General features: G+C 70.1%; 69 protein-coding genes and 3 pseudogenes. 33 read left to right on the forward strand and 39 right to left on the reverse strand.

What is annotated here, in order from left to right; all coding sequences use genetic code 11:
• From J5X75_RS45020 to J5X75_RS37545, 4 genes and pseudogenes are all read left to right on the forward strand, one after another.
• Positions 1–104 (forward strand): annotated as a pseudogene (locus tag J5X75_RS45020) (IS5 family transposase); the annotation flags it as partial.
• Between the two features lie 292 nt (positions 105–396).
• On the forward strand, positions 397–999 hold the full coding sequence (locus J5X75_RS37535; RefSeq protein WP_208472409.1) for a hypothetical protein: 603 nt from the start codon (positions 397–399) through the stop codon (positions 997–999).
• A gap of 186 nt (positions 1,000–1,185) precedes the next feature.
• The gene (locus tag J5X75_RS37540; protein ID WP_208472411.1) at positions 1,186–1,677 is read left to right on the forward strand and encodes a DUF6301 family protein; all 492 of its coding nucleotides are present in this window, start codon (positions 1,186–1,188) and stop codon (positions 1,675–1,677) included.
• On the forward strand, positions 1,674–2,072 hold the full coding sequence (locus J5X75_RS37545; protein WP_208472413.1) for a TY-Chap domain-containing protein: 399 nt from the start codon (positions 1,674–1,676) through the stop codon (positions 2,070–2,072). The genes J5X75_RS37540 and J5X75_RS37545 overlap by 4 nt, the downstream gene beginning before the upstream one ends.
• Before the next feature lie 63 nt (positions 2,073–2,135).
• Here J5X75_RS37545 and J5X75_RS37550 read toward each other — a convergent pair whose 3' ends face one another.
• Complete coding sequence (locus J5X75_RS37550) at positions 2,136–2,477, reverse strand: hypothetical protein (protein WP_208472415.1); 342 nt, start codon at positions 2,475–2,477, stop codon at positions 2,136–2,138.
• Positions 2,478–2,576: 99 nt separating this feature from the next.
• Positions 2,577–2,936, reverse strand: a complete 360-nt coding sequence (locus tag J5X75_RS37555) for a hypothetical protein (protein ID WP_208472417.1) — start codon at positions 2,934–2,936, stop codon at positions 2,577–2,579.
• Between the two features lie 153 nt (positions 2,937–3,089).
• Between J5X75_RS37555 and J5X75_RS37560 the strand changes: the two genes are divergently transcribed.
• The 5 genes from J5X75_RS37560 to J5X75_RS37580 all read left to right on the forward strand — a co-directional run bounded on the left by J5X75_RS37560 (position 3,090) and on the right by J5X75_RS37580 (position 9,733).
• Positions 3,090–4,148 carry a cellulose-binding domain-containing protein gene (locus J5X75_RS37560; RefSeq protein ID WP_208472419.1) on the forward strand — a complete coding sequence of 353 codons (1,059 nt, stop codon included), beginning with the start codon at positions 3,090–3,092 and terminating at the stop codon, positions 4,146–4,148.
• 78 nt (positions 4,149–4,226) lie between these two features.
• Positions 4,227–5,408: a hypothetical protein gene (locus J5X75_RS37565; RefSeq protein ID WP_208472420.1), complete on the forward strand. Its 1,182-nt coding sequence runs from the start codon at positions 4,227–4,229 to the stop codon at positions 5,406–5,408.
• A 51-nt stretch (positions 5,409–5,459) separates the two neighbouring features.
• Positions 5,460–6,230, forward strand: a complete 771-nt coding sequence (locus J5X75_RS46255) for an IclR family transcriptional regulator (protein ID WP_208472422.1) — start codon at positions 5,460–5,462, stop codon at positions 6,228–6,230.
• 114 nt (positions 6,231–6,344) lie between these two features.
• Positions 6,345–7,772, forward strand: a complete 1,428-nt coding sequence (locus tag J5X75_RS37575) for an extracellular solute-binding protein (protein WP_208472423.1) — start codon at positions 6,345–6,347, stop codon at positions 7,770–7,772.
• Positions 7,769–9,733 (forward strand): ABC transporter permease, encoded by a 1,965-nt coding sequence (locus tag J5X75_RS37580; RefSeq protein ID WP_208472425.1) that lies wholly within the window; start codon positions 7,769–7,771, stop codon positions 9,731–9,733. The genes J5X75_RS37575 and J5X75_RS37580 overlap by 4 nt, the downstream gene beginning before the upstream one ends.
• Positions 9,734–9,735: 2 nt before the next feature.
• Here J5X75_RS37580 and J5X75_RS37585 read toward each other — a convergent pair whose 3' ends face one another.
• Positions 9,736–10,596, reverse strand: a complete 861-nt coding sequence (locus J5X75_RS37585; RefSeq protein ID WP_208472427.1) for an SMP-30/gluconolactonase/LRE family protein — start codon at positions 10,594–10,596, stop codon at positions 9,736–9,738.
• A 43-nt stretch (positions 10,597–10,639) separates the two neighbouring features.
• Here J5X75_RS37585 and J5X75_RS37590 point away from each other — a divergent pair, with 43 nt between their 5' ends.
• Positions 10,640–12,355 (forward strand): IlvD/Edd family dehydratase, encoded by a 1,716-nt coding sequence (locus J5X75_RS37590; RefSeq protein ID WP_208472428.1) that lies wholly within the window; start codon positions 10,640–10,642, stop codon positions 12,353–12,355.
• 86 nt (positions 12,356–12,441) lie between these two features.
• Here J5X75_RS37590 and J5X75_RS37595 read toward each other — a convergent pair whose 3' ends face one another.
• From J5X75_RS37595 to J5X75_RS37610, 4 genes are read right to left on the reverse strand one after another with little or no spacing between them, the layout of a single operon-like run.
• On the reverse strand, positions 12,442–13,833 hold the full coding sequence (locus tag J5X75_RS37595; protein ID WP_208472430.1) for a non-reducing end alpha-L-arabinofuranosidase family hydrolase: 1,392 nt from the start codon (positions 13,831–13,833) through the stop codon (positions 12,442–12,444).
• 45 nt (positions 13,834–13,878) lie between these two features.
• Positions 13,879–15,684: a family 43 glycosylhydrolase gene (locus J5X75_RS37600; protein ID WP_208472432.1), complete on the reverse strand. Its 1,806-nt coding sequence runs from the start codon at positions 15,682–15,684 to the stop codon at positions 13,879–13,881.
• Positions 15,684–17,291, reverse strand: coding sequence for a glycoside hydrolase family 27 protein (locus J5X75_RS37605; RefSeq protein WP_208472434.1), 1,608 nt, complete (start codon positions 17,289–17,291; stop codon positions 15,684–15,686). The genes J5X75_RS37600 and J5X75_RS37605 overlap by 1 nt, the downstream gene beginning before the upstream one ends.
• Entirely contained in the window at positions 17,288–18,379 is a 1,092-nt protein-coding gene (locus J5X75_RS37610) for an RICIN domain-containing protein (RefSeq protein WP_208472436.1), read from the reverse strand. The genes J5X75_RS37605 and J5X75_RS37610 overlap by 4 nt, the downstream gene beginning before the upstream one ends.
• 440 nt (positions 18,380–18,819) lie before the next feature.
• On the opposite strand from J5X75_RS37610, the gene J5X75_RS37615 reads away from it, so the two are divergent.
• Positions 18,820–20,871 (forward strand): family 43 glycosylhydrolase, encoded by a 2,052-nt coding sequence (locus J5X75_RS37615; protein WP_372451012.1) that lies wholly within the window; start codon positions 18,820–18,822, stop codon positions 20,869–20,871.
• Between the two features lie 86 nt (positions 20,872–20,957).
• Here J5X75_RS37615 and J5X75_RS37620 read toward each other — a convergent pair whose 3' ends face one another.
• The 3 genes from J5X75_RS37620 to J5X75_RS37630 all read right to left on the reverse strand — a co-directional run bounded on the left by J5X75_RS37620 (position 20,958) and on the right by J5X75_RS37630 (position 27,657).
• Complete coding sequence (locus tag J5X75_RS37620) at positions 20,958–22,541, reverse strand: GTPase domain-containing protein (RefSeq protein WP_208472437.1); 1,584 nt, start codon at positions 22,539–22,541, stop codon at positions 20,958–20,960.
• Positions 22,538–26,320, reverse strand: coding sequence for a GTPase (locus tag J5X75_RS37625; protein ID WP_208472446.1), 3,783 nt, complete (start codon positions 26,318–26,320; stop codon positions 22,538–22,540). The genes J5X75_RS37620 and J5X75_RS37625 overlap by 4 nt, the downstream gene beginning before the upstream one ends.
• Before the next feature lie 185 nt (positions 26,321–26,505).
• On the reverse strand, positions 26,506–27,657 hold the full coding sequence (locus J5X75_RS37630; protein ID WP_208472448.1) for an endo-1,4-beta-xylanase: 1,152 nt from the start codon (positions 27,655–27,657) through the stop codon (positions 26,506–26,508).
• Positions 27,658–28,219: 562 nt separating this feature from the next.
• Between J5X75_RS37630 and J5X75_RS37635 the strand changes: the two genes are divergently transcribed.
• The 4 genes from J5X75_RS37635 to J5X75_RS37650 are packed head-to-tail and all read left to right on the forward strand — an operon-like array spanning position 28,220 to position 37,222.
• Positions 28,220–28,687, forward strand: a complete 468-nt coding sequence (locus J5X75_RS37635) for a hypothetical protein (protein WP_208472450.1) — start codon at positions 28,220–28,222, stop codon at positions 28,685–28,687.
• Positions 28,666–30,678: a CHAT domain-containing protein gene (locus J5X75_RS37640; RefSeq protein WP_208472452.1), complete on the forward strand. Its 2,013-nt coding sequence runs from the start codon at positions 28,666–28,668 to the stop codon at positions 30,676–30,678. Before J5X75_RS37635 ends, J5X75_RS37640 begins: the two co-directional genes overlap by 22 nt.
• Entirely contained in the window at positions 30,675–35,891 is a 5,217-nt protein-coding gene (locus J5X75_RS37645; RefSeq protein WP_208472455.1) for a hypothetical protein, read from the forward strand. Before J5X75_RS37640 ends, J5X75_RS37645 begins: the two co-directional genes overlap by 4 nt.
• Entirely contained in the window at positions 35,888–37,222 is a 1,335-nt protein-coding gene (locus J5X75_RS37650) for a hypothetical protein (RefSeq protein WP_208472457.1), read from the forward strand. The genes J5X75_RS37645 and J5X75_RS37650 overlap by 4 nt, the downstream gene beginning before the upstream one ends.
• 42 nt (positions 37,223–37,264) lie before the next feature.
• Here J5X75_RS37650 and J5X75_RS37655 read toward each other — a convergent pair whose 3' ends face one another.
• From J5X75_RS37655 to J5X75_RS37665, 3 genes are all read right to left on the reverse strand, one after another.
• Entirely contained in the window at positions 37,265–37,936 is a 672-nt protein-coding gene (locus tag J5X75_RS37655; protein ID WP_208472458.1) for a vWA domain-containing protein, read from the reverse strand.
• A gap of 23 nt (positions 37,937–37,959) precedes the next feature.
• Positions 37,960–38,817, reverse strand: a complete 858-nt coding sequence (locus J5X75_RS37660) for a hypothetical protein (protein WP_208472459.1) — start codon at positions 38,815–38,817, stop codon at positions 37,960–37,962.
• A 575-nt stretch (positions 38,818–39,392) separates the two neighbouring features.
• Entirely contained in the window at positions 39,393–39,977 is a 585-nt protein-coding gene (locus J5X75_RS37665; protein ID WP_208472461.1) for a hypothetical protein, read from the reverse strand.
• Positions 39,978–40,143: 166 nt separating this feature from the next.
• Between J5X75_RS37665 and J5X75_RS37670 the strand changes: the two genes are divergently transcribed.
• From J5X75_RS37670 to J5X75_RS37685, 4 genes and pseudogenes are all read left to right on the forward strand, one after another.
• Positions 40,144–41,133, forward strand: a complete 990-nt coding sequence (locus tag J5X75_RS37670; RefSeq protein ID WP_208472463.1) for an ATP-binding cassette domain-containing protein — start codon at positions 40,144–40,146, stop codon at positions 41,131–41,133.
• Positions 41,130–42,140, forward strand: a complete 1,011-nt coding sequence (locus tag J5X75_RS37675; protein WP_208472465.1) for an ABC transporter permease subunit — start codon at positions 41,130–41,132, stop codon at positions 42,138–42,140. The genes J5X75_RS37670 and J5X75_RS37675 overlap by 4 nt, the downstream gene beginning before the upstream one ends.
• Positions 42,141–42,312: 172 nt before the next feature.
• Positions 42,313–43,317: a phosphatidylinositol-specific phospholipase C gene (locus tag J5X75_RS37680; protein ID WP_208472467.1), complete on the forward strand. Its 1,005-nt coding sequence runs from the start codon at positions 42,313–42,315 to the stop codon at positions 43,315–43,317.
• A 56-nt stretch (positions 43,318–43,373) separates the two neighbouring features.
• Positions 43,374–43,884: pseudogene (locus J5X75_RS37685) on the forward strand (SAM-dependent methyltransferase).
• Here the strand turns inward: J5X75_RS37685 and J5X75_RS37690 are convergent.
• The 6 genes from J5X75_RS37690 to J5X75_RS37715 all read right to left on the reverse strand — a co-directional run bounded on the left by J5X75_RS37690 (position 43,885) and on the right by J5X75_RS37715 (position 49,214).
• Positions 43,885–44,805 carry a methyl-accepting chemotaxis protein gene (locus tag J5X75_RS37690; protein ID WP_208472469.1) on the reverse strand — a complete coding sequence of 307 codons (921 nt, stop codon included), beginning with the start codon at positions 44,803–44,805 and terminating at the stop codon, positions 43,885–43,887.
• Positions 44,802–45,344 carry a PAS domain-containing protein gene (locus tag J5X75_RS37695; protein ID WP_208472470.1) on the reverse strand — a complete coding sequence of 181 codons (543 nt, stop codon included), beginning with the start codon at positions 45,342–45,344 and terminating at the stop codon, positions 44,802–44,804. Before J5X75_RS37695 ends, J5X75_RS37690 begins: the two co-directional genes overlap by 4 nt.
• 111 nt (positions 45,345–45,455) lie before the next feature.
• Entirely contained in the window at positions 45,456–45,869 is a 414-nt protein-coding gene (locus J5X75_RS37700; RefSeq protein ID WP_208472472.1) for a YkvA family protein, read from the reverse strand.
• Positions 45,870–45,940: 71 nt separating this feature from the next.
• Positions 45,941–47,527, reverse strand: coding sequence for a methyl-accepting chemotaxis protein (locus J5X75_RS37705; RefSeq protein WP_208472474.1), 1,587 nt, complete (start codon positions 47,525–47,527; stop codon positions 45,941–45,943).
• A 162-nt stretch (positions 47,528–47,689) separates the two neighbouring features.
• Positions 47,690–48,481 carry a maleylpyruvate isomerase family mycothiol-dependent enzyme gene (locus J5X75_RS37710; RefSeq protein WP_208472475.1) on the reverse strand — a complete coding sequence of 264 codons (792 nt, stop codon included), beginning with the start codon at positions 48,479–48,481 and terminating at the stop codon, positions 47,690–47,692.
• A gap of 97 nt (positions 48,482–48,578) precedes the next feature.
• Positions 48,579–49,214: a TetR/AcrR family transcriptional regulator gene (locus tag J5X75_RS37715; RefSeq protein WP_208472477.1), complete on the reverse strand. Its 636-nt coding sequence runs from the start codon at positions 49,212–49,214 to the stop codon at positions 48,579–48,581.
• 73 nt (positions 49,215–49,287) lie between these two features.
• Between J5X75_RS37715 and J5X75_RS37720 the strand changes: the two genes are divergently transcribed.
• On the forward strand, positions 49,288–50,547 hold the full coding sequence (locus tag J5X75_RS37720; protein ID WP_208472479.1) for an FAD-dependent oxidoreductase: 1,260 nt from the start codon (positions 49,288–49,290) through the stop codon (positions 50,545–50,547).
• 9 nt (positions 50,548–50,556) lie between these two features.
• Here J5X75_RS37720 and J5X75_RS37725 read toward each other — a convergent pair whose 3' ends face one another.
• A complete protein-coding gene (locus tag J5X75_RS37725) occupies positions 50,557–50,772 on the reverse strand; it encodes a helix-turn-helix transcriptional regulator (protein ID WP_208472481.1) in 216 nt (71 codons plus the stop codon).
• 401 nt (positions 50,773–51,173) lie between these two features.
• Here J5X75_RS37725 and J5X75_RS37730 point away from each other — a divergent pair, with 401 nt between their 5' ends.
• The 3 genes from J5X75_RS37730 (at position 51,174) to J5X75_RS37740 (ending at position 53,958) form a co-directional block, all read left to right on the forward strand.
• Positions 51,174–51,947, forward strand: coding sequence for a cyclase family protein (locus J5X75_RS37730; RefSeq protein WP_208472483.1), 774 nt, complete (start codon positions 51,174–51,176; stop codon positions 51,945–51,947).
• The gene (locus J5X75_RS37735; RefSeq protein ID WP_307798516.1) at positions 51,944–53,584 is read left to right on the forward strand and encodes a thiamine pyrophosphate-binding protein; all 1,641 of its coding nucleotides are present in this window, start codon (positions 51,944–51,946) and stop codon (positions 53,582–53,584) included. The genes J5X75_RS37730 and J5X75_RS37735 overlap by 4 nt, the downstream gene beginning before the upstream one ends.
• An 89-nt stretch (positions 53,585–53,673) precedes the next feature.
• Positions 53,674–53,958: a hypothetical protein gene (locus J5X75_RS37740; protein WP_208472485.1), complete on the forward strand. Its 285-nt coding sequence runs from the start codon at positions 53,674–53,676 to the stop codon at positions 53,956–53,958.
• A 34-nt stretch (positions 53,959–53,992) separates the two neighbouring features.
• Here the strand turns inward: J5X75_RS37740 and J5X75_RS37745 are convergent, their stop codons facing one another.
• The gene (locus J5X75_RS37745) at positions 53,993–54,433 is read right to left on the reverse strand and encodes a hypothetical protein (RefSeq protein ID WP_208472486.1); all 441 of its coding nucleotides are present in this window, start codon (positions 54,431–54,433) and stop codon (positions 53,993–53,995) included.
• Positions 54,434–54,624: 191 nt separating this feature from the next.
• Here J5X75_RS37745 and J5X75_RS37750 point away from each other — a divergent pair, with 191 nt between their 5' ends.
• Complete coding sequence (locus tag J5X75_RS37750) at positions 54,625–55,782, forward strand: PucR family transcriptional regulator (RefSeq protein WP_238490656.1); 1,158 nt, start codon at positions 54,625–54,627, stop codon at positions 55,780–55,782.
• Between the two features lie 3 nt (positions 55,783–55,785).
• Here J5X75_RS37750 and J5X75_RS37755 read toward each other — a convergent pair whose 3' ends face one another.
• From J5X75_RS37755 to J5X75_RS37765, 3 genes are all read right to left on the reverse strand, one after another.
• Positions 55,786–56,640, reverse strand: a complete 855-nt coding sequence (locus tag J5X75_RS37755) for an SDR family NAD(P)-dependent oxidoreductase (RefSeq protein ID WP_208472490.1) — start codon at positions 56,638–56,640, stop codon at positions 55,786–55,788.
• Complete coding sequence (locus tag J5X75_RS37760; protein WP_208472492.1) at positions 56,637–58,130, reverse strand: flavin-containing monooxygenase; 1,494 nt, start codon at positions 58,128–58,130, stop codon at positions 56,637–56,639. Before J5X75_RS37760 ends, J5X75_RS37755 begins: the two co-directional genes overlap by 4 nt.
• A 124-nt stretch (positions 58,131–58,254) precedes the next feature.
• A complete protein-coding gene (locus J5X75_RS37765; RefSeq protein WP_208472494.1) occupies positions 58,255–59,292 on the reverse strand; it encodes a cation diffusion facilitator family transporter in 1,038 nt (345 codons plus the stop codon).
• A gap of 44 nt (positions 59,293–59,336) precedes the next feature.
• Between J5X75_RS37765 and J5X75_RS37770 the strand changes: the two genes are divergently transcribed.
• Positions 59,337–59,672, forward strand: a complete 336-nt coding sequence (locus J5X75_RS37770) for an ArsR/SmtB family transcription factor (RefSeq protein WP_208472496.1) — start codon at positions 59,337–59,339, stop codon at positions 59,670–59,672.
• A gap of 39 nt (positions 59,673–59,711) precedes the next feature.
• Here J5X75_RS37770 and J5X75_RS37775 read toward each other — a convergent pair whose 3' ends face one another.
• Positions 59,712–60,923: a cellulose-binding domain-containing protein gene (locus J5X75_RS37775; RefSeq protein ID WP_208472497.1), complete on the reverse strand. Its 1,212-nt coding sequence runs from the start codon at positions 60,921–60,923 to the stop codon at positions 59,712–59,714.
• Positions 60,920–62,503 (reverse strand): cellulase family glycosylhydrolase, encoded by a 1,584-nt coding sequence (locus J5X75_RS37780; protein WP_208472499.1) that lies wholly within the window; start codon positions 62,501–62,503, stop codon positions 60,920–60,922. The genes J5X75_RS37775 and J5X75_RS37780 overlap by 4 nt, the downstream gene beginning before the upstream one ends.
• Positions 62,504–62,647: 144 nt before the next feature.
• On the opposite strand from J5X75_RS37780, the gene J5X75_RS37785 reads away from it, so the two are divergent.
• The gene (locus J5X75_RS37785) at positions 62,648–63,211 is read left to right on the forward strand and encodes a GNAT family N-acetyltransferase (protein ID WP_208472501.1); all 564 of its coding nucleotides are present in this window, start codon (positions 62,648–62,650) and stop codon (positions 63,209–63,211) included.
• A gap of 558 nt (positions 63,212–63,769) precedes the next feature.
• Here the strand turns inward: J5X75_RS37785 and J5X75_RS37790 are convergent.
• The 5 genes and pseudogenes from J5X75_RS37790 to J5X75_RS45745 form a co-directional block, all read right to left on the reverse strand.
• Positions 63,770–64,378, reverse strand: coding sequence for an LGFP repeat-containing protein (locus tag J5X75_RS37790; protein ID WP_208472503.1), 609 nt, complete (start codon positions 64,376–64,378; stop codon positions 63,770–63,772).
• 184 nt (positions 64,379–64,562) lie between these two features.
• The gene (locus J5X75_RS37795) at positions 64,563–65,471 is read right to left on the reverse strand and encodes a substrate-binding domain-containing protein (protein ID WP_307798518.1); all 909 of its coding nucleotides are present in this window, start codon (positions 65,469–65,471) and stop codon (positions 64,563–64,565) included.
• A 22-nt stretch (positions 65,472–65,493) separates the two neighbouring features.
• Positions 65,494–65,583 (reverse strand): annotated as a pseudogene (locus tag J5X75_RS46490) (hypothetical protein); the annotation flags it as partial.
• A 10-nt stretch (positions 65,584–65,593) separates the two neighbouring features.
• Positions 65,594–67,078 carry a glycoside hydrolase family 43 protein gene (locus J5X75_RS37805; protein WP_208472508.1) on the reverse strand — a complete coding sequence of 495 codons (1,485 nt, stop codon included), beginning with the start codon at positions 67,076–67,078 and terminating at the stop codon, positions 65,594–65,596.
• A gap of 62 nt (positions 67,079–67,140) precedes the next feature.
• Positions 67,141–67,416: a cellulose binding domain-containing protein gene (locus tag J5X75_RS45745; RefSeq protein ID WP_208472510.1), complete on the reverse strand. Its 276-nt coding sequence runs from the start codon at positions 67,414–67,416 to the stop codon at positions 67,141–67,143.
• Between the two features lie 274 nt (positions 67,417–67,690).
• Between J5X75_RS45745 and J5X75_RS37815 the strand changes: the two genes are divergently transcribed.
• On the forward strand, positions 67,691–68,788 hold the full coding sequence (locus J5X75_RS37815; RefSeq protein ID WP_208472512.1) for a serine hydrolase domain-containing protein: 1,098 nt from the start codon (positions 67,691–67,693) through the stop codon (positions 68,786–68,788).
• A 24-nt stretch (positions 68,789–68,812) separates the two neighbouring features.
• Here the strand turns inward: J5X75_RS37815 and J5X75_RS37820 are convergent, their stop codons facing one another.
• Entirely contained in the window at positions 68,813–69,139 is a 327-nt protein-coding gene (locus J5X75_RS37820) for an ArsR/SmtB family transcription factor (RefSeq protein ID WP_238490657.1), read from the reverse strand.
• A gap of 182 nt (positions 69,140–69,321) precedes the next feature.
• Between J5X75_RS37820 and J5X75_RS37825 the strand changes: the two genes are divergently transcribed.
• Positions 69,322–70,188, forward strand: coding sequence for a TIGR03620 family F420-dependent LLM class oxidoreductase (locus J5X75_RS37825; protein ID WP_208472515.1), 867 nt, complete (start codon positions 69,322–69,324; stop codon positions 70,186–70,188).
• A 33-nt stretch (positions 70,189–70,221) separates the two neighbouring features.
• On the opposite strand, the gene J5X75_RS37830 is transcribed toward J5X75_RS37825, so the two are convergent.
• Positions 70,222–71,076: a LysR family transcriptional regulator gene (locus J5X75_RS37830; protein WP_307798519.1), complete on the reverse strand. Its 855-nt coding sequence runs from the start codon at positions 71,074–71,076 to the stop codon at positions 70,222–70,224.
• 91 nt (positions 71,077–71,167) lie between these two features.
• Here J5X75_RS37830 and J5X75_RS37835 point away from each other — a divergent pair, with 91 nt between their 5' ends.
• Positions 71,168–71,662, forward strand: a complete 495-nt coding sequence (locus tag J5X75_RS37835) for a nuclear transport factor 2 family protein (protein ID WP_208472519.1) — start codon at positions 71,168–71,170, stop codon at positions 71,660–71,662.
• Between the two features lie 3 nt (positions 71,663–71,665).
• On the opposite strand, the gene J5X75_RS37840 is transcribed toward J5X75_RS37835, so the two are convergent.
• The gene (locus J5X75_RS37840; RefSeq protein ID WP_208472521.1) at positions 71,666–72,142 is read right to left on the reverse strand and encodes a DUF6209 family protein; all 477 of its coding nucleotides are present in this window, start codon (positions 72,140–72,142) and stop codon (positions 71,666–71,668) included.
• 318 nt (positions 72,143–72,460) lie between these two features.
• On the opposite strand from J5X75_RS37840, the gene J5X75_RS37845 reads away from it, so the two are divergent.
• Positions 72,461–73,054, forward strand: coding sequence for a dihydrofolate reductase family protein (locus J5X75_RS37845; RefSeq protein WP_208472523.1), 594 nt, complete (start codon positions 72,461–72,463; stop codon positions 73,052–73,054).
• Positions 73,055–73,280: 226 nt separating this feature from the next.
• Positions 73,281–74,579, forward strand: coding sequence for a UDP-N-acetylmuramoyl-tripeptide--D-alanyl-D-alanine ligase (locus J5X75_RS37850; RefSeq protein WP_307798520.1), 1,299 nt, complete (start codon positions 73,281–73,283; stop codon positions 74,577–74,579).
• A 53-nt stretch (positions 74,580–74,632) separates the two neighbouring features.
• Here the strand turns inward: J5X75_RS37850 and J5X75_RS37855 are convergent, their stop codons facing one another.
• The gene (locus J5X75_RS37855; protein ID WP_208472525.1) at positions 74,633–76,066 is read right to left on the reverse strand and encodes a UDP-N-acetylmuramate--L-alanine ligase; all 1,434 of its coding nucleotides are present in this window, start codon (positions 76,064–76,066) and stop codon (positions 74,633–74,635) included.
• A 56-nt stretch (positions 76,067–76,122) separates the two neighbouring features.
• On the reverse strand, positions 76,123–76,491 hold the full coding sequence (locus tag J5X75_RS45030) for a hypothetical protein (RefSeq protein ID WP_238490658.1): 369 nt from the start codon (positions 76,489–76,491) through the stop codon (positions 76,123–76,125).
• A 361-nt stretch (positions 76,492–76,852) separates the two neighbouring features.
• Here J5X75_RS45030 and J5X75_RS37865 point away from each other — a divergent pair, with 361 nt between their 5' ends.
• Positions 76,853–78,172, forward strand: a complete 1,320-nt coding sequence (locus J5X75_RS37865; protein WP_208472527.1) for an NsdA family TPR-like regulatory protein — start codon at positions 76,853–76,855, stop codon at positions 78,170–78,172.
• On the opposite strand, the gene cutA is transcribed toward J5X75_RS37865, so the two are convergent.
• Positions 78,169–78,531: a divalent-cation tolerance protein CutA gene (gene cutA / locus J5X75_RS37870; RefSeq protein ID WP_208472528.1), complete on the reverse strand. Its 363-nt coding sequence runs from the start codon at positions 78,529–78,531 to the stop codon at positions 78,169–78,171. The genes J5X75_RS37865 and cutA overlap by 4 nt on opposite strands.
• Positions 78,532–78,987: 456 nt before the next feature.
• Between cutA and J5X75_RS37875 the strand changes: the two genes are divergently transcribed.
• Positions 78,988–80,628 carry a glycoside hydrolase family 9 protein gene (locus J5X75_RS37875; RefSeq protein ID WP_208472529.1) on the forward strand — a complete coding sequence of 547 codons (1,641 nt, stop codon included), beginning with the start codon at positions 78,988–78,990 and terminating at the stop codon, positions 80,626–80,628.
• On the opposite strand, the gene J5X75_RS37880 is transcribed toward J5X75_RS37875, so the two are convergent.
• Both J5X75_RS37880 and J5X75_RS37885 read right to left on the reverse strand, forming a co-directional pair.
• On the reverse strand, positions 80,629–83,712 hold the full coding sequence (locus J5X75_RS37880; RefSeq protein ID WP_208472530.1) for an alpha-L-rhamnosidase: 3,084 nt from the start codon (positions 83,710–83,712) through the stop codon (positions 80,629–80,631).
• Entirely contained in the window at positions 83,709–84,953 is a 1,245-nt protein-coding gene (locus J5X75_RS37885) for an ABC transporter substrate-binding protein (RefSeq protein WP_208472531.1), read from the reverse strand. Before J5X75_RS37885 ends, J5X75_RS37880 begins: the two co-directional genes overlap by 4 nt.
• Positions 84,954–85,086 lie beyond the last annotated feature (133 nt).

Here is an 85,086-nt window from a genome sequence, read left to right on the forward strand (position 1 = left end):
TCGCCCGGCTCAAGCGCCACCGCGGCGTGGCCACCCGCTACGACAAGTTGGCCGTCCGATTCCAGGCCGTCCTAACCATCACGGTCATCTGCGAGTGGCTCTGACCGGCTTATGAAACACGCCTTAGTTGCAGGCATGGCACGACAGGATCGTCGAACTGCGGAACGCCGGCAGGACCTTCCTCGCGCAGCGCCATCTCAACGCCTGTCCAGGACTCGATCCGCAGACCGCGCAGCTGCGCGAACTCCCGAACTCGTTCCGCCGTCCAACCAAATTGCCTCATGTGCCTCAGTATTTCCAAGACCCTCCACCGACCGGGTCGGCCAGGTTGCCGTTTCGCCATGTCGCAGCAGGTCGGGGTCGCGGTAGTTGATCATTGAGCGGCATACTCTCCCGGTGCGCCGTTCGATGAACCTCGCCGTCTCCGCCGGCGTCGCGGTCGCCTGCGGGCTGGCCGCCGTCGCCGTGACCGCCTCACTGGGTCCTTCCGCGCCCGCGGCCGGCCCGGCGGTGGTGGCCGAGGCCGTCACCGGTGTGCCGTCTTCCACCAGTGCTTCGGTCCGGCCGGCCCTCTGTGACGCCGAGCGGCCGGCCACGCGGGACCCGTTCCCGTTCAACCGGGACGCCGCCCGGCGCGACCGCCTGCTGCCCTTTCTCGACCTGCTCGGCAACGGCGAGACCTTCACCGGCGGCGCCGGATTCTTCGGCCCGGTGGACGCCGCCGGGCTGGCCGCGCTGCTCGACGGGAAGTGGCTCGACCCGGACGACCGGCAGAACGCCGCCCCGTCCGCCTGGGACATCTTCCAGTTCGTCTGCGACCACCCGGGCACCTACGCGCAGGGCTACGCGGTCACCCCGGACCGCGAGGACTACCGGGTGTCGCTGGAGACCGTCTGGGCGCCGGCCATCGACGAGGCGCTGCGCGCCGACGCCTCCGCATTCTGCGCCGAAGCGGACGCCATCGAGACGTCCGACCACCTGGAGTGTTTCTGGGACTGACTTCATGGGATCTGGTCCCGTGCCGTCCGGTGGACCGGAGCGACGACGTCGAGCCGACGACAATGCTTGCCGCGCGGATGGGCAGGCTGCGTCGCCCGCGTGCGCACCGACGATCATGGAACCTGGACTCCATCGCATACCTGCTGGACCACGACCACCGCGACCGACCCCGTGGAGGACACTGCCATGGCCGACCGACTGTCCGCCATCGACCAGCCCACGCTGGAGCGTCTCGTCACCGGTCTCCGGGAGGCCGAGCGGCTCTGGACGCCGGCCGGTTTCCCGGAGCTCGCCCGGCGGTTCGGCTGGAGCATCCGGCTGAGCAGTCCGGCCGGCGTGCTGGCCGACGTTCCGTGGCCGGTCCGCGACGGCGCGGTCCGGGCGTACTTCGACGGCGAGGGTATCCGGGACGTCACCGTCTCGCTGGCCGAGACGGGAGGCCGGCCGGACGCGCCGGCCGCCTTCCTGCTGGACGTGTTCGCGCTGGCGGTATGGACGGTGACGGCCGTGTTCGGCACGCCGACCAGCCGGAGTCCGGGTGCGGAGCCTGAGGCCCGATGGCGCGGGCCGGAGCACACGGTCCGGGTCACGCACGTCGGTACCGGGGTGAATCTGGTGCTGGCCGCCAACGGGTTCCTGGAGGACTGGGACGCCGTCGGTGAGGAGGACGGGGAATGAGCATCGAGTCCTGGGACGGACTGGCGGCCGTCATCGCCGGCATGGCGCCCGCGATGGTCGACGGGGACACTCTGATCGTGGATTGTGGCCCGTACTTCGTGCAGATGCAGCAGATGGAGGAGTGTCTCGCGGTCGAGGCGGTCGGCGACGAGTACCTTCCCGAGGACCGGCAGCTCACCGGCCGCGACCGGCAGCACATGCTCGAACTGGGCTGGGACCCGATCGATCCGGTGGTCAATCCGAATTGGCGGCGGCCTTTTCGCTGGCCGCTCCGGTCGGGCGACGCCGCTCTGGTCGGTCGACTGTTCGTCCGAACGCTGCGCGAGGTGTACGGCGCGGTGTCCCCCGATGACGTGACCGTCAGCCGGTTCAACGCCTTCGGTGGCCGCCGGTGACCCACGACCACACCACATCCGGGCGGCGCCGCGACCGGGAGATGCCGCCTTATGACGTGCCGGTCAGGTGGCCCGGCGGTACATGTCCTCGGCCAGCTCGCGGGCCAGGCCGCTGAGGTCGCCGGCGGACCGGATCGGGCGCGTCTCGACCCCCGGACGCAGCCGCTCGGCCAGCTCGTCCAGCAGGTCGGCGATCACGCCGGCGCGCTGAATGGAGATCGCCACGATGTCCCGCGAGCCGGAGGCGCCGGGTTCGTCGATCGCCGCGCCGGCCGTCAGTGCGGGACGGGCGTCGGCGGCGTACTCGTCGAGCGGTTCGGGCCGGAGCCGGTCGGGGTAGCGCTCGACGGCGAACCGGCTCAGCCAGTGCCGGGCTGGGTCGCGTTCCGGTGGGGACATGGTCACGGCCGGCTCCTCCTCAATGCCACCGTCACGGCCGGCTCCCCCTCAATGCCACCGTCACGGCCGGATCCCCCTGAATGCCATCGCCACGGCCGGATCCCCTCAATACCCGGTGCCGCTACGCAGATGCCACGCGGTCCGGGCAGCGAGCTCGCCGAGTGACCCGTCACTCTGGACAGGGCCGGCTTCGAAGCCGGGCGCGAGCCGCCGGGACAACTCGTCGAGCAGGGTGGCGATCACCTTGGCGCGTTGCCGGGAGAACGCCGCGACCTTGTCGCGATCCTCGTCCGGGTCGAGCCGGACCTCGGCCGGGCGGCCCGCCTCGATCAGCTCGGTGAAGCTCGTCGCCGCCTCGTCCAGTGTGATCGGGATGCGCTGCTGTGTGCCGTCGGGCAGGCGGCGGAAGTGCGCCTGGGTCAGCAGGTGCCGGGCCGGATCACTGTGCGCGTGCGGATCGGTCACCCGCCAACCCTATCCACGGTGATCGCGCCGATGCTGCCGCCCGGTCCGGCAGAGGACGTGACCGAAACTTGCCGAAACCGTTTTCGTACGCCAGAGTGGGGCCCAGCAGATGGATGGTCGTCGATTTTTGCCGGAGTTCGGAAGGAGACCAGGATGCTTCAACGGGTACGCCGTACCGTCGTGGTCGCGGCCGCGCTCGCCACCGTCGCCGCCGGAGCGGCGATCGGCGGGGTGACGTCCGCGCAGGCCGCCGCGTCGGGCTGCCGGGTGAGCTACACCATCGGCAGCCAGTGGGGCGGAGGATTCACCGCCGACGTCGCCGTGACCAACCTCGGCGATCCCCTGACCGGCTGGACCCTCCGCTGGTCGTTCACCGCCGGTCAGGTGGTGACGCAGGCATGGAACGCGGTGACCACACAGAGCGGCTCCGCGGTCACGGCCGTCAACGCCGGCTGGAACGCGAATCTCGCCACCAACGGCACGACGACGTTCGGTTTCAACGGCTCGTGGAACAACGGCGGCAACCCCGTGCCGGCGAGCTTCACCCTGAACGGCGTGGTCTGCACCGGTGCCACCACGCCGGGACCCACCACCTCGCCCACCTCGTCGCCGCCGACGTCCACGCCGCCTCAGCGCACCGTGCGCGTCTACTGGCTGCGGCCCACCGACGTCGCGTACGACCAGCGGTATGTCGACGGCATCGCCGGCGTGATGCGCGAGGCCCAGAGCTACTACCGCCAGGAGCTCGGTAAGACGTTCACCCTCAACAACCCGGTCGTCGAGGTCGTCGACGGCGACCACCCCCGCTCGTGGTACGAGAACACCCCGAACGGCAACGAGTGCTACTGGTGGGTGGTCTTCAACATGCAGCAGGAGCTGCTGCGCAAACTCTCGCTGCGCGCGCCGGACAGCCGGTGGATCAACGTCGGCGAGATCAGCGCCGAGGCGTCGTGCTCCGGCGGTGGCGGAGGCGGCGGCTGGGTCATCCTCAGCGGCCACGACGCCGACGGCGCGGCCGGCGTGAACGGCCCGATGAACCGCTGGTACGGCGGCATGGTCCACGAACTCGGGCATGCGTTCGGCCTGCCGGACTCGACCTCGACCGACGGCACCCCGATGTCCGCTTCCTTCTACAGCTATCCGAACACGCATTTCAGCCAGGCCCAGAAGCAGGCCATCCTGAACGGCCCGTACGGCGGCTTCCTGTCCTGACATCGCGACCCGGCGCGGACCGGGATCGTCCCCAGCCGGCCGCCGGATCCCGGCGGCCGGCAAATGTAGGGTGCCGTCGTGCCTTCTGATCCCCTCGATCTCGACTGGTCAGCGGTGAGCCACGCGTTCGGCCCCGCGACCGATGTGCCCGGCCTGCTGCGAGCTCTGCGGTCCCCGGAGGAGCAGCGCAGGACCGGGGCCATCCGGGAGTTCCGGGCGAAGGTGCTGCACCAGGGGTCCCTCTACTCCGCCGGTGTTGCCGCGGTGCCCTACCTGATCGAGCTGCTTGCCGACGCGAACGCGCCGGACCGCACGCTCGGACACGAACTGCTGGCCGCGATCATGCCCGAGGAGGAACTCGGCCGGCTGTCCGGTGTGCGCCCGCACCGGCACGGTCCGCGGCTGCACGAACTCGCCGAACAGCGCAGCGATGCGTATCTGGCACGGCTGGAGGATGAGCCGCACGGCGAATACGGTCGGCCGGAGATCGACCCGGTGCACCGGCAGGCATATGAGGCGATACGTGCCGGTGTGCCGACGTATCTGCGGCTGCTCGACGATGCCGACCGGGATGCCCGGGGTTTGAGCGCCCACCTGCTCAGTTTCTTCCCCGAGTCGGCGCCCCGGGTGGTGCCGGCGATCATCGCTCGGCTCGCCGTCGAACCGGATGGGGCGGTCGGCTCGCTCCTGTGCCTGGCCGCCGGGATGATCGGTGATCCGGGCGACGCGCGGCTGGTGGCGGCGGTGACCCGGTGGCGCGACCAGCCCCACCGGATCACCCGCTGGACCGTGCTGATGGGCCTGGTCCGGCTGGTCGAGATCCCGGATGCGGACATGCTGGAACAGCTGTGTGACTGCCTGTTCCACGGTCCCGCCGAGCTGTATGGATGGACGTTCCACCACGAGAACCTGTCTCTGGCCGCCTACCTCGCGCTCGGTGACCTCCCGGCGCGCTCCCTGCCGGGCCTGGCCACCATGCTGCTGGACCGGCTGGCGGCCGGCGGCGACGACGCGAGCCGGTTCCACTACGCCATGCAACTGCTGCTCGGTCTGGTCTTTCCGGACGGCCCGCTGCCGGATGGCGCCGCACCGTCGGATCTTTCGGCGCAGCAGTACGCCGCCGCCCATGCCGTACTGCGAAGTGGCCTGACCGAAAACGTCTTCACCTCCCGTCAACTCCGGGAGTGCAACCTTCCCGGCGATGAGGACACCCTGCGCGGGTGGTGTACGGCTCCGCCCGTGGCCGCTGAGATCGGGTGAGACCCGCCGTCCTGGCACACTGTCCGGCGTGACTTCGAAAGGACTGTTGACGTGGCCCGTGTGGTACCGGCGGTCATCCGCGCGCTCGACATCCTGGAGCTGTTCCTGGACCGGGCGGAGCTGTCGGCCCGTGAGGTGACCGAGCGGCTCGGCCTGCCCCGGACCACGGTGCACGAGCTGCTGGTCACGCTGGTGGATCGGGCGTACCTGATCGTCGTTCCGGGCCAGCCGGTGCGGTACCGGCTGGGTATGCCGTTGTTCCAGCTCGGGTCGGCGTTCGCCGGGCGGCTCGATCTGGTCCGTGAGGCGCAGGCCGTCGCGCGGGAGGTGGCGGCCGGTTGTGACGAGGCGGTTCATGTGGCCGTGCTGGACGGCGCCGATGTCATCTATCTCGTCAAGGTGGACAGCACGCACCCGGTTCGGATGGTCTCGGCGGTGGGGCGGCGGCTTCCGGCCCACTGCACGGCGGTCGGCAAGGTGCTGCTGGCGGGCCTCGACCGGGCGGGGCTGGACGGCGTGCTGGCGAGGGGTCCGCTGGCGGGCATGACACCGGCCAGCATCACCGATCCGGACCGGCTGCGGGCACATCTCGAGCAGGTCCGCGCGGAGGGGGTGGCGGCCGACCTCGGCGAGTCCGACACCGCCGTGCGCTGTGTGGCCGCGGCGGTCCGGGACCATTCCGGTGCGATCGTCGCCGCGATGAGCGTGTCGGCGCCGATCATCCGCTGGTCTCCGCAGTCGCCGGAGAAGTGGACCGATCTGGTGTGCGAGGGTGCGGCCGCGCTCTCGGCCCGTTTGGGGTTCCGCGCCGCGTCGCGGTAGTCGGCAACCACCCCGAGACATTGACACCTCTCATGGGTCTGTCCTAGCGTCGCGTCCACTTGGTTCGGTATATCGAACCACGTTCGAGATTTCGAACAATGGGAGTGAGCGGCCATGGAGAACACGATGTGGTCCCGGCGCGGCTTTCTGGGAATGGGTGTGGGGGTGCTCGGCGCGGCCGGCCTGGCCGCGTGCGGCGGCGGCTCCGAGTCGCCGCCCAAGGTCCAGGCGGAGGTGCCGAAGGAGCTGATCGACGCCGCCGCGGCGCTGAAAGGCTCCACGATGGGCGTGCTGTCGCAGAAGCTGTACTCGACGGCGGCCAACGAGGCACTGGACACCTCGATCCGGAAGTTCGCCGAGTCCACCGGTACGACGATCGAGAACAGCCTGGTCCAAGCCGACGCGGGCGACGTGGTCGCCAAGATCGACGCCGAGGTCAAGGGCGGCGTGGCCCGCGACCTGGCGTTCATGACCGACTCACGGTTCATCGCCCAGTTCCATGCGCTGGGCGACCTGGAGGACGTGACGGACGTCGTCACGGCCCTGACCGCCACGTACGGCGAACCCTGCGCCGAGGCCAAGAACTTCTGCGTCTTCGACGGCAAGTGGTACGCGATCCCGTACCACTTCATCGGCATCGGATCCTTCCTGCGCAAGGACTGGATGCAGGAGCAGGGGATCACGCCCAAGGACGTCTACAGCTGGGAGGAGCTGCGCGACGTCTGCCTGGCGATCTCCGACCCGGGCAAACGGCGCTTCGGCTGGGGCATGACCGTCAACCGCTCCGGCGACGGCAACGGCCTGATCGAGGCGCTGATCAACTCGTACGGCGGGGCGATCGCCTCCAACGACGGTAAGAAGGTCACCTTCGACTCCCCGGAGACGGTGCAGGCGGTCACCTTCCTCGGCGACATCTACACCAACCCCAAGTACCAGCCGATGCTGCCGCCCGGCGTGGAGAGCTGGACCGACACCAGCAACAACGAGAACTGGCTGGCCGGCGTCCTGGGCTACACCCGCAACAGCTTCAGCGTCTACGCCGACTCCAAGACCAAGAAGAATCCGGTGTACGCCAACACGCACGTCTTCTCCGACTGCATCGGCCCGGCCACCGACAAATCACTGCTGCTCGGCCAGTCCCAGGGCTTCGTGGTGTTCAAGGGCGCCAAGAACGGCGACCTCGCCCGGCTCCTCGCGCAATACCTGATCACCGCGCCCGCCCTGGTCGGGGTGGCCAAGGAGGCGCCCGGCCTGGCGATGCCCGCCTGGGAGAAGGTCTGGGACGCCGACCCGTTCTTCGGCGGCGGCGACCCGGCGTTCCCGATGCTGCGCACCATGTCCCAGCAGTCGCTGCCGCTGACCACGAAGAACGGCCTGTCCTTCCCACAGAAGGCCAGCGCCGGACAGCAGGCCGTCGTCGCGGCCTACGTCCTGACCGACATGATGCAGCAGGTCGTACAGGGGGCGGCGCCCGCGCAGGCGGTCAAGGACGCGCACGCCAAGATGGTGCAGATCTTCTCCCAGCAGGGGCTGCCGCAGTGAGGTCGCTGCGCACAGCGCCGGCCCCGGTGGCGAAGGCGACATCGCCGCCGGGGCCCGGCTCACTCACACCGGCCCAGCGGCGGCTGGGCCGTGACTGGCGGCTGGCGGCACTGTTCCTGACGCCCACCGCCGTCCTCGTGGGCGCCCTCGTGCTGGTGCCGATCATCCAGTCGTTCATCACCAGCACCACCGAACGGCACGGGGCGGACAGCGTGTTCGTCGGCCTGGACAACTACCGTGCGCTCGCGGGCGACCAGCAGTTCCGTACCGGTGTGGTGAACTCGTTCGTCTTCACCGCGTACGCCGAGATCTTCAAGGTGGTGCTGGGCCTGGCCGCGGCCCTGCTCCTGCACCGGCTGCGCCGCGGGCGCGCCCTGCTCACCGGCCTGCTGCTGGTGCCGTGGGTGGTGCCGACGGTGGTCACCGCGTTCAGCTGGCGGTCCCTGCTCGACCCGATCTTCGGCAGCGTCAACACGCTGCTCACCAACTCCGGCATCGGGCCGCTGCTGGCGGACCTGCACCTGGTCGACAGCTGGCCGGCGGGCTGGCTGTCCGACCCGTCGCTGGCCATGCCGTCGGTGATCCTGGTCAACGTGTGGAAGGGGGTGCCGTTCTTCACCGTCTGCTTCCTCGCCGGGCTGAAGGCGATCCCCGCCGACCTCTACGAGGCCGCCACCATCGACGGCGCCTCACCCTGGCAGCGGTTCCGGCACGTCACGCTGCCCGGCCTGCGTCACGTGATCACCGTGACGGTGACCCTGTCGTCGATCTGGACGTTCAACAACTTCGACCTGATCTGGCTGCTGACCCAGGGCGGCCCGGGGGACGTGACCGCCCCGTACGTGCTTGTCGCCTACTCCAAGGCGATCCTGCAACTGCAGTACGGCGCCGGCGCGGCCGTCACCCTGGTCATGCTGCCGATCATCGCCGGCCTGGTGTTCGTCCTGGTCCGCCTGCTGCGCCAGGACGCCGGCAACCGGCCGCCACGGTGGACCGGACCGACCCGTACGGCGTTGGGCTGGACCGTCACCGCCGTGGTCACCGGCCTGCTGTTCTGGGCGTCACCGGAGATCTTCTGGAAGGCGGCGGTCGTCCTCGGGATCATCCTGCTGATCGCGGCGGCGGTGGGGCGGGCGTCCCCCGCCGTGTCGAGGGCCGGATCCGCCGTCGCGCTTGCCGGCCTGCTCACCTTCGTACTCGGCCCGATGTATTGGATCTTCGTCACGGCCTTCAAGACCGAGAGCCAGGTCGTCATGCGTGTCGACGACCTGTGGCCGACGCCGTGGACCCTGGAGCAGTTCGGGGTGCTGTTCACCAACCAGCCGTTCGGCCGCTGGTACCTCAACACGCTGATGGTGTCGGCGGCGTCCACCACGGTCGCTCTGCTCTGCGCCGCGCTGGGCGGGTACGCGCTGGCCCGGCTGCGGTTCCGCGGGGCGCAGGGCTTCACCGTCACGGTGCTGCTCACCTACGTGATGCCGGGCGCGCTGCTGTTCATCCCGCTCTACCAGCTGCTCATCCGGACGCGGCTCACCGACTCGCTGTGGTCGCTGGTGCTGACGTATCCGACGTTCACGCTGCCGTTCGCCACCTGGCTGCTGACCGGCTACTTCGCGTCGATCCCGGTCGACCTGGAGGAGGCCGCCCTGGTCGACGGCGGCACCCGGATCCAGGCGTTCCGCCGGGTGGTCCTGCCCCTGGCCAAACCGGGCCTGCTGGCGGTCGCCCTGTTCACCCTGACCAACGCCTGGAACGAGTTCCTGTTCGCCTTCGTGTTCATCACCAAGGACGAGTACAAGACGCTGCCGGTCGGGATGCAGTCGATGATCGCCGGTGACGTCGTGCCGCAGGGCCAGCTGGCCGCCGCGTCGCTGCTGGTCAGCATCCCGGTCGTGGTCATGTACGCGTTCGGGCAGCGTTTCCTCACCGAGGGCCTCACCGCGGGCGCGGTGAAGGGTTGACCTCAAAGACCCGGATTCCAGTACGGCGTGAGCAGCCCCCGGACACCGACACGGGCGGTGAACAGCCGACCGGACAGCGGATGCGCCGCCAGGTCGGCGGGTGTGAGGTGCTGGGTGGCCGTGGTGATCACCAGAACGTCCAGGCCGGAACCGGCGAACGCGACGCTGGAGGTGTGCGGGGCGTCCACCTCGACCACCGCGAGCAGCTCACCGCCGGGCGACCGGCACTCGACGCGGCCCCCGCCCCAGACGGCCAGCCACAGGTTGCCGTCGGCGTCGGCACACAGGCCGTCCGGGTACCCGTCGGCGACGGTGAACAGCACGGACCGCTCCCCCGCCGGATAGTCGCGCACGTGAACGGTACGGGTGAGCGTGTCCACACTGTAGAACCGGTCACCGGACGGGCTCCAGGCCAGCCCGTTGGAGAGGGTCAGGTCGTCGTCGACGGTCGTGCACCGGCCGTCCTCGAAGCGGACCAGCACCTCCCGGTCGCCGCCGAGACTGCCGACCAGGAACCGGCCGGACGGATCGACCGCGCCGTCGTTGAGCCGGCTCGGCGATCCCGGCGGCAGCACCCGCGCGAGTCGCGTACGCCCGCCGTCGGCATGCACCCGGGTGAGCGTCTCCCGCTCGGCGACCAGCAGATCACCGTTCTCGGCGACCGCGACGGCGCCCACACTCTGCTCGAAGGACCAGGTGCGGACCGGTTCGATCCGGTCATCGTCGCGGAGCCGGCCCTCGTGCACGTCGCCGGCCATGATGTCGACCCACAGCAGGCGCTGCCGGGCGGCGTCCCACACCGGCCCCTCCGCGAGGAACCAGCCGGTGCCGGTGGCCGGGCGGGCGGTGTGGCGTCTGGTCATCTCATTCACATCCATGGAATTGTAGTGACTCCGGAGGTGGGCGATGCATCCGCGACGCAGCGCGCAGTGGTACGCCGGTGACGACCGCAACAGCTACATCCACCGTGCCTGGATGCGGCGGGGTCTGCCGGCCGACGCGTTCGACGGGCGCCCGCACATCGCCATCGCCAACACCGCCTCCGACCTCACCCCGTGCAACGCCCACCTCGACGAGGTCGCCCGCAGCGTCGCCGACGGCGTCCACCGGGCCGGTGGCATCCCGCTGAACCTGCCGGTCGTGTCGATCGGCGAGACCCAGGTCCGGCCGACCGCGATGCTGTGGCGCAACATGGCCGCGATGGCGATCGAGGAGATGCTGCGCGCCAACCCGATCGACGGCGTCGTCCTGCTCGGCGGCTGCGACAAGACCATCCCGGCGCTGCTGATGGGCGCGGCCTCGGTCGACCTGCCGGCCGTGGTGATGCCCGGCGGCCCGATGCTGACCGGCACCTTCCGCGGCGTGCCGCTCGGCTGCGGCACCGACGTGTGGAAACTGTCCGAGGAGGTGCGCGCGGGCACACTCGGCGCGGCCGAGTTCCAGCGCTCCGAGTCGTCGATGATCCGCAGCCGGGGCCACTGCAACACGATGGGCACCGCCTCCACCATGGGCCTGCTCGCCGAGGTGCTGGGCATGACCCTGCCCGGGGTGGCCGGCACCCCGGCCCCGGACAGCCGCCTGCTGGAGGCCGCCCACGCGACCGGCGTGCTCGCCGTCGAACTGGCCGACGCGGACCGCCGCCCCAGCGCGGTGATGACCCGCGGCTCGTTCCTCAACGCGATCGTCGCGCTCGCCGCCCTCGGCGGCTCCACCAACGCCGTCGTGCACCTGCTCGCCATCGCCGGCCGGCTCGGCGTCGACCTTTCCCAGGACGATTTCGATCGTACGGGCGCCGACGTGCCCCTGCTGGTCGACCTGCTCCCGGCCGGCCGCTTCCTGATGGACGACCTCTACCGCGCCGGTGGCCTGCACGCCGTCCTCGCCGAGGTCCGTGACCTGCTGGACCCGGCCGCGATCACGGTCACCGGCCGGCCGCTGACCGACCACCTCGGCGACGCCCGCGTCTATGACCGGGAGGTGATCCGGCCGCGCGCCGAACCCTTGCGGCCGCACGCCGGGATCGCGGTCCTCTACGGCAACCTGGCGCCGGACGGGGCGGTCGTCAAACCGGCCGCCGCGTCCCCGCACCTGCTGCGGCACCGGGGGCCGGCGGTGGTCTTCGACTCCATCGAGGACCTGCACGCCCGGCTCGACGACCCGGATCTGGACGTCACCGCCGACTCGGTGCTGGTGCTGCGCGGCTGCGGCCCCAAGGGCTATCCCGGCATGCCCGAGGTGTCCAACATGCCGCTGCCGGCGAAACTTCTCGAACAGGGGGTCCGCGACATGGTGCGCGTCTGCGACGGGCGGATGTCGGGTACGGCGTACGGCACCGTGGTCCTGCACGTCGCGCCGGAAGCCGCGGCCGGCGGGCCGCTCGCCAAGGTCCGCACCGGCGACATGATCGTTCTCGACGTCGCGAACCGGCGTCTCGACGCCGACGTCCCCGCCGAACAGTGGGCCGCCCGCGAGCCGTCGCCGGAGGCGGCGAAGGCCTACGCCACCCCGGCACGCGGCTGGGAACGCCTCTACGTCGACACCGTCGGTCAGGCCGACACCGGCGCCGACTGCGACTTCCTGCGCGGCGCCAGCGGCGACCGGGTCTCCCGCGAATCCCACTGACCTCCCGGGAACACGCCGGCCCGGCACACTCGACCGCGCGTCGAGCGTGCCGGGCCGGCACCCCACCGATGGGTGTCCGTGCGTGCCTACCGTTGCAGGGTCAGCAGGCCCGGCCGCCACGGCAGCTGGTCGTAGGCGCCGCCGGCACTGGGGTTCTTGCCCTGGTAGAGCAGTTGCAGGTTGCAGGGGTCGACGGTCATGGTCTGGTCCGGGTTGGCGCGTACCAGGTCACCGTGACTGATGTCGTTGGTCCAGGTGGCGCCGCTGTTGGCCGCACCGGCGAACGGGTTGCTCTCGCTGGCGGCCTGCGGAGTCCAGTTGCCGCTCAGGCTGCTGGAGGTGAACGAGCGGAAGTAGCGGCCCCGGCTGCCCATGGCCTCGACGATCATCAGGTACTGGTTCTGGCCTTGGACTTTGTAGACCTGGACCGCCTCGAACAGGTTGGCGGTGGTGTCGCTCATGATCGTGGTGTAGGAGGAGCCGAAGCTGCCGGGGAAGTTCCCGATCGGCATGCTGGCGCGGTAGATCTTGCCGTTGTCGCCGGCGAAGAACAGGTACATGTTCTGCCCGTCGGCGATCAGGGTCTGGTCGATGGGGCCGGTGCTGGAGCCGGAGATGCTGCCGGTGAACAGCGGCTGCGGCGCGGACCAGCCATTGGGGTTGGTCGGGTCGCTGGAGGTCCGGTAGATGAACGGCCAGGCGCCCCACTGGTAGGCCAGCACCCAGATGTTCTTCGGGGCGAAGTAGAACAGCGTGGGCGCCACGGCGGCCTGGCTCATCGCGTTCTGGCCGGCAGAGGCCATGTCGGACCAGTTGGTGAACAGGCTGAAGTTCATCGAGCCGTAGGACGATCCGGCGACGTTCGACGCGTAGACCAGGTGCTTGCCGTTGTGCACGACGGTGGTGAAGTCCTTCAGCGAGACCCACCCCGAGCGGGGGTTGGCGAGAACGCCCGACGAGCTCCAACGGTAGGTCGACGGGAGCGTGCACGAGCCGCCCGGCGTCGACGGCGAGGCGGACGGAGAGGACGACGGCGAACTGGACGGTGACGGGGGACCGGCCGTTCCGGTGCAGGTCACGCCGTTGAGGGCGAAGCTCGACGGTACGGGGTTGCCGCCGGTCCACGACCCGGTGAATCCGAACGACACCGTGCCACCGGTCGCGACCGAGCCGTTGTAGGCGACATTCTTCGCCGTCACCGCCGAGCCGCTCTGCGTCACGGTCGCGTTCCACGCCTGCGTCACCGTCTGGCCGGCGCTGTACGACCAGGTCAGCGTCCAACTCGACAGCGGGTCGCCGAGGTTGGTGATCGACACGTCGGCGTTGAATCCGCCCTGCCACTGCGACGGCACGGCGTAGGTCACCGAGCAGCCGGCCGCCGCGGCGTTCGCGGGCATCGCCACGGCGGCAGCCGTCGACGCCAGCAGGGCGACACCGGCCGACACCAGTACCGCGTCGAACGATCTAGATCTTGTCATCGCTGCTCCCCGAAGAAGGGTTGCCTGAGGTCGTCCTCGCCGCGCTCACTGGAACACCGCGTCGTCGAGGTAGTAGCCGTCGGTGCCCGAGGCGGTCTCCACGTACCAGGTGGCGCCGGACAGCGTGCCGCTCCAGGACACGGTGGCGGTGCCGGTCAACTGGACCCAGCCGGAGGCGTCGACCGCCGTCGCCGGGGTCAGCGAGACATAACTGGTCGAGCCGCCCGCGGTGATCGCCAGCGTGGCCTTCGCCGTCGTGGCGGCGGCGCCCTGGCCGCGGACCCAGACGCTGGTCGTGTAGGTCCTGCCGCTGACCAGTTGCGCGGTGACGTCCTGGGCGGCGCCGTTCCACGCGCCGGTCCGGCCGGTGAGCGCCAGCGACCGGGCGCCACCGTGTACCACGCCGGTGTCCGACGACAGGGTGCCGCTGCCGAACACCCGCCAGCCGGTGGTGCCGTTCTCGGCGGTGCCGTTGGTGAGCAGATTCGTGGTGCCGGAGGCGCCGGCGAACTGCCACCAGTTCATGTTGAACAGTGAGCCGCTGCCTCCGGTGAAACGCAGGTACAGGTCCTGGGTGCCGGTGGCGCCGCTGACCGGGCAGGTGACGGTGGTCCAGGTCTGCCAGCCGCCGGTGCCGGGCGCCGTGCAGGTTCCGGCGAGCGTGCCGGTGGGGCCGCCCAGCCGCACCTCGATACGGCCGCCGCCGGCCGCGGAGGCGACCCGTGCCGAGAACGAGGTGGCCCCGGATCCGAAGGCGACGCCCTTGACCTTGATGTAGTCGCCGTTGTCGATGAAGCCGACGTTCATGCCGCCTTCGCTCGCGGGTTCGGTCTCGACGCCGGAGCTCCAGGCGATCGTCTCGGCCTCCTGCCGGACGTACGGGTTGAGCGTTCCGTTCTGCGGCGCTCCGGCCGTGGTCATGGTGATCGTCGGGATGCTGCCGTCCGCGTTGTAGCTGAACCGTTCCACGGCTACCGAGCGGGTGTAACCGCCGCCGCCGGGCAGCGCGCCGTTGTGGTAGAAGAAGTACGAGCCGCCGTTGAAGTCGATGACCCCGGCGTGGTTGGTGAAGCTGCCGCCCTGGGTGGGCATGACGGTGCCGCGGTAGGTCCACGGTCCGGTCGGCCCGGGCGCGGTGGAGTAGCCGATGAACTCCGAGCAGCACTTGGCGGCGAAGACGTTGTAGTAGAGGCCGTTGCGTTTGTAGACCCAGGGCCCTTCCTCGTACAGCGTCGGCCGGCTGGTGTTGCCGGTGCGGGTGCCGAAGCCGGCGGTGGTCAGCGGGATCTGGTTCACCCCGCCGGAGTAGCTGATCATGTCGGTGTTCAGCCGGACGTACCAGAGGTTGGGGTTTCCCCAGTAGAGGTAGGCCTGGCCGTCGTCGTCGACGAACACCGTCGGGTCGATCTCGCCGTTCTCCACCAGTGGACGGCCGAGGGCGTCGGTGAAGGGCCCGGTCGGGCTGCCGGCCACGCCCACGCCGATGGCCATCCGGCCGGTCGACCGGTTCTTGACGGGTACGTACCAGTAGAACTTGCCGTTGCGCTGAACGACCTGGCCGGCCCACGCGTCGGCGCTCGCCCAGCTGAAGGTGGCCAGGCTCATGGGCGAGCCGTGATCGGTCCAGTTCACCATGTCGGCGGACGAGTACAGCCGCCACTCCTTCATGGTGAAGTAGGTGGAGTTGTCCTCGTCGTGGCCGGTGTAGAGATAGACGCGGCCGTTGTGCACCAGCGGCGCCGGGTCGGCGGTGTAGACGGTCTGCACGATCGGATTGTCGGCCTGTGCGGGCGACGGCACGGCGACGGCCGCGCACATCAGGGCCAGGACCCAGAGAGTTCTCGTGAACATCAGACGCGGCTCCATCGCTGGTTGGCGGCACCGCCGCAGGTCCACAGCAGGACGAGCGTGCCGTTCGCGGTCAGGTTGCGGTCGACGTCCAGGCAGAGTCCGGAGGCGGCGCCGCGGACGGTGCCGTCGGTGTTGAGCGTCCACTGCTGGTTGGTGCCGCCGTTGCAGTCCCACAGCTGGGCCTTCGCGCCGGCGGTGGCGCCGATCGGCGCGTCGAGGCACTTGCCGAGTATCTGGATGCTCTGGCCGGTGACCGTCCAGCGCTGGTTGGCGCCGCCGTTGCAGTCCCAGATCACCGGCTGCGTGCCGTTGGCCGTGGTGCCGTTGGGCACGTCCAGGCAGCGTCCCGATGCGGCGCTGACGAACGTGGTGCCGGTCGGCGGTGTGCTCGTCCCGCCGCTGACCCGGTAGACCACCGTGCCGTGGCTGGGCACACTGGCGCTGATGCCGCCGGTGCTGGTCGTCGTGGCGCCGCTCCAGGCGTCCTGCAGGGTGAAGGAACTGCCCGACTTGCCGATCGCCGCGGCGGTGGTCGAGACGGTGGCGGTGGACCCGCCCTGGTTGAACAACGCGACGGCGACATCCCCGTTGGCCAGCCTCTTGGCCAGCACGCGGCGCGTACCGTCGTACGAGATCTGTGTCGCCTGGAGGCCGAGCGTGTCCTGGTTGACGGCGATGAGCCGCGGGTTCTTCAGGATGGTCTGGGTGGCCGAGCTCATCGAGCGCAGGTCGTTGCCGGCGATCAGCGGAGAGGCCATGATCGCCCAGAGCGCGAAGTGGCTGCGCTGCTCGGTGTCGGTCATGCCGCTGCGGCCGACCTCCATCATGTCCGGGTCGTTGAACTGCCCGGGCCGGGCGTAACCGGCGAGCGGCACGGTGACGTCGACGATGTTCTTCACGCCCATCGGATAGCCGTTGGTCTGCCCGGTGTCCCAGGCGTTGGTGATGTCCTCGGTGGTACGCCACATGTTCGCGACGTCGCCCCAGTTGCGCTGCGGGCCGGTCTTGGCGTGAATGCTGTTCGGGTTGATGCTGTAGACGATCGGCCGGCCGGTGGCGGCCAGCGCGTCACGCATCCGGGCGAACGTGGTGACCTGATCGTTGATGGTGCCGCTCGGCGAGCACCAGTCGTACTTGAGGTAGTCGACGCCCCAGGCGGCGAACTGCCGGGCGTCCTGCGCCTCGTGTCCCTGGCTGCCGGTGGCGCCGGGGTAGCTGCCGAAGTACTGGGCGCAGGTCTTGTCCAGCGGCGCCTGGTAGATGCCGAACTTGAGGCCGCGGCCGTGCAGGTAGTCGCCCAGCGCCTTCATCCCGCTGGGGAAGCGGGTCGGATCGCCCTGGAGGTTGCCGGAGGAGTCGCGGTTCGGGTTCATCCAGCAGTCGTCGACGACGACGTACTGGTAGCCCGCGTCGCGCATGCCGCTGCTGACCATCGCGTCGGCCATCTGCCGGATCAGCGTCTCGTTGATGTTGCAGCCGAAGGTGTTCCAGCTGTTCCACCCCATCGGCGGGGTGCGGGCCACGCCGTTGTCCAGCGCCCGGGCGGCGGGTGCGGGCAGCACCAGCAGCAGTACGGCGGCGAGTACGGTCGCCAGTTTTCTCATCATCGCCTCGTCCAGAGTTGGTTGGGGGCATGGGTGCAGGTCCAGAGGATGACCGGGGTGCCGTTGGCGGAGTTCTGGCCGCTGACGTCCAGGCACAGGCCCGACTGCGCGTTGCGGATCGTGCTGCCCGACGTGAACGTCCACCTCTGATTGGTGGCGCCGCTGCAGGCCCACAGCTGCGCCTTGGTGCCGGCCGTGGCACCGGTGGGCGAGTCGAGGCACCTGCCGAGCGACTGGAGGGTCTGGCCGTCGTAGGTCCACCGCTGGTTCGTGGCGCCGCTGCAGTCCCAGATGATCGGCTGGGTACCGTTGGCGGTGCTGCCGTTCGGTACGTCCAGGCAGCGTCCGGAGGCGGTGCCGACCAGTGCCCCGCCGGTTCCGGTGACCGGGTCACCGAGCGAGCCGGGGACCGACCGTAACGCCGCGTACCAGGTGGCGGCCATCTTGTCGTAGCCGCCGGCCGTCGGGTGGACGCCGTCGATCAGATCGGCGGTGGTGAGCGCCGCGTGCATGTCGACGAGGTGGACCCGCGTGCCCTTGCTCTGCACGATGCCGGGAAGGGCCGCGTTGAAGGTACGGGCGGCCGCCTCCTGCCCCCCGTTGGCCAGCGGGATGATGGTGGCCACGAAGACGTCGGCCGACGGTGCGGCGGCGGTGATGCGGTCGATCAGGGCGGACAGCCGGCCCGGCGCGCCGGCCACGTTGTAGTTCTGCAGGATGTCGTTGGTGCCGATGTGCAGCAGCACGGTGCGCGGGGTGGTGGTGCGCAGCCAGCCGCTGATGTTGGCGTCGATCTGATCGATGCGCCAGCCGGGGTGGCCCTCGTGGTCGTGGTCGCCGAGAACGGCCGGCCCGTTGAACTGGGATCCGACGAGATCGACCCGGTATCCGGCGGCCGCCGCGCGCTGCCACAGGCCTGTCCGGTAGCCACCGGGCACCTGGGTGCCTTCGGTGATGGAGTCGCCGAGCGGCATGACGCGGGTGCCGCCGTTGGACTCCGCGGACGCCGGACCGGCTCCGGCCATCACGCCGGCGGCGGCCATGATGATCGTGAGGGCGGCTACGAGCGGCGACCGTCTTCTGCTGGGCATGGGGATGCCTCCTCGACGAGCGGGGGAACCGAGGGTCTGTTATCGCTCACACCACTGCCCATGAGGCAGCTGACGACGCGCCACCCGGCCTGAGAGCGCTAACACCTGGTTCGGAAGGTTGCCAGGATGTTTCGAGACATTCAAGAGGTCTTTTGCCGTCATTCGAAAAGGCGATTTCTGTTATGTCGGCCGGCTCCACATGGTCGCCGCCCGGGAACAGCTCGCGGAGGCCCTCCGATGGCACGACGACCCATCGCTCGGCGACCGGCCCGACTCCCTCATCCCCGGCCTCATAACAGAAATGTTGCCCCGAGAATGGAAAACGGCGCTGGATATTGACTCCTTGAAATGTCGCCGAACGTTCTGACACCATGCCTGCACGCGTGTGAGCGTTCTCAACCTGACTCATCCCCGCGTCCACCCATGTTGAGGAGTTGACGATGAAGGCCGCATCCCCACGGCGCCGCCGATGGCGTACCGCTCTGGCCGCGATGATCCTGCTCGCCGGCGGCGGAGCCGTCGCGGTGACCGCGTCCCCGGCGTCCGCCGCGACGATCGACACCAGCGCCTCCTACGTGCTGGTCAACCGCAACAGCGGCAAGGCTCTCGACGTCTACAACCTGTCCACCGCCGACGGTGGCCGGATCACCCAGTGGACACGCAACGACCAGGCGCAACAGCAATGGCAGTTCGTCGACTCCGGCAGCGGCTACTACCGGCTCCGGTCGAGGCACTCCGGCAAGGTGCTCGACGTCTCCAACATGTCGACCGCCGACGGCGGTTCGATCGTGCAGTGGACGGACAACAACACGACGAATCAACAGTTCAAGATTGAGGACGTCGACGGCTACATCCAGTTGATCAACCGCAACAGCGGCAAGGCCGTCGAGGTGCAGGGCGCATCGACCGCCGACGGCGCGAACATCGTCCAGTACTCCGACTGGAACGGCGCCAACCAGCAGTGGCAGCTGGTCCGGATCGGCGGCTCCACGTCACCCACCGGCACCTTCACCAACCCCGTGGTGTGGCAGGACTTCGCCGACGGCGACATCATCCGGGTCGGGGACGCCTACTACTGGTCGGCGTCGACCATGCACTACTCGCCGGGCGCGCCGATCCTGCGCTCGTACGACCTGGTGAACTGGGAGTACGCCGGGCACTCGGTGCCGCGACTGGACTTCGACTCGACGGCCTACGACCTGTCCGGCGGCCGGGCGTACGTCAAGGGGATCTGGGCGTCGGCGTTCAACTACCGGCCCAGCAACGGCACCTACTACTGGCTGGGCTGCACCGAGTTCAACCGCACCTACGTCTACACCGCGTCGGCGGTCGACGGCGCCTGGAGCAAGAAGGCCCGGATCAACAACTGCTACTACGACGCCGGGCTGCTGTTCGACAACGACACCCCCTACGTGGCCTACGGCAACGGCACGATCAGTGTCGCGCAACTGTCGGCCGACCTGACCTCCCAGGTGCGGGCGCAGACCGTCTACACCACCCCGTCGACCATCGGCACCCTCGAGGGCGCCCGGATGTACAAGCGCGGCAACTACTACTACATCTGGCTGACCCGTCCGGCGAACGGCCAGTACGTGCTGCGCTCGACCAGCCCGTGGGGCCCGTACGAGCAGCGTCAGGTCCTTCTCGATCTTCCCGGCCCGATCTCCGGCGGCGGCGTCCCGCACCAGGGCGGACTGGTGCAGACCCAGAACGGTGACTGGTGGTACATGGCGTTCACCGACGCCTTCCCCGGCGGCCGGGTGCCGACACTGGCCCCGATCACCTGGAGCAACGACTGGCCGGTACTGACCACGGTCAACGGCCGATGGGGCGCCACCTACCCGAAGCCGAACATCAGCACCACCAGGACCGTGCAACCGATGATCGGCCCGGACACGTTCACCGCCACCACGCTCGGCCACCGCTGGGAATGGAACCACAACCCCGACACCAGCCGGTTCAGCGTCGGCAACGGACTGCGGCTGTCCACCGCGACGGTGACCAACGACCTGTACAACGCCCGCAACACCCTCACCCACCGCATCCAGGGACCGGCCTCCACCGCCACCATCGAGCTCGACTACTCATCGATGGCCAACGGTGACCGCGCCGGCCTCGCCATGCTGCGCGACTCGTCGGCGTGGATCGGCGTCCGCAAGGACAACGGCGTCACCCGCGTGTCGATGACCAACGGCCTGACCATGAACTCGAGCTGGGCCACCACCGGCACCGGCACCGAGGCGGCCGGCGCGACCGTCACCGGGGGCCGCATCTGGCTGCGGGTCACCGCCGACATCCGGCCCGGCTCCGGACGGACCGCCACCTTCTCCTACAGCACGAACGGCACCACGTTCACCACCCTCGGCCCGGCGTTCACGTTGAACAACGCCTGGCAGTTCTTCATGGGCTACCGCTTCGGCATCTTCAACTACGCCACCAGCGCGCTCGGCGGCGCCGTCACCGTCAACCGCTTCGACCTGACGGCACCCTGACCCCGGAGGACCGGTCGCCGAACCGAACCCGGCGGCCGGTCCTCCGGCAGATCACGGCTTGATGCCGCTCACCCCGGCCGGTCCGGCTACCGCGCCGGGGTGAGGAGGCGCTCGCCCTCGGACACGGCCTCGCGGAGCCGGCCGACGAGCTGGTGCAGGCTCTCGTCGAGGTCGGCGCGGTCGCTCGTCGCGGCGACGATCTCGTCGCGCAGCTCGTCGACGTACGGCTGCCAGACGTCGAGGGCGTGCCGGGTGCAGGCGTCGGCGAGCTGTCGCCGTCGGTCGGCCGCCGCCCGGTCCTCGTTCGTACGGGCGCGGTCCGCCCGGTAGTCGTCGAAGATCTTCGCCGCGTACACGACGAGGGGAACCGCGGCCTCGACGGTGCCGAGGTGCCGTCCCAGCCCTTCGGCCGCCTTGGCGGTGCGGGTCTTCTTGCCGGCGAGCGGCCCGGCCGCGTCGGTCATCGCCTTCAGTACGCCGACCAGCATCGGCCCGACCGAATCGACACGTCCGGCGAGGCCCTCGGACGGGGTCGCGGTGCCGCCGGATTCGAGGGTGGCGACCAGGGAGGCGAAGTCGGTCCAGGCGGGGTGGGCGTGGTCGCGCTCGGTGGACTTGCGCACCGACTGCCGCAGCCGCTGGAGGCGCAGCTCGTGCTTCTCGAACCACTCCCCGAGCGCACGCTGGATCTCGGCCTGAATCTCGTCGGCGCCGGAGGCCGGGTTCCCGGCGCGGCGCAGCACCTCCTCGACGAGACCGTCGAGGCCGGCCCGGGCGGCGCGGTCGATGGCGTCGAGTTCGTTCTCCGACGCCCGGCGGCGGTTGCGGCCGCTGGTGGCGACCTCGGCGCGTACCGTGTAGTCGGCCAGCTGCCGGCGCAGTTCGGTCACGGTCTCGTCGAGGACCGCCGTCCAGTAGCGTTGCCCGGCGGCGTGCCGCCATCCGGGCAGGTCCGACGAGGACACCGCGCCGAGAGCGTCGGTCAGGTCCGTCATACCGTCCCAGGCGCGGTAGGCGTCCCAGGTCTCCGGGCCGAGATCGGTGTAGGAGCCGGCCAGTCCGAACGGGTCCGGCGCCACCACGTACACCGGGGTCGAGTCGCCGATCGTCAGCTGCTGTCGCAGTTCAGCGACCTTGCGAGCGGTCAGTTCCCGGTACGCGGCGAGCCCGTACTCCGGGTTCACGCCCGCCTCGTCGAACCGGGAGATCACGATCCACAGCGTTCCCGCGGGCCACTCCCGGGTGATCAGCTGCTGGAGCTGGTCGTGGTCGGCGGTCGCGAGTTGCGGGGTGAGCACGAGCACGCCGACGTCCGTGAGATCGACCGCCGCCAGAGCCTCGCGCGTGTTGTTCTGTGCCCGGATGTCGGACCCGCCGACCGAGAATCCGGGGGTGTCACGGACGATGCACCCGCCGACCTCGACCCCGTTGACCTCGAAGGTCTCGTGCCGCGCGCTGATGGTGAGCCAGGCGGGCGCCGTGCCGCCGGTGTCGGCGATCAGCCGGCGCAGCAGGGAGCTCTTGCCGGTGTCGTAGGACCCGAAGAGGGTCACGACCGGCTTGTCCAACCGCTGGAAGGCGTCCCAGGCGGCGCCGTACTCGCCGGCCAGCGACCCGCCCGGCAGCCGGTCCAGCCAGTCCCGCACCGCATCGATGTCGACCACGGTCACTCGTTCCTCCCCGTTGTGCCCGTCAGTTCGTCCGCGGCCGTGATCAGGGCCCCGGCCGTCCCGGCCCGCGTTCTCGCCGAGTCGATCTCCGCCTGCAGGGACGTCTCGCGGTCGAGGTGTACGCCGAGCAGCGCCTCGAGTTCCCTGATCTGCTGTTCCAGGTACCCGACGGGACCGTCGCCCCGGTCACCGCGCATGATCTGCTCGACGAGCCCGGCGGCCGCCTCGTCGATCTCTCGCAGGGCCGAGTCCTGCTGGTCCTTGTGTTTGCCGTCCTTGTGTTTGTCGTTGGCCATCATCGCCACGTCGGCGGCGGAGGCGACGAGCCCGAGCACGAATCCGGCCCGGGCGACCCGGGCGGCGCCGGTGACCGCGCCCCACGGCTTGAAGGTGTGGCCGAAGTACTTGCCGATGGCGTAGACCGCGTCCCGGGTGCCGAGCGCGTTCACCAGCGGCGCCACGGCGCCCGCGACATTGCCGGCGCCCGAGGTCACGCTCTCGTACCAGGCGTTGCCCTTGGCTTCGAACTCGGCCGCGAGTTCCGGAGCGACCTGGAGTTCGGCGGCGCGCATCTCACGTCCGATCGCGGACATGTGGTCGCTGTACCACTCGTCCAGCCGGTGTGCCGCGTCGGCCAGGTAGCGTTCGAGGTCGGCTTCGAACTCCGGGGCCTTCCACCAGGACTGGACGAGGTCCTCCAGCTTCTTGACGTCCTTGCGTTCGATCTTCACGACCGTGGACTTGGCCGCCACCAGGTGGCGGTCCACCGTGCGGCGGGCGGCCTCACGCAGCGAGTTCTCCAGGATCACGGCGTCCTTCACCGCGGCCCGCACGGTGGCGATCACCGGTTCCGAGCGGCGCATCTCCTTCTCGGCGTCGGCCTGTGCCTGCTCCAGCGCGTGCCGGCGCCGTTTGAGGCCGGTGACGGCCGTGTCGAAGGCGGCCGACGACGACGCGACGGACAGCCGCTCGTCGCCGAGCCCGGAGATGGTGCCTGTCAGCGCTGCCACGCCGTCCCACAGACGGTTCTCGTCGAAGGCGGCGGCCTGCGCCCCGGGAGCGGCTCCGACCAGGCCGAACGGGTCGCCGGAGAGGCAGTGGATCCGATCGGGCCCGATCTCGACGCCGCGGGCGGCGAACGCGGTGCGCAGTTCCTCGCGTTTGCGGTCCTGCAGGTTGAGGAACGCGCCGGGTTCGGCGAGCGGGTTCATGCCGAGTTCGTCGCACCGGTTGATGAGGAACACCATCCGGGCGCCCTTCGCGGCGATCGTCTCCGCGCCGCGCGCCAGATCCTCCAGCATCGCGGTGTCGCCGACCAGCAGGTTGATGTGGACGACGACGAACACCAGCGCGGCCTCGACGATGGCCTCGTACGCGATGGTGTCGTGTTCGCCGTGTCCGCTCTGCAGGCCGGGCGTGTCCACGAGGTCGAACCCGCCGAACGGGTAGCGGGTCGTGGACACGGTCGCGGGCGTGGCCCGGATGTCGATCGCCGCGGGCGCCTCCCGGCCGCTGTCCACCATGATCCGGCGCACCAGCGACGACTTGCCCGAGTTGTAGTCACCGAGGACGACGAAGGCGGGCTTCGCCCCGTCGACGCGCCAGAAGGCTCGTACGATGTCGAACAGCTCCGGGTCGTGCCGGGCGGCTTCCTCGAGGCCGGCCCGCCACGACCGGATGGCCGCCGCCGACGGAGTGTTCCACGCCGTGGCCAGCGCGCGCGTCAGCCGTTCGTGGTCCTGTCGACGGCGCTCGGCGTACCGTTGCCGGAGGGTTTGATCGATCTGCGCCGGCCGGTGCGGATCCGTTGCCGACTCCAGCCAGTCCTCGCCGAGGAACAGGCGGGTCACGTCGGCCGTGGTGGCGCCCATGCGGCGCTGGGCCCGTTGCAGGACGTCGGCCACCGCGGGCGCGGGCGCGATCGCACCGGCGTGGGTGCGCAGGTCGTCGATCAGCCGGCCGATCCGGGCGCGAGCCGTGCGGAGCTCGATCGCGGTACGCAACGTCCCGGCGACCGCGGGACCCAGCAGCGTCCACGCCGCTTTCCGGCTCTCGGCCACGAGCGAGTCCTCGTAACCGCCGAACGTCTCGTCCACCGCACGATGGCCGGCCACGGTGGCCTGGGATCTCGCCTCCCGTGCCCGTTCGGCTTCCTCGTCGCTCATCTTCTTGCCGAAGTACTGCTGGACCTGGCTCACGATCCCGACGCCCACGGCCGTCGCGCCGATCACCCAGCCCACCGGGTTCGACAGCAGGAGCGCGGCGAGCGGCACGGCGGCGGCGCCCAGGCCCAGCGCGATGCCCGACCCTTTGACGACGTCACCCATGACGCCGCTGCCCTCGCCACCGAGGATGGTCGCGGCGTGCGACACCGTCATCGCGTTGCCGGTGGACTCGAAGCCCACCGCGACTTCCAGCTCACGGTGCAGGAACTCCCCGCGGTCGGCCCACACGGCCGCCACCGCGGCGCCGACGGCGTCCTCGTCGAACACCGCCGCGATGAACTCCGACTCCTCGACCGCCCGTTTCTCGGCGAACGCCGTGCGGATCAGCTCGTCCACGCCGGCCTTCGCCTGCCGGCGGCATCCCGCCAGGTGGGAGGCGGTGAGATGCCGGACGAAGCGGTCCAGCGTCCCCTGAGGCGGTGACGTGTACGGGACTCCCCGCGCCACCTCGGACACCCCGGCCAGGTCCGCGCTGAGTGCCGCGTCGTGCAGCCACGCGGCCCGTTCGGCGTCGTCCGGGTAGCCGAGCACGGCGAACAGCGACTCGACGTCACGTTCGAGAGATTCCGCCTCCTGGTCGATCGCGGCCGCCAGATCCTCGAGTTCGCCGATTCCCCGTTGGCATCGCGACCGCACGTCCTGGCGCAGCGCGGCCAGCCGGAGATCGGCGGCGCCCTCCTCGACCAGGTGGGCCATCAGGCGCTCCAGCGTCCCGAAGTTCGACCAGCGTTCGAGGTACTCGATGCCGAAGGTGTCGCGTTCGAAGGCGAGCCCGTCCGCGGCCACCCCGCGGAAGGGGGTGGCGGCGCGGGCGAAAAGGGCCCGCTGGCTGTGGATCGCGACGATCGGCGTCTCCGGCAGCCCGATCTCCACCAGGTGGGTCCGGATGTTGTCGGCGTGCTGCCGCACCTGCTCGGACAGGTTCCGCCGCAGCGGCGGCACCACCCGCGCGGGATGGTGCCACTGCGCGTTGCGGGAGTTGAGGACGGCCACCGCCGGTTTGCCGTAGTCCCTGATCCAGGCGGCGATCTTGGTGAACTCCATCGCCTGCTGGGACTGGGAATCGAAGCACAGCAGCACGACATCGGCGATCTCGACCGCCCGGCGCGCCTTGGCCTCGAGACTCTCGCGGCTCTCGGTGCGTCCCCAGCCGTTGATGCCGGGGGTGTCGTAGAGCCGGCAGTTGCGCCACTCGACGGCCTGCACCTCGGTGGTGCAGTCACTTTCACCAGGAGAGACGTACGACCCGTCGAGTCGGCCGAACACCGACAGCAGGGTGCTCTTGCCGACCCCGGTACGCCCGAAGAACGCGATGTTGAACGACGCGAGCGACTCCCGCTCACGATCCAGGTGGCTTCGCAGGCGCGCCGGGAACGCGGCGGTGAAGTCGTCCAGCCGGGCGACCAGGGCCGATGACCCCGGGCTCCCCCGCTGCCCTTGCGCGAACGCGCGCCCCAGTTCGCCGGCGACCTCGTCCAGACGGGCCAGCTCGGCACGCCCCTGCTCGACGGCCGACCGGACGGCATCCTCGAACGACACCATGTCTGAGGTCAACTCGTCATCACTTTCCGCAGGCGCCCGGTCGTCTGTCGCCGCCGATCCTAGGTCACCGTCCTCCGGCCGCCGCCTCAGCGGGATCGTCGGCCGGCTCCACCGTCCGACCTGCGCCCCGCGTGGCCCCGCGAGGCCCACCTGGCACGCGAAAGCGGATGCCGTGCTCCGGCATCCGCTTCGCGTGTTCAGCCGCGGTGCGGGGCGCCCGCGGCGAGCAGAAGATCTTGCTGCAGGACGTGGTACTGACCCTTCGGGTTCAGCTGCTCGTCGTAGATCAGGGCGGCACCCTCCTGCGGGTCGGAGAACCAGCCGGGCACCCAGGAGTAGGAATCGCCGAACCCCCACGGCGTGAACGAGATGCAGGCACGGACGGCCAGGCACGCCTTCAGCGACCGGGACCAGTAGCTCTCCTGGGCGTACGGGGCGAGCGCGTCCACCGGCACGTTGACGGCCTCCGGCTTGGTCAGCGTACGCACGTCCACCTCGGTCAGCGCCACCTTCTGCCCCAGCGCGGCGAAGCGTTCGAGGTTGCTCAGCAGGTCCGGGTAGCCGTACTGGGTGGACAGGTGACCCTGGAACCCGACCCCGTGGATCGGCACGCGCTGCGCCTTCAGCGACTTCACCAGCTCATACACCGCGTTGCTCTTGGGGCCGGTGAACTCCAGGTTGTAGTCGTTGTAGAAGAGCAGGGCGCGGGGATCGGCCTGGTGCGCCCAGCGGAACGCGTCGGCGATGTAGCCGGTGCCGCCCCAGGCCTTGTACCAGATGGTCTGGCGGGGCTGCCCGTTGTCGTCGAAGGCCTCGTTGACCACGTCCCACTGCCAGATGTCGCCCTTGAAGTGGCGCATCTGAGCGAAGATGTGCTCCTTGAGGGCGGCCTTCACCTCCTCGTTCGAGAGGGTGGTGGTGTAGCCGTCGGTGGACAACCACGCGGGCAGCTGGTTGTGCCAGAGCAGCGTGTGGCCACGCACCAACTGCCGGTTCCTCTTGGCGAACGCGACGAGCTGGTCGGCCTTCTCCCAGGTGTAGGTGCCGCGGACGGCCTCCACTTCGGCCCACTTCATGGCGTTCTCCGCGGTGACGCTGGAGAACTGGTCAGCGGTCAACTGCGTGTACTTCTCGTTGGAGCCCAGCTCGTCCGCGTTCACCGCCGTGCCGATACGCAGGCCCACCCGGGCGGCCAGCGCCCGCAGCGAGTCCGCCGGGTAGGCGGGGGCGGGCGATGGCTTCGCGGCCACCGGGCCGGAGCCCGCGGCGGCGGAACCGGCGAACGCGAGCTGTCCGCCGAATAGTGCGGTAGCTGTGGCGACAGCGAGGGGAAGCCATGGACGGCGCACGGGGACTCCTTTTTACCGGGGATGTCGGGGACGTTCGAAAGTTTCGGAATAACTCCGGAAGTAACGAACGGAATCTATGCCTGTCATCGCGGGCGGTCAAGGGCCGCCGCCGCCCCGCGCACCCGGACCGTCGCACCGGCGCCGTCTGCGTCACCCACAGTGGATGGCGGAATCTTTCGAGCCTCGTTGCTCTCCCACTGAGCTACGTCGACAGGTGAACTGGTCCACGCTGGGGGCGCAGGACTCGACCCTGCACGACCGAGGTCAAAGCTCGACGGCCTGCCGTTAGCCGAACCCACAGAGCGCCGGGACCAGGGTGGTGCCACGTACACCCGAACGGATTCAAACCGTCGACCACCGGCCTGCCGAAGAACCGGTGCGCTACCTGCTGCGCCACACGCAGGTCGCGATGACACTGCACCGGGCCTCGCACCGACCTGCTCGGGTCGGGGTCGGCGACTTAGCGGAATCCGCCGAACACCCGCTCCTCGTTCGAACGATGGTGGAGGCTGCGGCGGTGTTCTACTATCCCCCTGATCGCCCACAGTAGAGGAAGATCATTTTGACTGACGTGCCCGAGACGCCGACCACTTCCACCTCCGCCGTCGTGCTCGGTCGCTTCGAGAAGGTAATCGCCGTCGTCCTCATCGCCCTATTCGTGATATTCATCGGCGTGCTGGTCGTGTTGCGCGATTCCGAGCACTGGGACCGCCTGGTGTACCTGTTCGGCGGCCTCGAGGCACTGGTGTTCTCCGCGGCCGGCGCGCTCTTCGGTAACGGCATCCAGCGAGCACAGACCGTCCAGGCGCAGGAGACGGCCGTGCGCGAGCGCGAACGGGCTGACGCCAACGAGTCCGGGGCGCAGCATGGCGAGGCTCTCGCCGCCCTGGTCCGGGCGAAACGCGAAGCCGCCGAATCGGCCGCCGAAGGACGCGGCGCCCGTCCCGGCATGGCCGCGGAGAGCAGCGAGGCACGGTCGCTGGCCGAACTCGGCCGGGTGGCGGACGAGTGGTTCCCGCCGACCAGGTGACGGCACCACCCGGCGCGCCATCGCTGCTGGCCATCCGGATCAGCGTCGGCGAGACCGGCGACCGGTACCAAGCTGAACTACTCACCGGCGCTGGTGACCGGTTGGCTGCCGGCACGTTCGACCTGCTGCTTCCGAACTTCGGCGACGGCTCGCCAGAACCCGCCGAGCAGCAGATTCGGGAGGCGGTGCTCGGCGCCTACACACCCGGCCCGGGTCGGATCGCCATGATCGGGACATACCTGGCCGAACTGCTGAACACCGCCGGGATCGGTGCGGCCTGGCATGAGGCCCGCAAGGCGCTTCCAGCCGCGCTCACCGTGCTCGACATCCGCGTGGCGGAGTTGGCCCGGCTGCCATGGGAGTTGCTGACCGACGCCGGTGTGCCGGTTGCCATGACGAAACCGGGACTGGTTCGCGGCCGGTTCCCGCTCACTGTCGCGCCCGGCCCGGCTCCGACCCCGATCCGGGTTCTGATCCTGGTCGGCTCGGCCAAGCGCGATCTGTCCGCCGAGAGCGAGGTCGCCGCCATCCAACGTGCGCTCGCTTGCCGGCCCTGGCAGGCACACGCCGAGGTACTCGTCGAGCCGTCGGTCACCGAGTTCTACAACCGGGTCGAGGAACTTCGCCCGGACGTCCTGCATTTCATCGGGCACGGTCGGTGCGCTCCGGGCAGGGGCGAACCGGTGCTTGATCTCACCGACGCGGACACCGGCGAGGCCTGGAGCCTGTCGGCCGCCGACATTCGGTCCGGCTCGCTGCGCTGGATGCCGCGGGTACTGGTGCTCAACGCCTGCCGAACGGCAGAGCTGAGCGACCAGGCTGGTGTCTGGAGCATCGCCGACGCCGCCATGGAGGCCGGGGCACTCGCCGTGGTGTGCATGCAGGGCTTGGTCGACTCGCAATTGGCCGTCCGTTTCTCCGACGAGTTCTACCGGGAGTTGAATGCCGGCTCCCGGGTGGATCAGGCGGTGGCGCAGGCTCGTTCGATCATCGGCCGGGGCCCGGCCCGCGAGCGGCGGGATTGGGGACTGCCGGTACTGCACCTGGGTGCCCCGCCGGCCGAGGTGCTGCCGATCGACTGCCCACTCACCGACGCCGACCGGCAGCGGCTGACCGTCGTCCCGGAGTTCGTCGACGCCCGCCGACTCGTCGACCGGGACGTGCAACGCCGGAACATGTGGCTCACCGACGGCGTCGGCCGGGGATTGGTCGCGGTCTCAGGTGCCGCGAAGATGGGGCGTACCCGGTTGGTCCACGCCGCGCTGCTGACCTGCGCTGGACAGGGACACCACGTCCGCTACACCGATCTCGGCGAGGCCCGGCGGTTGACCTGGGTCGAGGCGCTCTACGCGATCCGGGACGGTCTGCCGGCCTCCGGCTCAGCGCTGCGCGATCCGCTGCCGGCGCCGGCGTTCGCCGACTTCAACCGCGAGATCGTACGGCTCGCCGCTGGCCAGGAGCCACAGCCAGGCGACCCGACGCCGGCCGAGCCCCCAAGGCCGCCGTTCACCGCCGCGACCGAGTATGCCCCCGCCTTCGCCCAGCGGATCGCCGACCGATTCCTCCAAGCGCTAGGCCGGGTGGCGGCGGACCGGCCGTTGACCATTGCGATCGATCACATCGGCGGCGTCCATCAGGGCGGGGTGGTGGCCGAACAGGTAGCCAGCCACCTGAGCCCACTACTGTTGCGCCCGGCCGCGCGCGGCGATCTCGGCTCGGTCCGGCTGATTCTGGTCCTACGCGATGAAGAACGCGATCTTCTCACCCCGGACGTGCAGACCCTCATGTATGAGGTCAGGGTCCCGGGCTTCGACCGCCGCCTCTACCCGTTCCTACAGCGTGAGCACTTCGCCCGCGCCGGGCACGCTGACGACACGTGGCACCGGTACGAGCCTCTCGTAGAGGTGGCTCAGGTCGGCCTGATCGAGGAGGACTGGGGTCCGCACTGGTTCACCTGGTTCGACCAGGCCGTCAAGGGGGGTGCACGATGACCGACGCTTACCTGGACGATCTGATCCGGCGGCTCACCTCGGGTGAGGATCCCGGCCGGATCCAGCGCTCGCTGCTCACCCGCGAGGTTCGCGAGACGCTGCGGCGGTGCGCCGTCGCCCGCACCTTCGACCGTGCCGTCCACGATCAGGTGCTGTGCTCGCCCGGCGGTCCGGACGTCGCCACCATGCTTCGAGACGGTTACGCCGAACCGATTCCCGGCCCGGGGTCACTGTTCCGGCTCGGTTCCGACGTACGTCAGGAGTGGCTCGAGGACTGGCCACCCAGTGTCGACGGCCGCGTGCCGGAGGGCATCGTCGCGCTCAGCGGGCGGCTCGCCGACGCGTACGCGGAACGCGGCGACGGGGTTGAGGAGCTGTATCACCGCGCACTGTCCGATCCCGGCGGGGCGGCCGCGCTCTTCACCCGCCTGTTCGCCGATGCCGACGCGCGGTTCGACCTCGCCGCTTGCCAGGACGTGCTGGACACGGTGAGCGAACCCGGCCGCCTGGCCTGGCTCGATCCCGTACTGACCGGCCTGCGCGCTGACCGGCACGCCTACCTGCGGGCGCGCTCGTTTTGGTCCACCGAATGGTTGCAGTCCGCCCGCTACCTGCAGCGCCCGTCCGTCGACCGACACCTCGAGCGGTTGATCGCGGACGACCGGTCCCGCGCTTTGCAGTTGCACGCCCGCGGTGGCAGTGGCAAGACCATGCTGCTGCGCTGGTTCATCGCCCGCCGCTGCGTGCCCGAGCCCGCTCGCATCCCGTGCGCCCGGATCGACTTCGACCTGGTCGCTGTCGCGGTCGCCGGCCGCCGCCCGTGGCTGTTGCTGCTCGAGCTTGCCGACCAGCTCAACCGGCAGATGCCGGACGCACCCTTCCAGGAACTGCTCAACGACCGGGGGGTGCTGCGCGCCCTGCTCGACCTCCGGCCGTCCCGTGCCGTGCTCAGCGCCGGCGGGCAACTGGACACGGAGCCGGAGCGTGTCGCAGAGGAGGTCGTCGACCGGTTCGCACGCACGCTGGCCGAGACCGCCGGGCAGCGGCCGGTTCTGCTGGCCTTCGACACCTTCGAGCGCGTGCTGCTGGATCGTGAGGGCGAACCGGCGGCGATCCTACGTCTGCTCGACCAGATAAGGCGCCGTTGCCCTTCGGTCCGATTGCTCCTGGCCGGCCGCTACGACCTGCGTGACCGGGTATCCGACCTGCGAAAGATCCTTCCCCGGTTGCGCACCGCCACGGTCAAGCGGTTCTCCCGGCCGGAGGCGGCGCGTTACCTGCGCGAACGGCGAGGCATCAACGACCGGGCACTGGTCAGCGCGATGGTCTCCAAGAGCAACGGCGACCCGTTCGTGCTCGCCCTGCTCGCCGACCTCGCCCGAGATCGGGCCGGCCTGAGACCCGAGGAGATTCTCGCGTACGACGATCCGCAGGCCCTGTACCTGGTCGAACGTATCATCTCCCGGGTGGACGACCCAGCGGTGCGCTGGCTTCTGCGCTACGGGGTCGTCCCGCGCCGGCTCAGCTACGGATTCGTGGCGGAGGTGATGGCCCCGTTCCTACGGCAGGGCATGTCCGGCACGTCGACCGTCGACGACCCGGAGACCGACCGACTCCCCGAACGCGGGCCGGAGGCGCTGTTCCCGAAGGATGTCCTGGCCGATCCGCAAGCGCCTCTGAACCTGGAGGCGGTGTGGCAGCGGCTGTTGCAGTACGCCGCCCGGGCGTCCTGGGTCTCGCTGCAGCCCGATGATCCCGGCGTCGTAGTCTTCCACCCCGACCTGGTTACCCCGATGCGCCGGGTGCTACGCCGTCACCCGGTCTACCTGCGGCTGCATACCGCAGCGGCCGAGTACTGCCTGTTGCAGAGCGACCGCCCGGGCGCGAACCGCCTGCCGTGGCTGCTGGACATGATCTACCACTGCTTCCAATCCGGTTCCCGTGATGCGGCGCAGTCTTGGCGTACGGCACTGGCCACCGCCGAAGAACGCTTCGGACTCGATGCCCGGGCGCGGGTTGCCGAGGAGCTTCTCGGCCCGGAGTACGTGGACGAGCGCGGCGATCCATTGCCCTTCGACGCGCAACGGGTGATCGTCGGCTGGGACATCCTGATCGAATCGCACCTCGAGCGGGGACGGGTGGCGATCAATCAGGCCAGATCTGTTCCAGCTGGGCTTCTGCGCATGTATGTCGAGCGTGGCCTCGCCGCAATACGTGAGGCCGATCGCATCAGGCGGGAACACGACGGACTGAACCTGTATGCGCCTGAGTTGGCCGTGGTCACCTCGCTTGCTGAGGGACTTCTCGCTCCTGCGACCGCCCTTGGTGATCGCGTCACGGAACCGGTCAGCGGCGCGGATCCGGTATCCGGGTTCGCCGGTACGGAGCTACTCGCCGATGAGGTGCGCGATACCGATCCGGGCCGGGCTTCGGTGCTCTATTCCGCGATCGTCGGCTACCTGAACGACGCGAATCCGGTAGCGGCGGTCCGTGTTCGTCACAAATCGATCCGGACGCTGGCCGATCGAGGGCGGTTCCAACTGGCGCTCCATGAATCGGAGGGGCTGCCACGCCCTGATCTCGACACCGAAGCCGGCGCCCTCACGTTACTCGATCAAGGCCGCGTCTGGCTGCGAGCCGGTGAGCCGGCCGGGCTGCTCGCCTTGGTCGAACGTTTACCGGCCGAGCATGCCGCAACACCGTCGGCGGCCGCGGCGCGTGATTGGTGCGTCGCCGCGGTCAAGATGGCGCAGAACGAGCCGTTCGCGACCCTACGGATCTGCGAGCGGGCGCTCGTCCGGCTGGCCTCGACCTCCACCGGCGATCTCCCGCGGCTGCGCCTGGAACTCATGGAATTGCACGCCCTTTCCCACGCCGCCGTCCTGCAAATCGCCGAGGCACTCGGCGAACTCGAGGACGTCACCGCGGGCTGGCGTGACCTGGGCGAGCCGGAACGCTCCTGGATGGCGGCTGGCGCCCCGGCCGATTTCGACCTGCGCGGCAACCAGACTCTACGGGGGCAGGCCGACCATCTGGCCACGGGAGCCGAGCGGAACCGGGGCGAAGGCTGGTTCCGGTCCTCGTTGAGCGCATTGCGCTTCGCGGTCACCCGGAACGAATCCTTCACCGTGGATGCCATGTTCGGGCATCTGGTCGAGCAACTCGGTCCGGACGCGGCGCCGCACCGACTGGTGCAGCTCGCCCTGGTGATGCTGCCGACCGGGACGGAAGACGCCGTAACGATGCTGATCGACAACCTGCAGCGAATCGATTCGGTGCCGGCCCGGCTGATGCTGCTGACCCCACTGCGGTGGTGTAGGCGCATCTCCCTCACCGCCGAGCAGCACGCCGCTCTCATCGAGTTGGTCGGTCCGCAGCCAACCCTCGACCGGCCGGAGGCACTGCTGTCGTGGGCGGAGATCACCCGGCTACTCGGCGACCATGCCGCCGCCACCAGCGCGATCCACTTGGCCACCACCTCTTGGCTGCACTACTTCACCCCGGCCCACGACCACCGGGACCGGCACTTCTGGCGCTGGCTGCTGCTGGACGCCGCCGAACGCCTCGGCCACCCCGAACTGCCAATCCCGCCTCCTGTCGGTGAGAACGCCCTGCATTTCGCCGACCGAGCGAGCGAAACTCCGGTCCTCGCCGCAGCCACCCTCATTCTGGCGGCGCTACGCACCCCGGCCGATCCACAGGCCGTCCACTGGCTGGACCGCGGTGACGAGTTGCTCGGTGAGGGCGGCGCCGGCGGCTCTCAGTGGGAGGTCTACCTTCTGCTCGGTCAGGCACTCGCCGCTCTGGAAACGAACCAGGGCCGGGCACGTGTCTACCTCGATCATGCCCGGCAGAACTGGGAACGCATCCGGCCGACCGAGCCCCTGCCGTACCTGGACAGGTTCGACTCGATCGCGACTTCATCACCAGCCGAGCCGCCGTTCCTCGACATCGGTGCGGTGTTGCCGGATTGGTCGCACAGTCAGATCGTCTGCCGCGCGGAGACGGTTGGCAGCGGTTTCCTCGTCACGGTCACCAGTAAACGGGAACCGGTCCGGCGCAACACTGTGCAGTCTCCCCTTGCTCGCCCCTCCTCCCCGTCGCTGACGGCCCGCATCGAGATGCTCGTCTCCGAGCTGTTGAAATCACCCGGTGACCGCGCGCCGCTACTCAACAGCTTGTTCCGTCCCTTCCGCAAGTCGGCGTACCACGCCCCCGTGGCGATCGCGCCGACCTCGACGATCCTCGGCGCAGTGCCGTGGGAATTCATGTCGGGCACCGAACTGCGCGCGCCCGGGGAGCATCCGTTCACCCGGGTGTCGACCCAGGAGCTGATCCACCGGCACACGGTGACCGTACTTCAGCAGGGCCTGCACGCCGCGCTGGAGGTTCCGCTCGCCGTCGACGGATTGTTCGGCCCAGCGACCCAGCAGGCCGTGGAGAGATTCCTGCTCCAGGGTGGCATGGGCACGACATTCGACGCGCATGCCTGGAACCGTCTGACCGACACGGTGGCCGGCCACGCCACCGGCCGGCCCGAGGTGCTGGTCGTGCTGCCGGGCACGGAGAGCACCTTGTCCCATGGCCGCGGCGGGCTTCGCGAAGGTGTCGATCTCGCCGACCTCTACCGCCGACAGGGCTTCGTCGTCCGGGAGGCGGTCAACCCGGTGCCCAGCATATTGAACCGGCACATTCGGGAGATGTCGCGCGGTAGACGTCTGGCGGTGGTGCACATCGCGGGTGGGTTCGGTGCCCAGCACAACGAGGTCTATGTCGAATTCGCCTCTCAACGTGAGGTGTCCGGCATGAGCAAGCGGCCCGGTGAAGGAACGTCCACGACGTTGACGAGCGGGGCGCTGGATCGGGCGATCGCCTCCCTCGCTGCGGAACTGCCGCGCCCGCTGATCATCCTGGATCCGGGGCGGCCGCGGAGCTCAGGTGAGGCGATGCGGCAACTGGTGCTGCGCAACGCCTTCGCCCACCGATTGCTCGAATTCGGGAATATTCCGGTATTGCTCGCGATCGGCCTCGACCGGCGGGATCTGGCCGACCGCCGCGTGCGTATCGCTCAGGCCTTAGCCCAAGGGCGAACGGCAGACGAGGTGGTACGCGCGATTGTGGGCGAGGATCACGGAACGGACCAGATCGCCCGAGGTGCCGCGATCTTCACTCATCTGCCGCCGTATGCGCTGCCACGCTGGCGGGTCCGATGAACTCGGCCGTCGGCGAGCGCAAGCTGGCAGAGCTCACCGCCAAGATCGCCGGCCTGCGTGAGGAGTTCACGCACTGGCGATCCGAGAGCTCCGCCGGCCGTCCGCTCGAGAAACACTACAGCCAGATCGAGCGGATCACGGCCCGTCTGGATACGTTCACGGAGCTGCTCATACGGGATCTGACAGACGAGAACATTCTCACCCGGTGGCAAGGCATCGAGCTGAGCTTGCTCGACGTCCATCACCTCTGGGACTTCTTTCGCGGCAAGTTTGCCGCTCGCTACGTGCCCTGGTTGCGGGACGTCCTGGTGGTCGGCGACGAACTGGTCTGGGCCTGCTACGCCCCGGCTCAGGCCGCCGCCGCCCGGTCCGGCCAAATGGATCCGAACTCCGTTCGTGAGCCGCCGCTGACCTACTTTGGCAATGACGCCACCCCGCTCGCAATCTCGCGGCACTCGTCCTACCGGGCCAGTCTGTACACCGATGAGCTGGCCGGTGAGCTACGTTCCCTGCCGGTTCCGGTCACCGCCGTTCCCTGGCATCAGGGCGCCCACGTGCCCGACGTGCTGATGCTCACGCATGAGGCCGGCCATCACGTCGAGGACGATTTCGGTCTCACGCCGCACCTTACCGCCGCCGTGGCCACGTCCGGCATCCCACCGACCCGCCTGACGTTCTGGCAGGACCGCCTCGGGGAGGTGTTCGCGGACATCTACGGGGTACTCAGCGCCGGTGCCGGCTACGTCACAGCGCTCGCCGACTTCCTCGCCGCGCCACCACCCGTGGTCGCCGGGCAGCGGGCCCACGCCCGCTATCCGACCACGCACCTGCGCGTCCAGCTGGCGCTGGCCACTCTCGCCGCGACCTGTCCCACCGATTCGCGAGCCACGGTCCTTGACGAGGCATGGCAGACCACTCATCCCGACCACGACTATGCAGCCTACGACGCGGACGTCCCTAGGGTTGTGGAGTCAGTGTTGTCCTACCCGTACCCCGCCTTTGGCGAGCTCAGGCTTCCGGCAGTCCTGTCGTTCGCCTCGCTGTCCCGTGAGACGGACATCGACGCGGCCCAGCTACTCGATGGGCGCCGACCCCTAAGCGGCGACCCTCGCGCCCTGCTCGCCGCCGCCAGCTTGGCCTTCTATGACGATCCGGCTGGCTACCGTAAACATTCCGTGGCCGCCCGGACCACCGATCGAGTCCGCGCGGTGCAGGCGCAGGGCACACGGTTCCGCAGCCGGTCCACTTCGCAGCCGACCCTGGCGGCCGCCGACCGGGCTGCAGGGGCGTCCTTGTACGAACGGCTGACCGACCGTCATCGGCTCCGGTGAGGCGCGTTCAGGCGCGGAATCCGCCGCACGTGATCGAGCCTCTCATGAGCCCGGACTGCTGAGCCCGGCGAAATACCGCTCCAGCACGTCGAGACCGCCGCTGCGGGTTGGTTCGCCACCTCCAGCTCGAGCCAGCTCAGCCAGTAGGCGGTGGTTGGGCCGGAGGAACTCCGGCGGCTCGGCTTCCCGTCGCTGACGGTCCCACCAGCGCTGGAACATCGCCTCGTCGCCGATCCCGAGTGTGTGCAGCCGCACCCCCAGCGAGCGGTGCAGATCGGCCGTCAGTAGAACCGGATCCGCCGCGGCAGGGATCACCTCACCCGTTGTTCGAGCCTCGTGGGGTCGCCAATCAGTGCCGTCGCTTACCAGCACCATCAAAGAATCGTTACCGGGTACGCCATACCGGTGCAGCAGGTCAGCCGCTCGGTACAGTGCCTTACCCAGGTCGGTGCCCTTTTCCTGGCAGCGCAGGAGCGCGACCGCCTCGCGAAGGTCCTTGCCATCCCCGAGATCGGCCATCGTGCCTGTCCCTGGGAAGACCACCTCGAACTCCGTGGTGAAGGCGGCAAGCGCGAACCGGCCGGGCAGGCGCGAGACATCCCTGAGGGCTCGTTGCAAGGCCTCCATTCGGGTTAGGTAGCGCTGGCCTTCCTCATCGGGGATGTCATCGCAGGCCATCGAGCCGCTGCAATCGGCGAGCACGACGATGTCCACTCCGCGGTCCCCCGTCGGCCAGCTCACGGGCGCTCCACCCGAATCTCCACACCCAACTCCGCGGACAGACCACGAAGAGTGCTTCCGCCTGGTCCGAGTAATCGCCCAAGCAGCGCTTGCGGCATCCGTACGAAAAGGAGATCGGCGCGGTGCTGAAAGGCCGACAAGCGGACGGACTCGGCGAGGTCGTGGTGGCCCCGGTCGCGCATTGCTTGACGCAGCCGGGTGATGTGTTTTTCGCCGGCTGCCTCAGCATGGTGCAACTCGGCGATGTCGGCGGCACGCTGTGCGGAGTCCTGGCCGATCAGGCGCCGCATTCGTTGCTCCAGTGGGCTGTCACCGAGCGAACTCGCCAAACCCGTGTAGAGATCGTCGGCCGAGCATGGGTCGAGCAGTTGCCCACGCACGTTCACGAAAGTGGCCCGCAACGCGCCGAGCGAGGGCAGGCGGGCGCCTCCGGGACGACCCGCAGTGCCGGCAACGATCTGGAAAACCAACTGATGCGTGGTGAGCGTCTGCAGGCGGGCGCCGTGCTCGGGGCACAGGCCCAGGCCGCGCTGATGCGGGCCGAAGATCTGCCAACGCCACGCGTGCCCAGGACAGGCACGCCGGGCGCATGCCCGCAGACCGGTGCCGGCCACGAACTCGCAGGCGATGATGGCGGTGATCGCGCAATCCGCGGTGACACAGGCGGGGAAGACCTCGTCGTGGCAGTCCAGGCAGTAGCCCGCCGCCAGGCCACCCGGATGGGCGCGCCGATGACGCCCACAGTGCGCCACAGCACCATCACAGAGCGGGCCCGGACAGAAGAAGATGGCTGGCTCGCCGCACCGGCAATACGACACGCGGCCTCCCCGAATATCTATCAGGCGCCGGTCCACAGTACTCACATCGGCGCGGCCGGGTTGTCAACTCTAGTAGGACTCGCGAGTTCGATCCCGACGGGTCGCCTCGCACGTCGACCGTCATCTATTACGGCGGTGTTCACCGTGGGCGACAATAGCGACCACGTCCGGCTCAGCCGTCGAGCCCAGCAGGCAGGAGTGCGCGAGGCGACGACGGCGACGCGGTGCGCGTCGACGGGGTCGGTGTTCGTTCGAACGCCCGACCAGGGGCAGGAACGCGCTACGCCGTCAGTGTCCTTGTGACGGCTGCCTGATACGAGATGGAGTGTGCTGTGAGTGGTGAAGCAGAGCATGATGAGCCTGCTCGTCCCGGTGCGCAATCTGGCGCTCGTGGGCTGGTTCGAGAATACGTAGGGAAGAAGATCGTAGATAATCAGTCGGTGCTTGACTTTCGAGTCTTCGCGACGTCACTTGACGAGGCGCACGCCAAGGCTGTCGAACAGTACGGGATAGGCAGCTACTCCATCTGGAACAGGCAGGACGCGGGCAGACGCCGGTGACGTGGGAGACACTGGCAGGCAGCGTCGAACCACTACCCCTCAATCCCAGGATCAGAAGATCGGGTCTCCGGCGATCAGCCGGGCCCAGAGGTTGGCGGCGATCGAGATCTCCTCCCGCAGGTCGGGGTCGAGGCCGTCGCGTACCTGCGGCACCAGATCGGCAACCGTGCGTGGCGCGCCGCCCTCCCGCAGCACGAACTCCCGCCGGGCCCGGTCATACAGCGCGACCACCGGCCCGCGCACGTGCGCCAGCAGGGCGTCCGGGCCGGTCGGCGACTCGATCTGGTGGCCGGCCACCTCGAACAGGCCTTCGGTCACCCCGCCGAACAGCCACTCGTCGACCTCCACCACCCCGTCGACGACCAGCACGGCGTCGCCGAGGACCAGCCGGCGGGCGCGAAGCGTGCCGCGCACCACGTAGATGGCGTGCACGTCGGTGCCGAGATCGAGGGTGCCGGCGACGGTCAGGCCGCCGCCGAACACAGCCGTCTCCAACTCGTCGCGCTCCTCGCAGCGGGCCTCCGCGTCGAACCCGTCGACGGTGACCGGCGCTTCGTACAGCTCGACCCCGTCGGTGTGCCCGGAGAACCAGGAGTCGCCGGTCAGTTCGTCTGCCTGTGGCGCCGAGATCTTCATCGCAGTGAAGCCTAGTGCCACACGTCGGCGACGGCCCCCGAGCACGCTCTGTCCGTCTCGCGGCGGCCGTCGACGACGTCGGCCGGCGCCCGGCGATAACGTCTGACGATTTGGTCGCCTGAACCGCCGATCTCGGGGGTCGCGGGGCTGTTCTAAGGTTCCGCGGGTGACTCCCGTACTGGAAATATCGGGGCTGCGGAAGACCTATCGCAGCCGCAAGGGCGCGCGTAACGCGCTCGACGGTTTCGACATGGTCGTCGAGGCCGGGCAGGTGCACGGCTTCCTCGGCCCGAACGGCTCGGGCAAGACCACCACCTTGCGTACGCTGCTCGGCCTCATTCAGCCCGACGGCGGCCATATGACGCTGCTCGGCCGGGAGGTGCCCCGGCACCTGCCGGAGGTCGCCGGCCGGGTCGGCGCCATCGTGGAGAGCCCGCAGTTCTTCGGCCGTTTCACCGCCGAGACCACCCTGTCGCTGCTCGCCGACGCCGGCGGCGTGGACCGCGGCCGGGTGCCCGAGGTGCTCGACCTGGTGGGCCTGCGGGACCGTGCCAAGGAGAAGGTCAAGACCTACTCCCTCGGCATGAAGCAGCGCCTGGCGGTGGCGTCCGCCCTGCTCAAGAAGCCGACGCTGCTGATCCTGGACGAGCCGGCCAACGGTCTCGACCCGGGCGGCATCCGGGAGATGCGCACCCTGATGCGGGATCTGTCCGCGTCCGGGATGACGGTGCTGCTGTCCAGCCACATCCTGGCCGAGATTCAGCTGATCTGCGACTCGGTGACGATCATCTCGGCCGGCCGGCGGATCACCGCCGGATCGGTCGCCGAGGTGCTCGCGCGGCACGACTCCGGCGCCGTCCGGGTACGCCTGGAGCCGGACACCGACCAGGAGGAGGCGGCACGGATCCTGCGGGAAGCCGGCGCTCAGGTCACCGTGGAGACCGCCGGCCAACTGACCGTCCGGGACGTCACCGGCCCGGCACAGATCACCCGGCTGCTGGCGCAGCGTGAGATCTACCTGTGCGAGCTGACACCGATCGCCGCCGACCTGGAGGACGTGTTCCTCGAACTGACCGGGACCACACCGGTCGAGGGTCACCACCGGCAGGTGGACGAGAACGCGCTCGCCGCGAGTCAGGATGGGTGGGGTCGATGAGCCTGGTTCGTGCGGAGACCCGGCGGCTGTTCCGGCGCCGCCTCACCTCGGTGCTGTTGATCGGCGTGGTGCTGGTGCTGGCCGCTTTCGCCGCCGGCACGTTCGCCAGCAATCAGAAGGCCACCCCGGCCCAGGTCGCCGCGGCGAAGCAGGAGGCCATGCGGCAGTACCAGCAGGCGGCGGCCGACGCCGGGGTGCAGAAGCTGCGGTGCCAGGCCGCGGCCCCGGGCTCGGCGGAGGCGGCGGACTTCCCACCGAACTGCGCCGACATCTACACCCCGCGGCCGAGTGAGTTCGACTACGCCTGGTTCCTGCCGGAGACCTTCGACCTGCGCCACGAGTTCCCCGAGATGATCGCCCTGTTCGCGCTGCTGATGGCCGCGGCGGCGTACCTGATCGGGGCGACGTTCGTGGGCGCGGAATGGCACTCCGGGGCGATGATGAACCTGCTGCTCTGGCGGCCTCAGCGGCTGGTGGTGCTCGGCACCAAACTGGGCGTCTTCCTCGGCTGGCTGGCCGGTGCCACGGTACTGCTGGGTGCGGCGTGGGCGGGAACGTTCCGGCTGATCGCCGAGTTCCGCGGGGACACGGGAGGGATGACCTCCGGTGTCTGGCAGTCGTTCGGCCTGATGGGGCTGCGGGGCCTGGGCCTGGTTCTGGCGGCCGGCGCGATCGGGTTCGCGCTGGCGTCGCTGGGCCGGCACACCGGTATGGCGCTGGGCGCGCTGATCGGTCTCACGGCGGTGCAGATCGGCGTCTACGTGCTGGCCGGTTTCAGCGGGCTCCAGTTCCCGGAGGCGTACCTCGTACCGTTGTGGGGTTATGTCTGGTTGTATCAGCGGGAGGTCCTGGAGGACTGGTCCTGCGACGGCGTGACGACCGGCGGGGGCTGCATGCCCGAGACCTTCACGATGACGTGGCAGATGGCCGGTGTGGGCTCGGCTGTCGTGCTGGCCGTCGTGGTGGGCGCGGCGATGTGGGCGATGCGGGTCCGCGACGTCAACTGAGACTCGGCGGTGCCGCGAGCGGACCTTCCCGGTCCGCTCGCGGTCGCGGTCATCGCGGTACAGCCCCGGGGTTCACCGGAAAGTCCACGTCTTCTCCCCCGCCGCGGTTGAGACACGCCTGGTCACGTTCCGGGACCTTCCCCGCCGACGCATAGACGAATATCTTTCCGATATGAAGCGTGCCGCCACCCTGTTCCTCGTCCTCGCCCTGGTGCTGATCGGAGCGCCGGGCCCGGCGTACGCCGCCGACGGCTCCTACCGTTCGCTGACCACCGCCGCCAATCCGGACTGGATGAGCGCCATCCCCGACACGACCAGCCTGGCCCGGCTGTCGATCCCGGGCACCCACGAGTCCCTGGCGATCCGGGGTGGCGCATGGACCCAGGCCCAGGAGAACCACGGCGACAGCGCCGCCACGCTGACCGCCCAGCTCCAGGCCGGGATTCGCATGATCGACGTACGCGGCCGGGTGAACAGCGGCGACACGCTCACCATCCATCACGGCGCCGCGTACCAGAACGCGAATTTCACCGACGTGGTGAACCGGCTCGCCGATTTCCTCGCGGCGCATCCGCGGGAGACCGTGCTGCCGCGGCTCAAGCAGGAGTGCACCGGGCAGACCGGGTCCTGCACCGACGCCACCGGCCAGGCGCCGTTCGCCGACATCGTCGACGGCTACATCAGCCGGCGGCCCGGCCTGTTCTGGACGCCGTCGGTGACCCGTTCGGCCGCGGCGGCGATGCCCACCCTCGCAGCGGTCCGCGGCAAGGTGGTGCTGGTGGTGCTCAACGGGGCGTACGGCGGACGGCTGCACCAGTACGGGCTGGCGCAGTTCGCCGACTGGAAGGACGGCTCGTCCACCTACGTGCAGGACGAGTACAACGTGCCCAATATCGGCGCCATCGCCACCAAACGCGACCGGGTCCGCCGTTTCCTCGACGCGACCAGTGCGGCGGACGCCTCGAGGATGTACGTCAACTTCGCCAGCGGCGCCAGCGTCTTCGCCACGCCCGAGGCTGTCGCCGGTGGCGCTCTCGGTGTGCAGGGCGTGAACCCGTTCCTGCTGACGTACCTGAACGAGGGGCCCGAGGTGCACACCCCGGTGACCCGCACCGGCGTACTCATGCTCGATTTTCCCGGCGGCGCCCTCATCAACAAGATCATCTCCATCAACTGAGGACGGTCGTTCATCGATGCTTGCTTATCCGGGTACGCCTGCCGTAGAACAGGCGGATGGCGTACCCGGATGATCCCGTGCTCCAGCCGGACGTGCCGCATGCGGCACGAATCTGGAACTACTGGATGGGAGGCAAGGACAACTTCGCCGCCGACCGCGCCGCCGGCGACGCGGTCGAACAGGTGTATCCCGAGATCGTGCTGATGGCGAAGCAGTCACGCCGGTTCCTCATCCGCGTCGTCCGGCACCTGGCCGCCGAGGCCGGGATCCGGCAGTTCCTCGACATCGGCACAGGGCTGCCGACCATGCAGAACACGCACGAGGTCGCCCAGGCCGTCGCACCGGATTCCCGCGTCGTCTATGTGGACGCCCGCGGTCGTCGAAGGCGCCGAGCGGCTGGCGCAGAACGGCGGCGTACCGTACATCCTGCGTTCTCCTGAGCAGATCGGCGGCCTCTTCGACGGGCTGGAGGTCGTGGAGCCCGGCCTTGTCCAGATCACCGAGTGGCGTCCGGAAAGCGCCGTCGAGTGGCTCGACGCGTACGGGGCGGTGGCCCGCAAGCCCTGATCAGGATTCTCGGACCGTGGTGACGAAGCGGTGCACCTCGGTGCGCAGCACTTCGGCCAGTTGGGACAGGCCGGCGTTGGTGCCGTGCCCACCGTCGACCGCGGAGGTGATCCCGCTGACCAGGTGGTGCATCTCGCGGAGATTGGCGGTGACCGCCTCCAGGACGTCGACCGCGCCACCGGCCGCGGCCTGTACCGCGGTGACCTGCTCGACGATGTCGTCCGACGCGGTGGCGGTCTCACCGGCGAGGGTCTTCACCTCGCTGGCCACGATGCTGAAGCCGCGGCCGGCGTCCCCGGCGCGGGCGGCCTCGATGGTGGCGTTGAGCGCCAGCAGCTTCGTCTGCGCCGCGACCTGGGTGATCAGGTGCACGGCGCGGCGGATCTCGTTCGAGGCCTGGTGAAGGGAGCCCACCGTGGCGCGTCCGCGTTCGGCGTCGTTGACCGCCCCGGTGGCGAATTCCGCCAGTCCATGGGCCGACGCGCCCATCTCGGTGGCGGCCGTGGCGACCTGTTCGCTGACCGTCAGCACGGCCGATTCGAGCTGGTCCGCCAGCGCATGACGGGCGCGGTCCGCGGCGGCCAGCCGCTGCGCGTCAGCGCTCATCCCCTCCACGGCGGTGTTGATGATCGTGACGCTGTTCGCGTAGGCGCCGGGCATGCCGCGCGGCAGGAACCGGCGGTGGAACCGTCCTTCGGCGGACGCTTTCAGGGCGGCGCCGGACTCACGGACGAACGCGTCGGTCACGTCGAGCAGCCGGTTGATCTCCCGGCGGGCCGCGGCCGCCTCCGGGCTGTCCCCCAGCTGCGGCACCCGGGCCTCCAGGTCGCCGTCGGCGGCCCGGGCGACGACCTCGGCCAGGACGGCCAGCGCCTGCGTCTCCGCCGGCACCGGCGCCGTTTCGGACTTGCGGCGGCTCATGTGCCGGCTCCTTCGTTGGTGAGTTCCCACACGTACTCGTCGTAGGTCTGGCCGCGCTCGGCCAGCAGGTCCTGCAACAACCGGCTGGACGCGGCCAGACCGGCCGGCCCGCCGAGTCGCCGTTCCTCGGCGCGCAGGCGCTCGTACAGCGCCGCGGCGGCCTTGACCGCGGCCGGGGCCGGCAGCCTTCGGGACGAGTGGTAGCCCACGATCCGGCCACCCGCGTCGTAGGAGGGGGTGACATGGGCCAGAACCCAGTAGGCGGCGCCGTCGCTGGCGAGGTTCACCACGTACGCGAAGATCTCCTGGCCGGTGGCGAGCGTGTCCCACAGCAGTTTGAAGATCGCCTTGGGCATGTCCGGATGCCGGATGAGGTTGTGCGGCTGGCCGATCGCCTCGTCCTCGGCGAAGACCGAGACCCGCAGGAAGACGTCGTTGGCGTACGTCAGCCGGCCCTTGAGATCCGTCTTCGTCACGATCAGCTCGTGCGCGCCGAAGGTACGCATCTCACCGGTCGGCCGGGGCGCTGTCTCCCGCACGGTCTCTCCCTCCGCGAACCTCACTTCCTCCCTGTTGATCGGAAGGTGCACGGCATCGGAGGAGCGGCCACTTCGCCCCAGGTCACGGGACCTTCGGCCTATCCGGGGCGGTCAGGAACGGATGCCGGCGGCGCGCAGGACCGCGGCGAGCCCGGCCGGGCTGCCGGGCCAGTGCCGGTGCAGCGCTTGCGGGCCGGCCCGGCGGGCCACCGACCGTAGCGCCAGCGCCACGATGATCGCGTCATCGGCATAGCCGACGACGGGAATGAAATCGGGGATCAGATCGATCGGTACGGCGAGGTAGGCCAGCAGCAACCACAGCCGCACCCGTACGCCGCGGGGCAGGCCGGCGTCGGCGGCGAGCCGTCGGAGCAGGCGAAGGAGGTCCGGCAGCAGCCGGAGCATCTCACCGAGGCCCGGGCGTTCGTAACGGCGCCCCGCCAGCAGCAACGCCACGATCAACACCAGCCACACCGCGACCAGGCCCAGGCCGGCACCGATCAGGACCTGCCACGCGATCTCCATCAGGATCTGATGGTACGGGGGCCGCGGTCACGCCGCCGCCACCGACCCGGCGCGCTGCCGAGAGTGACCGCTCAGATCGTGAACCTGTCGACGACGCGCTGGAGGTCCCCGGACATCCCGGCGAGACGGTTGGCTGCCTGATCGGCCTCGTTCACGCCGGAGGTGGTCTCCTGCACCGAGGCCGCGACCCCGTTGATGGTGTCCGCGACCTGGGCGCCGGCCTCGGCGGCCTCGGTGACGTTGCGGCTCATCTCGTTGGTGGTGACGGTCTGCTCCTCGACGGCGGAGGCGATCGTGGTCTGGAAGTCGTTGATCTGCCGGATGATCTCGCCGATCTCCCCGATCGCGGCGACCGCGCCGGCGGTGTCGGACTGGATCGCGGCGACCCGGCGGCTGATGTCCTCGGTCGCCCGGCTGGTCTCCTGGGCAAGGTCCTTGACTTCGCTGGCGACCACGGCGAATCCCTTGCCCATCTCGCCGGCGCGTGCCGCTTCGATGGTGGCGTTGAGCGCGAGCAGGTTGGTCTGCTCGGCGATGGCGGTGATCGTGTTGATCACGTTGCCGATCTCGGCCGACGATTCACCGAGTTTGCCCATGACCATGCTGGTGTGCGTGGTGACCTCCACCGCCCGGGAGGCCACCTGCACGGCCTGCGTGGCACTGTGGCTGATCTCGCGGATGGACGCGCCCATCTCCTCGGCGCCGGCGGCGACCGTCTGGATGTTGTCGGACATCGTCGCCGCCGAGTCGGCGACGACGGCCGCCTGCCGGGCGCCCTGTTCGGCGCTGGTCGCGCTGTTGCGGCTGGTCCGGGTCAGCGCCACGGCCTGGTCGGCGAGGTTGCGGGCGTGGTCGCTCAGGTCCGTGACGGTCTGGCGCAGGGTGTCGGTGGCTCGGCGCAGCGAGTCGGCCATGTGGCCGACCTCGTCGCGTTGCCGCACCCGGGGGTCTCCGGAGAGGTCCCCTTCGGCGACCCGGTCCAGGACCTCACCGACCCGGCGCAGTGGCTGCACGATCAGGCTTGCCACGTACAGCGCGGCGATCACCGCGACCACCAGCGCCACGATCGCGGCGACGATGATCAGGACGCGGGTCTGCGACACGGTCTCGTCGAACTTCTCGCCCTGCAGCAGCGCCGCGTCGGCGTACGCGATCTCGTCATTGATCAACGTCTCGTACGCCTTACGCAGGTCACGGTTTTCGCCCAGGGCCGCCCGGATCGCGGCCTCGGGACGGGTCCGGTAGAGCGCGAACTCGGACTCCAGCGCGGCGAACCAGGTGTCCGTGGCGGACTTGATCGCGTCGATGCGTTCCGCCGCCGCCGGGTCGGCGACCGCCCGCGCCGCGGCCAGTCCGGCGTCGACCGCCTCTTTCCGGTTCAGCGCCTCCTCGCTGAAGTCGGCGTCGCCCTCGAGCAGGAAGCCGCGCTCGTCGTTGGCGGCCGTCTTCGCGCTCAGTGCGGCGTTGTTGAGGTTGGTGCTGTACGGCAGGACCTCGGCGATCTCGGTGTTCCGGCTGGTCTGCAGGTCACCGATCCGGGCGACGCTCAGCGCCCCGACGGCCACGGTCCCGGCGACCGCCACGCCGGCGACCGCCAGTACCTTCGTGGAGACCTTCCGGTCCCGGCACCACTGTCCCAGTCCACGGCTGCCTGCCACGTCGATCCCCTCGTTCCGGCGCCGCTCCTTCGCCAGGCGGACGCGCTCTTGAGTCGGCACCCCTGGTGATCTCGCCGGCGGCGTTCGCGCAGTGGCCAGATGACGTCACCCTAGGCCACGTTTCACGCCTTACACGCCGAATGCGGCAATAGCCCCCGGCGATCAGTCGGCGACATGGGCGGTGTTGTCGAGCCAGTGCCGGGCGAGGTCGACGTCGCCGTCGATGCCGATGGTTTCGTCGCCGGTGAGGGGCCGGCGCCGGGTCATGATCAACAGCAGGGAGGCGGCCGGTCCGGTCACCGTCACATCGGCGTCGCCGGTCGCGAGCCGCCAGGTGGCGCCGCCGGGTCGCCGTTCGACGAGCCAGGCGCCGTCCCCGGTGTCGGTGGCCCGCCACTGCAGGGTCTGGCCGGTGCCCCGGATGGCCTCGGCCGACGGCGACCGCAGCATCGCCCAGGTGGGCGAGGTGAGCATCGCGAGATGGTTGCTGATCAGCGCGGCCGCGATGTCGGGGGCGATGTCGGCCGGCCGGCCCGCCGCGTTGGCCGCGTCGAAGCCGTGGACGACCGTCTCGTTGAGGACGCTGGTCAGCCAGAACCGTGTCCCGGTCCGTTCGTCGCCCGCGGCGTTGAACACCGCGGCGTCGAGAGCGTCGTCGGAGCACGCGCTCGTGACCCGCTGTGCGGAGCCGGACAGCCAGGCGTCCCATTCGCCGGGGTCGGCGGGCAGGACGGCCATCTCCGTGGGCAGCTGTGCGGGGTCGGTGACGCGCCGTTCGATGATCTCCGCCACCCAGTGCTGGGTCTGGCCGACGTGTTCGACGAGGTCGGCGACGGTCCACTCCGGTGTGGTGGGCACGGCGGTGTCCGGTCCGGCCGCGGCGGCGGACCGGGCCAGGCCCCGGGTGTGTTCGACGATCGATCGCCGGGCATGTTCCGCGTTCAGGTCGCTCATCACATCATCCTTAGTCTCGGGTTCGCTGTGATGGGTAGACCCGGCGGCCCGGCCGAACTCATCGCGGCGGGCCCTTTCAGGATGACCCGGCCGAGCGTCAACGCGTCTCGGGTGCCTCCGGCGAGGGCGCCCCGGGGCCGGCGAGCCGGGCGACGAGCAGTTCGAGCTGGGCGGCGTACCGCTGGTGGAACTCCGGCGAGTCGGCGGCGAGGCCGGTGAACTGGCGAGCGACCTGTGGCACCACGGTCGGCGCCAGGACGGCGCCGAAGAGCACCAGCATCACGTACGCCGGATCGAGGTCGGCGGCGATCTCGCCCGCCTCCTGGCGGCGCCGCAGATCGTCGACCATGCCGGCGAAGATCGGGTCGTCGGGCATCGGCTCGGTGTCGGTGAGCCCGCTGAAGGCGAGAAGGCGGGCCCCGGACCGGTGTTCCACGTTCATCCGGAGGAAGTCGGTGACCACCTCGGCGAGGGGACGGTCGGCCGCGGTGACCGGGCCGCTGATCGTCTTCCAGCGGTCCTGGAGTGCGCGGAACAACCCCTCCTTGCCGTCGAAGTAGTACGAGATCAGCTGTTGGTTGACGCCCGCCCGCCGGGCGATCGCGCTGATCCTGGCCCCCGCGTAGCCGTGCTCACCGAACTCGATCTCGGCCGCCTCGAGCAGGCGCTCACGGGTGCGCTCGGAGTCTCGCTTGCGGTCCGGGCCGCGCGGAGAACGGCGAGGTGGGTTCACGGCGATCACCGTAGCACCCGAATTATTCAATCGTTTGTTTGACTAAATCAGGTGACGGATTGAAACTGGGGGCATGACGAACTTCCACGTACTGGTGATCGGAGCCGGCATCGGCGGCCTCGCCCTCACCCAGGGTCTGCGCCAGGCCGGGGTGCGGGTCACCGTCTTCGAACGCACCCGATCCCGCACCGACTGGCTGCAGGGCTACCGCATCCACATCAACCCGGCCGGGAGCCGCGCCCTGCACGACTGCCTGCCCCCCGAGGCCTGGCAGCGCTTCCTGGACACGGTCTCCACCGTGGGCGGCGGCTTCGGCTTCGTCACCGAACACCTGCGTGACCTGCTGCGATTCACCGAGCAGGAGATCACCCCGGACGCCGGGCCGGCCGACGCCCACCACGGCGCCAGCCGCATCGGACTCCGCGAGGCCCTGCTCACCGGGCTCGACGACGAGGTGCTCCACCTGGGGGCCGAGTTCGAGCGCTACTCGATCGCGCCCGACGGGCGCGTCACCGCACACTTCACCGACGGCAGCGCGGCGACCGGCGACCTGCTGGTCGGTGCCGACGGCGCCAATTCACGGGTACGCGGTCAGCTCCTGCCCCACGCCCGCCGCATCGACACCGGCGTCCTCGCGATCGCCGGCAAGCATCGCCTCCCCGACTCCGACCTGCCGACGGTCCTCGTCCGGGACACCAACATGGTGATCCCGGCCGGACGCGGCTCCCTGTTCACCTCGGTCTGGCATCCCGACCGGGTCGCCCCCGCCGGAGACTCGTTGCCGCTCGACACCTCGAGCGCGTACGCCATCTGGGGATTCGGCGACGCCACCGCGACGTTCCCGCCCGGCGTGACGGATCTGTCCGGAGACGACCTGCAGCGTCTCGTCCTGGAACGCACGGCCGGCTGGGCGAACGGGCTACGCCGGCTGATCGAAGGCTCCGACCCGGCGACGGTCAACGCCATCCGGGTACGCAGCGCCACCCCGGTCGGCCCCTGGGAGACCGGCCCGGTCACCCTGCTCGGCGACGCGATCCACAACATGACCCCGATGGCCGGCATCGGCGCGAACACCGCCCTGCGCGACGCCGACCTGCTGCGCCGCCGGCTACTCGCGGCCGACCGGGGCGACATTCCGCTGCACCGGGCGGTGCGCGACTACGAGGAGGAGATGCGCGGGTACGGCTTCGCCGCGGTCGCCCAGTCGCTGCGCAACGCCCGGATGTCCGCATCGGGCAGTCGCGCCGGCCGGTACGCCTTCCGCGCCGTCCTGCGGAGCGTGCACGCCGTCCCACCGCTCAGGCGCAGAATGGCGACCGGCCTGGGCTCCTAGCGACGATCATCATGTCCGCTTCCTCTGCCGGGCTCGGGCGGCCTCTCGCTGCGCGCACCATGCCTCGATGTCGGCGGCCAGCCAGATCTTGCCCTGACCGAGTTCGGCGACCGGGCGCGGGAAATCGGCCCGGCTCGTGATCTGATACACCCGCTGACGGCTGAGCCAGCCCAGCCGCACCCGGATTTCATGGCTGCCGACCAGCGACAGCTTCCGCGTTCCCATGAACACGATGGTAGTCGCTGGACAAGATTCCCAGCGACAAGGTCACCCGCACCGGGGTCTAGGCACGAGCAGCGGCGATCCCGGCGCCCGCTCGTCGCCGATCAGCCGAGTCGACCGAGGACGTGGTGGCGCGTCCGGCCCTCCACCCTTCGGTCGATCATGGACCTACCGCAGGTCGAGGTCCGCGGCGTAGAGGCGCAGGTGCCCGATCAACAGCTGGGAGCGGTCGGGCCGGTCGCGGACGAGTTCGGACACCCGCCGCGGTTCCCGGACGACCGCCGGGACGGCGCGCGGTTTCCGCGAAAAACCTGACGGGCCGGAGAGTCGCTGCGCGCCGTGGGGATCGGGGCGGCCGTACCCTCGGAGCCGTCACCGACGACCTCGCCCGCGGGAGAAAGCCGATGAGCGTTCTGAAGGCCCTGTTGTCCGGACTCGGCGCCGGTTCGATCGAGGTCGTCGACCTCACCGCGCCGCTGTCGGCGAGCACGCCGATCCTGCAGCTGCCGCCGCCGTTCGCCAACACGATCCCGTTCGGGCTCGAGGAGATCAGCCGGTACGACGACCGCGGCCCCGCCTGGTACTGGAACGACATCCACACCGGCGAGCACACCGGCACCCATTTCGACGCGCCGATCCACTGGGTGACCGGCCGGGACGGTGACGACGTGTCGCAGGTGCCGCCGCGGCGGCTGGTCGCGCCGGCGGTGGTCGTCGACGTCGCCGACCGGGTCGCGAAGGACCCGGACTTCCTGCTCGAGGTGCGGCACCTGCGCGAGTGGGAGGACCGGCACGGGCCGCTGCCCGACGGCGGGTGGCTGCTGCTGCGCACCGGCTGGGACGCCCGTTCCGGTGACCAGGAGGCGTTCCTGAACGCGAACGAGACCGGCCCGCACACCCCGGGCGTGTCGGTGGAGGCCGCGCGCTGGCTGGCCGAGGAGTCGCCGGTGATCGGCATCGGTGTGGAGACCGTCGGCACCGACGCGGGTGCCGCGCACGCGTTCGACCCGCCGTTCCCGTGCCACTCCTACCTGCTGGGGGCCGACAAGTACGGGCTCACCCAACTGCGCAATCTGGACCGGCTGCCGCCTACCGGGGCGGTGGTGATCGCGCCGCCGCTGCCGATCGTCGGCGGTTCCGGCAGCCCGGTGCGCGTCCTGGCTCTGATCGAGAAGTGAGCGACCACACCGTGGCCGACCTGGTCGGCGAGACGCTCGCGAAACTCGGCGCGGACCGGGTGTTCGGCGTCGTGGGCAGCGGCAACTTCCACGTCACGAACGCTCTGGTCGCGCACGGGGCCCGGTTCGTGGCGACCCGGCACGAGGGTGGCGCGGCCACGGCGGCTGACGCGTACGCGCGGGTCAGCGGCCGTCCCGGGCTGGTCACGGTGCATCAGGGCTGTGGGCTGACGAACGCGATGACCGGCATCGCGGAGGCGGCGAAAAGCCGTACCCCGATGGTGGTTCTGGCCGCGGAGCCGGCCGCGACCGCGCTGCGCTCCAACTTCCGGGTGGACCAGGACGCGCTGGCCCGCGCGGTCGGCGCGATCCCGGACCGGGTGCACAGCGCGCAGACCGCGGTCGCCGACACCGCCCGGGCCTGGCGGACCGCGGTCCGCGAGCGGCGGACCGTGGTGCTCAACCTGCCGCTGGACGTGCAGGCCGCGGCCGCCGAGCCGGCCGATCCGCCACCGGCGCCGGCGGTGCAGCCGCCGCGCGCCTCCGACGACGCGGTGACCGCTCTGGCCCATCTGCTGGGCGGGGCCGAACGGCCGGTCTTCATCGCCGGCCGGGGTGCGGTCGCGGCCGGCGCGGAGGTGGCCGACCTGGCCGTGGCGTGCGGTGCGCTGCTGGCCACGTCGGCCGCCGCGCGGGGCCTGTTCGCCGGCGACGACTGGAACCTGGACGTCTCCGGCGGTTTCGCGACCCCGGTGGCGGCCGAGCTGATCCGCGCCGCCGACGTGGTGGTCGCCTGGGGCGCGTCGCTGAACATGTGGACCAGCCGGCACGGTTCGCTGATCGGCCCGGACACCGTGGTGGTGCAGGTGGACCTGGACGAGGCCGCCTTCGGCGTCCACCATCGCATCGATCTCGGCGTCTGCGGTGACGCGGGGCCGACGGCGGTCGCGGTGGCTGCCGCGCTGCCCGGGCAGCGGGTCGCCTACCGGACCGATCCGGTACGCGCGAAGCTGCGCACCGGCGCACGCTGGCGTGACGTGCCGTTCGACGACGACGGCGACGACACCCACATCGACCCGCGGACGCTGGCGATCGCCCTCGACGACCTGCTGCCGACCGAGCGGGTGGTGTCCGTCGACTCGGGCAACTTCATGGGCTACCCGTCGATGTTCATGTCCGTACCGGATCATCGCGGGTTCTGTTTCACGCAGGCGTTCCAGTCGATCGGCCTGGGCCTGGCCACCGCCCTCGGAGCGGCCCTGGCGAGCCCCGGCCGGCTGCCGGTGGCGGCGTGCGGCGACGGCGGTTTCCTGATGGGCATCGCCGAACTCGACACCATCCGTCGGCTCAACCTCGGCATGCTCATCGTGATCTGGAACGACGAGGCGTACGGCGCCGAGGTGCATCATTTCGGCCCGGCCGGGCACCCGATCTCCACGGTCGTCTTCCCGGAGACCGACCTGGCGGCGATCGCCCGCGGGCACGGCTGCGCCGCGGTCACGGTACGCGGCCCGAACGATCTGGAACCGGTCCGCGAGTGGCTGGCCGGCCCGCGGGACGTCCCGATGGTCGTCGACGCGAAGGTGGCATCCGGCCGCCCGGCCTGGTGGCTGGAGGAGGCGTTCCGCGGCCATTGACGCGGACCGTACGCGTCCCGGGCCGTTCCGCGATCTTTCCAAACCGGGTGTCCGTGGGAGAGACTGCGGACATGGGGCAGGTGTATCCGATGCCGACAGTCGGTGACGTCTTCACCGACGTACGCGGCGATGGCCGGACGATGCGCGTCAGCTACCACGAGAACCGTCAGGTGGTCGTGGTGTCGTTGTGGGCGGACACCGTGTGCCGCGGCTCGTTCCAGTTGGCCGCCGACGAGGTGGGCCGCCTCACCGCGCTGCTGGCACAGGTCGCTCCCACCACTGCCGAGATCCCGTCGCCGGCACCGTCGCCGGAGCAGACCGGCGACGTCTCCATGCTGGCGCTCCCCACCGCCCCGGCTCCGCGGGTCGCCTGAGCCTCGCGCCCCGCGACGGGCGCGGGGACGGGGTTCAGCGGCGGCCGGTGGAGAGGGCGACGAGGAACTGGCCGCCGCCCGGTTCGACGGTCGTGGTCACGGGGAGGCCGGGCACGAGGCGGGTGAAGCGGTCGGCCAGCCAGTCCGCCGCCTCCTGGGCGTCCTTGCGGCTGGGGCAGCGGGCCACCAGTTCCCGGCCGCCCTTGCGTTCCAGGCGTTCGGCGACGGTGAGCAGCGGGGCGGGCTCGATCACGTTGAGCCGGTCCGGCCAGGCGATGACGATCTTGACCGCGCCTTTGCGGGAGTTGCAGGCCCGGTGGGCGAGCCGCTCGGCCAGTTTGGCTTTCCGGTCGGCGGTCCGGGCGTCGACGCTGGGGCCCCGCGGATCGTTCACCGACATGTCGGCGTCGACCGGCTCGTCACACACCCAGCAGCGCCATCCGTCGCGCTTCGCCACTTCGTCAAGGGAGCTCATCGTCCACGAACCTACCCGCCGGTGGGGCGGCGGACGGCCGCGGGGTCATTCCGGGACCGGTCGACCGGGAGGCATTGTGTCCTTGCGGTTCGCACCATCATCCTTGGCTGATGGTGCAGATCGCCTCATCAGACACGGGTTGGCCGCGGATCTCGGCGCCGGTCGCCGCCCTGTTCCGCCGTGGGGCGCAAATGGCGCTGGACCCTCCCGCGGGGTGGATGGAGGGTCTGCACGCGGCGTCGCTGAGCAGCGAACGGATGCGGCCGGTCGCCGACGACCCGGTGCTGGCCGCGGCGGTGCGGCGCAGCAACGTCGCCAACCTGCGCCAGTGGGCGTCGGCCAACGTCCGCTCGCCGGGTGCCCGGGTGCCGGCCGGGCTCGATCCGGACGCTCTCGGCACCGCCCGCGATCTGGTCCGCCGTGGGCTGGACAAGAGCGCGCTCGACTCGTACCGGACCGCGCAGGGTGTGGTGCTCCGGCGCTGGATGGAGATCTGCTTCGACCTGACCGCCGACCCTGCCGAACTGCGTGAGCTGCTCGATGTCTCCACCCTGTCGATCTCGACGTTCATCGAGGACACCATCACCGCGGTGTCGGCGCGCATGGAGGCCGAACGCGCCGAGCTGACCGCCGGCACGCACGCCGAGCGGCGGGCCGCGGTGACCCTGCTGCTGGAGGGCGCCCCGATCGGCCGGGGCCGGGCCGAGGCCCAGCTCGGCTACCGGCTGACCGGCCCGCACACGGCGGCGATCGTCTGGAACACCGGCACCCCGGCGCCGGACGAGCTGGAGGCGGCCGCCGAGACGCTGATGCGGGCCACCGGCGCCGGCCACCGGCTGACCGTCGTCGCCAGCACGGCCGCGCTGTGGCTGTGGCTGCCGGTCGCGACACCCGTCCCGCTGAGCCGGCTGACCACCGGGCTCACCGCGTACCCCGGCGTCCGGGTCGCGGTGGGCCGGCCGGGCAGCGACGTCGACGGGTTCCGCCGCAGCCACCTCGACGCCACCGCCACGCAGCGCATGCTGACCCGGCTCACCTCACCACAGCAGATCGCCCGCTACACCGACATCCAGCTCGTCGCGCTGCTGACCACCGAACCGGCCCAGACCGACGAGTTCCTCACCGACACCCTCGGCGACCTGCGGCACGCCGACGCCGACACCCGGGAGACGGTGCTGGTCTACGTCCGCGAGCAGTGCAGCGCGACCCGCGCCGCCGAGCGGCTGTTCACCCACCGCAACACGGTGCTACGCCGCCTGGCCCGCGCGGACACGCTGCTCCCCCAGCCCCTCGCCGACGACCTGCTCGGGGTGGCCGCCGCGCTGGAGGTGCTGCGCTGGCGCGGCTGACGGTCAGCCGCGACCGAACAGGCGACGGTCCCAGGCGACGACCAGCTTCGGGTACAGGCGCGGGAACAGCCGTACGAGACGGTCGGTGTGTTTCGCCTCGCTGCCGACCCGGATCCGCGGTGAGCCGGCCCGCACCCCGTCGACGATGATCCGGGCAGCCCGGTCGGCGGGCATCCGGAGCAGCTTCTCGTTGTAGGTCCGGACGCGCTGCTCCTGCTCCGGCGTGGGCCGCACACCCTCGCGGGCGGCCTGGCGCAGCGCCGCCGAGGCGATGTCGGTCCGCACGCCGCCCGGGTGCACGACGGTGACGCGCACCGGGTGCCGGCCGGCGAGCATCTCGGTGCGCAGCACCTCGGTGAAGCCCCGCACCCCGAACTTGCTGGCGCAGTACGCGCCCAGCGTGGGCTGAGCCATGATGCCGTTGAGGCTGGAGATGGTGACGACGTGCCCGTCACCGGAGGCGATCAGGTGCGGCAGGAACGCCTTGGTCCCGTGGATGACACCGAAGAGATTGACGGACAGGACTCTCTCGTACGCCGTCCAGTCGCTCTCCAGAATGGTCTGCCCGCCACCGCTGATCCCGGCGTTGTTGTAGAGCTGGTGCACCACGCCGAAGTGTGCGGCGACCTCCGTCGCGTACGCCTCGACGGCTTCTCGATCGGTGACGTCCAGGCGGGTGCCGTGCACCTCGGCCCCGAGCGCCTCGACCCGGTCGACGGTCTCGCCCAGGCCGACGACGTCGACGTCGCTGAGCGCCAGGCGCGCGCCACGTTCGGCCAGCAGTATCGCCAGGGCCCGGCCGATCCCGGAGCCGGCGCCGGTCACCACGACGACCTTGCCGTTCGGTCCGCCGCTCATGCCGCCGTCACCGCCACCCGGCCGAAGTGCAGCTCCGGGTCGGTGACCGCGTCGGCACGCAGCAACTTCACGTCCGACTGGTAGTCCATGGAGGTCAGCCACGGCATCCGGTCACCCTGCCGGGGCAGCTGTCCGACGGCCCGCTGGATGTAGCCGGCGCCGAAGTCCAGGAACGGCCGGGTCGGCATCGCCGGGTCGGCCACCTCGGGCCGGCAGACGTCGTAGCCGTGCGTGTCCATGTGCTGGAGCAGCCGGCAGAAGTGCTCGCAGAGCAGCCCGATCTTCAACGTCCACGACGAGTTGGTGTAGCCGATCGCGAACGCGAAGTTCGGCACCCCGGAGAGCATCATGCCCTTGTACGCGACCGTGTCCGGCAGGCGCACCGGCGTGTCGTCGACGGTGATCGGGACGCCGCCCAGCGCCAGCACGTTCAGGCCGGTCGCGGTGACGATGATGTCGGCAGCCAGCTCACGTCCGGACTCCAGCAGCACGCCGTGCTCGGTGAACGACGCGATCCGGTCGGTGACCACGGACGCCTTCCCGTCCCGGATCGACCGGAACAGATCACCGTCGGGGACCACGCACAACCGCTGGTCCCATGGGTCGTACGGTGGGTGGAAATGCTCGTCGACGGGATAGCCGGCCGGCAGCTGCCGGGCATTGACCCACCGGATGATCTTCCGGGCGGTCGCCGGGTACCGCTTCGAGAACGCCCAGATGGCCTTCTGCTGAGCGATGTTCTTGCGCCGGGTCCAGGCGTATCCGCGCTGCTCGCCGAGGTACCTGCGAAACGCGATGGCCAGGGCGTCCCTCTTCGGCGCCGGCAGCACGTAGGTGGGGGTGCGCTGAAGCATCATCACGTGCGCGGCGTCGCCGGCCATCGCCGGGACGATGGTGACCGCGGTCGCGCCGCTGCCGATCACCACGACCCGCTTGCCGTGATAGTCGAGGTCCTCCGGCCAGTGCTGCGGGTGCACGATGGCCCCCTGGAACCGGTCACGGCCGGTGAACGACGGGGTGAAGCCCTCGTCGTAGCGGTAGTAGCCGCCGGCCGAGAAGATCCAGCCGCAGGTCATGGTGAGCCGCTCGCCGGTGTCGGCGCGTTCCACCTCGACGGTCCAGCGCGCCCGCTCGCTCGCCCAGGACGCGCCGACCACCCGGTGGTGGTAGCGGATGTGGGCGTCGAGGCCGTTCTCGGTGGCCGTCTCGCGCAGGTAGGCCAGGATCCGGGGCGCGGACGCGATCGACTCCTCGTCGCGCCAGGGCTTGAACTCGTACCCGAAGGTGTGCAGGTCCGAATCCGACCGGATGCCCGGGTACCGGAACAGGTCCCAGGTGCCACCCGAGGCGGCCCGCGCCTCCAGGATCGCGAAGCTGCGCCCGGGAAGTTCGGTCCGCAGGTAGCGCCCGGCGCCGATGCCGGAGATCCCGGCACCGACGATCAGCACGTCCAGGTGCTCGGCGTCCGCCGCCTTGTCGAAGATCACCATGCCACTCCGCTCGTACCGACCGGTGATACCTGTCCAGGATCGGCAACCGCGCCCCTGCCGCGCCAGGGAGGATCGCACCGGATGACCGTCTCGGTGGTGCACTCTGCACCAGCGCCGTCTCCCGCTAGCCGGACAGGGCGGCGAGGCGGTCCCGCCGGACGTGGGACAGCTCGTGGTGGTGCTGGTCGCCCGGGTGGCTGTCCGGGTCGACGTGCACGGTGGCGGCCGTGAGGCGGGGCACGGCGTGGGTGAGCTGGTGTTCGGCGTCGGCGGCGATCTCGTGGGCGGCGAGCAGGCTGAGCCCGGCGTCGACGACGATGGCGGCCTCGGCGTGCAGACGGTGTCCGATCCAGCGCAGCCGCAGCCCGCAGACGTCGCGGATGCCGGGGACCGCACGCAGCGCCTGTTCGGCGCGGTCGACGAGGTCGGGGTCGACGCGGTCCATCAGCCGCCGGTAGACCTCGCGGGCGGCGTCCTTGAACACGAAGGCGATGGCGGCGGTGATGGCCAGGCCGACGACCGGGTCGGCCCAGCCCCAGCCGAGCCGGGCGCCGGCGGCGGCCAGGACGACGGCGAGGGAGGTGAAGCCGTCGGTGCGGGCGTGCAGCCCGTCGGCGACCAGGGCGGCCGAGCCGATGCGGCGGCCGACGGCGATGCGGTAGCGCGCGACGATCTCGTTGCCGGCGCATCCGATCAGTCCGGCGGCGAACACCCACGGCAGGTGGGTCATGGTTCGCGGGTGCAGCAGCCGGTCGACGGCGAACCCGGCGGACGCCACCGCGGAGGCGGCGATGACCAGGACGATCACGATGCCGGCCAGGTCTTCGGCGCGGCCGAACCCGTACGTGTAGGCCCGGGTGGCGGCCCGCCGGCCGAGCCAGAACGCGATGCCCAGCGGGACGGCGGTGAGCGCGTCGGCGACGTTGTGCAGGGTGTCGCCGAGCAGGGCCACCGAGCCGGAGAGGGCGACGACGGCCGCTTGCAGCAGCGCGGTCACGCCGAGGCCGGTCAGCGAGATCCACAGGGCGCGCATGCCGTCGCGGGACGATTCGAGCGCGGAGTCGACCCGGTCGGCGCTGTCGTGCGAGTGCGGGGTGAGCACGTGCCGGAGCCGGTGCAGCCGTCCGTGATGGTGGTCGTGGCGGTGCTCGTGGGCGGACATCGGGCGCCTTCCCTCGTGGTCGAGACGCCCCATAATATGTGCTCATGCGCGCACGCGACAACGTTGCAGATGCCAATGACCTGCAGAAACGTGTTCCGGGCAACGCCACGGTGGAGGCGGCAACGGTGCTTCTCGGCATGCTCGCCGACGCCACGAGACTGCGGCTGACGGCCTGCCTCGTACACGGCGAACAGGACGTCACCGCGCTGACCGCCGCCGTCGGCGCGGCCCGCCCGGCGGTCTCCCAGCATCTCGCCAAGCTGCGGCTGGCCGGTCTGGTGACGGTACGCCGCGACGGCCGCCGCCAGGTGTACGCGCTCGCCGGCCCGCACGTCGGCCGCCTGGTCACCCAGGCGTTGCGCACGGCCGAGCACCGGTGACGGCCGGGCGCGGCACGACCCGCGCCCGGCCGATCGCGGTCAGCAGCCGTTTCGGGTCGCGGCGACCGCCACGTCGTCGTACCAGAGGGTGTCGGCGCCGTCGCCGTAGCTCTCCCAGCCCAGGCGCAGGTCGGTGAGGGCCGGGCGCCACGTGCGGTTGAGCCACTGGCTGTCGATGTCGTGGGTCGGCGTGCCGTCCTCGAGCAGACCCGGGACCGAGGCGCCGTTCAGCCAGGTCTCGATCGTGCCGTTCGCACCGTCGATCTTGAACTCGACGCAGTTCCAGGTGTTCACCGGCAGCGGCCTCGACAGCGCCACACCCGCCGGGCTCTGCTCCGGCAGCGTGGCGTCGTCGGAGGCCCGGTTGAACTGCAGAGCCCCGTTCTGGCCACCGAACCGCAGGTCCTTGCCGCCGTCGTTGGCGTCGGCCATGGCCACCGTCGTGACGTGCGCGGCGGGCAGCGCGGTCGTGTGCCGCACCCAGTAGCGGATGTACCGGGTGCCGGTCGCCGCACCGATCAGGTCGGTGTTGCGGGCGAACACGTGGTTGCAGTAACCGGCCGCGCCGTTGATCCGCAGCGAGGTGCTGCCGGTGTGCGCGACCGTCCGGTCGATCGCGGCGGTGCCGGCGCCGGAACAGTCCGGGCTGGTCACCGCCCACGTACCGGCCGGGACCGAACCGGCCTGCGACTCGAAGCCGTCACAACGCGCCGTGGTCTGGCAGCCGGCGGGCGGAGGCGACGACGACGGCACGGAGGGGGAAGGCGCGGACGGGGACGGTGCCGACGGGGACGGTGCCGACGGGGACGGCGAGGACGGGGACGGCAGGCCGGACGCGTCGGTGGGCACCGGTTCGGGTCCGCACGTCGCCCCGTTGAGGCGGAACGTGGCCGGGGCCGAGTTGCCGCCGGAGTACGTCCCCTGGAAGCCGAAACTGGTCGACGCGCCGGTCGCCAGCGAACCGTTCCACCCGACATTGGTGGCGGTCACCGCGGCCCCGGTCTGCCTCACGGTCGCGTTCCAGGCCGAGGTGACCTGCTGGTTGCCCGGGAAGTCCCAGGCCAGTGTCCAGGACGTGACCGCGGCGCCCAGGTTGGTGATCTTGACGTCGGCGGTGAAGCCGGTGTTCCAGGAATTCGCCGTCCAGGTCACGTCGCAGGTCGGCGCGGCGGCCTGGACCGGCCCCAGCACGGCGACACCGACGGCGGCGCCGGCCAGGGCCACGATCGTCGTTACCGGTACGAGTCTCATGAGCACACCACCCCGTTGAGCTTCACGGTCGCCGGGGCGGCGGCCGTGCCGTTGGCGGTGAAGCCGACCGTGACCGAGGCGGCCGCCGCCAGCGACGGCGAGTAGCTCGGCGCGGCGGCCGTCACCGTGGTGCCGGACTGGGTGACCGTGGCGTTCCAGCCGCTCGCCAGCGTCACGCCGGACGGCCAGGTCCAGGTCACCTGCCACGGGTTGACCGCGCTGCCGCCGGTGTTCTGCACGGTGAGCTGGCCCTGGAAGCCGCCCTGCCAGGCGTTGGCCTGCGCGTAGGTGGCCTTGCACCCGCCGGTCACCGGTGGTGTGGAGCCCGACGGTGACGGCGAGGCGGTTCCGCCGCCGGCCACCGGCGCGATCAGGTAGGGCTGCAGGATCGCCTGTTTGGCCTGGTTGACCGTGGTCCAGTCGTCGTTGGCGATGCCGCCGGTGTCGCCGGAGTTCGGGTTCCACGACCAGTAGGTGAACGACATCCCGTTCACCCCGGTGCCGGTGTACGCCATCAGGTTCTGCAGCCACACCCGGTCGATGTCGCTGGCCAGGGTCGTGCCGAACTCCCCGATCATGATCGGCGCGATGTTCTGCTTGTACAGGTAGCCCCAGTACTTGTCCCAGATCGCCGGCATGTTCGCCGGGTAGGCCGGGTCGTCGAACCAGGCCTGGTGGTAGACCGAGGTGGCATACTCGTGCGGCGAGTAGACCAGCCGGTTCGCCACGTTCAGGCGCACCGGGTACGCGCCGGCCTTGGAGAGGTTGCCGCCCCACCAGCCGCAGTCCTCGTCGTTGCTGGTGTCACCGTCCCACACGTTGGAGAGGCCGCCGCTCGGGCAGCTCACCCCCTCCACGAAGATCAACCAGTTGGGCTGGACCGAGAGGATCGCGTTGCCGGCCCGCTCGGCGGCCAGCCGCCAGTCGCGGGCCGTGTCGCCGCAGCCCCAGCAGGCGCCGGTGGCGGCCGGGTTGGTGCCCTCGGCGTGCGGTTCGTTGTGCAGGTCGGCGCCGATCACGGTGGTGTTGCCGGCGTAGCGCTGGGCGAGCGCTTTCCAATCCGCGATCCAGGTGCTTTCCGGTACGGCCGCGGTGTACCAGAGCGGGGTCTGCCCCGCCGCGGTCGGCCGGTGCCGGTCCAGGATGACCCGCATGCCCTTCGTACCGGCGTAGGCGACGACCTTGTCCAGGATCTGCAGCGGAGACAGCCCGACCAGGTCCGGGTTGACGAAGTCGTTGACGCCGGTGGCGGTCGCACCGGTCTTGAGGGCGTCGTCGGAGAAGGGGATCCGCAGCGTGTTGTAGCCGAGCGAGGCCATCGTGTCGAGCTGCCCGCGCCACGGGTTGCTGGACCACAGGCCGTGGAACGTCTTGTTGTCGGTCTCCATCCCGAACCAGTTGATGCCGGTCAGCCGGACGGTGGCGCCCGTGCTGTCGACGATCTTGTTGCCGCTGGTGTGCAGGTAGCCGGTCCCGGTTCCGCCGGTGGCGGCGGAGGCCGGTGGAGCCGTGACGACCGCGGCGGTCAGCGCCGCGGCGGCCAGCGCGGTCGCGCCGGCCAGCCATCTTCGAGGTTTCATGCCGGGAGCTCCTTCGAGGACGTGAAGGCGGGACACGTCATCGTTGCATGGGAGCGCTCCCACAAACAATGTTCATCAATATGACGCCCCCCATCGGCGGCAATTGCGTTGATGCCTTCCACCCGCATGGATCAAGATGCGCTCGTGGATCCCTACCTGAACACCGAACGCCTCACCCTGCGCCGCTTCACCGCCGCCGACGCGGACCTGCTGATCGAACTGGACAGCGACCCCGCCGTCATGCGCTACCTGACCGGCGGCGAGCCGACCGCACCGGACGAGATCCGCGAACGCGACCTGCCGGGCATTCTCGCCGGCTACGACAGGTGGGACGGCGACTTCGGCGTGTTCGCGGCGCACGACCGGGACCGCGGCGCCTTCGTCGGCTGGTTCCTGCTGCGCCCCGAGCGGACCGGCCCACGCGACGAGGCGGAACTCGGCTACCGGCTGCGCCGGGCCGAGTGGGGCGGGGGTTACGCCACCGAGGGCTCGAAAGCCCTGTTGGGCAAGGCGTTCACCGACCTCGGCGTACGCCTGGTCTGGGCCGAGACGATGGCGGTGAACGAGGGATCCCGCAAGGTGATGGAGAAGATCGGCATGACGCCGGCCGGCACCCTCGACACTCCCCCCGACATGCGGACGATCGAGGGCTGGGAGAAGGGCGGCGTGCGTTACGAGATCACCCGGCAGCGGTGGGAACAGCGCTGAAGAACCATTTCCGGTACGCGTGACCTCGCCCCGCCAGGTCAGGCCGTCCCGTCCGTGCGGCGCGCGCCCGGCGGATGGTCCCGCCTGTGCCGCGCCCGCCGGGCTCAGATCGGCGCCCGGGCGGGCCGGCGCGGGCGTCGCCTCACCCACCTGCCGCCGCTCGCGCCGTCTCCGGCAAGCTCACCGGTGGCTCGCGCGCGCACTCCCGAGGTCAAGGTCGAAGGGCTGACGAAGCCGTTGCATCGCCTCGGCGCTGCGGTCGGTCTCCGCCTTCGGCGCCTGGTCCTGCGCCGGCCGGTCGTCGGCCCCACGAAACTCCACAGCATTCACGGACATCCCGGCTCCCCGTTCCTCAGTCTCACCGTTGGGCGGCAGTATTACCCATACTTCTCCGTTCGGGAACCGATTTGTCGTTCACTGTGAGCAACGCAGTGGCTCGCCCGAGGGATCCCTACGGCGAGGAGCCAGGCCGTCAGGCCGTCGCCACCCGGCTTCCCGGCGCGGGCCGCCACCACCACCGTCGGTGATCGGCGGCCCGACATCGTTGCGACATGACGCTCAGCAGGTGGCGTGCGCCCCGCCGTTCGAGGTCCAGTACATCGTGCCGCCCTGGAACAGCTGGTACCGGCCGCCGCCGCCCGGGGTGTCCGCCTCGTCCGCGATCGGGTAGCGCAGACAACCGCGTTCCCAGCCCTTCGCCGCCCACTGGCTGCGAATGGCGCCGTAGACGGGATGCGCGCCGGTCGCCGGCGTCCAGTAGATCGAGCCGCCACGTTCGAAGTGGTTGTAGCGGCCGACGCCGTCAGGTGTGGTCATTTCGTCGGTGACCGGGTAGCCGTAGCCACCCTCACGCCCGTACTGCCCCCATTTCTGGAGGATCGCTCCCCACACGACGTGCGCGCCGGTACGCGAATGCCAGAAGACGCTGCCGCCCCGGAACCACTGTTGCCGGCCGCCTCCCGCCGCGTCCGCCTCCGTCGTCGTGGGACAGCCGAGTTTCCCGTTCTGCGCGTTGAGCGACAGGTACTTGTCCTCGATCGCGCCGTAGACGAGAACGCCGCAGTGATAACTGCCCTCACCCGCACGCGCCGGCGCGGAACCGATCATCGCGCTCACCGCAAGGCTCGCCGACATGGTGGCAACACCGAAAATCAGCCGCTTGAACATCGCATCCTCCAAATAGTCCGGCTTTTACCTTTCGCGAACTCCGAAAAGGTAGGCATACCACCCAGGGCTCGCGGCCGGCGGAGGTTCGGCACGGCCCCGGCCGGAAGGACCGCTGATCTGCCGGATCACCCGAGCCGGCGGGACGCGGCCCGCGGCGGTCCGGCCCGGCGGCCGGGACGACGGTTCACCGCCCGGGCGGGGCGGTGCTTTCGCGGATGACGAGTTTCGTCGCGAGTTCGATGCCGGTCTGCGAGACGGGTTCGCCGCGGCCGAGGGCGAGTGCCAGCTCGGTCGCGGCCATGGCCATCTCGGTGAGCGGCTGGTGCACGGTGGTCAGCGCCGGGTGGAGCATCGCCGCGACCGGCAGGTCGTCGAAGCCGACCACGCTCAGGTCGTCCGGGATGCGCAGTGCGCGTTCGCGTGCCGCCCGGTAGACGCCGACCGCCTGCAGGTCGTTGCCGGCGAAGATGGCGGTGGGCCGTTGCGGACGGTCCAGGAGTTCCAGCGCCGCGCGGTGGCCGCCCTCCTCGGTGAGCGGCGCGCGGACGACGTCCTGGTCGCGTGTCGGCAGGCCGGCCGCCTGCAGGGCGGAGCGGTGCCCGTCCAGCCGCGCCTGGCAGAAGAGGTGGCCGGGGCCGCTGACCATGGCGATGTCGCGGTGCCCGAGCCCGGCCAGGTGGCGGGTGGCCGAGCGGCCGCCGGCCCAGTTGGTCGCGCCGACGAACGGGACGTCCTCGGGGAACTCGCTGGCCGGATCCAGTACGACGAACGGGATGCCCCGCGCGCGAAGCTGGTTCTGCTCGCTGTCGGAGAGCTGGGCGACCGTGACGATGCAGTCGGACCGGCGGGCGATGGTGTCGTCGATCCAGTAGTGGATCGTGTTGCGGTCGGGGCCGAACTCGGTGAGCACCAGGCCGACGCGGTGCTCACGGACGACGCGCTGCACGCCGCGGATGATCTCGAGGCCCCACATGTGCTCGAGGTCGCCGACGACCAGTTCCATGAGGTTGGTGCGCTGGACCGGGTTGGACTTGCGGTAGCCGTACTGGCTGATCAGCGCCTCGACGCGGGCCCCGGGTCTCGGCGGCGACACCGGAGCGGCCGTTGATGACTTTGGAGACGGTCGGGATGGAGACGCCGGCGGTCTGTGCGATGTAGGAGATGGTGACCGGTTTGACGGTGCCGGCCGGCGGCTGCTCGGTCACTGGTTCTCCCTCACCGGATCGGCTCGTAGTCGAACCAGTCGAACAGGACCGTACCCGCGGTGGCGAACATGCCGATCACGCGCCCGGTGAAGCCGCCGGCCACCTCGGTCGACAGATATCGCCCGTCGAGCTGGGCCAGCGTCTGGAACGTACCGTCCGCGGTCTCGATCCCGAGGTGCAGTTCGTCCGGCCCTTGGGTGGGGTGCCAGTGGCCGTCGGGGGTGGCGATGACGTCGATGCGCAGCCGCACGGGCCCGGCGGCCAGCGGCCTGGTGGTCACGGTGTGCAGCACGGAGCCGAGGCGGGCGGTGACGCGCACGATGCCGTCACCGGCCTCCAGCTCGTAGTGGTGACGTTCGTCGAGGCGTACGGCCAGGCCACCGCGTCCCGCCCCGGGATCGAGCAGGACCCGTACCCGGCAGGAGGGATGTTGCTGGCGCCGGCCGACGAAGGTGACGCCGGGATTGTCGAGGGAGGGGCCGCGGGCGTGCAGGGCGAGCCAGCCGGGCCGGTCGGTGGTGGACCAGCTTCCGGCCGGCCGGGATCGTACCGAGATCCACCGGGGATGCAGGTCGAGGTCGTCGAAGTCGTCGCGGACCTGCGGCGGGGCCGGTGGCGGCACGGGCCAGGGTGCGGTCATCTCGGGCGTGAGGTCGCCGGGCGCCGGCCATCCGTCGGTCCACGCGACGGGCACCAGGTAGGTTTCCCGGCCGAGCACGTGCCAGCCGGGGGTGCCGCCGCCGGGCCGCACTCCGAGCAGGACCATCCACCAGGAGCCGTCGGGCCCTTGGACGAGGTCGGCGTGGCCGGTGTTCTGGATGGGCCGGTTGCTGCCCCGGTGGGTCAGGATCGGGTTCGCCGGGCAGGGCTCGAACGGCCCGTTCGGTGAGGTGGCGCGGGCGATCGAGATGGCGTGTCCCCGTTCGGTTCCGCCTTCGGCGATCAGCAGGTACCAGTGTTCGCCGATCCGGTAGAGGTGCGGGGCTTCCGGCGCCTGGGCGTGCGGGCCGCCGGACCACAGGCGGTGCGGGCCGTCGAGGGTGCGGCCGGTGGTGGGGTCGAGGCGTATCTGGGAGATGCCGGCGTAGGTGCACCAGCAGTTGCCGTCGTCGTCCCAGGCGAGGTCGGGGTCGATGCCGATGCCCGGCACGGGGACCGGATCCGACCAGGGGCCGCGGGCGTCGTCCGCGGTGAGGATCATGGAGCCGCCGCCGGGTGCGACGTTGGTGGTGATCAGCCAGAACCGTCCGTCGTGGTGGCGCAGCGTCGGCGCGTAGACGCCGCCCGAGGAGGGTGTGCCCGGCGGCAGGGTCAGCTGGCCGGGGCGGTCCAGGGCGTTGCCGATCTGCTCCCAGTTGACCAGGTCGCGGCTGTGGAAGATCGGTACGCCGGGAAAGTACTCGAAGCTGGAGCAGGCGAGGTAGTAGTCGTCGCCGACCCGGCAGACGCTGGGGTCCGGATGCATGCCGGCGATCACCGGGTTGGTGAAGGTCATCCGGTCTTCTTCTCCCACGTGGTAGCGGAACTTTCCGATCTCACGGTCCAGGTCGGCAACAGCTACGCCGACAAGCTCAACGCCATGCTCGGCGCCCGCTGCCCGGCGGCGAACGTCCAGCCCAGGCTCCAGCCGGTGATCGGGTCGCCCACATCGGTCACCCGTACGTCGGCGGTGAACCCGCCGGGCCATTGCGCCGACACCGCATACGTCACCCGGCAGCCGGTGGCCGCCTGCGCACTGGTCGCCGTCGTCACGCCCGCGACCAGCGGGACGGCCGGGAGGACGGCGACCAGACCCGCGCGGGATCGCGTTCTTCGTGTGCTCCGCACGTTCATGAGGTTCTTCCTCTTTCACGGCAGGCTTGGAAAGTTTCCGGTTTCGGGCACCCTACCAGCACCATTCATGTCCGCCTATGAAAGCGCTACCCTCCCCCGAGGTCAGGTGTGGGTTCCGCTGGCGTCGGCGTCGGCGGCGTCGTGTCAGCGGCCGTGTCAGAGCGATGACCGTCCGGTGTCAGGGGCCCCGGCGATCGTGGTTCTCGTGAACGGCTCGACGACGACAGCCACGACATCCGCCCCCGCCGACGGGGCTCGACCTGAGGAGAACACGATGCCGAGTTTCGACACCGCGACCCCGATCACCACCGGCCAGGAGCGTCCGGAGCTGCAGCAGATCCTGGAGACCTTCGTGGACGCCGGCTTCGCCAGCGTGGAGATGCGCATCCACGACGATCAGGGCGACTGGGTCGGCCGCGCCGGGGTGAGCGAGTTGGGCGGGACCGCCGGGCCGCCGGCCGGCGGACAGGTCTGGGCGGGCAGCGTGATGAAGACGTTCACCGCCACCCTCGTGCTGCAACTGGTCGCCGACGGTGAACTCGGACTGGACGACCCGGTGGCCGGCCACCTTCCCGACCTCGGGCTGGACGAGCGGATCACCGTCCGGATGCTGCTGCGGCACACCAGCGGGCTCTACAACTACACCGGCGAGCCCGACGCCGACGGAACGTTCCGGATGGGGCTGCCCTCCCAGGGCAAGGACTGGGTGGACAACCGGTTCCACACCTACCGGTCCGAGGAACTGGTGCGGTTCGCGCTGGCCCAGCCGGCACGGTTCGAGCCGGACACCGACCAGAGCTACTCCAACACCAACTACACGGTGGCCCTGCTGCTGATCGAGAAGGTCACCGGGCGTTCGTACGCGGAAGAGGCGCGACGGCGCATCCTCGGGCCGCTCGGGCTGTCGGGCACCGTGGTGTCGGCCACCTCGCCGGACCTGCCCGGCGCGCACGCCCACGGCTACTACCGCTACCAGGACGGCGACGAGTGGAAGGTGGTCGACGTCAGCCGCCAGAACCCGTCCCTGCTGGCCGGCGCCGGTGACCTGATCTCGACGGCGGGTGACCTCAGCACCTTCGTCTCCGCGCTGCTGGGCGGCCGGCTGCTGCCGGCTTCGATGCTGGCCGAGATGCTCACGCCGTACGGAAAATTTCATATCGGTCTGGGGTTGTGGGTGCAGGATCTGGGCCCGGGCAACGGCACCATCGTGCACCACAACGGCGGCGCCCCCGGCGGCTACGGGGCACTGATGATCAGCACACCCGATGGCCGTAAGACCCTGACCGCGTCGCTGACCACCGGGGACCGCGACCCGGCGGAGGTGTTCCCCCCGGCGCTGGGCGGCCTGATCCAGGCGGTGTTCCTGCCGTAGGGCGCGGCCGGCGCCCGGAGCGGCTCAGACCACGGGTTCGGAGTCGCGACGGGCGCTGGCCAGGATGGCGGGCAGCAGGCCGGGGAAACGGGATTCGAGGTCGGCGGTGCGCAGCGAATTCAGGATGGCGGTGCCCTGGTAGCGCTGCTCGATGAGGCCGGCCTCGCGCAGCACCCGGAAGTGGTGGGTGGAGGTGGACTTGCCGACCGGGAGCCCGAACGACAGACAGGCCTGCTTATGCTGACCGTCGGCGAGCCGGCACACGATCATGCGGCGGATCGGATCGGCGAGCGCGGACAGGATCGTGTCCAGGCGGAAGTTCTCCGGGCTCGGATGCTCCAGGGTACGCATCGATGGCTCTCCGCAAAGTCGCGCTTGAAGTACGCCGCTCATCGTACTAACGTCGCCCTTTGTACGAACATCATCGTACTACCCGGGCATGGTGAAGGCGGCCGTCAACCACGACGACGGCTCCCCTCCCCGATGCGGCCTTCGGCCGCGTGCTGCTCATCGCCTGACGACAGGAGAAGACCATGCGACGGTACGGGCTATGGGCGCCCGCCGGCATCTGGCCGACCGACCCGGACGCGGTCGCGGAGGCCGCCCGCGAGATCGAACACCTGGGCTTCGGGGCGTTCTGGGTCGGCGGCAGCCCCGCTGACGACCTGGCGCTGGCCGAGGCGATCCTCGCCGCCACCAGCAGCCTCACGGTCGGCACCAGCATCGTGGACATCTGGACCAGCGACGGCGACCGGCTGGCGGCCTCGCACGCACGGATCCGGCAGGCGTACCCCGGCCGGTTCTATCTCGGCGTGGGCTCGGGGCACGCTCCGACCGCCGAGTCCCGCGGCCAGGCCTACACCCGCCCGCTGACCCGGCTGCGGGACTTCCTCACCGGCCCGCTGTCCGACGTGCCGGCGAAGGAGCGGATGATCGCCGCGCTCGGCCCGAAGACCCTGCGGACGGCGGCTGAGCTGACCGCCGGCGCCCTGCCGTACCTGATGCCGCCCGCGCACACGGCCGAGGCGCGCCGGATCCTCGGGGACGGGCCGCTGCTCGTACCGGAACAGAAGGTCTTCCTCGGCACGGACCCGGCCGTGGCCCGCACGGCGGGCCGGCGGGCGCTGCGGATCTATCTACAGTTGCCCAACTACACCCGGCAGCTGATCCGGTACGGGCAGGACGACTCGGATCTGGCCGGTGCGGGCAGCGACCGGTTCATCGACGCGGCCGTCGTGTGGGGCGACGACGACCGGGTCCGCACCGGCATCGACGCCCACCTGGACGCGGGCGCCGACCACGTGGCGGTCCAGGTCCTCACCGAGGAGGGCTCCCCGCGCCGACTGCCTCTGGCCGAGTGGCGGCGGCTGGCCGCCCTGCTCGACCTCGATCAGGCCTGATCGCGGAGAAGCCGCCGCGTGATGCCCGGGCCGTCATGCCGCGGCCCGGGCGCAGCGGTCCGCGGCCGCCACGAAAGCCCGGACCCGCGCCGTCTCCCGCCCGGTGGGCCACACCGGACCCCAGCACAACGGCGGCGCGTCCCGCAGCGGCACGTAGACCACGTCGGGGCGGGTGTAGAAGCGGGTGACGTGCTCGCCGACGACGAACGCCCCCTGCCCCGCGCCCACGAGCGTCAACACCTCCTGGAACGTCTCGGCGGTAGGCGCGTCCCCTGCGGGGGCGACCGCGGAAAGTGAGCACGGCGCCGTGACCAGGCGGACACGGGCGAGATCCTTGACCGACAGGGCCGCCGCCCGCGCGAACGGGTGGCCGGCCGGGACGGCGAGCATCCGCTGCTCGGTCAGCAGAACGGGGCCGACGGTGAGCCCCGGCCGGTCCAGTGGGAGACAGCCGACGAGCACGTCGATCTGGTCCGCGTGCAGGCGCTCGACGGCGCCGCCGGACTGCACCTCCCGGGCCTCGACCGCGCAGTCCGGGTGTCCACGCCGGAACCGCTTCGCCACGGTCATGACGAGCTGGCCCGCCGCCGCGCCGACGTAGCCGACCCGCAGCGTTCCGGTGAGCCCACGGCCGTGCGCGACGGCTCGTGCCATCGCCGCCACGACCCCGTCGTACGCCGGCTTGAGGTCTTCGTAAAGCCGACGACCGGTCGGGGTGAGCGTCACCCGGCGGCTGGTGCGCTCGAACAGCGGCACGCCGACGCGCCGTTCGAGCACCCGCACGACCTGGCTGACCCGCGTCGTCGTGACGCCGAGCCGCCGCCCGGCCTGGCCGAAATGCAGCTCCTCGGCCAGGGCCAGGAAGACCTCGATCTCGTGCCGTTCCACGGTTCCCGCCCCTCGATCGTGAAGCAGAGCTTCACGATCGTTGCACAGGTCGGCGTTGTCACGGACTCGTCGACTCACGATCGTGGAGGCCATGTACGTCACCGAAGACCGTGCCCTGTCCACCGGCGACACCGATGCCGACCTGCGCGACCGGATCGAGATCGTCGACGCCCTCTACCGTTTCGGCCTCGGGCAGGACCTCGCCGACCGCGACCTCTTCGCCTCCGCGTTCGCCGAGTCCGCGGAGCTGGACTTCCGGCCCGCCGCGAGGCGATGGGGCGCCGACATCCCGGTGATGGTCGGCCGCGACACCATCGTCGACACGATCCTCACCGACTTCGCCGGCCGCGTGGACACCACGCACGTCGTCACGAACCCGCGGGTACGTGTCGGCGACGACAGCGCCTCGTTGACGGCGCTCGTCGAGGCACAGCACCTTCTCACCGCCGACCACTCCGTACACGCGCTGCTCAAGAACCGCTACGACGTCGACCTCGTGCGGGACGGGCGCCGATGGGTCGTGCGGCGGATGGTCATCGAGAACGTCTGGTACACCGGCGATCCGGCCGCCATCTTCGGCGGATGACCCTTACGAGACGGTGTAGTGGTAGTTGGCGCCGTATTGGGAGTCGTACTCCGTGCAGCCGGTCCGGTCGTTGCCCTGGAACCACAGCTCCAGGTCCTTGCCGCCGACCGGCAGGTCGATACTGGCCGGCGCCTTGACGTTGTGCCGGGTCTCGTCGAGGCGGGTGACCACCTTCCGCTGGATCGGGCCACCGTCGACGCGGTAGTGGACACTGATGCTCCAGGCGTCGCCGCCGGCGTACTGGCTGCGGCACCGGGTGAGTCTCGCCAGGTCGTAGTCGACCAGGACGGGCCGGCCGGCTTCCAGGGTGCCCTCCGTCCACTCGGTCCCGTCCGCCCCGAAGTGCAGGACGGGGGTGGCGGCGGCGATGGTCGCGGCTTCGGCCGGCGCCGCCACCGCGGCCAGGGCCACCAGGCTAAGCGTGGGGATCTGGATGACGGCCGCGAGGGTCCGGCGGCGCCTCGGGTTGATGCCATGCATCGCTTTGCTCCTCGCAGATCGCTGTGGTGTGTGCCGCACTCGCCGCGACACCACAGCGAATCCTGCAAGTTCTTTCAGATCCAGTCAACGCCGATCATCACGTGCGGCAGCCCTCAAGGGTCTTGACGTCATGAACGGAAGCGATTCGACAGAGGTCTCGGGCGTTCAAAAAGTACATTGATGAACAAGGTGCGCTTAGTCACTGCCGGCCGTCGAACGAACCACACTGCAAGAACTTTCAGAAGAGGTACGGGCGACCGGCGGCCATTTCCTGGAAGGATCGAATGCCGGACGCCCTCGACGCAGGAAGTGATCGCGATGGCAAGAGTCGTCATGCAGGCCGTGGTCTCGGTGGACGGATACATCGCCCACCCCGACGGCTCGGTCGGGCCACTGTTCGACTGGTACGGCAACGGTGACGTGACCGTGCGCCCGAACGACACGTGGTCGTTCGACGTCAGCCGCGCCTCCGCGGCCCATGTGCAGCCGTTCTGGGACGCCGTCCGATGTACCGTGATCGGCCGCCACCTGTTCGACTACACCGACGGCTGGGCGGGAGTGCCGGCAGCCGGTGACCATCTGGTCGTCATCACCCACCGGCCGCTGCCCGAGGAGTGGCTCGCCCGGTTCCCCGACGCGCCGTTCCACACGGCGGGCTCCGTCGAGGCCGGTATCGCACTCGCGAAAGACCTGTCCGGAGACGGCCTGGTGTGCGTGACGGCGGGCGACGTCGGCGGCCAGGCGTTCGCGGCGGGCCTCGTCGACGAGGTGGCGATGGACGTCGTACCGGTGGTGTTCGGCGCCGGGGTGCGCTTCTTCGGCAACCACACCGGCACCGTCCTCCTCGACGATCCCGACGCCGTGGTCCAGGGCGACCGCGTACTCCACCTGCACTACACGGTCAGACGTTGAGCCGCCCTATTCTCACCCCGGGAGGCGACCCGGTACAGCTCCGGCCAGTTCGTCGACGTTCACCATCAACGGACCGGCCACAAGGCCGTATGACTACTACGGCCTCACAGCCTTGACACGTTCCGAGACCAGCGGGCGGTAATGTGCCAGGGTGCTGCCTCTGACTCTTGCTGAGATCGCTGCCGCTGTCGGTGGGACTCTCCACGACGCCGATTCGTCTGGTCGGGTGACCGGCCTGGTCACGTTCGACTCGCGTCATGTTGAGCCGGGCAGTCTGTATGTGGCGCTGGTCGGTGCCCGGGTCGATGGCCACACGTTCGCGGCTCAGGCGATGGAGTCCGGAGCGGTGGGCGTACTGGCGGCCCGGCCGGTGGGTGTGCCCGCGATCGTCGTGCCGGATGTGTCGGCCGCGTATGGTCGGCTGGCGACGTTCCTGGTGCAGCGGCTGCCGGATCTCGCGGTGGTCGGGGTGACCGGGTCGGTCGGCAAGACCACTACCAAGGACCTGATCGGGCAGGTGCTGTCGAAGCTGGGGCCGACGACCGCGCCGCCCGGTAACCGCAACAGTGAGGTCGGGATGCCGGAGAACGTCTCCCGGCTAACCCCGGACGCCCGGTTTCTGGTGTTGGAGATGGGAGCCCGGCATGTCGGCGACATCGCTTACCTGACCTCGGTGGTGCGGCCGCAGGTCGGCGTGGTTTTGAACGTCGGCACCGCTCACCTGGGTGAGTTCGGCAGCCGGGAGGCGATCGCCGTGGCCAAGGGCGAGCTGGTGGAGGCCTTGGCCGCGGACGGTGCGGCGGTGCTCAACTCCGATGATCCGCTGGTGGCCGCGATGGCGAGCCGGACAGCGGCGAAGGTCGTCACGTTCGGGCGCGGCCCGCAGGCGGTTGTTCGTGCCGAGAGGATCACCTTGGATGTGGTCGGGCGGGCCTCGTTTACTCTGCGCACGCCTCAGGGGAAGTCCGCGGTGACGCTGCGGCTGCATGGCGAACATCTGGTGCCGAACGCCCTCGCGGCGGCTGCTGTGGCGTTGCACTTCACCGATGACGTGGCCCTGGTCGCCGACGCGTTGAGTGGTGCTGAGCCGGTGTCGGACGGGCGGATGCAGGTCGCGGAAGCGGCGGACGGGACCACAGTGATCAACGACGCCTACAACGCCAGTCCGGTGTCGATGATCGCGGCATTGAAGGCGCTCAAGACCATCGCTCAGGATCGGCGCACCGTGGCGGTGCTGGGCCAGATGAACGAACTGGGCGAGACCTCGGCGGCTGATCACATCGAGGTGGGTCAGGCCGTCGCTGAGCTGGGTGTGGACCTACTGGTCAGCGTGGGCAACGACGATGCCGCCCAGTTGGGCGAGATCGCGGCGAAGGCAGGGATCACCACGGTGCATGCGGTCGACCGTGATGCGGCCGGGTCGGTGCTGGCTGAGCGGGTGCGGCCGGGGGATGTGGTGCTGTTGAAGGGGTCCAACGGTGTCGGGCTGATGTCGCTGGCCCCGATTCTGCTGGCCCGAGGCTGAGCAGAACGGGACGCCCCCGCTTACGAGGACGTCCCGCTTACAAGACGGGTGCTCTACACGTATTGGCCGGCGGTTTCCCGAAGCCGCGTCAGGATCGGTGCTGCCAGGCCGCTGACATCGCCGGTGCCGAGCAGGACAATCACGTCGCCCGGCCGTGCGATGCCGGCGACCAGGTCGGTGGGCTGGTGGCCGGTGGCGTAGCGGACGTGGCCGCCGGCCGCGATCGCGGCCTCTGCGACCAGCGCGGACGAGACGTCGGGGATCGGGTCGGCGCCGTGGACGTCCAGCATGATCGTGCAGTCGGCGCCGACCGCCAGGACCGCGCCCATCTGTCGTCCGAACGTCCGAACCCGGGCATACCCCGAGGGTTGGACCACCGCGAGCACCTGACGGTCGCCGGCCAGTAATCGGGCTGCTTCGAGGTCGGCGGCGATCTCGTTGTGGTGGTCGGCGTAGCAGTCGACCACCGTGACCTCGCCCGCCGCCCCGACCGGCGTGAACCGGCGCCGCACCCCCATGAAGGCCGAGGCCGCCCGGGTGGCCGTGTCGATCGGGTAGCCGCGGGCGACCAGCAGCGCCACGGCCGCTACCGCGTCTTGGACGTGGTGGATCGACGGTGTGCCGAGCCGCAGCACACCACGGCCGTTCCCGGCGTGAACCTCGGTCGTGCTTTGCCAGCCGTGCCGGTCGACAGGGCCGAATCGCACGTCGGCCCGCACGGACTGGCCGAATGTCACCACCCGCACGTCCGGACGCAGTCGTCGGACCCGGGCGAGCACGTCGCTGCTAGCCGGTTCGTCGGCGTTGGCGACCAGCACACCGCCGTGCTGGAGACGAGCCGCGAAGGTCACGTACGCGATCAGGTGGGAATCGAGACCGTCGAAATTCTCCGGATGGTCGTGCGCGATCGTCGTGATGACCGCGGCCGCCGGTTCCAGAAAGTGGAAGGACCGGTCCGACTCGTCAGCCTCCGCCACGAACAACCCGCCACTACCGTGGTAAGCGCCCGACCCGGGAACGTCCAGGTCCGCGCCGACGACGAAGGACGGATCCTGCCCGAGCTGCCGCAGGGCCGCGACCAGGATCCCGGTGGTGGTCGACTTGCCGTGCGTGCCCGCCACCGCGACCAGATGGCGGCCCGCCAGTTCCCGCAGCACCTGTGCGCGGTGGACGACCGGGATACCTTGGACGCGTGCGGCTGCGACTTCGGGTGCGTGCTGGGCGACGGTGGTGTAGACGACGCACGATGTGCCCTCGATGGCGTGTGGGTCGTGTCCGATCTCGACTTTGCAGCCGGCCGCCCGCAATGCGGTGATGCGCTCGGAGTCGGCGGCGTCGGTGCCGCTGACCAGGGCACCGCGTGCAGCGCAGAGTTGGGCGAGCCCGGACATCGCCGATCCGCCGACGCCGACGAAGTGCGGACGGCTCAGGTCGATGGGGCCGGTGTACGCGCCGATGGTGGGATTGCCGGTGACCGTATCGGCCATGACGTCATTCCTCTCGTAGAACCAGAAATGGGAATCTCAGGAAGTGGCGGGTGCGACTAGCAGGGGAAACCGGTCGCGCCCGCCGGTCCTGATCCGGCCTCAGGGCCTGCCGGGTGCGGTGCCACGGAGGGCACCCAACCCAGGAAGCGAGGCCAGAAGTCGATGTCCACGTCGAACGGGTGGCGTACCGCGTCGTCAATGGCGTCCTGCATGTGCGCGGCCAAATACATGCGCAACACCAGCCGCGCCTCCCGGAAGGTCCACAGCAACTCAGCCTTCTCGGTCTCGCACGGCCACGGCTGCCCGCAGCCCGGGGCCTTGCAGTTCCAGTCCGGCCGCGACGGAACGTACGGGTCCGTGAGCTCCGGCCGGCTCGCCCCAGGCTGGCGGACCGGCAGCCGCGAACTCCGCGAGAAGATCGCCACCGCGCTCTCCCGCCGCCAACACGGCCCTGGCGAATCACACGCCAGACAACGCCCCGTCGCACTCGACGTCACGTGCTCATCAAGCGTCGTCTGAGCCCTGCTGAGCAGTTGCTCGGCCGATACCGCGTAATAGGTGTTCCCCGACATGCTGTCCTCCGCGTTGGCGCACGGCCATGTCTGAGAGGAGTTCGGTCGCGGAGCCGAACACGAAGAACATGATTGCTACGCCTAGCATTGATCTCCCCGGCCGTGTGACATTTCAATGTGGATCCACGATGCACGCTGGTAGGGGCTGCTCTCTTCCCCAGCGCGGGGGTACCCATGATGGGGGTGGCGGGGCCAACCGGGAGGAGGCCTACGAGTGAAGGCGGACAGGGCGGCAACCGGAATACCGGCGCACGTACTTGATCGGACCGATGTTCGGGAAGCCCTGGCGCGACACGACTTCGGCCGGGTCTTCGCCCTGGTGAAGAAGTGGGCGGGAATCAGTTACTCCAAGATCGGCGAAGCGTGCGGGATCAAGCCCGAGCGTGTGGGCGCGTTGGCGCGCGGGGTGGGAAGTGTCACGTCGTATGAGAAAATCGCGCAAATTTCTGACGCTCTACTCATCCCTGGTTGGATGATAGGCCTTGCTCCTCGATTCTGGGAGTTCTTCCCACAGCACGAAAGCCTGCATCTACTTGCCGATGCTCAACGGGATGGAGGCATTTCCGTGCACCGCAGAGACTTCCTCAAGGCTGCCACTGTCAGCACGGGATTTGCGGTTGGCCTTCGGCTGGAAAACGGAAAATGTCGAGTTGGTTCGCATTTTCCGGCTGTCCTGAGGGAACGTACGGCGCGCCTCAGACGCCTTGACAATGTGCTCGGTGGTGGCGACACATTCCGTATCTACGCTGGCGAGTACGCGGCTACGAAGGATCTCATCAAGGACGGGGTGTACTCGGATGCGACTGGCCGCGAACTGTTGTCGGTGCTGGCCGAGCAAGCCCAACAGGCGGGGTGGGCCGCGTTCGACGCCGGCGACCACGCCGAAGCTGTGCGGCTCTATGAGACAAGCCGCGCGGCGGCCGAGCAGGCCGGTGAGCCGCTGCTCGCAGGCAACGCGTTCGCGTTCCTTGCTTACCTGCGGATCCAGGCGGATCCGGCTGTCGCTGTCCAACTCGCCACGGCATCATGCGAGGTGGCTGGCGTCGCGGCTGTCGGCTCAGCGGGTGCCCTGCTTCACGAACGTCGCGCCTGGGCACACGCCATCGCCGGTAACGCCAATGAGACAGCCCGAGCACTCGACGACGCCCGGCGGGCACTCGTGGCCGGCGGGCAGGAACCGGGCCCTGATTGGTCGGCCTGGGTCGACGAGAACGAGCTACAGATCATGGCAGGACGTTGCTGGACGGAATTGCGGCGACCGCTCCGGGCCGTACCGATCCTGAAGACCGTTCTTGCCGATTTCGACGACGCATACGCTCGTGACAAGGCGCTCTACCTGTCGTGGTTGGCGGACTCGTATCTGAATGCCGGAGAAGTCGAGGAATCGGCCGCCACCGTCAGCCGGGCACTCGACCTCACGGCAGGGGTCGCCTCGGTCCGGCCACGGCAGCAACTTTCCCGGGCCCTACGGAGACTAAGCGAATACCGAAACGTTCCCGGGGTTACGGAGATGTTCGAAAAGGTCAACGCCTAGCTTCCTGTATCCCGCGTTGATGCTCTAATCCATTCAAGGCACTCCATCGAGCCCGCGAGAATCGGCGTCGCAACAATTTCGGGATTCTGCCACGGATGATGCTTCATCAACTCGGTTCGCAAGACGTCGAACAGTTCGAACCGTGTCCGCAGGACGAGTCTCCATTCTTCGCCGGTCCCGAATTCGCCGAGGTGCCAGAACGCCGAGATGACAGGCCCGATGATCTGTGCCCCAGCGGCAAGGCGGGACTCGACGGCCATCCGAGCCAGCGCGACAGCGGCTTCTCTAGTCTCGGTAGCAGTGCTTACCTCGATGAACTCTGTGGTTGGTTTCTGAACGTTGGGTCCGAGAGCGGTCATGGATTCATTGTCGCGGCCATCGGGGGCGTCCGCCGACGGTCGCGGCCGGGTGGCGGCTTCGGACTCTGGCCGATCCTTGAGGCACCTGCGGTGGGCGGGCCACCCGGTTGACGGCTTCGGTGAGGTTCTATAGCAGACGGCCGCATTGGGGAGTCTCCGTCCCATCTGGGGCGGCCCTGCCGTCTTACGGGCAGGCCGTCGCCGAGCAGGTAGCGGGTCACCACGACCGAAGTCGGCGCGGCCTCGGCCCGCTTGCGGCGTTCGAGCAGCTAGTCGGGGAAGGTACCCTCACGCAGTGTGGGAGCGATGACGCCCAGGGTGTCGGGCGGGGCGGCGGTGCACGTACCGGAAATGGTGTGAGAGACCCGCGGAGCTCGACCCGTGACAGAGCTCTGGCCGACGGGACGGGCGCTGAGGGTTTGACAGCGGGCCCACCGGCTGGGAGCGTTCCCAAGCATGTCGAGCGTCGCGGTCAACCAGTGGGGATACCTTCCGTCGGGGCCGAAGCGGGCAACGCTGGTCACCGACGCCACCGACGTGCTGACCTGGGAGCTCGCCGACGGCGCGGGCCGGGTCGTCGCGACCGGGGCCACCGAACCGCGCGGCATCGACGTCTCCTCCGGGCAGAACGTGCACACCATCGACTTCGGCGAGCACCAGCGGACCGGCACCGGTTTCACGCTGACCGCGGACGGCGCGACCAGCCGGCCGTTCGCCGTCGCACCGGGCCTCTACGGCCCGCTGCGCGCCGACGCGCTGCGGTTCTTCTACTGCCAGCGCAGCGGCATCGAGATCCGCGAGGACCTGCGGCCCGGCTACGGCCGCCCGGCCGGGCACCTCGGCGACCGTGACGTCCCGTGCGGCCCGGACGCCGGCGACTACCGCCTGGACGTGCGCGGCGGCTGGTACGACGCCGGCGACCAGGGCAAGTACGTGGTCAACGGCGGCATCACGGTGTGGCAGCTGTTGCACGCCTTCGAGCACCGCGGCGGCCTCGGCGAGCTGACCCTCGACCTGCCGGAGAGCGGCAACGGGGTGCCCGACCTGCTCAACGAGGTGCGCTGGGAGCTGGACTTCCTGCTGCGCATGCAGGCGCCGACCGGCCTGGTGCACCACAAGATGCACGACCGCGCGTGGACCCCGCTGCCGACCCTGCCGCACCTCGATCCGCAACCACGCGAGCTGCGCCCGATATCCACGGCGGCCACACTGAACCTGGCCGCCGTCGCCGCCCAGGGGGCACGGATCTTCGGCAAGTACGACGCGGACTACGCGCAACGCCTGCTCGCCGCCGCGCGGACCGCCTACACGGCGGCCGAGACGAACCCGATCCGGTACGCGCCGGTCGAGGACACCGTCGGCGGCGGCCCCTACAACGACGACGACGTACGTGACGAGTTCTACTGGGCGGCGGCCGAGCTGTTCCTGACCACCGGCGAGCACCGGTACGCCGACGCGGTGCTGGCGTCCCCGCTGCACACCGCGGACGTGTTCGGACCGTACGCGTTCGACTGGGCGGCCACCGCGGCCGCCGCCCGCCTCGCCCTGGCCCTGACTCCCAGCGAGTTGCCCGGCCTCGCCGACGTGCGCGCTTCGGTGCTCGCCGGCGCCGACGAGTACCTCGCCGTCCAGGCGGCCCATCCGTACGCGATCGCCTACGCCCCACCGGGAAACCGGTGGGACTGGGGTTCCAACAGCATGGTGCTCAACAATCTGATGGTGCTGGCCGTGGCATACGACCTGACCGGCGAGTCCCGTTACCGCGACGGCGTGCTGGAGGGTTTGGACTACATCCTCGGCCGCAACGCGCTGAACCTGTCCTACGTGACCGGTTACGGCACCGACTTCGCGAGGAACCAGCACAGCCGCTGGTACGCCCACCAGCTCGACCCCACCCTGCCGCACCCGCCGAAGGGCACCCTGGCCGGCGGCCCGAACACCGGGCTGCAGGACGAGATGGCGCAGGCCCGGCTGGCCGGCAGGGTGGGCCAACTGTGCTACATCGACGACATCCATTCCTGGTCGACGAACGAGCTGACGATCAACTGGAACGCTCCCCTGGCCTGGGTCGCCGCCTTCGCCGCCGAACTCGGCTGATCACGTCGTACGGAAGGTGTAGGTGCCGGGCGGCACCCGGTAGACGGCGTAGCCGTCCTCGTCGCGCAGGAACGTCGCGCGGCGCGGGGTGCCGGCGACGCGGCCGCCGAGGGTGGGCACGTGAATCGTGGCGGTGGTGTTCGGCGGGACGGTGACGGTCAGCCGCAGCCGGTCGCCGTCGCGTCTCCACTCCGATCGGGCGGTGCCCTGCGGTGTGCTGTAGTGGCCTTTCACGTACGTCAGGTCACCGACCACCTTGGGCTGGACGACCAGGTCCCGGTAGGCGATGGCGCCGTCGGCGGCCCGGATGCCGGCCAGACCGGCGTGGAACCACTCCTCGATCTGGGCGAGGATCATGTGGTTCTTGGAGTCGCCGCGGGTCCACCGCTCCCCCATGGTCGTCATGCCGCCCGGGTTGGCGGCGGTGGACTCCAGGAAGTAGCCGTAGCCGGGCTGCCCTTCGGTGTGGATGAGGTCCCAGAGCACATCGTCGCGGCCGCCCGCGGAGAGCGCCCGCACGGTCGGCGCCATGCCGATGGTGCCGCCGCTGAAGTGCGGGCCGTCGCCGTTCGGAGGGAACGCGTAGATCATCGCCACCAGAGCGTCGAGGACCGCTCGCCGTTCGGTCTCGGGAACGAGCCCGGCGTCGAGCGCGAGGGCCTGCGCCGACGGGGAGACAGCGCCGTTGTCCGCGTAGAGCCGCCGGACCGGGTCCCAGAAGGCGTTGTTGAAGGCCGTCCTGATGTCGGCCGCGAGCGCCGCGTAGGCGGCCGCGTCGTCGGTGTGGCCGGTCAGCTCCGCCAGCGACGCCAGCTCCTTGATCATGAGGTGGTAGCCCCAGGTTCCGGTGATCCTCCCGGAGACCGGTTCGGCCGACACCCAGTCGGCCAGTGCCGCGTCGACGATGTTGCCGACCGCCTTCTGCCGGGCGATGTAGTCGGCGAACGCCACCATCCGCGGGTAGTACCGCTCGGCGGTGGAGACGTCGCCGTAGAGCCGGTGCAGGAATCCCGGCACCAGGATGATCGCGTCACCCCAGTTGATCTCGTCGCCGAACCGTCCGGTGTAGCCCCAGTCGTAGACCGGGGTTTTGAGGGCCACGTTGCCGCGCATCGGGGTGTCCGCGAGTGATTGTCCTTCGACCAGGTGCCGCTCGTGGGTACGCAGGTAGGCGGAGAGGTCGAAGTCGCGGTGGATCGAGCCCATCGGCATCGTGTAGTCGGCCGGGTAGGACAGCTTCTCCCGTCCCGGGCAGTCGGTGAAGACGCTCATCATGTTGCCGGCGAACGAGTACCAGGCCATCCGGTGGAGCCGGTTGACCCGGGCGTTGGACGTGGTCACCGCGCCGGCGATCGGGGTCTCGGCCTGCACCCGCAGCCCGGTGATCGTCTCCCGGGTCGGCAGGTAGTCGAGCGGCAGGCCGGTGACCTGCACCCACTGCATGCCGAAGTAGTTGAAGTCCGGCCGCCACGTCTCACCGCCGCGCAGCCCGGCCGTGGTGTAGGTGTTGAACAGGTCCACACCCCGGCTGCCGCCGCCGCCCTTGAGCGACGCCTGGTCGACCGTGCCGTCGGCCGCGAGCGACTCGGCCGGTGAGATCCGGACCGTGGTGCCCGCCGGTAGTCCCGGGGCGAGACGCAGCAGCGGGAATCCGACGATGTTCTGACCGAAGTCGAACACCCACGTACCGGGGGCCGGGTTGGTCACCGAGACGGGCGTGAACGAGTCGGCGATCGTGATCGGCGGCGCGGCGCGCGCGACGAGCCGGGTGGCGAGGTTCGGCGGCGGCGCGATGCCGGCGGCGATCCACCCGGTGGGCGTGCCGTCGCGCCGCCGGGCGGTGGCCGACAGGTCGGATCCGGGCCGGTCCCAGCCGGGCTGGTCGCGGCGGGCGTCGACGTCGGATCCGGAGTACCAGGCGTCGGTGATCAGCGGGCCCAGCGCGGTGCGCCACTCGCGGTCCGAGACGATCACCGTTTCCGGGCCATGGGCGTACGTGATCTCGAGCCGTGCGATGAGGCGCGGGGTGACGGCCGCTCCGGCGCTGGGATCGCCGGCCGCGATGTTGTTGCCGGAGCCGGTGACCGTGGCGCCGGCGGGATGCGGCTTGGTCAGGCCGGGCGTGAAGGTGATGCGGTCGGCGCCGATCGCCGTGATGACCCGCGATTCGAGGTTGTCGCCGCCGTCGCCGGTGTCGACGTTGACGGTGCCGCCGACGTGGTAGCCGGCCACGCTGCTCACGGTGACCGTGGTGGCACCGGCCTCGGCGCCGCCGGTGAGCGTGCCGCTGCCCTTGAGCTGGCTCTGCCACCACGAATAGGGGGCGGTCCGGCCGGCCGCCGGGTTGGTGACGCCGCGCCGGACGTAGGCGGGACCGTTGCCCAGCCGTACCCCGATGGTGTTGTCGCCTTTGCGCAGTCGACCGGTGATGTCGTGGACGCGGTACTCGCTGGAGAGCTGGTAGTTGGCGTAGCCGGGTGCGAGCACCTCGTCCGACAGGGTCCGGCCGTTGACGGTGGCCAGGTGCATGCCGACGCCGGACAGGTAGAGCCGCGCGCGGACGACCCGGCGGCGCGGGTCGGTGGTGAACTGCCGGGCGAAGATCGGCATCGGCTGGGTCTCGGCGCGTCCCGGGTATTCGATCCAGCGGGCGGCGCCCCAGTCCTCCTGGCGCAGCAGGCCGGTCTCCCAGGTCGACGTCCGGCTCCAGCCGGTGGCGTGGCCGTCGGCGTCCCAGGCACGGACCCGCCAGCTCAGCCGCTGCCGCGACCGCAGCGCTGGACCGTCGTAGCGGACTCCGGACTGGACCGCCGAGCCGATTCGGCCGGAGTCCCAGAGCAGGCCGGGGCCGTGGACGCGGATCTGGTAGGCGGTCTGCCGGTCCGCGGCCGGCGACGACGTCTCGGCGAACCGCCAGCTGAACACCGGGTTCGGGCTGTCGAGTCCGAGCGGCTGGTCGTCGCGGCCGTCGACGCGCAACCCGACCACACGGGGGCCGGGGTCGCCGGCTCGGGCGGGGCCACCGGTGAGCAACGGTGCGGAGGGCACGGCGAGGGACAGTCCGAGTGCGGTACGCCGTTTCATGATCCCGCCTGGTAGTCGGTGTCCATGTCCTCGAGGACCCGGTCCGCGCCGGTCTGGTCGCTGAAGACCTCCTGCAGGCCGCTGAGCATGGTCTGCTGCACCTTGGCGTTGGGCCAGAGCTGGTCCATGAACGGCACGGTCCGGTCGCCCTCGACGTACGTGGTCAGCTCGGCCAGGCCGGGGTCGACGGTCGTTCCGGCGCCCGGCAGTGTCGGCAGGCTGCCCTGGGCCTCGTTGAACGTCGCCATGCCCGCTGGCGACATGACGAACGTGATGAACCTGAGGGCCAGTTCCCGGTTCTCGGCCTTGGCGTTGACGCCGTAGCCGGCGCCGGCCGCGGCGGGCATGAGGAACGACGCCGGGTCGTCGGTGGCGGGCAGCGCCTTCATGGTGAAGGTGCCGGACGGGTTCTTCTGCTTGAGCAGCCCGATGATCCAGTTGCCCTGGATGATGCCGAGGGTCTTCCCGGTGGCGGCGAGGGTCTGGCTGGCCTCGTAGCCGGTGCCGAGGGGGTCCTTCTGGAAGCAGCCGGCGGCGTCCATCTCCTGGTATTTGGCCATCGCGGTGGTCCACCGCGAGCCGGCGAAGGTGGCCTGCCCGGCGGCCATCCTGGTGTCGAAGTCCCGGTCGGCGCTGTAGACGGTGGTGGCGACCAGGGCGTAGAGGGCGATCTGGGTGACCCAGTTGTCCTGGATGCCGAGGGCGAAGGCGGGGGTGCCCTTGCCGGCGGCGGCCTTGCAGAAGGCGAGCAGGTCGGTCCAGGTGCCGGGTGCGGTCAGCCCGGCCTCGGTCATGGCCTGGTCGTTGTAGACGGCGCCGATGCCGTTGAGCCCGAAGACCGCGTTGTAGGTCTTGCCCTCGTACCGGGCGACCTTCTGGAACGCGTCCGGCAGTTCGGCGGCCCACGGCTGGTCGGACAGGTCGAGCAGGTAGCCCGGTTCGGCGAGGACGTAGGTGGCGCCGGGGTTGCCGTTGCCGGGCCACACGGTCATCACGTCCGGCGCGGTGCCGGAGGCCAGCTGGGTACGGATCTGCTGCTGGTACTGGTCGGCGCCGCTGGTGGTGAGGTTGACGGTGACGCCGGGATTGGCGGCCTTGAACGCCTCGACGACCTTCTCGATCGAGCCCTGGTCGACCGAGGCGATGGTCAGGGTCTGGTTGTCGCCGGAATGGGAGTCGGTGCCGCTGGAGCAGGCGGCGAGCAGGGACGCTGCCGCGACCGCGGCGAGAACTCTTCTCATGATCTCCTCCATAAGGTTGTTGATTGTCTGGGGTTGATGCCCCGGATGCCCGGGACGGTGGGGTGTGGCTGATGGTTTCTTGCCGTTGGGTGGTTCCGAAGGAGTGGCCGCCCTGCCGTTCCCGATGGCCTGG

It is taken from the genome of Actinoplanes flavus (assembly GCF_017592555.1).
Taxonomy (GTDB): domain Bacteria; phylum Actinomycetota; class Actinomycetes; order Mycobacteriales; family Micromonosporaceae; genus Actinoplanes; species Actinoplanes flavus.

What these genes read in the sequence shown, in the direction of transcription:
- J5X75_RS37740 (WP_208472485.1), top strand. Translation starts at nt 53,674, where the DNA reads ATGCCGACAGTCGGTGACGTCTTCACCGACGTACGCGGCGATGGCCGG.
- J5X75_RS37665 (WP_208472461.1), bottom strand. Translation starts at nt 39,977, where the DNA reads ATGAAGATCTCGGCGCCACAGGCAGACGAACTGACCGGCGACTCCTGG.
- J5X75_RS37690 (WP_208472469.1), bottom strand. Translation starts at nt 44,805, where the DNA reads ATGAGCCGCCGCAAGTCCGAAACGGCGCCGGTGCCGGCGGAGACGCAG.
- J5X75_RS37880 (WP_208472530.1), bottom strand. Translation starts at nt 83,712, where the DNA reads ATGAAACGGCGTACCGCACTCGGACTGTCCCTCGCCGTGCCCTCCGCA.
- J5X75_RS45745 (WP_208472510.1), bottom strand. Translation starts at nt 67,416, where the DNA reads ATGAACGTGCGGAGCACACGAAGAACGCGATCCCGCGCGGGTCTGGTC.
- J5X75_RS37730 (WP_208472483.1), top strand. Translation starts at nt 51,174, where the DNA reads ATGAGCGTTCTGAAGGCCCTGTTGTCCGGACTCGGCGCCGGTTCGATC.
- J5X75_RS37545 (WP_208472413.1), top strand. Translation starts at nt 1,674, where the DNA reads ATGAGCATCGAGTCCTGGGACGGACTGGCGGCCGTCATCGCCGGCATG.
- J5X75_RS37840 (WP_208472521.1), bottom strand. Translation starts at nt 72,142, where the DNA reads ATGCATGGCATCAACCCGAGGCGCCGCCGGACCCTCGCGGCCGTCATC.
- J5X75_RS37835 (WP_208472519.1), top strand. Translation starts at nt 71,168, where the DNA reads ATGTACGTCACCGAAGACCGTGCCCTGTCCACCGGCGACACCGATGCC.
- J5X75_RS37610 (WP_208472436.1), bottom strand. Translation starts at nt 18,379, where the DNA reads ATGCCCAGCAGAAGACGGTCGCCGCTCGTAGCCGCCCTCACGATCATC.
- J5X75_RS37590 (WP_208472428.1), top strand. Translation starts at nt 10,640, where the DNA reads ATGCATCCGCGACGCAGCGCGCAGTGGTACGCCGGTGACGACCGCAAC.
- J5X75_RS37720 (WP_208472479.1), top strand. Translation starts at nt 49,288, where the DNA reads ATGACGAACTTCCACGTACTGGTGATCGGAGCCGGCATCGGCGGCCTC.
- J5X75_RS37745 (WP_208472486.1), bottom strand. Translation starts at nt 54,433, where the DNA reads ATGAGCTCCCTTGACGAAGTGGCGAAGCGCGACGGATGGCGCTGCTGG.
- J5X75_RS37755 (WP_208472490.1), bottom strand. Translation starts at nt 56,640, where the DNA reads ATGAGCGGCGGACCGAACGGCAAGGTCGTCGTGGTGACCGGCGCCGGC.
- J5X75_RS37845 (WP_208472523.1), top strand. Translation starts at nt 72,461, where the DNA reads ATGGCAAGAGTCGTCATGCAGGCCGTGGTCTCGGTGGACGGATACATC.
- J5X75_RS37770 (WP_208472496.1), top strand. Translation starts at nt 59,337, where the DNA reads ATGCGCGCACGCGACAACGTTGCAGATGCCAATGACCTGCAGAAACGT.
- J5X75_RS37595 (WP_208472430.1), bottom strand. Translation starts at nt 13,833, where the DNA reads ATGACAAGATCTAGATCGTTCGACGCGGTACTGGTGTCGGCCGGTGTC.
- J5X75_RS37650 (WP_208472457.1), top strand. Translation starts at nt 35,888, where the DNA reads ATGAACTCGGCCGTCGGCGAGCGCAAGCTGGCAGAGCTCACCGCCAAG.
- J5X75_RS37780 (WP_208472499.1), bottom strand. Translation starts at nt 62,503, where the DNA reads ATGAAACCTCGAAGATGGCTGGCCGGCGCGACCGCGCTGGCCGCCGCG.
- J5X75_RS37815 (WP_208472512.1), top strand. Translation starts at nt 67,691, where the DNA reads ATGCCGAGTTTCGACACCGCGACCCCGATCACCACCGGCCAGGAGCGT.
- J5X75_RS37700 (WP_208472472.1), bottom strand. Translation starts at nt 45,869, where the DNA reads ATGGAGATCGCGTGGCAGGTCCTGATCGGTGCCGGCCTGGGCCTGGTC.
- J5X75_RS37875 (WP_208472529.1), top strand. Translation starts at nt 78,988, where the DNA reads ATGTCGAGCGTCGCGGTCAACCAGTGGGGATACCTTCCGTCGGGGCCG.
- J5X75_RS37600 (WP_208472432.1), bottom strand. Translation starts at nt 15,684, where the DNA reads ATGTTCACGAGAACTCTCTGGGTCCTGGCCCTGATGTGCGCGGCCGTC.
- J5X75_RS37575 (WP_208472423.1), top strand. Translation starts at nt 6,345, where the DNA reads ATGGAGAACACGATGTGGTCCCGGCGCGGCTTTCTGGGAATGGGTGTG.
- J5X75_RS37790 (WP_208472503.1), bottom strand. Translation starts at nt 64,378, where the DNA reads ATGTTCAAGCGGCTGATTTTCGGTGTTGCCACCATGTCGGCGAGCCTT.
- cutA (WP_208472528.1), bottom strand. Translation starts at nt 78,531, where the DNA reads ATGACCGCTCTCGGACCCAACGTTCAGAAACCAACCACAGAGTTCATC.
- J5X75_RS37615 (WP_372451012.1), top strand. Translation starts at nt 18,820, where the DNA reads ATGAAGGCCGCATCCCCACGGCGCCGCCGATGGCGTACCGCTCTGGCC.
- J5X75_RS37855 (WP_208472525.1), bottom strand. Translation starts at nt 76,066, where the DNA reads ATGGCCGATACGGTCACCGGCAATCCCACCATCGGCGCGTACACCGGC.
- J5X75_RS37605 (WP_208472434.1), bottom strand. Translation starts at nt 17,291, where the DNA reads ATGATGAGAAAACTGGCGACCGTACTCGCCGCCGTACTGCTGCTGGTG.
- J5X75_RS37675 (WP_208472465.1), top strand. Translation starts at nt 41,130, where the DNA reads ATGAGCCTGGTTCGTGCGGAGACCCGGCGGCTGTTCCGGCGCCGCCTC.
- J5X75_RS37760 (WP_208472492.1), bottom strand. Translation starts at nt 58,130, where the DNA reads ATGGTGATCTTCGACAAGGCGGCGGACGCCGAGCACCTGGACGTGCTG.
- J5X75_RS37540 (WP_208472411.1), top strand. Translation starts at nt 1,186, where the DNA reads ATGGCCGACCGACTGTCCGCCATCGACCAGCCCACGCTGGAGCGTCTC.
- J5X75_RS37825 (WP_208472515.1), top strand. Translation starts at nt 69,322, where the DNA reads ATGCGACGGTACGGGCTATGGGCGCCCGCCGGCATCTGGCCGACCGAC.
- J5X75_RS37645 (WP_208472455.1), top strand. Translation starts at nt 30,675, where the DNA reads ATGACCGACGCTTACCTGGACGATCTGATCCGGCGGCTCACCTCGGGT.
- J5X75_RS37885 (WP_208472531.1), bottom strand. Translation starts at nt 84,953, where the DNA reads ATGAGAAGAGTTCTCGCCGCGGTCGCGGCAGCGTCCCTGCTCGCCGCC.
- J5X75_RS37765 (WP_208472494.1), bottom strand. Translation starts at nt 59,292, where the DNA reads ATGTCCGCCCACGAGCACCGCCACGACCACCATCACGGACGGCTGCAC.
- J5X75_RS37710 (WP_208472475.1), bottom strand. Translation starts at nt 48,481, where the DNA reads ATGAGCGACCTGAACGCGGAACATGCCCGGCGATCGATCGTCGAACAC.
- J5X75_RS37560 (WP_208472419.1), top strand. Translation starts at nt 3,090, where the DNA reads ATGCTTCAACGGGTACGCCGTACCGTCGTGGTCGCGGCCGCGCTCGCC.
- J5X75_RS37725 (WP_208472481.1), bottom strand. Translation starts at nt 50,772, where the DNA reads ATGGGAACGCGGAAGCTGTCGCTGGTCGGCAGCCATGAAATCCGGGTG.
- J5X75_RS37805 (WP_208472508.1), bottom strand. Translation starts at nt 67,078, where the DNA reads ATGACCTTCACCAACCCGGTGATCGCCGGCATGCATCCGGACCCCAGC.
- J5X75_RS37820 (WP_238490657.1), bottom strand. Translation starts at nt 69,139, where the DNA reads ATGCGTACCCTGGAGCATCCGAGCCCGGAGAACTTCCGCCTGGACACG.
- J5X75_RS37775 (WP_208472497.1), bottom strand. Translation starts at nt 60,923, where the DNA reads ATGAGACTCGTACCGGTAACGACGATCGTGGCCCTGGCCGGCGCCGCC.
- J5X75_RS37680 (WP_208472467.1), top strand. Translation starts at nt 42,313, where the DNA reads ATGAAGCGTGCCGCCACCCTGTTCCTCGTCCTCGCCCTGGTGCTGATC.
- J5X75_RS37750 (WP_238490656.1), top strand. Translation starts at nt 54,625, where the DNA reads ATGGCGCTGGACCCTCCCGCGGGGTGGATGGAGGGTCTGCACGCGGCG.
- J5X75_RS37585 (WP_208472427.1), bottom strand. Translation starts at nt 10,596, where the DNA reads ATGACCAGACGCCACACCGCCCGCCCGGCCACCGGCACCGGCTGGTTC.